99 protein-coding genes and 1 tRNA gene (2 of these 100 cut by a window edge) are annotated in these 114,693 nt (G+C 62.8%); 42 read left to right on the forward strand and 58 right to left on the reverse strand.

Annotated features, from left to right (window positions below; translation table 11 throughout):
• Window positions 1–286, reverse strand: partial view of a lysylphosphatidylglycerol synthase transmembrane domain-containing protein gene (locus tag D5400_RS04705; RefSeq protein ID WP_164527797.1) — the start only. 623 nt of this gene lie to the left of the window's left edge; 286 of the gene's 909 nt are visible here — the first part of the coding sequence; the start codon lies at window positions 284–286; the stop codon falls past the left edge of the window.
• 185 nt (window positions 287–471) lie between these two features.
• Between D5400_RS04705 and D5400_RS04710 the strand changes: the two genes are divergently transcribed.
• The 5 genes from D5400_RS04710 (at window position 472) to D5400_RS04730 (ending at window position 5,474) form a co-directional block, all read left to right on the forward strand.
• Entirely contained in the window at window positions 472–2,145 is a 1,674-nt protein-coding gene (locus D5400_RS04710) for a sulfatase-like hydrolase/transferase (protein ID WP_164527798.1), read from the forward strand.
• Entirely contained in the window at window positions 2,145–3,131 is a 987-nt protein-coding gene (locus D5400_RS04715; RefSeq protein WP_126008163.1) for a zinc-dependent alcohol dehydrogenase, read from the forward strand. The genes D5400_RS04710 and D5400_RS04715 overlap by 1 nt, the downstream gene beginning before the upstream one ends.
• Before the next feature lie 74 nt (window positions 3,132–3,205).
• Window positions 3,206–3,574, forward strand: coding sequence for a 6-pyruvoyl trahydropterin synthase family protein (locus D5400_RS04720; protein WP_126012739.1), 369 nt, complete (start codon window positions 3,206–3,208; stop codon window positions 3,572–3,574).
• A 23-nt stretch (window positions 3,575–3,597) separates the two neighbouring features.
• Window positions 3,598–4,641 carry a glycosyltransferase family 4 protein gene (locus D5400_RS04725; protein WP_164527799.1) on the forward strand — a complete coding sequence of 348 codons (1,044 nt, stop codon included), beginning with the start codon at window positions 3,598–3,600 and terminating at the stop codon, window positions 4,639–4,641.
• Window positions 4,642–4,643: 2 nt separating this feature from the next.
• Window positions 4,644–5,474, forward strand: coding sequence for a class I SAM-dependent methyltransferase (locus tag D5400_RS04730; RefSeq protein ID WP_126008167.1), 831 nt, complete (start codon window positions 4,644–4,646; stop codon window positions 5,472–5,474).
• Between the two features lie 30 nt (window positions 5,475–5,504).
• Here the strand turns inward: D5400_RS04730 and D5400_RS04735 are convergent, their stop codons facing one another.
• Together D5400_RS04735 and D5400_RS04740 are read right to left on the reverse strand one after the other, a co-directional pair.
• Window positions 5,505–6,068 carry a cytochrome b gene (locus D5400_RS04735; protein WP_126008169.1) on the reverse strand — a complete coding sequence of 188 codons (564 nt, stop codon included), beginning with the start codon at window positions 6,066–6,068 and terminating at the stop codon, window positions 5,505–5,507.
• 41 nt (window positions 6,069–6,109) lie between these two features.
• On the reverse strand, window positions 6,110–6,814 hold the full coding sequence (locus D5400_RS04740; RefSeq protein ID WP_245451432.1) for a RibD family protein: 705 nt from the start codon (window positions 6,812–6,814) through the stop codon (window positions 6,110–6,112).
• Window positions 6,815–7,259: 445 nt separating this feature from the next.
• On the opposite strand from D5400_RS04740, the gene D5400_RS04745 reads away from it, so the two are divergent.
• The gene (locus D5400_RS04745; RefSeq protein ID WP_245451433.1) at window positions 7,260–15,737 is read left to right on the forward strand and encodes a glycoside hydrolase family 94 protein; all 8,478 of its coding nucleotides are present in this window, start codon (window positions 7,260–7,262) and stop codon (window positions 15,735–15,737) included.
• A gap of 211 nt (window positions 15,738–15,948) precedes the next feature.
• Window positions 15,949–17,190, forward strand: a complete 1,242-nt coding sequence (locus D5400_RS04750; RefSeq protein WP_126008174.1) for an OpgC family protein — start codon at window positions 15,949–15,951, stop codon at window positions 17,188–17,190.
• Window positions 17,191–17,413: 223 nt separating this feature from the next.
• Here the strand turns inward: D5400_RS04750 and pufC are convergent, their stop codons facing one another.
• From pufC to D5400_RS04810, 12 genes are all read right to left on the reverse strand, one after another.
• Window positions 17,414–18,778 (reverse strand): photosynthetic reaction center cytochrome PufC, encoded by a 1,365-nt coding sequence (gene pufC / locus D5400_RS04755; protein ID WP_126008176.1) that lies wholly within the window; start codon window positions 18,776–18,778, stop codon window positions 17,414–17,416.
• A gap of 9 nt (window positions 18,779–18,787) precedes the next feature.
• Entirely contained in the window at window positions 18,788–19,762 is a 975-nt protein-coding gene (gene pufM, locus D5400_RS04760; RefSeq protein WP_126008178.1) for a photosynthetic reaction center subunit M, read from the reverse strand.
• 12 nt (window positions 19,763–19,774) lie between these two features.
• Window positions 19,775–20,599, reverse strand: coding sequence for a photosynthetic reaction center subunit L (gene pufL, locus D5400_RS04765; RefSeq protein ID WP_126008180.1), 825 nt, complete (start codon window positions 20,597–20,599; stop codon window positions 19,775–19,777).
• Between the two features lie 132 nt (window positions 20,600–20,731).
• Entirely contained in the window at window positions 20,732–20,935 is a 204-nt protein-coding gene (pufA, locus tag D5400_RS04770) for a light-harvesting antenna LH1, alpha subunit (RefSeq protein WP_126008183.1), read from the reverse strand.
• A gap of 13 nt (window positions 20,936–20,948) precedes the next feature.
• Complete coding sequence (gene pufB, locus D5400_RS04775; protein WP_126008185.1) at window positions 20,949–21,173, reverse strand: light-harvesting antenna LH1, beta subunit; 225 nt, start codon at window positions 21,171–21,173, stop codon at window positions 20,949–20,951.
• 140 nt (window positions 21,174–21,313) lie between these two features.
• Window positions 21,314–21,550, reverse strand: a complete 237-nt coding sequence (locus tag D5400_RS04780) for a hypothetical protein (protein WP_126008187.1) — start codon at window positions 21,548–21,550, stop codon at window positions 21,314–21,316.
• Between the two features lie 34 nt (window positions 21,551–21,584).
• Window positions 21,585–23,060 carry a chlorophyllide a reductase subunit Z gene (bchZ, locus tag D5400_RS04785; RefSeq protein ID WP_126008189.1) on the reverse strand — a complete coding sequence of 492 codons (1,476 nt, stop codon included), beginning with the start codon at window positions 23,058–23,060 and terminating at the stop codon, window positions 21,585–21,587.
• Window positions 23,060–24,592 carry a chlorophyllide a reductase subunit Y gene (gene bchY, locus D5400_RS04790; protein WP_126008191.1) on the reverse strand — a complete coding sequence of 511 codons (1,533 nt, stop codon included), beginning with the start codon at window positions 24,590–24,592 and terminating at the stop codon, window positions 23,060–23,062. The genes bchZ and bchY overlap by 1 nt, the downstream gene beginning before the upstream one ends.
• Before the next feature lie 8 nt (window positions 24,593–24,600).
• Window positions 24,601–25,581, reverse strand: a complete 981-nt coding sequence (locus D5400_RS04795; protein WP_126012744.1) for a chlorophyllide a reductase iron protein subunit X — start codon at window positions 25,579–25,581, stop codon at window positions 24,601–24,603.
• 44 nt (window positions 25,582–25,625) lie between these two features.
• Window positions 25,626–26,561, reverse strand: coding sequence for a chlorophyll synthesis pathway protein BchC (gene bchC / locus D5400_RS04800; RefSeq protein ID WP_126008193.1), 936 nt, complete (start codon window positions 26,559–26,561; stop codon window positions 25,626–25,628).
• Window positions 26,562–26,670: 109 nt separating this feature from the next.
• Window positions 26,671–27,807: a methyltransferase gene (locus D5400_RS04805; RefSeq protein ID WP_126008195.1), complete on the reverse strand. Its 1,137-nt coding sequence runs from the start codon at window positions 27,805–27,807 to the stop codon at window positions 26,671–26,673.
• A gap of 1 nt (window position 27,808) precedes the next feature.
• Complete coding sequence (locus tag D5400_RS04810; protein ID WP_126008197.1) at window positions 27,809–28,699, reverse strand: polyprenyl synthetase family protein; 891 nt, start codon at window positions 28,697–28,699, stop codon at window positions 27,809–27,811.
• Between the two features lie 71 nt (window positions 28,700–28,770).
• Here D5400_RS04810 and D5400_RS04815 point away from each other — a divergent pair, with 71 nt between their 5' ends.
• A complete protein-coding gene (locus D5400_RS04815; protein WP_164527800.1) occupies window positions 28,771–30,333 on the forward strand; it encodes a phytoene desaturase family protein in 1,563 nt (520 codons plus the stop codon).
• Window positions 30,334–30,464: 131 nt separating this feature from the next.
• Window positions 30,465–31,178, forward strand: a complete 714-nt coding sequence (locus D5400_RS04820; protein WP_126008201.1) for a hydratase — start codon at window positions 30,465–30,467, stop codon at window positions 31,176–31,178.
• Window positions 31,179–31,312: 134 nt separating this feature from the next.
• Here D5400_RS04820 and D5400_RS04825 read toward each other — a convergent pair whose 3' ends face one another.
• Genes D5400_RS04825 through bchI form a run of 5 tightly spaced genes read right to left on the reverse strand, consistent with a single transcriptional unit; the run spans window position 31,313 to window position 37,651 of the window.
• Entirely contained in the window at window positions 31,313–32,383 is a 1,071-nt protein-coding gene (locus D5400_RS04825) for a phytoene/squalene synthase family protein (protein WP_126008203.1), read from the reverse strand.
• The gene (crtI, locus tag D5400_RS04830) at window positions 32,361–33,884 is read right to left on the reverse strand and encodes a phytoene desaturase family protein (RefSeq protein ID WP_126008205.1); all 1,524 of its coding nucleotides are present in this window, start codon (window positions 33,882–33,884) and stop codon (window positions 32,361–32,363) included. The genes D5400_RS04825 and crtI overlap by 23 nt, the downstream gene beginning before the upstream one ends.
• Window positions 33,885–34,823, reverse strand: a complete 939-nt coding sequence (bchO, locus tag D5400_RS04835) for an alpha/beta fold hydrolase BchO (RefSeq protein ID WP_126008207.1) — start codon at window positions 34,821–34,823, stop codon at window positions 33,885–33,887.
• 6 nt (window positions 34,824–34,829) lie between these two features.
• Window positions 34,830–36,626, reverse strand: coding sequence for a VWA domain-containing protein (locus D5400_RS04840; protein WP_126008209.1), 1,797 nt, complete (start codon window positions 36,624–36,626; stop codon window positions 34,830–34,832).
• The gene (bchI, locus tag D5400_RS04845; RefSeq protein WP_126008211.1) at window positions 36,623–37,651 is read right to left on the reverse strand and encodes a magnesium chelatase ATPase subunit I; all 1,029 of its coding nucleotides are present in this window, start codon (window positions 37,649–37,651) and stop codon (window positions 36,623–36,625) included. The genes D5400_RS04840 and bchI overlap by 4 nt, the downstream gene beginning before the upstream one ends.
• Window positions 37,652–37,782: 131 nt before the next feature.
• On the opposite strand from bchI, the gene dxs reads away from it, so the two are divergent.
• Complete coding sequence (gene dxs / locus D5400_RS04850) at window positions 37,783–39,735, forward strand: 1-deoxy-D-xylulose-5-phosphate synthase (protein WP_126008213.1); 1,953 nt, start codon at window positions 37,783–37,785, stop codon at window positions 39,733–39,735.
• 23 nt (window positions 39,736–39,758) lie between these two features.
• On the opposite strand, the gene D5400_RS04855 is transcribed toward dxs, so the two are convergent.
• The gene (locus tag D5400_RS04855) at window positions 39,759–40,028 is read right to left on the reverse strand and encodes a hypothetical protein (protein WP_126008216.1); all 270 of its coding nucleotides are present in this window, start codon (window positions 40,026–40,028) and stop codon (window positions 39,759–39,761) included.
• A 179-nt stretch (window positions 40,029–40,207) separates the two neighbouring features.
• On the opposite strand from D5400_RS04855, the gene D5400_RS04860 reads away from it, so the two are divergent.
• Window positions 40,208–40,579 carry a hypothetical protein gene (locus tag D5400_RS04860; protein ID WP_126008219.1) on the forward strand — a complete coding sequence of 124 codons (372 nt, stop codon included), beginning with the start codon at window positions 40,208–40,210 and terminating at the stop codon, window positions 40,577–40,579.
• A 120-nt stretch (window positions 40,580–40,699) separates the two neighbouring features.
• Here D5400_RS04860 and D5400_RS04865 read toward each other — a convergent pair.
• Together D5400_RS04865 and D5400_RS04870 are read right to left on the reverse strand one after the other, a co-directional pair.
• Window positions 40,700–40,775, reverse strand: a tRNA-Arg gene (locus D5400_RS04865).
• Window positions 40,776–40,820: 45 nt separating this feature from the next.
• Window positions 40,821–41,984, reverse strand: coding sequence for a M20 aminoacylase family protein (locus D5400_RS04870; protein WP_126008221.1), 1,164 nt, complete (start codon window positions 41,982–41,984; stop codon window positions 40,821–40,823).
• Between D5400_RS04870 and D5400_RS04875 the strand changes: the two genes are divergently transcribed.
• Both D5400_RS04875 and D5400_RS04880 read left to right on the forward strand, forming a co-directional pair.
• Window positions 41,913–43,364 (forward strand): D-alanyl-D-alanine carboxypeptidase family protein, encoded by a 1,452-nt coding sequence (locus D5400_RS04875; RefSeq protein WP_245451434.1) that lies wholly within the window; start codon window positions 41,913–41,915, stop codon window positions 43,362–43,364. The genes D5400_RS04870 and D5400_RS04875 overlap by 72 nt on opposite strands.
• Window positions 43,361–44,458, forward strand: coding sequence for a CobW family GTP-binding protein (locus tag D5400_RS04880; RefSeq protein ID WP_126008223.1), 1,098 nt, complete (start codon window positions 43,361–43,363; stop codon window positions 44,456–44,458). The genes D5400_RS04875 and D5400_RS04880 overlap by 4 nt, the downstream gene beginning before the upstream one ends.
• A gap of 30 nt (window positions 44,459–44,488) precedes the next feature.
• Here the strand turns inward: D5400_RS04880 and D5400_RS04885 are convergent, their stop codons facing one another.
• Both D5400_RS04885 and D5400_RS04890 read right to left on the reverse strand, forming a co-directional pair.
• Window positions 44,489–44,728: a sulfurtransferase TusA family protein gene (locus D5400_RS04885; RefSeq protein ID WP_205665515.1), complete on the reverse strand. Its 240-nt coding sequence runs from the start codon at window positions 44,726–44,728 to the stop codon at window positions 44,489–44,491.
• Window positions 44,725–45,972, reverse strand: coding sequence for a L,D-transpeptidase family protein (locus D5400_RS04890; protein WP_245451435.1), 1,248 nt, complete (start codon window positions 45,970–45,972; stop codon window positions 44,725–44,727). The genes D5400_RS04885 and D5400_RS04890 overlap by 4 nt, the downstream gene beginning before the upstream one ends.
• A gap of 184 nt (window positions 45,973–46,156) precedes the next feature.
• On the opposite strand from D5400_RS04890, the gene dxr reads away from it, so the two are divergent.
• Entirely contained in the window at window positions 46,157–47,350 is a 1,194-nt protein-coding gene (dxr, locus tag D5400_RS04895) for a 1-deoxy-D-xylulose-5-phosphate reductoisomerase (RefSeq protein WP_126008225.1), read from the forward strand.
• A 45-nt stretch (window positions 47,351–47,395) separates the two neighbouring features.
• Here dxr and hemA (D5400_RS04900) read toward each other — a convergent pair whose 3' ends face one another.
• The 4 genes from hemA (D5400_RS04900) to D5400_RS04915 all read right to left on the reverse strand — a co-directional run bounded on the left by hemA (D5400_RS04900) (window position 47,396) and on the right by D5400_RS04915 (window position 52,757).
• Window positions 47,396–48,610: a 5-aminolevulinate synthase gene (gene hemA, locus D5400_RS04900; RefSeq protein ID WP_126008227.1), complete on the reverse strand. Its 1,215-nt coding sequence runs from the start codon at window positions 48,608–48,610 to the stop codon at window positions 47,396–47,398.
• A 303-nt stretch (window positions 48,611–48,913) separates the two neighbouring features.
• Window positions 48,914–49,711 (reverse strand): FAD binding domain-containing protein, encoded by a 798-nt coding sequence (locus D5400_RS04905; protein WP_126008229.1) that lies wholly within the window; start codon window positions 49,709–49,711, stop codon window positions 48,914–48,916.
• 94 nt (window positions 49,712–49,805) lie between these two features.
• Window positions 49,806–52,151 carry a xanthine dehydrogenase family protein molybdopterin-binding subunit gene (locus tag D5400_RS04910; RefSeq protein WP_126008232.1) on the reverse strand — a complete coding sequence of 782 codons (2,346 nt, stop codon included), beginning with the start codon at window positions 52,149–52,151 and terminating at the stop codon, window positions 49,806–49,808.
• Between the two features lie 120 nt (window positions 52,152–52,271).
• Window positions 52,272–52,757 (reverse strand): (2Fe-2S)-binding protein, encoded by a 486-nt coding sequence (locus D5400_RS04915; RefSeq protein WP_126008234.1) that lies wholly within the window; start codon window positions 52,755–52,757, stop codon window positions 52,272–52,274.
• 331 nt (window positions 52,758–53,088) lie between these two features.
• Here D5400_RS04915 and D5400_RS04920 point away from each other — a divergent pair, with 331 nt between their 5' ends.
• Together D5400_RS04920 and D5400_RS04925 are read left to right on the forward strand one after the other, a co-directional pair.
• Entirely contained in the window at window positions 53,089–54,255 is a 1,167-nt protein-coding gene (locus D5400_RS04920) for an FIST N-terminal domain-containing protein (RefSeq protein WP_126008237.1), read from the forward strand.
• Between the two features lie 5 nt (window positions 54,256–54,260).
• Window positions 54,261–55,622 (forward strand): ATP-binding response regulator, encoded by a 1,362-nt coding sequence (locus D5400_RS04925; RefSeq protein ID WP_126008239.1) that lies wholly within the window; start codon window positions 54,261–54,263, stop codon window positions 55,620–55,622.
• Between the two features lie 21 nt (window positions 55,623–55,643).
• On the opposite strand, the gene D5400_RS04930 is transcribed toward D5400_RS04925, so the two are convergent.
• Window positions 55,644–56,312 carry a response regulator gene (locus D5400_RS04930; protein WP_126008241.1) on the reverse strand — a complete coding sequence of 223 codons (669 nt, stop codon included), beginning with the start codon at window positions 56,310–56,312 and terminating at the stop codon, window positions 55,644–55,646.
• 315 nt (window positions 56,313–56,627) lie between these two features.
• Between D5400_RS04930 and D5400_RS04935 the strand changes: the two genes are divergently transcribed.
• Window positions 56,628–58,394: a glucan ABC transporter ATP-binding protein/ permease gene (locus D5400_RS04935; protein WP_126008243.1), complete on the forward strand. Its 1,767-nt coding sequence runs from the start codon at window positions 56,628–56,630 to the stop codon at window positions 58,392–58,394.
• A gap of 40 nt (window positions 58,395–58,434) precedes the next feature.
• On the opposite strand, the gene D5400_RS04940 is transcribed toward D5400_RS04935, so the two are convergent.
• From D5400_RS04940 to bchF, 15 genes are read right to left on the reverse strand one after another with little or no spacing between them, the layout of a single operon-like run.
• The gene (locus D5400_RS04940) at window positions 58,435–59,004 is read right to left on the reverse strand and encodes an isopentenyl-diphosphate Delta-isomerase (RefSeq protein WP_245451436.1); all 570 of its coding nucleotides are present in this window, start codon (window positions 59,002–59,004) and stop codon (window positions 58,435–58,437) included.
• A 39-nt stretch (window positions 59,005–59,043) separates the two neighbouring features.
• Window positions 59,044–60,258 (reverse strand): 5-aminolevulinate synthase, encoded by a 1,215-nt coding sequence (hemA, locus tag D5400_RS04945; RefSeq protein ID WP_126012759.1) that lies wholly within the window; start codon window positions 60,256–60,258, stop codon window positions 59,044–59,046.
• 18 nt (window positions 60,259–60,276) lie between these two features.
• A complete protein-coding gene (gene puhE / locus D5400_RS04950; RefSeq protein WP_205665516.1) occupies window positions 60,277–61,089 on the reverse strand; it encodes a putative photosynthetic complex assembly protein PuhE in 813 nt (270 codons plus the stop codon).
• Between the two features lie 10 nt (window positions 61,090–61,099).
• Entirely contained in the window at window positions 61,100–62,167 is a 1,068-nt protein-coding gene (gene acsF / locus D5400_RS04955; protein WP_126008248.1) for a magnesium-protoporphyrin IX monomethyl ester (oxidative) cyclase, read from the reverse strand.
• A complete protein-coding gene (locus tag D5400_RS04960; RefSeq protein ID WP_342635458.1) occupies window positions 62,164–62,472 on the reverse strand; it encodes a hypothetical protein in 309 nt (102 codons plus the stop codon). The genes acsF and D5400_RS04960 overlap by 4 nt, the downstream gene beginning before the upstream one ends.
• On the reverse strand, window positions 62,469–62,969 hold the full coding sequence (gene puhC, locus D5400_RS04965) for a photosynthetic complex assembly protein PuhC (RefSeq protein ID WP_164527801.1): 501 nt from the start codon (window positions 62,967–62,969) through the stop codon (window positions 62,469–62,471). The genes D5400_RS04960 and puhC overlap by 4 nt, the downstream gene beginning before the upstream one ends.
• Before the next feature lie 4 nt (window positions 62,970–62,973).
• Window positions 62,974–63,654 carry a photosynthetic complex putative assembly protein PuhB gene (gene puhB / locus D5400_RS04970; protein WP_126008252.1) on the reverse strand — a complete coding sequence of 227 codons (681 nt, stop codon included), beginning with the start codon at window positions 63,652–63,654 and terminating at the stop codon, window positions 62,974–62,976.
• Window positions 63,651–64,415, reverse strand: a complete 765-nt coding sequence (gene puhA / locus D5400_RS04975; RefSeq protein WP_126008254.1) for a photosynthetic reaction center subunit H — start codon at window positions 64,413–64,415, stop codon at window positions 63,651–63,653. The genes puhB and puhA overlap by 4 nt, the downstream gene beginning before the upstream one ends.
• Before the next feature lie 26 nt (window positions 64,416–64,441).
• Window positions 64,442–65,875, reverse strand: a complete 1,434-nt coding sequence (locus D5400_RS04980) for a BCD family MFS transporter (RefSeq protein ID WP_126008256.1) — start codon at window positions 65,873–65,875, stop codon at window positions 64,442–64,444.
• Entirely contained in the window at window positions 65,872–66,573 is a 702-nt protein-coding gene (gene bchM / locus D5400_RS04985) for a magnesium protoporphyrin IX methyltransferase (protein WP_126008259.1), read from the reverse strand. Before bchM ends, D5400_RS04980 begins: the two co-directional genes overlap by 4 nt.
• Window positions 66,573–67,469 carry a ferredoxin:protochlorophyllide reductase (ATP-dependent) iron-sulfur ATP-binding protein gene (gene bchL, locus D5400_RS04990; protein WP_126008261.1) on the reverse strand — a complete coding sequence of 299 codons (897 nt, stop codon included), beginning with the start codon at window positions 67,467–67,469 and terminating at the stop codon, window positions 66,573–66,575. The genes bchM and bchL overlap by 1 nt, the downstream gene beginning before the upstream one ends.
• Window positions 67,466–71,167, reverse strand: coding sequence for a magnesium chelatase subunit H (locus D5400_RS04995; protein ID WP_126008264.1), 3,702 nt, complete (start codon window positions 71,165–71,167; stop codon window positions 67,466–67,468). Before D5400_RS04995 ends, bchL begins: the two co-directional genes overlap by 4 nt.
• Window positions 71,142–72,671, reverse strand: coding sequence for a ferredoxin:protochlorophyllide reductase (ATP-dependent) subunit B (bchB, locus tag D5400_RS05000; RefSeq protein WP_126008267.1), 1,530 nt, complete (start codon window positions 72,669–72,671; stop codon window positions 71,142–71,144). Before bchB ends, D5400_RS04995 begins: the two co-directional genes overlap by 26 nt.
• On the reverse strand, window positions 72,671–73,975 hold the full coding sequence (locus tag D5400_RS05005; protein WP_126008269.1) for a ferredoxin:protochlorophyllide reductase (ATP-dependent) subunit N: 1,305 nt from the start codon (window positions 73,973–73,975) through the stop codon (window positions 72,671–72,673). The genes bchB and D5400_RS05005 overlap by 1 nt, the downstream gene beginning before the upstream one ends.
• Window positions 73,972–74,487, reverse strand: coding sequence for a 2-vinyl bacteriochlorophyllide hydratase (gene bchF / locus D5400_RS05010; RefSeq protein WP_126008272.1), 516 nt, complete (start codon window positions 74,485–74,487; stop codon window positions 73,972–73,974). The genes D5400_RS05005 and bchF overlap by 4 nt, the downstream gene beginning before the upstream one ends.
• 225 nt (window positions 74,488–74,712) lie before the next feature.
• On the opposite strand from bchF, the gene D5400_RS05015 reads away from it, so the two are divergent.
• From D5400_RS05015 to D5400_RS05050, 8 genes are all read left to right on the forward strand, one after another.
• Window positions 74,713–75,492 carry a cobalamin B12-binding domain-containing protein gene (locus tag D5400_RS05015; protein WP_164527802.1) on the forward strand — a complete coding sequence of 260 codons (780 nt, stop codon included), beginning with the start codon at window positions 74,713–74,715 and terminating at the stop codon, window positions 75,490–75,492.
• Window positions 75,493–75,514: 22 nt separating this feature from the next.
• Window positions 75,515–76,939, forward strand: a complete 1,425-nt coding sequence (gene ppsR, locus D5400_RS05020) for a transcriptional regulator PpsR (RefSeq protein WP_126008276.1) — start codon at window positions 75,515–75,517, stop codon at window positions 76,937–76,939.
• Window positions 76,940–76,985: 46 nt separating this feature from the next.
• Window positions 76,986–77,897 (forward strand): chlorophyll synthase ChlG, encoded by a 912-nt coding sequence (gene chlG, locus D5400_RS05025; RefSeq protein ID WP_126008278.1) that lies wholly within the window; start codon window positions 76,986–76,988, stop codon window positions 77,895–77,897.
• Between the two features lie 2 nt (window positions 77,898–77,899).
• Window positions 77,900–79,276, forward strand: coding sequence for a BCD family MFS transporter (locus tag D5400_RS05030; protein ID WP_126008280.1), 1,377 nt, complete (start codon window positions 77,900–77,902; stop codon window positions 79,274–79,276).
• A 3-nt stretch (window positions 79,277–79,279) separates the two neighbouring features.
• Complete coding sequence (locus D5400_RS05035) at window positions 79,280–80,479, forward strand: geranylgeranyl diphosphate reductase (RefSeq protein ID WP_126008282.1); 1,200 nt, start codon at window positions 79,280–79,282, stop codon at window positions 80,477–80,479.
• Window positions 80,476–80,739, forward strand: coding sequence for a hypothetical protein (locus tag D5400_RS05040; RefSeq protein WP_126008284.1), 264 nt, complete (start codon window positions 80,476–80,478; stop codon window positions 80,737–80,739). The genes D5400_RS05035 and D5400_RS05040 overlap by 4 nt, the downstream gene beginning before the upstream one ends.
• Before the next feature lie 113 nt (window positions 80,740–80,852).
• Window positions 80,853–81,314 (forward strand): TspO/MBR family protein, encoded by a 462-nt coding sequence (locus D5400_RS05045; protein WP_126008286.1) that lies wholly within the window; start codon window positions 80,853–80,855, stop codon window positions 81,312–81,314.
• Window positions 81,315–81,431: 117 nt separating this feature from the next.
• Window positions 81,432–82,292, forward strand: a complete 861-nt coding sequence (locus tag D5400_RS05050) for a MipA/OmpV family protein (RefSeq protein WP_126008288.1) — start codon at window positions 81,432–81,434, stop codon at window positions 82,290–82,292.
• Between the two features lie 17 nt (window positions 82,293–82,309).
• Here the strand turns inward: D5400_RS05050 and D5400_RS05055 are convergent, their stop codons facing one another.
• On the reverse strand, window positions 82,310–82,783 hold the full coding sequence (locus D5400_RS05055) for a MarR family winged helix-turn-helix transcriptional regulator (RefSeq protein WP_126008290.1): 474 nt from the start codon (window positions 82,781–82,783) through the stop codon (window positions 82,310–82,312).
• Between the two features lie 262 nt (window positions 82,784–83,045).
• Here D5400_RS05055 and ectA point away from each other — a divergent pair, with 262 nt between their 5' ends.
• The 4 genes from ectA (at window position 83,046) to D5400_RS05075 (ending at window position 86,930) form a co-directional block, all read left to right on the forward strand.
• Window positions 83,046–83,600 carry a diaminobutyrate acetyltransferase gene (gene ectA, locus D5400_RS05060; protein ID WP_126008293.1) on the forward strand — a complete coding sequence of 185 codons (555 nt, stop codon included), beginning with the start codon at window positions 83,046–83,048 and terminating at the stop codon, window positions 83,598–83,600.
• Between the two features lie 57 nt (window positions 83,601–83,657).
• On the forward strand, window positions 83,658–84,947 hold the full coding sequence (gene ectB / locus D5400_RS05065; RefSeq protein ID WP_126008295.1) for a diaminobutyrate--2-oxoglutarate transaminase: 1,290 nt from the start codon (window positions 83,658–83,660) through the stop codon (window positions 84,945–84,947).
• 49 nt (window positions 84,948–84,996) lie between these two features.
• A complete protein-coding gene (locus D5400_RS05070) occupies window positions 84,997–85,404 on the forward strand; it encodes an ectoine synthase (protein WP_126008297.1) in 408 nt (135 codons plus the stop codon).
• 65 nt (window positions 85,405–85,469) lie between these two features.
• Window positions 85,470–86,930, forward strand: coding sequence for an aspartate kinase (locus D5400_RS05075; protein ID WP_245451437.1), 1,461 nt, complete (start codon window positions 85,470–85,472; stop codon window positions 86,928–86,930).
• A gap of 18 nt (window positions 86,931–86,948) precedes the next feature.
• Here the strand turns inward: D5400_RS05075 and D5400_RS05080 are convergent, their stop codons facing one another.
• The 4 genes from D5400_RS05080 to D5400_RS05095 form a co-directional block, all read right to left on the reverse strand.
• Window positions 86,949–87,572 (reverse strand): nucleoside triphosphate hydrolase, encoded by a 624-nt coding sequence (locus tag D5400_RS05080; RefSeq protein WP_126008299.1) that lies wholly within the window; start codon window positions 87,570–87,572, stop codon window positions 86,949–86,951.
• Complete coding sequence (locus D5400_RS05085) at window positions 87,569–88,369, reverse strand: ATP-binding cassette domain-containing protein (RefSeq protein ID WP_126008302.1); 801 nt, start codon at window positions 88,367–88,369, stop codon at window positions 87,569–87,571. Before D5400_RS05085 ends, D5400_RS05080 begins: the two co-directional genes overlap by 4 nt.
• Window positions 88,366–89,457: an ABC transporter permease gene (locus D5400_RS05090; protein WP_126008304.1), complete on the reverse strand. Its 1,092-nt coding sequence runs from the start codon at window positions 89,455–89,457 to the stop codon at window positions 88,366–88,368. Before D5400_RS05090 ends, D5400_RS05085 begins: the two co-directional genes overlap by 4 nt.
• Before the next feature lie 158 nt (window positions 89,458–89,615).
• The gene (locus D5400_RS05095; RefSeq protein WP_126008306.1) at window positions 89,616–90,650 is read right to left on the reverse strand and encodes a sugar ABC transporter substrate-binding protein; all 1,035 of its coding nucleotides are present in this window, start codon (window positions 90,648–90,650) and stop codon (window positions 89,616–89,618) included.
• A gap of 192 nt (window positions 90,651–90,842) precedes the next feature.
• Here D5400_RS05095 and D5400_RS05100 point away from each other — a divergent pair, with 192 nt between their 5' ends.
• Entirely contained in the window at window positions 90,843–92,057 is a 1,215-nt protein-coding gene (locus tag D5400_RS05100) for an ROK family transcriptional regulator (RefSeq protein WP_245451438.1), read from the forward strand.
• A gap of 89 nt (window positions 92,058–92,146) precedes the next feature.
• Here the strand turns inward: D5400_RS05100 and D5400_RS05105 are convergent, their stop codons facing one another.
• From D5400_RS05105 to eutB, 3 genes are all read right to left on the reverse strand, one after another.
• Window positions 92,147–93,517, reverse strand: coding sequence for an aspartate aminotransferase family protein (locus D5400_RS05105; RefSeq protein WP_126008308.1), 1,371 nt, complete (start codon window positions 93,515–93,517; stop codon window positions 92,147–92,149).
• A gap of 119 nt (window positions 93,518–93,636) precedes the next feature.
• The gene (locus D5400_RS05110) at window positions 93,637–94,635 is read right to left on the reverse strand and encodes a cyclodeaminase (RefSeq protein ID WP_126008311.1); all 999 of its coding nucleotides are present in this window, start codon (window positions 94,633–94,635) and stop codon (window positions 93,637–93,639) included.
• Entirely contained in the window at window positions 94,628–95,641 is a 1,014-nt protein-coding gene (gene eutB, locus D5400_RS05115; protein WP_126008313.1) for a hydroxyectoine utilization dehydratase EutB, read from the reverse strand. Before eutB ends, D5400_RS05110 begins: the two co-directional genes overlap by 8 nt.
• Before the next feature lie 228 nt (window positions 95,642–95,869).
• Here eutB and D5400_RS05120 point away from each other — a divergent pair, with 228 nt between their 5' ends.
• Both D5400_RS05120 and argE read left to right on the forward strand, forming a co-directional pair.
• Window positions 95,870–97,069, forward strand: a complete 1,200-nt coding sequence (locus tag D5400_RS05120; protein ID WP_126008315.1) for a M24 family metallopeptidase — start codon at window positions 95,870–95,872, stop codon at window positions 97,067–97,069.
• A gap of 8 nt (window positions 97,070–97,077) precedes the next feature.
• Entirely contained in the window at window positions 97,078–98,235 is a 1,158-nt protein-coding gene (gene argE / locus D5400_RS05125) for an acetylornithine deacetylase (protein WP_205665518.1), read from the forward strand.
• A gap of 5 nt (window positions 98,236–98,240) precedes the next feature.
• Here the strand turns inward: argE and D5400_RS05130 are convergent, their stop codons facing one another.
• The 3 genes from D5400_RS05130 to D5400_RS05140 form a co-directional block, all read right to left on the reverse strand.
• A complete protein-coding gene (locus tag D5400_RS05130; protein WP_126008318.1) occupies window positions 98,241–98,435 on the reverse strand; it encodes a type II toxin-antitoxin system HicA family toxin in 195 nt (64 codons plus the stop codon).
• 9 nt (window positions 98,436–98,444) lie between these two features.
• A complete protein-coding gene (locus D5400_RS05135; protein ID WP_126008320.1) occupies window positions 98,445–98,687 on the reverse strand; it encodes a DUF1902 domain-containing protein in 243 nt (80 codons plus the stop codon).
• 97 nt (window positions 98,688–98,784) lie between these two features.
• Window positions 98,785–99,570, reverse strand: coding sequence for an SDR family oxidoreductase (locus tag D5400_RS05140; RefSeq protein WP_126008322.1), 786 nt, complete (start codon window positions 99,568–99,570; stop codon window positions 98,785–98,787).
• Between the two features lie 135 nt (window positions 99,571–99,705).
• Here D5400_RS05140 and pyrC point away from each other — a divergent pair, with 135 nt between their 5' ends.
• From pyrC to D5400_RS05165, 5 genes are all read left to right on the forward strand, one after another.
• Complete coding sequence (pyrC, locus tag D5400_RS05145; protein WP_126008324.1) at window positions 99,706–100,743, forward strand: dihydroorotase; 1,038 nt, start codon at window positions 99,706–99,708, stop codon at window positions 100,741–100,743.
• Window positions 100,744–100,827: 84 nt separating this feature from the next.
• Window positions 100,828–101,526, forward strand: a complete 699-nt coding sequence (locus D5400_RS05150) for an orotate phosphoribosyltransferase (protein ID WP_126008326.1) — start codon at window positions 100,828–100,830, stop codon at window positions 101,524–101,526.
• A gap of 42 nt (window positions 101,527–101,568) precedes the next feature.
• Window positions 101,569–102,831, forward strand: coding sequence for a saccharopine dehydrogenase family protein (locus tag D5400_RS05155; protein WP_126008329.1), 1,263 nt, complete (start codon window positions 101,569–101,571; stop codon window positions 102,829–102,831).
• Window positions 102,831–104,003 (forward strand): carboxynorspermidine decarboxylase, encoded by a 1,173-nt coding sequence (gene nspC / locus D5400_RS05160; protein WP_126008331.1) that lies wholly within the window; start codon window positions 102,831–102,833, stop codon window positions 104,001–104,003. Before D5400_RS05155 ends, nspC begins: the two co-directional genes overlap by 1 nt.
• A gap of 50 nt (window positions 104,004–104,053) precedes the next feature.
• Window positions 104,054–104,977 carry a carbohydrate kinase family protein gene (locus D5400_RS05165; protein ID WP_126008333.1) on the forward strand — a complete coding sequence of 308 codons (924 nt, stop codon included), beginning with the start codon at window positions 104,054–104,056 and terminating at the stop codon, window positions 104,975–104,977.
• Between the two features lie 17 nt (window positions 104,978–104,994).
• On the opposite strand, the gene pgi is transcribed toward D5400_RS05165, so the two are convergent.
• Window positions 104,995–106,638, reverse strand: a complete 1,644-nt coding sequence (gene pgi, locus D5400_RS05170; protein ID WP_126008335.1) for a glucose-6-phosphate isomerase — start codon at window positions 106,636–106,638, stop codon at window positions 104,995–104,997.
• A 76-nt stretch (window positions 106,639–106,714) separates the two neighbouring features.
• Here pgi and D5400_RS05175 point away from each other — a divergent pair, with 76 nt between their 5' ends.
• Window positions 106,715–106,981: a type II toxin-antitoxin system HicB family antitoxin gene (locus D5400_RS05175; RefSeq protein ID WP_245451439.1), complete on the forward strand. Its 267-nt coding sequence runs from the start codon at window positions 106,715–106,717 to the stop codon at window positions 106,979–106,981.
• Window positions 106,978–107,190, forward strand: coding sequence for a type II toxin-antitoxin system HicA family toxin (locus D5400_RS21700; RefSeq protein ID WP_126008336.1), 213 nt, complete (start codon window positions 106,978–106,980; stop codon window positions 107,188–107,190). Before D5400_RS05175 ends, D5400_RS21700 begins: the two co-directional genes overlap by 4 nt.
• Before the next feature lie 52 nt (window positions 107,191–107,242).
• On the opposite strand, the gene D5400_RS05185 is transcribed toward D5400_RS21700, so the two are convergent.
• Window positions 107,243–108,946, reverse strand: coding sequence for a long-chain fatty acid--CoA ligase (locus D5400_RS05185; RefSeq protein WP_126012777.1), 1,704 nt, complete (start codon window positions 108,944–108,946; stop codon window positions 107,243–107,245).
• 222 nt (window positions 108,947–109,168) lie between these two features.
• Here D5400_RS05185 and D5400_RS05190 point away from each other — a divergent pair, with 222 nt between their 5' ends.
• The 3 genes in view from D5400_RS05190 to D5400_RS05200 are tightly spaced (at most 58 nt apart) and all read left to right on the forward strand, a layout consistent with a single transcriptional unit that may run on beyond the window.
• Window positions 109,169–110,059: an ImuA family protein gene (locus tag D5400_RS05190; RefSeq protein WP_126008338.1), complete on the forward strand. Its 891-nt coding sequence runs from the start codon at window positions 109,169–109,171 to the stop codon at window positions 110,057–110,059.
• Between the two features lie 58 nt (window positions 110,060–110,117).
• The gene (locus D5400_RS05195) at window positions 110,118–111,560 is read left to right on the forward strand and encodes a Y-family DNA polymerase (protein WP_164527995.1); all 1,443 of its coding nucleotides are present in this window, start codon (window positions 110,118–110,120) and stop codon (window positions 111,558–111,560) included.
• Window positions 111,557–114,693, forward strand: the 5' portion of a protein-coding gene (locus tag D5400_RS05200; protein WP_126008340.1) for an error-prone DNA polymerase. The gene runs 136 nt beyond the window's last position; 3,137 of the gene's 3,273 nt are visible here — the first part of the coding sequence; its start codon is at window positions 111,557–111,559; the stop codon falls past the right edge of the window. The genes D5400_RS05195 and D5400_RS05200 overlap by 4 nt, the downstream gene beginning before the upstream one ends.

Here is a 114,693-nt window from a genome sequence, read left to right on the forward strand (position 1 = left end):
CGCGGGCCTTGCCTTCCCGCGTGGCGCGCACGGCATCACCGCCGACCCCACCGGGGAGGACCATGTTGAGGAGGCTTGCCAGGTAATATTCCGAGATGGCGCGACCGATCGGCAGAGGGCGCCCAAGCCGCTGCGTGGTGAAATGCCACCGATAGGCCGAAAGGACGATCTGACCTTGCACGAGGATGATAGCGAGGATCGTCAGCGAGAGATTGGCATCGAGCAGACTTGTGATCGCCGCGTCCAGATCGACGGCAAAAGCGACCGCGACAAGAAGTCCAACCACGGCCACCAGCCGTATGACAAGTTTATGACGATCTGGCATGGTGAGAAACGTAAGGCTCGCCTGTTCTTGGATCTTTTCGGCCGGAAGCCGGAATTATCGCCCCGCGACCCACAGAAGGTCATCGTTCCTCAATTCGGATCGTCCAAGTGATGGCAGATAGATTTCGTTCGGACAATGAAAAGCCCATGCGGTCTGACCGCCGGCGGCCCTTCGGGATTTTGTTGCTGATTGCGGCGGTTCTTGCCATTGCCGCGGCACTTCTGTTGCCCAACGACCGATCCCGCCTGGCAGCTGATGCGTTTGCCGCCGTTCCCATCGAGCTGCTCGTCCTGATCATCGCGCTTGCCGTCGTGCCCGGCGTTCTCCGGCCACTGATCCGGTGGGGCGCGGCGCTCCTGCTGGCGATCGTTCTTATCGTGAAGCTCGCTGACATGGCGGCGTTCGAAGCCATGGCGCGGCCGTTCAATCCGGTTCTCGACGCGCATCTCCTGAACGCGGTCTGGGATCTGGCGGTCGGGACGCTCGGACACGCCGCCGCTGTCGGGCTGACCATCGCAGTCGTCCTCCTGCTTGTGTCGATCATCGTGCTCTCGGGCTTTTTGGTCGGAATCACTGCGTCGGGCGTCAAGCGTCATCGCCTTGCTGCCGTGAGTGTTGCAGGCGCTTTGCTTCTGATCGGCTGGCAGATGCCCAAGCTCTATCCCGCGTCCCAGGGCCTGCATTTCCTTACGGCGTCGACCTCCGGGCTCATGCAGCGGCATGCGACCTCGCTCGCAGCAAGCCTCAAGGATCTCGAGGAATTCGATCGCGAAGCCAGCAATGATCCAGCGGCTGATATTGCCGACGATGTGCTGATGTCGCGGCTTGGCGGCCGCGACGTGCTCTTGTTCTTCGTTGAATCCTATGGCCGGACCGTGCTCGACAATCCGCTCTACGCGCCGTCCATCCGGCCGCTTCTGGAGCAGTTGGATCAGACGGTCGACGACCAGGGCCTGCATGCGGCAAGCGGCTTCCTCACATCGCCCGTGTCAGGTGGCCAAAGCTGGCTCGGTCATGCTTCCACGCTTGCCGGACTCTGGGTCGACAATCAGCGCCGCTACAATTCGATGCTGGTCAAGAACAGGCAAACGCTCATCGACGATTTCAATCGCGCCGGTTATCGCACTGTGGCGGTGATGCCCGCGATCACTATGGCTTGGCCGGAGGGCACGGCGCTTGGCTACGACATGGTCTATGACGAGCCGAACCTTGGTTACGAAGGCCTGCCGTTCAACTGGGTGACGATGCCCGATCAGTACACGCTTGCGGCGCTCGACCGCTTCGAGCGGCTGGCAGATCGAGACCAGCCCCTCTTTGCGGAGGTGGCCCTCATTTCCAGCCACGCGCCGTGGACGCCCATTCCGCGCGTCATCGACTGGGCCACTGTCGGCGATGGTTCGATCTTCTCCGAACAGGCACGGGACGGCGCGACGCCGCAAGAAGTCTGGGCCGATCCGGAACGGGTTCGCACACAGTTTCGCCTGTCGATCGAATATGCTCTGGCGAATCTCGATTCCTATATCGCGGAACGGCTTGCCGACGAGTTCGTTCTGATCATTCTCGGGGACCATCAACCTGCCCGCATCATCACCGGCGAAACGGACAATCGCGACGTGCCCATTCATATCATTTCCGACGATGCGCAGATTGTTTCGGATCTGGCTGCAGCGCTCGGCTTCACGGCAGGCATGACGCCACCGGACGATGCGGTAGCGGAACGCATGAGCGTTTTTCGGGGGCGTGTCGTCGAGACGCTGAGTTCGCCACCAGGCACAGTGAATGACGGGGTTGCCGGCACTCGAAGCGTCGGGCCGACCTGATGCGAGAAGAAGCGGTTATCGGGGGCGCCCAGGCGTCCTGTCTCACCTATGTCGCACCGGGGCAGGTCGAACTGCGCCCAGCGCCCCTCCGTCTCGGCGGCGTCGACGATCTCGTCGTGCTGCAGGCCCAGCATTCCGGCATCAGCCGCGGCACGGAACGGCTCGTTTTCAACGGCAAGGTTCCGCCGAGCGAGCATGAGCGCATGCGTGGGCCGTTCCAGCATGGCGATTTCCCGTTTCCCGTCGGCTATGGTTATTCCTGGGTGGGGCACATCGTCGGCGACGGCGCGCAGTCCTATTTCGGCCTGTTCCCGCATCAGGATCACGTAGAGGTTCCACGAGAGGCGCTGACTGCGCTGCCGGAGGGGCTGGATCCCCGCCGCGCCGTGCTCACCGCCAACATGGAAACAGCGCTGAACATCGCCTGGGATAGCGGCGCCGGTCCGGGCGACCGGATATCCGTGGTCGGTGGGGGCGTGCTCGGGCTGCTGGTTGCTGGAGTGGTATCCGATATTGCCGGTACCGATGTCGAGATCGTCGACATCGACGGCGCACGAGAAACGGTCGCCGGTGCGCTTGGCGCCGGCTTCGCAACACCGGACAGGGCGGCTGCGGATCGCGATGTGGTCATTCACACGAGCGCGAGCGAAGCGGGTCTTGCAACCGCATTGTCATTGGCCGGCACGGAAGCCACGGTCGTTGAGGCCAGCTGGTTTGGCGCGGCCACGCCCAGCGTCCCGCTGGGTGGCGCCTTCCACAGCCGCCGGCTCGTCTTGAAGTCGTCGCAGGTGGGTATGGTCTCGCCTTCCCGTCGCGTGCGCTGGACGTACCAGCGGCGTCTGAAGATGGCGATGCGGCTTCTGCTCGATGACAAATATGATCGCCTGATCACCGGCGATGTCGCCTTTGTCGACCTTCCGTATCGCATCGGTGACATTCTTGATCCGAAAGCGGATGGTCTGGCGACGGCAGTGTCCTATCTTTAACCCTTCAACACTTTCCCTTCCTTCACGAGGACTGAGCATTGTCGGAATATTTCGTCGAACTGCGTGACTCCATCATGATCGCCCACTCGTTGCCCGATCCGTTTTTCGGCCCGGCGCAGGGCATGCACGGAGCGACCTTCACGGTCGATGTGCAGTTCGTCGCCGATCGCCTGACCGACAAGAACGTCGTCGTCGATATCGGCAAGGCAATGGAAGCCCTTTCGGCGACGCTGAAGCCGCTGAACTATCAGAACCTCGACGAAATTCCGGCCTTCAAGGGCCAGATCACCACGACCGAGTTCTTGGCGCGTCACATCTTCGATGAACTGGCCGAAACGGCGCGTAGCGGTGGACTCGGTGAGGGATCGGAAAACATCAAGCAGATTCGCGTCTATCTCCACGAATCCCATTTTGCCCGTGCCGGCTACAACGGGACCCTCTGATCATGCGAGGCGATGAGGCTTCGGTGACGAAGCCGATTGCGTTCGTCATTCCAGGCGACATCGAGACCCTGTCGGGCGGCTATGGCTACGCCCGCGCAGTGATGGCCGCTTGGCGTGCTGCGGGCGTGCCCTTCGAGCACATCGTTCTGCCGGGCGATTACCCGTTCCCGTCGACCGCTTCCCTGGAAGAGACCGAGCGGACGATCGCGCTCATCGATCCGGATCAGCCGATCCTGATCGATGGCCTCGCCTATGGCGCCATACCCCGGGCTTTGATCGATCGCCTTCAGCGCCGCTTCGTCGTTCTCCTTCATCATCCTCTTGGCCTGGAGACAGGGCTGGACGAGACCCAGGCGAAGGCGCTGATCGAGAGTGAGAAAGCTGCCGTCGATGCTTGCGCGCATGTGGTCGTGACGAGTGCGGAGACGGCGCGGACGGTCGTCGACCTGTTCGATGTGGCAGAGAGCGCGGTGACAGTGGCCGTTCCAGGGACCAAGCGGCGGCCGCGGGCGATTGCCGGTTCAACGCCGATGATCCTGTCGCTCGGATCGTTGACGCCGCGCAAGGGGCACCTCGATCTCATTGCGGCATTGGCACGGCTCAAGGAGCACGATTGGACTGCGCACATTGTCGGTTCCGCGTCGGCGTCTCCGCAAACCGCCAACGACATCCGCCAGGCGATCGCAGCCAAGGGCCTCGAAGATCGCATTCATGTTCCAGGCGCACTCGGCGGCGAGGAGCTCGACGGCTTGTTTGCGCGGGCCTCGATCTTTGCACTGGCTTCCTATTACGAGGGATACGGGATGGCGTTTGCCGAAGCGATGGCGGCGGGGTTGCCCATCGTCGGCTATCGCGCAGGCGCCGTGCCGGATCTAGTTCCAGCCGAAGCGGGCACGCTCGTTGCCCCAGGCGACATCGATGCGCTGACGGAAGCGCTGGGGGCATTGATCCGTGACGGCGCCCATCGCGAGCGGCTTGCCGACGGTGCATATCGCGTGGGGCAATCCCTGCCGGATTGGCCGGAGACGGCGGCACTCATCAACGACACCGTGCGGCAGAAAGCTTGAGCATGACAGAAGCGTCCGAAATCAGGGGTTTTGCTGCCGACTGGCTGGCGCTGCGGGAGCCCGCCGATCACGCCTCGCGCAACAAAGAGGTTCAGGCAGCCTTTCTTGCCCACATGGCCGAACTGACAGGCGAAGCGGTGATCGTCGATATGGGCGCCGGCACGGGATCGACCGCGCGCGCCCTTGCGCCGGCGATCGCCAAGGCCAATCCAGGCCTGCGCCAAAGCTGGGTCCTCGTCGATGCCGACAGCCTGCTCATCGACCGCGCGCGTCAGGAGCTGGCAGGTCTCATAGGCCAGGGCATCGGCATCGAATTCGAGCAGGCCGATCTTGCCGACCGTTCGGCACTGGACGGCTACATGGCGCGCGCCGACGTGGTCACCGGCTCGGCGCTGATCGATCTGGTTTCGGCCGAATGGCTCGACTGGGCGGCGCAGGCTGCGGCCAGGCACCGGACGGCACTTCTGTTCGCGCTGAATTATTCGGGCACCGAGGCCTGGTCTCCACCACATGCGACAGACCAGGCCGTGCTCGCTGCGTTCTTGGCGGACCAGCGGCGCGACAAGGGGTTCGGCCGTGCGCTTGGACCCGATGCGACCGACTATCTCGCGCAAAAGCTCAGTGACGCCTTCACCGTGACTCGCGGAACAAGCGACTGGCGTCTGGGGCGAGCTGATCAAGCGCTCATCGAGGCCCTTGCAGCAGGGATCGCCGAAGGTATCGCGGCGCATCCCGAACCTACGGCTGACGCGCGCGAAGAATGGCTCAGGTCGCGCAAGATCGCCGAGACGGTCGTCGTCGGGCACGAGGACATTTTCGCGCGCCCGATCTGATTTGCTCGGGCGAATGTCTCGCGTGGTGGCTTACGCTTCCGGTTCTGCCACCCGCTTGCCGATGCCCATGCGTCCGACCACCCCGTCGCGCTTGACGAAGGCGTGGTACAGCGCCCCGGCGACGTGCAGAATGAGCAGCACGAGAAACACTTTTGACGCGATCTCATGCGCAAAGAGCAGGGTCTCGGCGAGGTCCTCGTCCTTTTCGAGCAGGACGGGGACGTGGAAGAGATAAAAGACGTTGATGCCTTGCGCGCCCGCTCCGTAGGCCGATTTGCCGAGCCAGCCCAGGATCGGAACGACGAACAACATGACATAAAGTCCGACATGCACGAGATGCGACAGCGTGCGCTGCCAGCCGGTCAAAACCGCGGCAGGCTTGGGAGCCGTGAAGGCGAGGCGGGATGCTACCCTTGCGATCATGAGGGCCAGCACGGTGAGCCCGATCGACCAGTGCAGCGTGTACATGACGTCGGTGACCGGGTTGTAATCCCGCTCGACCATGATGAGCCCGAGCGGGAATCCGATCAGGATCAGGAGGAAGATGGTCCAGTGCAAGAAGCGCTGTGCGGGATGATAGGTCCTGCGGATCATCGGCTGCGACCTCCAAATAGGGGTGAGGTCACGGCAAGACTTCAGTCCGCGGACCACACGCTCTGCATCGTGCACTCATATAGCACGTCGCCATCGTCAAACTGGATCAAGCGGACATCAGGGCGAATGGCGCCGTTGAGGCTGTCGATCGGCGTCAGGTTCAAGCCACTGACGCCCGAGCCGAGGATGATCGGCGCCATCAGGATATGAAGCTTGTCGATCGCTCGGTGATTGATGAAATGGGAGAGCGTGGAGGCTCCGCCTTCCACGAGAATGCGGCGATAGCCGCGTGCGGCGAGTGCATTCACCACCGAGACGGGATCAAGCATCGGCCTGTCTTCGCCTTCGCCGGGCGGAAGCATAGCAACGCCGATCTCATCTTCGTGCTGGACGTCGTCTTCGCGACGGATGAAGAGCGGCTTTTCCGTGTGAGCTCCGAACAGGCGGGCATCGGGCGGTGTGCGACGGCCAGGGTCGATCACCACGGCGCGCGGCGACGAGCCATTGCAGCGACGGACCGTCAATTGCGGATCGTCCGCCACAACCGTCCCCACACCGACGATGATGGCATCCGCATTAGCGCGCAGGGCGTGCAGGTGATCGAGCGCATCGGAGCCATTGATGTACTTGGACGCGCCATTGGCGCAGGCGATACGCCCGTCGAGGGTCTGGCCCAACTGACCGACCACCACGATCTGGTCAGATTTCGCAGTCTTCAATGAATCCATGTCCACGCTGATGTTCACGTTGAGAATCGCCTCTTGCGGATGCCGCCGCATCGCATTTGCCATGCACTACGACCGACAGCCCAGAGCGGATTTGTATCGAGGCGGGGTCCCGGCGCCGAGACGACGGTTCTCGGCTTCTCATATACGTGATGGGGCGCTGAAAGTTCCGAACACGATACAGGGGGAAATTCAAAATTATGACAAAGCGGGATGGAACGCGTCTATAAGAAACGGATTAACAGAACCGTTGAGCGCGAATGCGGTGTTTGAAAGCACCGTCACTCACATCACTCAAGCCGCTTGACGACCTCTCAACATATGCGGGCAACGAACGCCGATGAATTTTCAGGACAAGTCCCTCGATGATGGTTCTTCGACCGCAGGTTCGGCAGAGCCTCGGGATCCACGACGATCCAGCAGCGGTGCATCCAGCCGCGCGGCCGTGACCAAAGTCCTGAAGCGTATGAACAAAAACGATTCGATCCGCGCGAACTATTTGTCCGATGCGGACCTCAAACAGCTCGGTGCGCGGCTTGCCACGGGCGAAGTGCACACGCTGCCCGAGTTTCGCGCCTTCGATCTCGTGGCGCGCCAAAAGGAAAACGAGGCCGCGATCCTCAAGGCCTATCGCTCGACCCGCGAGGCAAACGAAAGCGGCGAGATGATCACGCCGGCTGCGGAGTGGTTGCTCGATAACCACTATCTGGTCGAGCAAAACATCCGGCAGGTGCGCCAGGATCTGCCGCTCAAATTCTATCGGCAGCTGCCAACGATCGATATGCCGGGTGTCGGCGCTCTGCCGCGCGTGCTCAGCATCGCCTGGATGTACATCGCCCATACGCACAGCGCGCTGACGATGCAGAGCCTGACTGCGATGGTGGATGGCTACCAGTCGAGAAAAGTTCTGAGGATCGGTGAAGTTTGGGCGCTGCCCTCGATCTTGCGCTTCGTGCTGATCGAAAATCTCAGCCGTATTTCGGTGCGCGTCGAGCATGCGCGCAACATGCGTAGGCTTGCCAACGAGGTGGCCGACCGGATCCAGAAGCTCGAGCCAGGCCAGAGCTGCCGCGGTGTGCTGTCGGAGAACGCCAAGCACACCGAAGACAACGCGTTTGCTGCGCAGATGCTCTATCGGCTGCGCGACGGTTCGGCCGTCGCCGAGGAAGCGATATCATGGCTTGAGGCGCGGCTTGAAGAGCGCGGCATGGATGCCGAAGAGGTGCTGGTGCGCGAGCACAGCCGTCTTTCCTTCGGCAATGCCACCATGGGCGCGATCATTCGCTCGCTGCGCAAGATCGACGACACGGACTGGACGGTCTGGTTCGAAACCGTCAGCCGCGTCGACAATATCCTGAGAGAGCGGTCGACATTCTCTCGGCTCGACTTCCAATCGCGCGACATCTACCGCGACGCGATCGAGCGCCTCGCCCGCCGAGCCAAGAAGGAAGAGGTGTTCGTTGCCGAGACGGCCCTGGCCATGGCCTCCGACGCGGCCCTGCCGGATGAGGAGCTCGACATCGGACCGTTCGTGGTCGGCGATCACCGTGCCAAGCTCGAAAAGGCCATCGGGTACCGCCCGTCAATCCGTGACCAGATCTGGCAGCAGGCGAAGCGCTTTGGCTGGCTGTCCATCGCGGTTCCGAATCTGGCGCTCGTGCCCATCTTCATGGCGCTTGCGTGGTGGCTCCTCTCCTCGCTCGGCGTTCCAACCGGGCCGGCCACCCTGTTGTTGGCGTTTTTCCTGCTGCCTGCAACCGAAGCGGCGACGGGTCTCTACAACACGCTGGTCTCGCTCACCGTTAGGCCAACCAGGCTGATTGGGTACGAGTTCAAAGAGGGCATCCCGGAGGACCAGCGCACGCTGCTCGTGGTGCCCTCGCTGATCGGATCGCGAGACGGTGTCGATGAGCTGATCCGCAACCTGGAAGTCCATTATCTCGCCAATACTGCGGGCGAAATCTATTTCGCGATTCTGTCCGACTGGACCGACAGCGATGTCGAGGAGAGCCCCAAGGATCTTGAAATCCTCGATTATGCCAACCAGCAGATCAGGGAGCTCAGCGCGCGCTATGCCTTCGACGGCCGCACGCGCTTTTACCTGCTGCATCGCCGGCGGCTTTATAATCCCGCCGAGGGCGCCTGGATGGGCTGGGAGCGCAAGCGCGGCAAGCTGCACGAGCTGAACCTGCTGCTTCGGGGCGACAAGGACACCACCTATCTCGAGCCGGAAACACCGCTTCCCTCCGACATCCGCTATGTGATGACGCTCGATTCCGACACGCGCCTCACGCGTGACGCCGTCACCAAACTCGCCGGCAAGATAGCGCATCCGATGAACCGGCCGGTGTTCGATGCCGAGACGGGACGCGTGACGAAGGGTTACGGCATTCTTCAGCCGCGCGTGACGCCGTCGCTGACGACCGGACACGAGGCGTCCGCGTTCCAACGCATCTTTTCGGTCAATCGCGGTCTCGACCCGTACGTCTTCACCGTATCGGACGTTTACCAGGATATCGGCGAGGAAGGGTCGTTCACGGGCAAGGGCCTCTACGACATCGATGCATTCGAGGCCGCTCTCAGCGGGCGGATCCCCGAAAATGCGGTTCTGAGCCACGATCTGCTGGAAGGCTCTTTCGCTCGCAGTGCGCTGGTGACGGATGTCGAGCTGGTCGAGGATTTTCCTGTCCGCTATCAGGTGGAAGCATCGCGGCAGCATCGCTGGGCACGGGGCGACTGGCAGCTTCTCCCGTTCATCTGCAAGGCAAACAGTGGCGTGACCGCGCTTGGCCGCTGGAAGATGATCGACAATCTCCGCCGCTCGCTGACGCCAATTGCCTGGGTGCTCGGATCGGTGGCGGGCTGGACGATCCTGCCGATTAATGCCGCCCTCTTGTGGCAGATGATCATGATCGTCAGCCTGTTCGTCGCTCCGACCATCGGACTTCTGTCCGGCGCGATCCCGCGGCGAACCGATATCATTCCGCGCGCGCATCTTCAGTCCGTGATCGAGGAATTCGCTTCCGCCACGGCGCAGGTTGTGCTGCGCGTCATCTTCATGGCGCACACCGCCTGGATCATGACTGACGCGCTCGGCCGAAGCCTTTATCGCCTGTTCGTCAGCCACGAGAAGATGCTGGAATGGCGCACGGCCGCGCAGGCACATTCCAGCGCGAGCGGCGACATCGCGTCCTATTACAGATCCATGTGGCAAGCGGTCGCCATCGGCCTGCTGGCGTTTCTGATCCCCTTCCTGTCGATCGGCAATGGCGGCGAGCTGGTCGCCGTGCCGTTTGCCTTGCTGTGGGTTCTGTCGCCGGCGATCGCCTGGTTCGTGAGCCAATCGGCCGAGACAGAGGATCGGCTCGTCGTCAGCGATGCCGATCGCGACGAACTGCGACGCGTCGCGCGCCGCACCTGGAGCTACTTCGAAACCTTCGTCAACGAAGAGCACAACCATATTCCGCCGGACAATTTCCAGGAATCGCCGGCGCCCGTCGTGGCAGGCCGCACATCGCCCACCAATATCGGCATCTATCTGCTCTCCATTGTCTCGGCCCGAGACTTCGGCTGGATCAGCCTTGAGGAATCGGTGCGCCGTCTGGAGCAGTGCGTGCGCACTCTCGACCGCATGGAGAAGCATCGCGGCCATCTCCTGAACTGGTACGATACCCGCACGCTGCAGCCGCTGCTGCCGAAATACGTGTCCGCCGTCGACAGCGGAAACCTTGCCGGGCACCTGATCGCCGTTTCGTCGGCCTGCCGCGACTGGGCCGATGCGCCTGCGGCGTTCCTGCAAGGATCGATCGACGGCATCGACGATGTCGCTGGTATTCTGGAGGAGACCTTCAACCAGGTTGCGGACGACCGGCGTACGGTTCGGCCGCTGCGCAAGCGTATATCGGAACGCATCGAAGGCTTCCGCCGGGCGCTCGCACGGTTGAAGCACGAGCCGGAATTCGCTTCGATCCGCACCATCAACCTCTCCGTTCTTGCCCGCGAAATCGAAAAGCTCGCCGACGATCTTCACGGAGAAATCGGCTCGGCGGAGACCGAGCAACTGGTCGCCTGGTCGCGCAGCCTCATCTCCGCCTGCGAGGCGCATGTGGCAGATGCGGTGTTCGAGCCGCAACAGATCAGCGCGCTGCGCTCGCGCCTCGAAGCGTTGCGTGATCGCACACGCGACATCGCGTTTTCGATGGATTTTCGCTTCCTGCTACGGGCCGAGCGCCGTCTTCTGTCGATCGGCTACCGGGTCGTCGAGAACGAGCTCGACGAAAGCTGCTACGATCTTCTGGCATCCGAAGCGCGGCTCACCAGCCTGTTCGGCATCGCCAAGGGCGATCTGCCCACTGAGCACTGGTTCCGTCTCGGCCGACCGATCGTGCCGGTGGGTGCCCATGGCGCGCTGATGTCGTGGTCGGGATCGATGTTCGAATATCTGATGCCGCCGCTCGTCATGCAGGAGCGCCAGGGCGGCATCCTCAACCAGACCAACAATCTCATCGTCAAGCGCCAGATGGAATATGGCGCGAGCCTTGGTATTCCGTGGGGAATATCGGAAGCGGCCTTCAATGCCCGCGACCCCGAGATGACCTATCAGTACACCAATTTCGGTGTGCCCTCGCTCGGTCTCAAGCGCGGGCTAGGCGAAAATGCCGTTGTTGCGCCCTATGCGACGATCCTTGCCAGCCAGTACCGCCCGCGCGATGCGGTCGACAACCTCAAGCGTCTGCGCAATCTGGGTGCTATGGGGCGCTATGGCTATTACGACGCGGTCGACTTCACGCCGAGCCGCGTGCCGGAAAAGCAGAAATACGCGGTGGTCAAGAACTACATGGCCCACCATCACGGCATGTCGATCACCGCGATCGCCAATGTCGTCTTCTCGGGTCGCCTGAGGGATCTCTTCCATAGCGATCCGGTGATCGAAGCGGCGGAACTGCTGCTTCAGGAAAAGGCGCCGCGCGATGTGCCAGTGATCACCGTCAAGCACGAGGAAAAGCTGGCGGACAAGGGGACGACCGACCTGCGGCGGCCCGCATTGCGGATCGTGGAAAATCCGAAAGTCGCCGACCGCACGGTCGTGCTGCTTTCGAACGGTCATTTTTCCACGATGCTCACGGCAACCGGTTCGGGCTATCAGCGCTGGAACGGCCTTGCCGTTTCACGCTGGCGGCCGGACCCGACCGAAGATCGCTGGGGGTCGTACATCTTCCTGCGCGATACGCGATCGGGTGACTGGTGGTCTGCAACGGTCGAGCCGAAACAGGCTCCGGGCGAGAAGGCGACGGCGATCTTTGCCGACGACAAGGCCGAGTTCTACAAGACGGTCGGCGACATCCGCACCGAACTCGAATGCATCGTCGGCGTGGAAAGCGACGCCGAGGGCAAGCGCCTCACGATCTTCAACACGTCCAAAGAGGACCGGTTCATCGAGGTGACGTCGTTCGCCGAGCTGGTGATTGGGGCCGATGATGCCGACATGGCGCATCCGGCCTTCTCGAAGATGTTCGTCAAGACCGAGATTGCCCGGCAGGGCGATGCCATCTTTGCCGAGCGCAAGAAGCGGTCGCCCGGCGACCCGGACATGCAGGTGGCACACCTGATCGTCGACAGCTCCAACACAAGCCGTGAGACGCAGGTGGAAACGGACCGCCGAGCCTTCATCGGGCGCGGCCGCACGCTTAGCGAGGCGCAGGCCTTCGACGGGCGCGACGCCTTGTCCGGCAGCCAGGGCTTCACGATGGACCCTTGCCTGTCGCTGAGGCGCACCGTGCGCGTGCCGGCAGGCAAGAAGACGCGGGTGATCTTCTGGACGATCGCGGCACCGAGCCGCTCGGAGCTGGAAGAGGCCGTGGCGCGCTATCGCCATGCGGAAAGCTTTAATCACGAGCTGATGCAAGCCTGGACCCGGTCGCAGGTGCAGACGCGCCATGTGGGTGTCAGCTCGCAGGAAGCCGCCGATTTCCAGCGGCTTGCGCGATACCTCGTCTATCCGGATCTCGAGCTTCGCAGCGGGACGGAATCCTTCACTTCCGGACTCACGCGGCAGTCGGCTCTCTGGCCGCTCAGCATTTCGGGCGACTATCCGATTTGCGCGCTTCGCATCAACGACGACACAGACCTCGAAATCGTGCGCAAGGCGCTTCTGGGCCAGGAATATCTGCGCGCACGCGGTCTCGTTGCCGATCTCGTCGTGATCAACGAGAAGGCGAGTTCCTACGCGCAGGATCTGCAGAACGCGATCGAGTCCATGTGCGAGAATGCGCGCCTGCGCGGCACGGCCGACGGTCCGCGCCAGCACATCTTTGCCGTGCGGCGCGACCTGATGGACCAGGCGACTTACGAACAACTGCTCGCTGCCTCGCGGATCGTTCTCCATGCCCGCAACGGCAAATTGTCGACGCAGATCGATCGTGCCGCGGCGGCTGCCCGCGCCTCCGCGGAGGCAGAACGCAAGTTGAAGGGCCGTCCCGCGCAGGTGGATGACGACCGGCAGATGCTGACGGCGCTATCGGTAACATTGCCTTTGGTGCCGGGCCGTGCCGTCAAGGCGCCGCTCGGTTCCGCAGCGGTGGACGGCAGCGATCTGGAGTTCTTCAACGGCTATGGCGGATTTGCCGAAAACGGCGCGAATTATGTGATGCGCCTGCGTGCCGGCGAAGCGACGCCCCAGCCCTGGATCAACGTTTTGTCCAACGGCACGTTCGGCGGGCACATCGCGGCAGAAGGTTCGGCGTTCACGTGGAGCCTGAATTCACGTGACTATCAGCTGACGCCATGGACCAACGACCCGGTCGAGAACCGGCCGGGCGAAGCCTTCTTCGTTGCCGACCGTCAATCCGGTCGCGTGATGACGCCGTTTGCGGCATTCGCCGAGGATGGGCCAGAGGTCTATGAAGTGCGGCACGGGCAGGGGTTCAGCACGTTCACGACCGCACGCGGCGGTCTCGCGCTCGAGCTCACACAGATCGTCGATCCGGAAAACCCGGTGAAGCTCTCGCGTTTCACCATTCGCAACGACGGCGAGATCAGCCGGCAGCTCAGGGTCTATGGTTACGTGGAATGGGTTCTTGGCGGCAATCGCGGCCGAACTGCCCCCTTCGTGAAATCTGAGCGGCCGTCGGAGAACGTTCTGACGGCCACCAACCCGTACAGCATCGATTATGCCGGCCGCACCGCATTTCTGGCGCTGGACGGTGCCGACAGCTTCACCACCAGCCGGCGATCGTTCATTGGCAGCGGCGGCTCAATCTATCGGCCGGAGGCCGTCTATGGGCTGTTCCCGCTCGACGGTACGCTGGAGCCCGATGGTGATCCGTGCGCCGCACTCGCCAGGGATATCGATCTCGCACCGGGCGAAAGCTGCACGGTGATCTTCGCTCTCGGCGATACGGACAGCACGGCAGAGGCCGAGCGCATCGCCGCGCTCGCATCGCCTGCGCATTTCGATCAGGCGCTCACGGCCATCAACGCCGAATGGGACGGTTTCCTCTCGACGCTCACCATCGAGACGCCTGATCGGGCGATGGACTTCATGGTCAATCGCTGGCTGCCCTATCAGTCGCTGGCCTGCCGTATCCGGGCACGGTCCGCGTTCTATCAGGCAAGCGGTGCCTATGGGTTCCGAGACCAGCTGCAGGACACGCTGTCGCTGATGCTGCATGACCCATCGCTCGCGCGGGCGCAGATTCTGAATGCGGCGGGGCGGCAGTTCCGCGAAGGCGATGTTCAGCATTGGTGGCTGCCTGCCACGGGCGCCGGCGTGCGCACGATGATCTCGGACGACGTCGTGTGGCTCGGCTACGGAACGGCGGAATATCTTCAGGTGACCGGGGACCGCGCAATCCTCGAAGAACCTCTGCCATTTCTGGAAGGTCCCGCTCTTGCGGAAGGTCAGCATGACAGCTTCTTCCAGCCGCAGCTTTCGGAAGACACTGCTTCGCTCTACGAGCACTGCGCGCGCGCTCTCGATCTTGCCGTCGAACGCACAGGCCCGAACGGTCTGCCGCTGATCCTCGGCGGGGACTGGAATGACGGCATGAACCGGGTCGGCGAAGGCGGGCGCGGCGAAAGCGTGTGGCTCGGCTGGTTCCTGATCCATGTGCTCGATCGCTTCGAGCCGATCGCTCTTGAGCGGGGAGAAATGGAGCGGGCGAGCGCTTGGCGCGCCCATATAGACAAGCTCAGCGCGGCGCTTGCTGGACCCGGTTGGGATGGCGACTACTATCGCCGCGGTTATTTCGACGACGGATCGCCGCTTGGCTCGCATGTCAGCGACGAATGCCGGATCGACTCCATCGCCCAATCCTGGAGCGTGCTTTCGGGTCTCGGCGATCCGGCAAGGTCCGAGCAGGCAATGAATGCGGTCATCGATCATCTCGTCGATGACAATGCGCAGATCATCCGGCTCTTCACGCCGCCTTTCGAAAACTCCGACAAGGAGCCCGGCTATATCAAGGGATATCCGCCGGGTGTTCGTGAAAACGGGGGGCAGTACACCCATGCCGCGACCTGGGTGGTCTATGCCCTGGCTGCGATGGGCCGTGGCGACGAAGCGCATCGCGCCTTTGCGATGCTCAACCCCGTGAACCATGCGCTCGATCGGTCTGCTGCCGACCGCTACCGCGTCGAGCCCTATGTCGTGGCCGCCGACATCTATTCCGGTGGTCCACGCGACGGACGTGGGGGATGGACCTGGTACACCGGCTCCGGTGGCTGGCTCTACCGCGCAGCGGTGGAGGCCATTCTCGGTATCCGGCGACAGGGCGATCGCCTTATCGTCGATCCCAGCTTGCCCCTAAGCTGGCCCGGCTTCTCCGCGCAGTTGCGTCTCGAGGGCAAGACCTACAGGATTGGGGTCAACCGCGATGGGTCGGATCTGCGCATCACCGTCAATGACGTTTTGGTGGAGAATGTGAAGGCCGGTATCGCACTATAGCTTGCAACCAAACGCCGCTCGTGGCGTTTGAGTTCGTCCGGCCGATCAAGAAGAAAAACAAGATCACCAATCGGCCGGTGCAGGTTTCAAGGGACATTTTTTGCCGATAGGGCGCGGGCCAGTGGGTGCGCGCGTGCCTTAGACGGTGTCCACCTTGCGACAGCCATCGAGCGTCGCGGGGCGGCGAAGCTTGGACAGGCTTGAAGACCCGATGACTTTCTTTGCAAGACAGAACGCGCAGTCCTTGCCACTGGCTGCGCCATTGCCTGACAGCCGTGACAGCCGGCTCGATGTGCTGCGTGCGTTGGCGTTGATCACGATCTTCATCAACCACGTGCCGGGCAATCCTTACGAGATGTTCACTAGCCGGAACTTCGGCTTTTCGGATGCTACGGAGGCCTTCGTGCTGATCTCCGGCATCGCCGTGGGGCTGGCTTATGGATCGAGGTTTCAAGCGGGGCAGCGGCTCGCCAGCACGATCCGAGCCTGGCGCCGGGCGTTCACGCTCTATGTCGCGCACATCATGGCCACGATGGTGACGATCGCGATCTTTTCTGCCGGGGCAATCTATTTCTCGGCACCGGATCTGCTCGAGCGCATTAATCTCAAGGCGGTCTTCGAAGACACGCCCATGGCGCTCTTCGGCATCGTCACTCTCGGCCACCAGCTCGGCTACAACAACATTCTCACCATGTACGCGGCCGTCCTCGTCATGGTGCCTGTTCTGCTGCTGATCGGCACACGCAGCCTGAGGCTCATGCTTGCCGTCTCCGCAACGCTCTGGCTGCTGGCGGGGCTCTACCGCATCGGCCCGCCCCACTTTCCGGCTGGCGGCATCTGGTTCCTGAACCCGCTCTCCTGGCAGTTCCTGTTCGCGATCGGCATGGCCGGCGTCATGCATGTGAAACGTGGCGGGCGCATCGCCATCCATCCCGGTCTGGTGGGTGCTTCGATCGTCTATCTTCTGGTCAGTCTGGCATGGGTGAAGCTGCCACTCTGGGGGCTGGAAAAGGCCGTGCCGTTGCCCTTCGTGCTCGGTGATTTCAACAAGACGTTCCTGACGCTGCCGCGGCTTCTGCATGTGCTGGCGCTGGCCTACGTTTTCCTGGCTTTCCCGATCTTCTCCAGGTTCACGCGCCTCGCTCACAGCAATCCACTCGCGGTGATGGGGCGTCACGGACTGCCGGTCTTCGTTGCCGGTACGATCCTCTCCATGGCCGGTCAGGTCGTTAGCCAGATCACGGAAACGGGCTTCCTGCTCGACACGGCGATCTTGAGTGCCGGCATCGCGCTGCAATTCCTGCTCGCCTACTACCTGGAATGGGAAGCACGGCTTCTGAAAGGCCAGAAGACGCGCGTCAGGACCGTGCAGGGCCCAAGCGTGCCGCCTGTTGTTCCTGCCCGAGGGATCACGCAGACGACGCCTCCGGCAGAGCAGCAGATCCCTGCTTGAGGACAAAAGCGGCCGAGTATGCGCGTAGGCCCGAGGGGTACCTGAGCGCATCCCGACGGGCAGCTTCTCACATGCAAAACGGCCCCGGTTTGATCCGGGGCCGCTTCGAATGGCGTCGGCAGGGATCTGGGTTTGGGAGGAAAACCGTCTCACCGCCGAGGCCGCCAATTTGCGCATTGGGTTGCGGACGACGGGGAGCCCCGTCGCCCGTTTTCGGATGTGCCTATTGCGCTGGAGGAGTTGGCTCCTCGGCGGCCGGTGGCACGGCTTCTTCGGTTGCAGCGGGCGCTGCCGGGTCTTCGGCAGGCGCCTCCGTTGCGTCTGCCGGTGCGACGGGCTGCTGGCTCTGGTCAGTCGCCGGTGGCTCCGTGCCGGATGCGTCGGGCACCGAAGCTGGATCCGTCGCCGCATCATCCGGAGTTCCGGCATCGGCCGGAGCCGGATCACCCGGAACCGCATCCTCGGCATCCGGCACAGGGGCGCCATCCGCCGGTGCCTGGTCGGTAGCAGTGTCGAGCGGAGCCTCCATGGTGGCGCCGTCGTTGCCTTCTGCAGCGGGCATGCCGCTCGCCATCTCTGGAGGGCCGGCCAGTTCCGGATGGTCCTGCAGCATGCTGATCCCACCAAGCGGCTTGTTCACGCCGTTGTGGCAGGTGGAGCAGACGGCCTTCGGCACGTCGCCTTGCGGGCCGAGACGATTAGGCGGGAAAACGCCGGTCAGGGGCAGAATGTAATCCTGGTTGATGTCCCGGACCATGTTGATGCCGTACCAAGCCGTCGTGCGCTGCGTCGGGCTCGTCTCCCAGCTCGCGAAGGAGCGGGTGTTGTGGCAGAAGGTGCAATTCACGCCGAGCGCATCCGACATGTGCATCATCAGGCCGTAGGTATTTTCAGCCGACTGGATGGGCATGAGTGGCTTATCTTCGAGCGGCAGGGCATTGGTCGGCACCACACGGATGACCTGGCGGTCGACGAGGTAGTCGGTCAACGCGTCGTAGGGCAGCGAGGAGTAGGCCGCGACCTCGGTGGCGACGTTCTGCCCGTTGCGGTCGCCCGCCATTCCACCGGCACCCGGCAGGTCCTCGTTCTGGTACCAGACCGACTGCGGCACCGGCTGGCCGAGATGGCAGGTGTAGCACGTGACGCCGGTTTCGGCGACGTGGTCATCCCAGTTCTGGTTGATGTCCCAGGTCATCTGGATCATCGAGCGGGCGACGACCTTGGTGTAGATTTCGTCGGACGCCATGTTCTCCAGGTTGTGGCAGTAACCGCAGCCTTCCTGAGGGGCGACCCATTCGGTGATGTGGGCCATCAGGCGATTGAACTGCGCGTCGGAGAGATCGCCCAGCACCTGGACATTCTCATAGACTTCCGAGGCGCGGGTGCCTTCAGGCGATTCCGGCGGATAAAGCGGCTCCGGGATGGCGATGGCTGCGGCTTGGATACGCGGGTTGGTCACCTGTTCCATCCCGGTGCCGCGATAGCCGATCTGGGTGACCTCCATCGGCGGTCGCTCCCAGGTAAGCATCATGGCGATCGTCAGCAAGGCGGCAGCGACGATGCCGATCAACGACAGTGCGATTCTCATGGCGCCCTCCTACTCGATGGCGAGCGCTGCTGCCGGATCCGGCAGCGGTGCCCATGTTTCGGGATACATCGGCGCGACGCCATGCTTGACGGCCCAGAGGTACCAGTTGTCGACGACGGTGCCCGTAAGCAGGATACCAATGCCGCCGGTCAGCGTGACCAGCACGGCGAACCACCACGCCCAGCGGTGGACCGATTCCATCGTGGCGTTGAAGCCCATGGTCCAGCGCCAGACGAGTGCTGCACGTTCCGAGGCCGTGCCGCGGTCGGTGATCTGCTCGATCTCGCGCTCGCCGCCGACACGCGACACCGCAAGGATGGTAGCGGCGTGCATGGCGAAGAGAACAGCCGACCCGTAGAGGAAGGCGATCGAGAGCATGTGGAACGGGTTGTAGAACAGGTTGCCGTATCTGAGAGAAAAGGCAGCGGTCCAATCCAGATGCGGGAAGATGCCAAAGGGAACGGCTTCCGACCAGCTGCCCATCAGGAGCGGGCGAATGAAGCCGAGCACCAGATAGAGGAAGATGGCAGAGGCGAAGGCCCAGGCGACATGGGTGCCCATGCCGAGCGCGCGTGCTCTCGTATAGACGCGCACCCACCACAGAAGAATGGACGTCGTCAGGAAGAAACCTGCCATCAGCCACCAGCCGCCTTCGGACATGGGGGGGATCGTCAGGCCATATTCAGGCCGCGGCGGCTCAAGCGCGAGCCATGGCAACTGGCGCACGAACTGGATGGGGTCCCAGTTGACCGAGGCCCACATGTTGAGACCGATGATCTCGAAAGCGATGACACCGCACATGAGCGAGACGATGCCGGTCCAACCCAGATAGATGGGGCCGACCTGAGCGTTGCCGATCTTGCCGAGCCAGTAGGAGAAGCCGGCATGAGGCTCACGCCCCCAGGCACCCGTGCGCATCGGAACGCCCATATCGGGTTCGGATCTGACCTGAACACGCGTGAAGATGTTTTGATATTCGAACATGGTATCGCCTCCTCACGACCAGATCGGCAGGTTGAGCCACCAGGTCCACCATTCCGGCCAGCCACGTGACCAGAAGGGACCGGAGATGATGATGCAGACCGCGCTCCAGAACGCGGCGGAAACGGACAGGAACAGGCCGAGCCGGTGGATGCCGAGCGTGCCAATCGAATAGCCGATGGTGTCACGGAAGAAGGTGTCTTCGTGCTCCGGTCCTTTGACTTCCTCACCCTTTGGCGGGTTGGTGGCCGACAGGATCAGGCCGCCATGCATGGAGAGCGCGAGTGCGTTCGTGAAAAAGAACGTGATCGCGATCATGTGCGCCGGATTGTAGTGGAAGTGCAGATACTGGTAGCCGACATTCGACACCCAATCGAGGTGGCTCATGATGCCGTAGGGGAAACCATGGCCCCATGCGCCGAGCAGGACCGGGCGGATGACGACGAGCGAGATGTAGGCGAAGATCGCAAAGGAAAATGCAAAGGGGATGTGAAGCCCCATGCCGAGCTTGCGCGAGATCTCCGCCTGCCGCAGAGCCCAGGAACAGAAGGCGCCGATGGCGCAGATGGTGATGATCTGCCAGAGTCCGCCCTCTTTGAGAGGCGCGAGGCCAAGACCGTAGGAAAGGTCGGGCGGGGCAATCGAGATCTGCCACAGGTTCCATGTCGGCCCAATCGCCGCGCCATAAATGATGAGCGCCGTCCCGAGGAACGAGAAGAAGATCGTCGTGACGCCGAAAAAGCCCACATAGAAGGGGCCGACCCAGAAATCGAAGAGGTCGCCGCCGAGCAGCGTGCCGCCACGCACGCGATATTTCCGTTCGAAACTGAGCATTGCCATGGCGCCATCTCCCTTCCCAGAAGGACCCGTTGCCGCGCTCCCGACGAGGGCGGACTTCGCAGCCTATTTTGCGCGGATGGACGCGGGCGTGGCGGACTGGCCGCCGGCGCCCGCACCGGTCTTGAACCGGCCCTATCCGAGTTGATGCTCGGACGGGTTCGGAACGATCTGTTCGATCGATGCGGCGGCGGGGGCGGCTTGCGGCGCGCCTTCCAGCCAGTTGAACCGTTCCGTGCTGAGCAGGATGAAATGGATCAACAGAGCAAGTGCGAACAGGAACGTGAATAGCGCGACGAGTGCACGACGCGGATCGAAAAGCAGCCAGATTCTCCACATGGTCTTCTCTCCCTCAGCCGACGAGTGTCTGAAGAGCGCTGAGCGCCGGCTGGATGCCGTCGTTGAGCGAGACGTAGCCTTCTGGTCCCGGCAGCCACGGGCGCCACATCCACACCAGGATGTGAGCGATGACCGCGACGATGACGAAGCCGATAAAGCTACTCATGAAGACGGAGTGGAATTCCCTGGCTTCTGCTTCGGAAAGCCCCGACAGCGCGCCGTCGATTCTCTCAGCCATGGTCTACCTCCTAGGTTTTGGCCCTTCGGCCATGGTCCCCGACGGCACGGGATCGTGCCGGCTGGGTCTTCGCTGCCGTCTCAGCCCAAAGGCGTCCTCGGCGTTTCCCTTGCGGCGGACCGCAGGGGATCTGTCCCCGTTCAGCGATAGGCGAACGGTATGCAGCTGCTTGCTGCGACCCGAACCTCGGTGAGGATCGATCGCTGGCCGCTCAGGGCGGGAACCGATGCGCGCATCCGGCGCGGCGCGAGCCGCAGCCCGACCGCGACGATCAGGAAGAAGGCGAAGACACCGAAATAGGTGAGCCGATATTCCCGATACTCCGCGCGGCGCTCGCGGCGGTCGTGTCCGGGTCTCGCGATATCGATGACAGCCATGTGCAGTCCCTCCTGCGGCAAAGCCGCCCCGGCATCACGCCGGCTCCAATTCTCCATTCAGCACCGAGCGCATGCGCCCGATACCGACTTCCTCTTCGCCCGCATTGCGAGCCTGCCGTTCCGCAGCGTCGCGCAGCCTTTTGGCAGCGGAGATGCGGGTCAAGACGGGATGGGCCTCGATCGCCTCGTCCAGCAGCGCGCGTGCCGCCTCGTTCCAGCCGAGCGCGCGCTCGGGTCGAGCCGGCGTCGCTTCGACACGGTCGAGATCGGTGCCGAGCGGCAGGATGTGGAAGAGCGCATCGAAGAGCGCGTTGCAGACTTCCTGGACGAGATAGGTCGCCCCGGCGTAACCCATGAAAGGCGTGCCCGTGTGTCTGCGGATGATGGCGCCGGGAAACGAGGCTGCGATGAAGGCAGGTCTCGGCCCGCGCATCGCGCCGAGTTCGGCGGCATACATGCGCTCGTTGAACGAACCGAAAAGCACCAGAGGTGGCGTCGCCTTGATCGCTGCACGCACAGCATCGTTGTCGGTCTTCGCACCGGCCACGCGCGCGAATGCGAAGTTGCAGGGCAGGCCCATGTCCTCTTCGAGGAAATGCCGGATGCCGCGCGTATAGGTTTCGCCCGCCACGATGCCGAAGCTTGCCGTCGCATAGAAATCCTGGGTGACGGAGCGCCATAGATCCCAGATCGGCTTGATCGTCGTGTGCTTTTCGGTAGCGATGAACGGTTCGGGATCGAGGCCGGTGAGCTCGCCGAGCTTGCGCAGGAAAAGCGTGGTCGAGTGAAGGCCGATCGGCGCCTGTAGATAGGGGCGATCGAGGTCCTCGCAGAGCTTGCGCCCGAACTCGCGGTACATGCAGACATTGACGTCGGCATCGATCAGGCGCGGAACGTCCGCGAGGTCCGAACCGAGCGGGAAAATGAGATTGATCTCGGCGCCGATGCCCTCGACGAGGCGGCGGATCTCGGCGACGTCGGAGGGCATGTTGAACATGCCGTAAGCGGGCCCGATGATATTGACGCGCGGCTTGCCCCCGCGCTTCTCGGCGGCTGCCTTGGCTTTTTCCAGCGCCTTTGCCTTGTTTTTCGGACCAAAGGTCTTCCAAAGCCAGGCGAGCGCGCGGTCGGCGCTCTGCCATTGATCCTCGTCGATCGTGCGCGGCAGGAAGCGCTGGATGTTCATGCCTTCCGGTGTGACGCCGCCGCCGATCATCTCGGCGATGGAGCCCGTCACGACGACCGATGGGACGGTCGGGTCAAGCGTCGAATGGGCGCGCTTCATCGCCTGTTCGGTGCCGATCTGGCCGAGTTCCTCTTCGCCGAGGCCCGTGACGACGATCGGCAGTTCATGCGGCGGCAGGGCGTCGGTGTAGTGCAGGACGGAGGTCACCGGCAGGTTTTCGCAGCCGACGGGGCCGTCGATGATGACCTGCAGACCCTTCAGCGCGGTGAAAACGTAGACGGCGCCCCAATACCCACCGGCACGATCGTGATCGAGGACCAGCATCAGACCGGCCCTCCGACTTGCGGCCAGACGCCGGCCGTCGCGCCGGTGCCCACGCCTTCGAAGAAGTCCGACATGCGGTCGAAGCGCGCCTTGCCGGCAATGGCCGCGTTGATGACGGTTGCCAGCGAACCGGCGCCGGCGATCCCCATCAGCGGGCGGGCGGATATGAGATTGGTAAAATAGAGCGCCGGAACAGAGCGCTGCTTCACGTGCTGGACTACCGGCGTCGTGCCGATTGCCAAATCCGGCGAAAATTCCTCGAAGGCGGCGATATCGTCTTCCAGCGACGCACGAAACTTCACCATGACGCCGTTGGCTTCGAGCCAGGCTGCATCGTCTGCCGACCAGCGCGTCTTCGGGCAGGCGGTGCCGACATAGCGCAGATCCGCGCCGGACTCCTTCAAGAGCCGACCGACCAGCAGTTCGGAGCCTTCGTACCCGGAAAGGGTGATGCGGGCGTTGATCGGCGATGCCTTCAATGCGGCCGCGATTGGGTTCAGGACGAGGCCTTTGGCAGCGTCGATGATGGCGGGCGCGACGCCTGCTGCGTTGCCGACAGCGTCGAGCCAGGCTGCCGTGCCCGACAATCCGACGGGGGCCGAACCGATGACGGCACGGCCGGCAGCCTCGAACTCGCGAACGCTGGCGGTGTAGAACGGATGGATCGCCGCTGCGACCGCGCAGTCGAGGGCGCTATAGAGTTCGCGCCATTCGCGTGTCGGCACGACAGGTCCGGCGGCAAGGCCGAGCGGTTCGATGAGGCGGGAAATGCTGACCGGGTCGGCCGGGAACATTTCGCCGATCAGCGCGACGGTCGGCTTGTCGGTGACGGCAGTGCTCGGCGCTGCAACGGGGCCCTGTTCAGCTTCGCGGCGGGCATAGGCGAGCATGGCGCCGGCCAGCACGTCCTTGGCTTCCGCATGGGTCGGCACGCCGAAGCCCGGCACGTCGATGCCGATGATGCGCACGCCGTTTATTTCCTTGGGCAATGCGCGGAGCGGCACGCCCGATGCTGTCGGTACGCAGAGATTGGTGACGACGATCGTGTCGTAGAGTTCCGGATCGGCCAGCGTGTGGACGGCGTCGCGGACGTCCTCGTAAAGCTTGCCGGTCACGAGCGTCTCGGAATTGAACGGCACATAACCGACCGAGCGCTTGGCGCCGTAGAAATGGGACGTGAAGGTCAGGCCGTAGACGCAGCAGGCGGAACCCGAAAGCACTGTTGCCGTGCGACGCATGCGCAGCCCCACGCGGAGAGACCCGAATGCGGGGCACATGGATTGCGGCTGGTCGTGCGGGCCCGTCGGGTAGTCCGATTTCAGCTGGTCGAGCATCGCGCTCTTGCCGTTGGCGCGCGCTGCCCGGTCCATCTCGGCCTTGCCGCCATGGCAGGAGCCGGTTGCCGACGCGGGGCGGTCATTGACGACCGAATCCAGGACCGGTGAGCCGTGATCACTTTCGCGACCCGCCTGGTCACCGTCTTCGACTGAAAGCGGCGATCCTTGATCCGTCTGTGTCGGACGCTCATCCATGATCATGCTCAAACCACGTCGTAGACGACTTCGAGGGACTGCTTTTCGACCACGATGCCGCCGCGCATGTCGGCCTGTGTCGCAGGGTCGAGCACCACATGCGCACCGACGTCGCTGCCCTTGAAGAGCGCGAGCAGACCGTCATGCTCCAGCGGATTGGGGCGCACCGGTTGTGCTTCCGCCACGTTCATGGCGAGCGTTTCGAACAGCGATCCCCAGCGGCCGCCGGGCAGGCCAATGATCTCGTAATTGGCGCTCTTGCGGCGAATGTCCTCGTCGGCGGGGATGGCGGCGAGGATCGGAATGCCGACCGATTCCGCAAATGCGGCCGCTTCGCCCGTCCCGTCGTCCTTGTTGATCACCATGCCCGCGACGCCGACATTGCCGCCGAGCTTGCGGAAGTAATCGACCGCCGAGCAGACATTGTTTGCGACGTAGAGCGATTGCAGGTCGTTGGAGCCGACGACGATGACCTTCTGGCACATGTCGCGGGCGATCGGCAGGCCGAAGCCGCCGCAGACCACGTCGCCCAGGAAATCGAGCAGCACGTAGTCGAAGCCCCATTCGTGGAAGCCCAGTTTCTCGAGCAGTTCGAAGCCGTGGATGATGCCGCGTCCGCCGCAGCCGCGACCGACTTCCGGCCCGCCGAGCTCCATGGCGAATACGCCGCCCTTCTTGAAGCAGACGTCGCCGATCTCGACTTCTTCGCCGGCTGCCTTCTTCTTGGACGATGTCTCGATGATCGTTGGGCAGGCGCGCCCACCGAACAGAAGCGATGTCGTGTCGCTCTTCGGGTCGCAACCGATCAGCAGCACGCGTTTGCCCTGCTGCGCCATCATGTGGGACAGATTGGCGAGCGTAAACGACTTGCCGATGCCGCCCTTGCCGTAGATCGCGATGATCTGCGTGGTCTTCTTCGCTTCGCCGGTTTCCGGCGTCGCAGTGGGTTCGGAGGCTTCCGCGCGCAATGCGGCGTGGAGTTCGTCCATCGCGCCCGATTTCGGTTCGCTCGCGCCGATCTTCACGTGAGAATTCATTGGATGTCTCTCCAGTCGAGGATCATTTTGAGGCAGTTGCGATCGAAAAATGCGGTCTGGTAGGCGTTGTCGGCGTGTTCCGGATGGCTGCGATGGGTGATCAGGCCGTCAAGCGGGAGGCGAGCCTCTTCGACGAGCGTGCTGACGGCTGCTAGATCCTCGGGCCGCCATTCGGCGGCAATGCGGATTGCGCATTCCTTGATGAAGGCAGGGGCAAAGGCGAAGGCGACCCGCTGATCGTAAAACCCGGCGAGAACGACCGTGCCGCCGCGCGAAAGATGGCGGATCGCCGGATCGAGGATGGCGCTGTCGCCGCTTGCATCGCAGATGCAACCGTAGTCGCGCCGCTCGTCTTCGGCCGGATCGACGACCGTGTAGCCTTGCGCACCGGTTCTGCGTTCCGGGTCGGTTTCCCAGACGGTCGGCGCGGGCGCGCCACAGGCGATGGCAAGACGCGCGATGAGCCTGCCGAGAACGCCGTGACCGATGACGAGATCGGGCATCTGGCTGGGGCAGGTCTGCAGCGCATGGTAAGCGGTCGCGGCAAGCGCCATGAGCACGGACTGCGCATTGCGCGGCGCGATCGTTGTCCGGTTGCCGGGCGTGACGATGCGCGAGGAGGCGCCACCGAAGAGACCGCGCAGATCGCGGTAGCAGGACGCGCCCGGAACGAAGACGAAATCTCCCGGCTTTCGGCCGGATGTCGGCCCGGCTTCCACGACTTCACCGACCGTTTCGTAACCGGGAACTAACGGATAGCCCATGCCCGGGAAGGGCGGCATCGTACCGCTCCAGAAAAGCTTCTCGGTGCCGGTGGAGACGCCGCTGTAGTGCACGGCCACGACCACGTCGTCGTCTTCCCGGCTCTTGAGCGCGAGATCGACCAGCGACAGACGTTTGGGCTCGTGAAGGACTACGGCATGCGAATTCATGACCTGCTCCTGGCGGCCGTGGCAGACAACACTCCCAGCGACCAAGTGTCAGCATATATTGACACATTAATTTGTCAAATCTTTTGTACATACTGTGGCAACGAGATGTCTAGCGGATCGCCAGAATGCTGCGTGAAAGCAGCGGTTGGCGCGCCGGCAGCGCGCGGATCGTTTCGAAGCCGGCTGCCCGCAGCATCGCCTGGATTTCATCCGCGGAGCGGGGCCGTCCCTGTCCCATCGCGAGCAGATAGAAGCCGAAATAGGCATCGGCCATGGCGCTCGTGCCGTCCGTTTCCGACATGGGCTCGCTCAACAAAAGCCGGCTGCCCGGGCTCATGGATTGGTGGAGATTGGCGAGCAATCGCTGTGCGTCGCCATCGTCGTGGTCATGCAGGACGCGGTTCAACGTCACGAGGTCGGCGTCGACCGGGAGAGCGTCGCAGAAGGCACTGCCGCCGTGCACGTCGATGCGGTGGCCGAGTGGATGTGCGGCCAGACGCCGACGTGCGACCGTGGCGACGGCGGGCAGGTCGAAAAGTACGAGTGTTGCTTTTGCGGTCCGCCCCGCGACAGCCAGAAGAAAGCTGCCGTCGCCGCCGCCGACATCCAGCACCACCGAATGGCTTTGGATGGGGTAGGCGGAGAAGATTTCCGCCGAGATGAAGGATTGCGAGGCGGCCATGAGGTCGCTGTAGCGCGCTGCAGCGTCGTCCTCGCTGCCTGCCGCATCACGGTAGTTCCAGAACCGGCGGAGCTCCGTGTCGGATTTTGGCGTGCGCAGAAGCGCCAGAGGATCGGCCAGATCGCGGTATAGCAGACCATGATGGCGGATCATGGCGATGACGCCTGGATTGTCGACGAGCGCTGCTCCGAGCGTTCCCAAGGCATAGCGCCCGTCGAACTGTTGGTGAGCCAAGTCCAGGGACGCGAGCGCGCGCATCAATGTGTGCGCGGATGCGACCGGCATGCTCCCGATTTCGGCAATGTCTGCCGTGGATTGGGGACGGCGCGCCATCTGATCGAAGAGATCGAGCTCTACAGCGGCCGACAGGGCCTGGCTGTAGACGAAGCCGGCGGTCAGATCGAAGAGGCGAGACGCATTGTGGCGCGCGATTGGCCGGGTCAGCGGGAAACGCGCGGCAAAGTCCCGAAACTCCCGGCGCGCGACCTGTCGGCTGCGGAATGCATGGAAGGCCGACAGCAAGCGGCGCAGCGGCGAGCCCGCGGAATAGGGTTGGTCCACCATATCATGCGGGGAGGAGCGCGCTGGATGCCGGGAGAAACCGCGCGGATTCGCGCTGGATCTGACGGCGCAGCGCGTCCCTTCCGGGGCAATCCGGCACGGCTTCGATCGTTTCGTCGATAAGCGAGGTAAGGCGGCGAACCGCGCCCTTCAGCCCCAGCGCCTTGACCGCATTCGGGCGGCCCAACGCATCGTCCTTGCCGATTGGCTTGCCGATTTCTTCCTGTGTGGCGCAGACGTCGCGGATGTCGTCGGCGACTTGAAACGCTTCGCCAAGCCGGTATCCGAGCCCTGCCCATTGTTCGTGCGGCTGCCCTGCGGCCGCGGCACCGGCCATGGCGGCACCCGCAAAAAGCGAGCCGGTCTTGGCCTGCTGGTAGAGCACGAGGTCGATTTCAGGCTCGCTTTCCCAAGCTTGGCCCGCGACGATGCCACCCGGCATGCCTGTCGCGCGGGCGAGGATCATCGTGAGCTGCAAAGCCCGCTCGGCGCTCACGCCACCGGCTATCGCCAGTGTCTGGAAGCCGAGAATGATCAGGCCGTCGCCCGCGAGAAGTGCTAGCGGCTCGCCGAATGCCAGGTGGACGGAGGCTTTGCCACGCCGGAGGTCGGCGTCGTCGAAGCAGGGCATGTCGTCATGCACGAGCGATGCGCAATGGAGAAGCTCGATGGCAGCTGCTGCGGCATTGGCGACTGCGGGGCGATCGTCGCCGCAGGCACCAGCCACCGACAAGGTCAGGCGTGGCCTGATCCGTGCTCCACCGGGGAAAACGGCATGGTGATAGGCCGCTGCCAGCAAGGGTGGCGCTTGGCCTGTGCAGGCGCGCGCCAGCACCTCGGCCAAAGCCTCTTCGATTCTGATGCCGGGATCCTGTCCGGGGTCGATCGCTCGCATGCTTCCCTCCACCGGTGTAAAATGTCATGGTCATCTTGCATGTAAATTCAAATTTACACAAGGAGCCTTGGTTGCCATCAGCGTCGGACATTGAAGGAGCCGAAATCGTGGTGGTCGGCGCTGGGGTCGGCGGCTTGAGCGCTGCCTTGTCCCTGGCAGGAACGGGTGCGCGCGTCACGGTGGTGGAGGCGAGAGAGTACGCCGGTGGAAAGCTGAGAAGCCTGGATGTATCCGGAGCAGCTATCGATTCCGGGCCTACCGTGCTGACGATGATCGACGTGTTCGAAGGTCTGTTCGAGCAGGTTGGATTGCGCCTCTCCCACTACGTGACCGTGCGGCCGTCACGGTGCCTTGCCCGGCATTTCTGGACAGACGGAAGCCAACTCGATCTTTTTGCCGACCTGCAGGAGAGTGCAGTTGCTGTCGCTGACTTTGCGAGCGCTCGCGAGGCGCGCGGCTACATCGATTTCAGCCGCCGGGCCGAAGATGCGTATCTGGCGCTCAAGGACAGCTTCATGGCTGCGCCAGCGCCCAGCGCGGCTTCACTGACACTGAGCGGCGGCATCGGCGCCATGTTCAAGATCGCGCCGTTTCGCTCGTTTGACGCGGTGATCGGCGATCACTTCCAGGACAGGCGGCTGAGGCAGCTTTTCGGGCGCTACGCCACCTATTGCGGTGGCTCGCCCTATCAGGCGCCAGGGCCGTTGATGACGATCGCCCATGTGGAGCGTGCCGGTGTCTACCTCGTCGAAGGCGGCATGGTGCGGCTCGCCGAAGGGCTTGCGCAAGCGTGCCGGGATCGCGGTGTCCGATTTCTGATGGGAAGCCGGGTCGAGCAGATCGAGCCCGATCCTGCAAGCGGTTATCGGCTCCATCTCGGCGACGGCCGCGCGCTCAACGCTCATGCTGTCATTCACAATGGCGACCCGTCGAAGCTGTCGATCATCGGGCGTAGCAGAGACACTGCTGCCGCCGCATGTCCGCCAAAGGAACGCTCCCTGTCGGCTGTCACGCTGTCGCTCACGGCTATCGCCGAAGGGGTCGATCTCGTTCGCCACAACGTCTTCTTTTCGAGTGACGCTTGCCGCGAGTTTTCCACGCTGTTCGACCGGCGCGAGATGCCGGACGAGCCGACGCTCTATGTGTGTGCGCAGGACCGGGACGACGATGGGCTGCCAACGCCCGGACAACCGGAGCGCCTCTTTGTCCTCGCCAATGCGCCGGCCAATGGCGACGATCATGTCTCAGACGATAGGGAGCGCCAGCAATGGCAAGCCACGATCTTGAAGCGCCTGGCGGAGATGGGGCTGACGCTGCGCGAGGTGACGTGCAGGGTGACGATGCCATCGGATTTCGAGGCGCTGTTTCCGGGATCGGGCGGAGCGCTTTATGGCGCGGCGCCGAACGGAGCCATGTCGTCTTTTCGACGTCCGAAGGTGCGGACGGCGGTGCCCTTTCTCTACCAGGCGGGCGGGGCGATCCACCCCGGGCCGGGCCTTCCGATGGTGGCGTTATCGGGAATCAATGCAGCGCGGGCGGCAAGGATGGACCTCGGTTCGACGTCCATGTCGGCGCGAACGGTTATTGCTGGTGGTACCTCGACGCCACGAGCGATGACGGGCAGCATGCGCTGACCGTCATCGTCTTCGTCGGCAGCGTCTTCTCGCCCTATTATCGTTTTGCGCGAAGGAGCAGTGCTGCCAATCCGGAAAACCATGTCGCGTTCAACGTCGCGCTCTATAGCAAAGGCGCAAACCGATGGGCGATGACGGAGCGGGGCGCCTCTTCCCTCAGGCGCGACGAGACCAGTTTTTCGATCGGCACGAGCAGTGTCGAGCGGACGCCATCGGGGCTTGAGTTTCGCATCGACGAGCGCTGCATGCCCGTGCCGCGGCCGCTGAAAGGCTCGATCAAGGTCACGTTCGAGGAGGTGATGCCCCATGCATTTGCGCTCGATCGTCTCGGTAAACACAGCTGGCGGCCGCTTGCGCCACGATTACGGGTCGACCTTGCGTTCGACAATCCGGATCTGCATTGGAGCGGCGACGGCTATCTCGATATGAACTACGGCTCGGAGCCTCTGGAAACGGCGTTTTCCAAATGGTCATGGTCGCGGATGCACCTCAGCGATCGAACGCGGCTGCTCTACGACGTGACGGAGAGCGATGGACGATCCCATTGCGTGGCGATCGATGTCGTCGACGGCGAGATCGTACCTTATGTCCCGCCGGGTCCCGAAGGCATCGTGGGCCTTCCCAAGGGACTATGGCGTATGGATCGGTGGACGCGCAGCGACCCCGGGGTGAAGCCTGCGCTGGTCAGGGCGCTCGAAGATGCGCCGTTCTATACGCGCTCGCTGATCGATGGGTCCATCGGCGGACGGCGCGGCTTGATGGTGCATGAAAGCGTGGATCTTCGGCGCTTCGTCTCACCGGTCGTCCAGGCCATGCTCCCCTTCCGGATGCCGCGACTCCGTTGATTGTTTCTTTGCGGCCTCGGCCCGTTCGCGGTCGTAGCGGCGCAAATTGCGCAATTCCCGAAAACCGAAGAAGAGTGCAAGGCCGAGAACCAGCGTCAGTTCCGCAAAGATGATCCAGCCCGGCGACATCCCGGCTACCCTTCCAGTTGTGCCGCGCCGTCCGGTTCGCGTCGCGCCTTGAAGGCGCCCAACAGTTGCAGCATGCGCACGACCCGGGCGTCATACCGCCACCAGGGCGGCAGCGTCTCCAGGCGCGGGGAGCGTGCTTCGGCTTCGACGGCATCGATGAGGAACCGGGTCGCCGGGAGCGATGGTTGGTTCAGGCCGTCCGGCGATGGTAGTGGCATCGCGGCCGCCTTCAAGGCGAGCGAAATCTTGCGGCGTTTCGAGATGATGGCGCGCTCATGGATCGAATCGACGCCGGCGCGAATTTCGTCACCGATCGCGTGATAGAGAAGGCGCGAAGCCTGGATGCCGCGGCGGCAATCGGCCGGTAGCTCGGCGATGCCCGGCAGCGCGCGATCGTAGAGAAACTCCGCCCGGTCAAGCAGCCGCAACGTCATCCGGCGTACCGTTTCCGATCGGGCACCATCGGGCTTTATTGCCGCGATTTTCGACAGGCCCTCACGGCGCAGCCATTCCTCCGGCAGGTAGTTCCGGCCGGCACGTGCGTCCTCGCCGATGTCGCGGGCGATGTTGGTCAGCTGCATCGCCACGCCGAGATCGGCTGCACGGGCGAGCACGAACGGATCTCGCCTTGCCATGACCAGCGTCATCATCACGCCAACCGTGCCGGCGACACGGGCAGCGTAGTTCTCGAGGTCGCCAAGCGTGTCGTAGGTGCGGCCGTCGGCATCCCAGGCAAGGCCTTCGATGAGCGCGGCTGGAATCGCTTGCGGGATGGCGAAACGAGCCACGGTTTCGGCGAAACTGCGATCGACGAAATGGTTTGCGGGTCGCCCGCGATAGATGTTGTCGAGCCGCGCGGTGAGCTCAGCGATTGCCTCCGGGCCGCCACCTGCCTGATCGATCATGTCGTCGGCCATGCGGCAGAACGCGTAGATGGCATAGGCAGGTTCGCGCACGTCGACCGGCAGCAGCAGCGACGCGATGAAGAAGGAGTGCGACCCCTGGCGGATCGACTGCCGGCACTGGGCACAGTCGCGCGGCGTCAGGGGCGATCTAGCGTTTGAAGGCAACGGCATCGGGCACCATCCTGTCGAGCATGCGGGCAGAGGAGATGACGCCGGGCAGGCCGGCGCCTGGATGCGTGCCAGCACCGACGAGGTAGAGGTGTTCAGCGGCGTCGCTGCGATTGTGCGGGCGAAACCAGGCGCTCTGGGTCAGGATGGGCTCGAGCGAGAAGCCGGAGCCATAGGGCGAGAGATAGCGCTCGGCAAAGTCATCGGGAACGGCAATCGCCTCGGTTACGATCTCGTCCCGCAGACCCGGCAGCAGGGTCGATGACAGACGTTCGACGATGGCGTCGCGGCGTCTTGCCGTCGCTTCCTGCCAATCGATGTCGGCGCCGAGATGGGGCACGGGCGTCAAGGCATAGAAGGCATCGCATCCGGAAGGCGCAACGGATGGATCGCTGGCACTCGGGCGGTGCAGATAAAGGCTGAAATCCTCCGTCAGCGGACGGCGCTTGAAGATGTCGTTCAGCAGGCCCTCATAGCGCGGCCCGAGCAGGATGGTGTGGTGGCCGACATCGTCATAGCGTCGCTTGGTGCCGAAATAGAGGACGACCAGCCCCATGGAATAGCGCGACTTCACCAGCCGCTTCGCCTGGCGTTGGCCATTGGGAAGGAGGGCGCTCGTCACGGCGGGATCGGCATTTGAGATGACGATATCGGCATCGAGCCGCGTGCCGTCGGACAGCCGGACACCGGAAACCTTGCCGTCCGTTATCGTGATCGCTGCGACTTCGCTGCGCGTGACCGCGAGATTGCCCTGTCCTCGGATGAGCTTCACCAGTCCATCGACGATCTGGCTGACACCGCCTTGCGGATAATGCACGCCCCAACGGCGTTCGAGCGATGGGATCAGGCAGTAGATCGCCGGCGCGCTCAAGGGGTTGCCGCCGATGAGTAGCGGGTGAAAGCTCAGCATGGTGCGTAGCTTAGGGTGCTTTACATGCGCCGAGACGAGGCCGAACACCGACCTGTAGCCCTGGAGCCGCAGCAGGTCCGGTGCGATGCGCAGCATGTCCGTGACGGTCGAAAACGGCTGGTCGGCAAGCTGCTCGAAGCCGAGCGCCATGATCTCGTCACTGAGCTTCATGAAGCGGCGATAGCCGGGCAGGTCGTCGGCATTCACGCGCCGTACTTCCGCTTCCATAGCATCGCTATCATCGGAGCAGGCGATCATGTCGCCGTCGTCGAAGCGAAGCTTGTAAAACGGCTTCAGGCGAAGCATCTCCACATCGTCCTGCATGCGCTTGCCGCAGAGCGTCCACAGTTCCTCGAAAAGATGCGGCGCCGTGACGATCGTCGGGCCGCGGTCGAAGGTGAAGCCGTCCTGTTGGATGACGCCGGCGCGGCCGCCAAACTCGTCGAGCCGCTCGAGCACGGTTACGCGGTAGCCGCGTGCCCCCATGCGAACCGCCGCGGCAAGGCCACCGAAACCGCTGCCGATGACGATGGCGTGGGGACGCTTGTCGTCAGCGGCGAGCTGGGGGCGTTGATTGTCCACGACGGTCAGCATCTATCGATCCTCGCTCGGTTCGCGTCTGCCCGTTCGCGCTGTACCCGTTGCGATGCCGGCATCGAGTGCGAGATGCCGGAGCAGGCGCGCCGCTTCGTCGGGATGTTCCTCGTGATAGAGATGGCCTCCCTCATCGAGGATGAGCGCCGTGATTGCCGGAGACAGCGCGGTGACCGACTGGCTGTCGGCGTAGGGCACAGCCTTGTCGCCTTTCGTCGCGACCAGCATGGTCGTCGTCGTGAGCTTGGCAAGGTCGGTGTTGAGGCTTTCCAGATCCCAGTTGGCCATCATGCCGAGCGTGCCCGCCACGTGGCCGGAATGGCGAAAGAGGGCGCGATAGAGCGCAACACCTGCGGGCTCGATCGTGGAACCGGTGCCGGCGAGCAGCCTTCGGGTGGCATCCATGCTTTCCGCCCGCCAGGCAAAAAGCTTGGGCGCTATGGGATTGATGAAAAGCAACCGCGCCAGCGGCCCGTAAATGCCGGAGCCGGCGATCGGGCGAATGGCGGCATTGAAGCCGACGATGAGCTTGCATTGCGGCAGTCGCCCGTCGATCGCCATGCGCAGCAGGATCGCCGCGCCTGCCGAGTGGCCGGCCGCACAAACGATAGCAAGCTTGAGCTCGCCAATCAGTGCCGTGAGCGCGCGCGCCATTCCGGACAGTGTGAGATCGTGCTGGCCGGCACCGCGTGTAAAACCGTGGCCGGGCAAGTCTGGCACGATCACCGTGAAATCACGCGCGAGGTCGGGCAGCATGTGGCGAAAGCTGTGGCTTGCCGCGCCCGTGCCATGGATGAGCAGCAGCGGAGGACCGCTGCCTGCAATCTGCATGTGCCAGGTGAGCGCGCCGGACCGCACGAACCGGCTGTGCTCCCGGTTCGGCCAGTCTCTGCCGAGCACGTTCCAGTCCGGATAGCGGTGGATGGAGAGCGCGTTCATGGCCGTTCAATGCGGCCTGGTATTGGAGGATTGCCGATCAATTCGGCTGCGCACGGCAAAGCTCAGATCCTGCGCGCGGCCGGCGGGAAGCGGCAGATACTCGCCGCCCATGGCCCGTGCAAGATCGGCTGCATGTTCGCGCGGGCGCCGTGCCGTATCGACCAGAACGCTCGAGAGGCCGGCAAGCCGGAACGCGGCGGCCATGCGGCGCGTGTCTGCCTCGGCGCGCTCGCGCCCGGCGGTGCCATCGAGCGCAATATTGGCACGGCCGTCGGTCATCAGGATGGTGATCGCGTTCTGACCTCGCTCCGCAGCCTTGCCGGCAAGGAGACGAGCAAGAGCGAGGCCGCCGGCAAGCGGCGTCGGGCCGCCGCCAGCCATGGCGACGAGCGCGCGCCGTGCGCGCAGCAGCGAGCGGGTGGGGGGCAGAACGATCTCGGCTTGCGCGCCCCTGAAGACGATCAACGCCACGGAGTCGCGCCGGGCGTAGCACTGGCCAAGGAGCGTCTCGATCGCGCCTTTCGCCTCGCCGAGCCGTGTGTGGGCAGATGACCCTGACGCATCGACAGCGAAAATCGCGAGCGTTTCCGAGGGCGCGGAAAAGCGGGTATAGCGAAAGTCCTCGCGCTGGATCGCGATGGGCCGATCGGTCGTAACATTCGAGGACGTCGCTGTCCGCCGGATCGTCTGCCATGGAACCGCAGCGCGCAATGTTGCGACGATATCCAGCGTGCTACGACCATTCTCAGGTCGCGGCCGGGCAGCCAGACGTCGACCTCGGCTTACCGATCGTTGGCTCGCTCCGCGCTTTCCGGAGGATGCGCCACCGCGTGCGCCCCGGGCTGCGGTTGCGGCTTGAAGCACGTCTTCCGGCAGATAGGCGTCGAGGATGTCGACCGCGATTGTTTCGTCGGCGCCGGCATGTTCCGAATCTTCCAGATCCTGCGGCAGGTTTTCGGCTTGATTGCGCTCGGGTTCAGATTCGGCTGCCGTGTCGTCGGGTTGTGGAATGTCCTGTGTCTCCGGGTTTTCACCACGGTCGTCTTCGGCGGCGATCGGGGTGAGACCGAAGACAAGACCGACTGCTTCACGCAGAGACTCGGTGCTGGCGGTAGCTTCTCCATCCAGATGCGCGAGGATGCGGGTCACGTTCAGAAGATGCGATGGCGCACGCATGGAAGATCGGTTGAGGGCGAGGGCCAACGCGCAGCAAGCCTCCATCACCGGCTCCGGCACTGCGACCTCGCGTGGGGTTTCCTGAGGTGCTGCCAGCGCCGAGGCGATATCACCCGGTTTTACAGGCAAGCGGCCCTTGGAAAGCTCCAGCGTCAGCGCGACGCGATCCAGCAGGCAGGGATGGACGGCTTCGTCCGAAAGACCCTCGTCGAGCAACAGAACTGCGAATTCGCGCCGATCGATCGCCGCAGCGATCAATGCGGCCTGCAGCGCTGTCAGCCTTTCCGCCATGGCAATGACCAGGATGCCGCCCTTGGCACGTGACAACATCCCCGATCGTGCAACCAGTTCGCGTTGCGCGAGCGTCGCGGCGAGATCATATCCATCGACAAGATGATCGTCGGCGATCGATGGCGTCATGCGCAGCCAAGGCAGCTGTTTAGAGATGCGCGACTGCAGAAATTCGATTGCCGCGTCACGCACCGGCCCGGCCTGCGACTTCAGATGTATCCCGCCGAGCAGAAACGGATCCGTGGCGAAGACATCCGCCGCCCTCGCGACAGCCGACCAGATGTCTGGTGCATCCGGCCGCTCAAGCATCGGGAGATCGCCGGTGTCGGCTGTCACGCGACTGCAACCGATATGGAGGCGATCGCGCGTTCGACACGGATCGACGAGCCGCTTTCGTCCATCGGATCGCGGCGGAGACGATGCCGCAGGCAGGATGGGGCAACGGCCAGAAGAAGTTCGGGCGTGACACGTTCGCGCTGTTCGTAGGCTGCAAGCGCACGGGCTGCCCGCATCATGGTCAACTCGCCACGCGAGCCATCGATGCTGAGCTTGATGGCGAGACCGGCAGCAATCTCGAGGATTTCATCGCCCACGGCGATTTCGTTCAGTTCCGCGCGGGCCTTGAGGATACGTTTGCCAAGCGCAGCGTCCTTGCGGGCCCAGCTGTCGAGAAACTGCGCGGGATCGCGCTCGAACGCATCACGTCGCTTCACCACCTCGATGCGCTCCGCGATATCGGTGGGCGATGTCACGTCGAGCGACAGGCCGAACCGGTCGAGCAGCTGCGGCCGCAACTCGCCCTCTTCGGGATTGCCGCTGCCCACCAAGACGAAGCGCGCCGGATGGCGCAGGCTCAGCCCGTCGCGCTCGATGAGGTTGACGCCCGATGCAGCGACATCGAGCAACAGGTCTACGAGGTGGTCCTCCAGGAGATTGACTTCGTCGACATAGAGGAAGCCGCGATGGGCGGCTGCCAGCAGTCCCGGCTGAAACGTCTTCTTGCCCTGAGTGAGCGCGGCCTCGATGTCGAGGGCGCCGGCGACCCGGTCTTCGCTCGCGCCGAGAGGCAGATCGATGACTGGAATTGGGCGCTTGTCGACCTTCAGGCGTGCGTTCGAATTGCGCTGGCAATCCGGGCAGCCGGCTGTCGGCGCATCCGGATCGCAGTTGAAGCGACAGCCGAGCACCGTCTTGATGGGGGGAAGGAGGGCCGCCAGCGCGCGCACGGCCGTGGATTTGCCGGTCCCCCGATCGCCGAGGACCAGCACGCCGCCGATTGCTGGATCGATGGCCGCCAGAAGCAGCGCGCGCTTCATTTCGTACTGACCGACAATGGCGCTGAACGGATAGGTCTGTGGCATCCGCGTCTCTCTTTTCGAGTGTCCAACTGTATGTCGACAGTGACTGTATTATATGTCAATCTGAATTGACATACCCAATCGTCCATCGGCGGTCACGGATTGTCGGAGGTCATGAGGCCGGGAGAGCCATGATGAGCAGCAGGAAAATGCCTTCACCAACGCCGCTTCTCGATCAGGTGACCGAGCCCCGTGATATGAAGCGGCTGAGCGACAGGCAATTGCGCCAGCTGGCCGACGAACTCCGGCGCGAAACCATAGACGCGGTTTCGGTGACGGGCGGCCATCTCGGTGCGGGGTTGGGTGTCGTGGAGCTGACGGTTGCGATCCACGCGGTGTTCGACACGCCGAAGGATCGTCTGATCTTCGATGTCGGCCATCAATGCTATCCGCACAAGATATTGACGGGCCGGCGCGATCGGATTCGGACCTTGCGCAAGGGCAACGGACTGTCCGGCTTCACGAAGCGCTCGGAAAGCCCCTATGACCCGTTCGGCGCCGCCCATTCGTCCACATCCATTTCGGCAGGGCTAGGCTTCGCCGTCGGCCGCGATTTCCAGGGCAGCGACGACCATGTCATCTGCGTGATCGGCGACGGGGCCATGTCTGCCGGCATGGCGTATGAGGCGCTCAACAATGCCGGCGCGCTCGGCAGCCGGCTGATCGTGATCCTGAACGACAATGCCATGTCGATCGCGCCGCCTGTCGGTGCGATGTCGAAATACCTTGCCCGGCTCTATGCCGCACGGCCCTTGCAGGACCTAAAGTCGGCTGCGCGCAACGCTGTCGACCATTTGCCGCCGCCGCTGAGGGAAGGCGCGCGGCGCGCCCGCACGCTCGTCAAAGGGCTGGTGCCCGGTGCGACGCTGTTCGAAGAACTCGGCTTTTCCTATGTCGGCCCGTTCGACGGACATGACCTTTCGCAGATACTGCCCATCCTCAGGACCGTGAAGGAGCGGTCGGACGGCCCCGTTCTCCTTCATGCCATCACCCGCAAGGGCAAGGGCTACCGGCCGGCCGAGGAAGCAGCTGACAAGTACCATGGCGTTTCCAGTTTCGACGTCGCCAGCGGAACTCAGGTCAAGAGCGTGGCCAAGGCGCCGTCCTACACGAAGGTGTTCGCCGATGCGCTGATCCAGGAAGCGGAGCGCGATGCGTCCATTGTCGCGGTCACGGCCGCCATGCCGGATGGCACCGGTCTCGACCGCTTTGCCAAGCGCTTTCCGTCGCGCATGTTCGACGTGGGCATTGCCGAGCAGCATGCGGTGACCTTCTGCGCCGGTCTCGCCGCATCCGGCATGAAGCCGTTCTGCGCAATCTATTCGACCTTCCTGCAACGTGGTTACGACCAGATCGTGCATGACGTTGCCTTGCAGCGTCTGCCGGTGCGCTTCGCCATCGATCGTGCGGGGCTCGTCGGCGCCGATGGGCCGACCCATGCGGGATCCTTCGATCTCGGCTATCTGTGCAACCTGCCGGATTTCACCGTCATGGCGGCGAGCGATGAGGCAGAACTGGTGCATATGGTGGCAACGGCGGCAGCGCTGTCCGACGGTCCTTCGGCGGTGCGCTATCCGCGTGGCCAAGGCACAGGCGTCGAGATGCCGCGCGTCGGCCAAGTGCTCGAAATCGGACGTGGCCGGATCGTGAAGGAAGGCACGCAGATCGCGCTTCTGTCGCTCGGCACCCGCCTGCAGGAATGCCTGGCAGCGGCCGAACGGCTCGACGCGATGGGTCTTTCCACGACGGTTGCCGATGCACGCTTCGCCAAGCCGCTCGACGAAGCACTGATCCTGTCGCTGGCGCGCGAACACGCGGTGTTGATCACGATCGAGGAGGGCGCACGCGGCGGGTTCGGTGCGCATGTGCTGCATCTGCTTGCGGAGCGTGGCATCCTCGACCGCGGCTGTCGCATCCGCACGCTGACCTTGCCCGATCGCTTCATTCAGCAGGACAAGCCGGAGGCGATGTATGCGGAAGCCGAACTCGATCGCACCGCCATCCTCGCCGCGGCCGAAGCCGCCATCGGCCTCGGCACGATCGAGCGCCAGCCGGAAATCGTGCGGTTGCATCGGCTGCGGGAATAAGCCGTTCGATCCGCGTAGGGAAGTCAGAAAACGCCGACGGCCAGATGTGCCCAAATCGTGAGCGCGACCAGGATCGCGGCGGCGCTTGCCGCAACGCGCGCTCTCGTCCCAGGCAATAGCCTCACCGACATCTCGATCGCCAACCACACGAAGGCCAGGATTGCGGCTGCGGCCAGGAAATCCTCCACTCCCCAGACGATGTCGGTCGATACCGTCATGGCCAGCGCCGGGAGGAAAAGCATAGCGACAGACACGACGGCAAATGCGCCTCGCCAATGTCCGAGTTTGATCATTGAGGGCATCTCACCGCTCCGCCCAGCGGGCCAACCGCATCAGGCAGGCCAATCGTCGCTGCATATGACGTTGCTCTGTGGCATTTCGGAGATTGTGAACCGCCACAGGCAATGATGACATCTGTATCTGCGCTGCACGGTCCTCGATCATGCCACCTGTCGCGTCGGAGGATCATTGAATGACGGTCAAGAAGGCATCTGTCTTACTCGATTATTGCAGCTTCTACATCTCTGGTATCGATGGAGTGAGGATTCCCCTCGATCACGACTTACGCGGGGTTGTGTCTACTGAAGATTGCATAAATGTCAGCGCTCTTCCCTGGAACGAAGGGGAGACGACTGTAACGCTTGCCCGTTTCGAAGAACTGCAGCCACAGGCTGTTCCGCCGAGATTTGACGGTACGCTCAATACGCCTGACTATCGCGTGGACCTCTTCGACGCGAACATCCCGGAAATTCTTTTTATGGACGTTCCTAGCACGCGGACAAGGGTGCGCATCTGGATGAACCGTCCGCTCCACCCGGATAACGTGATCGTGGCGCTGGGGTGACCGGCACTATTGCCTTGGGTCTGGCCATGCGGAAGTTACCCGCTGGTCGGTATGCGATTGTCCTCCATGTCCGAGGTGCAAAAGTATTACCGACGTCTCCGGGCTGCAAAGTTCCGAGTTTGGTGATCCCGGCAGGATTCGAACCTGCGACACCAGGATTAGGAATCCTGTGCTCTATCCCCTGAGCTACGGGACCACGCGGGTCTTTCCATAATCGAGACCGCGGCGTTCGCCAAGGGGTTCAGGCGGCCAGGCGGGTCTCGGCGAGGCGGACCCAGTAGGAGATGCCGTGGGGGATCGCCTCGTCGTTGAAATCGTAGCGGGGGTGGTGAAGGCCTGCGGTGTCGCCATTGCCGATGAAGATGAAGGCGCCCGGCCGGGCGTTCAGCATATAGGAGAAATCCTCGCCACCGAGTGTGGGTGCCACGTCGCCATCGACATTGTCATCGCCGGCGATCGTCGCCGCCGCCTGGATGGCGTGATCGGTCTCCTCGGCATGGTTGAAGGTGACGGGATAGTTGCGGTCGTACCAGATGGAGACCGTCGCGGCATGGGCGGCTGCTATGCCTTCGGTGATCTGGCGGATGCGCGCTTCGCCAAGATCGCGGTTGTGATCGGACAGCGACCGCACGGTGCCGGAGAAGACCGCCTCTTCCGGGATCACGTTGTGCGCAAAGCCCGCCTTGAACTGCGTGACGGACACGACGATCGCATCGACCGGATCGGCATTGCGCGAGGCGATCATCTGCAACGCCTGCACCATCTGCGCGGCGATGACGATCGGATCGATGGTCTCGTGGGGCATGGCCGCATGGCCGCCGCGCCCCTTCACCGTCACGCGGAACTCGTCCGTCGCCGCCATGATCGGGCCCTTGCGGGTCGCGAACGCGCCGACGGGAAGGCCCGGCAGATTGTGCATGCCGTAGACTTCGGCGATCTGGAAGCGCTCCATCATGCCGTCTTTCACCATCTCATTGCCGCCGCCGCCGCCTTCCTCCGCGGGCTGGAAGATGACTGCCACGGAGCCTTGGAAATTGCGGGTATCGGCAAGATATTTCGCGGCGCCGAGAAGCATGGCGGTGTGGCCATCATGGCCGCAGGCATGCATCTTCCCGGCGGAACGCGACGCCCAGTCCTTGCCCGTCTGCTCGGTGATCGGCAGCGCATCCATATCGGCTCGAAGGCCGATCGTCCGGCCCTCGCCGTTGCGGCCGCGGATGATGCCCACGACACCCGTGCGGCCGAGCCCCGTTACCACTTCGTTGCAGCCGAATTCCCTGAGCTTGCTTTCAACGAAGGCCGCAGTTTCGTGCACGGCGAAAAGGATTTCCGGATGCTGGTGCAGATGACGGCGCCATCCCGCGACTTCTTCCTGCAATTCGGCGGCGCGGTTGAGGATGGGCATGAACGATCCTTGATTTTTTGTGCAAGGCCACGAGATGGCAGCCGGTTCGGTCGCCAATATGTGGACCTCGGGAGCGTCCGGATCAACGATCTTTTTGCCACGGTGGCGCCATATAGGTTAAGTACGGCCTTCGGCTTCGCCGCCACTGTCCAAGGAATGCATGACGTGCTGCAAAGCCGCGCTACACATCTGTTCTCCGCCATCCTTCTTTCGGGAGGCCTTCTCGCTTCGATGGTTGGGCTGTCGGCTGCGGAAGCCGCTCCCCGCATGCTGGTGGATGTCGAAACTGGCAGGGTGATCGAGCACGAGGATGCGTTCAAGCGCTGGTACCCCGCTTCGCTGACGAAGCTGATGACCACCTATATCGCGCTGCGTGCCATCGAAAGCGGTGAGGCGGATTTGACGTCGCCGGTCACGCTCAGCGCGCGGGCTGCTGCACAGCCGCCGAGCAAGATGTACTATGGCGAAGGCGCCACCATGACCCTCGACAACGCCATCAAGATCATCATGGTCAAGTCGGCGAACGACGTGGCGATGGCGATCGGGGAGTCGCTTGCCGGCACGGACAGGAACTTCGTGGCTCGCATGAACGCCGAGGCGGAACGGCTCGGCATGACGTCGACCCGCTTCATCAACGCCAATGGCCTGCCGGGCGAAGGCCAGTATACGACGGCCCGCGACATGGCCTTGCTGGCGCTCGCGATCAAACGCGATTTTCCGCAGTATTCCGATTATTTCAGCATCGAGGCCATCCAGGCGGGCAACGACATCTATCCCAACTTCAACATGCTGATCGGGCGCTATCCGGGCGCCGATGGCATGAAGACAGGGTTCATCTGCTCCTCGGGCTTCAACCAGGTGTCGTCGGCAAGCCGCAACGGCCGCTCGGTGGTCGCCGTCGTCTTCGGGGCCGAAAGCCTGGCTGACCGGGCGGAAGAATCCGCGCGGTTGCTGGAGGAGGGGCTGACCGAAGCGATACCCGCCAGTGCGACGCCGATCATGCAATTGCAGCCCTATGGCGAGGGCAATGCCGAGGTGGCCGATCTGCGCCCGCAGATCTGTTCGCCCGAAGCGGCTGCGCAGCGGTCCGAAGGCCGCGACGACAATGGCGAGCTGATCCTGAGCTCGGCGTTCATCCGCCCGCTCGAACGCGAATTGGAGCCGGTGGCCGTTGCGCTGGGTGGAACGGGCGGGCGCGTCGCTGCGATCCAGGTGGATGTGCCGATCCCCACGCCGCGGCCGCGTCTGGTCGAGCTTGAGGAGGATTCAGCGCCCATGGCGGCCTCACTTGCGACATCCGCGCCGGAAGGCGAGGCGTCGACCGACGGGCTGCGGCCTTCGCTCGATGTGCCGCTGCCCCTGCCGAGGCCGCGTCCATGAAGCGTCACGACCCCATTCCAGTGACCGTGCTGACGGGCTTTCTGGGCTCGGGCAAGACGACGCTGCTCAACCGCCTGCTGAAGGATCCGCAACTCACTGATACGGCCGTGATCGTCAACGAATTCGGCGATGTCGGCATTGATCATCTGCTCGTCGAGCAATCGAGCGATGGCGTGATCGAGCTATCGGATGGCTGCCTCTGCTGCACGGTGCGCGGGGAGTTGGTGGATACCCTGGCGGAGCTCGTCGACAGGCTGCAGACGGGCCGCATCGAGCGCCTGCGCCGCATCGTGATCGAGACGACCGGCCTTGCCGACCCGGCGCCGGTGCTGCAGGCGGTCATGGGCCATCCCGTGCTCGTCGACAGCCTGCGGCTCGACGGCGTCATCACGACGCTCGACGCGCTGAATGCGATCGGCACGCTCGACCGGCATGAGGAAGCCGTCAAACAGGTGGCGGTCGCCGACCGGATCGTGCTGACCAAGACGGATCTGGCCGAAGATGCACCGCTCGATGCGCTGCGCGCGCGCATCGGCGCCCTGAACCCGGGTGCGCCGCTTCTCGATGCCCAGGAAGCGCAAACAGGCTACGCTGCGCTTTTCGATTGCGGGCTCTACGATCCCGAGACCAAGACAGCGGACGTTCAACGCTGGCTGCGCGACGAGGCGATTGCGGCGGCCCATCACCATCACCACCATCATCACGATGTGAACCGCCACGATGCACGCATCCGCGCCTTCACGCTCGTACATGATGGCCTGGTCGATCGCGATGCCATCGCGATGTTCATCGATCTCCTGCGCTCGGCGCACAGCGAACGCGTGCTGCGGATGAAGGGGATCGTCGGGCTTTCGGACAATCCGGAGCGCCCGCTCGTCATTCATGGCGTCCAGGGTACCTTCCATCCGCCGGCACGATTGCCGTCATGGCCGGATAACGATCGCCGCACGCGCATCGTCGTGATCACGCGCGATCTGGGTGAAGACTTCGTCCGGGACCTTTTCGGCGCTTTCGCCGGGCAGCCCGCTGCCGACCGGGCTGATCGCGTAGCGCTGGAATCAAACCCGCTGGTCGTGCCGGGTCACCGGTTCTAGGAAACCGGATCTCGCGCTCAAGCCCAGCGTTCAGGCTTTTTCGATGCAGAAGCGGTGGCCGCTCTCGACCGTTTCGGTGGAGATGAGTTTATTGCCGCTTTCCTGACAGAAGTGCGGAATGTCGATGACCGCCATCGGGTCTGTCGTTTCCACGACGACGCGTGTGCCCAACGGGAGCGCGGCCATCCGCTTGCGCGTCTTCAGCACGGGCAAAGGGCATTTCAGGCCTTTGAGGTCGTAGGTGATCGTTTCGCCTGATCCAGACGTCAATTCCGACCCCAAAGCGACCAGCGCGGACGTTCCGCGACCTGCTCAGCAGGTGCCTGCGGAGGCGCTGCGTAGAGCGACGTCGAGGTATGAAGCGGATTGGCGACCGGAACGGGCAGGGCCGTCGTCGAAACCGGCGTTGCCGCGGTCGGTGCGCTTGCCTCGGCAGGCACGGTAACCGAAGCGGGCTGTGCAGCCTCGGCTGCCACAGCTGCACTCGCGGCTTCAGGCGCAACGACGGCGGGTGCAGCGACGGCAGGCACGGCCGTTACGGCAGCAGCCGATGCCGCAGCAGCAGAAGCCGGGGTCGACTGATTTGCCGGCAGGAGGCGCGACAGCGCGCCGGAGCGGCCAGGCTTCTGGCCCAACTGTTTCTGAAGCGCTTCCTGGAAGGCTGCCTCGTAGTCCTGAACATAGGTTTGGTAGGCGACCTGCAGGCTTTCAGGCGTCGACGTCGCAGGGCAGGCGGCGGAGGCGTCGAAGACGGCGTTCGGCTCGGTCGGCACCTGGTTGAAGACGTATTGCTTGTTGCAGACGTCGACCTTCGGTGGCGTCTTGGTCAGCTCGAAGTGGTCGTAGCCGACCTTCAACATTTCCCAGAATTCGTAATTTGGATTGTCGCGGTGACGCGCCATGTTTTCTGCCGTCATGCGAAACGGCAATGCCTGGACCTGGAAGCTATCCTGCCCGCCCTTGAACGCTTCGCGCGCAAAGGCATAGATTTCGAGCACCTGTTCATCCGTCATCGAATAGCAGCCGGCGGACGAGCAGGCGCCATGCACCATGAGGTTCGTGCCGGTGCGGCCATGGGCGCGATCGAACCGGTTCGGGTAGCCGAGATTGAACGAGAGGTAGTAGCTGGAATTGGGGTTCATCTGGTGGCGGTTGACGGTATAGAAGCCTTCCGGCGCCTGGCGATCGCCTTCGGCGCGCTTCGGACCCAGCTCACCCGACCATTTGCAGATTTCGTATTCGGCGATCTTTTCGTAGCGGCCGTTGGCCTTGGCCTTCCACACTTCAAGAACGCTTTCTTCCTTGAAGATGCGCATCATGATCGGGGAGGCCTCGGTCATGTCGTAGGCCTTCATGCGGTTGACGACCTTCGTCGGCAACGGATGTTCGACCTTGTTCGAGACGCCCGACAGCGTATCGCCGCTGTTGCACGCCGCCAATGTGAGGCACAGCCCCGAAACCACAAGAAGTCGATGCCAGCGCATATTGGCTGCCCACCCTGCCCGAATCGCCATGCGGTCATCCCCGCGGTCACTGATCAAGCGACCTCAATAGGCTGAATACAGTTCATAAATTCTTATCGCAAGCGTTAACGCTTGATTTTGGAGTGCGAAGAAACCCTTAAACTGCTGTGCGGCACCTGGATTTCGATAATCGGCAGGGCTTTACGAAGCGCTGGCCAAACCGGATAGTCGGTAGATGACACAGACTTCTCAAGAACGCCGGCGCCTTACGGTTCTTGGCGCGACAGGATCGATCGGCGCGAGCACGCTGGACGTGGTGCGCCATTTGGGCGGCAAAGATGCCTTCAAGATCGCGGCGCTGACGGGGCGCGACAATATCGAGGTTCTCGCGCGGGAAGCGATCGCGCTTGGCGCCGAGTTCGTGGCGACAGCGGATGAGGATCGGTATGGGGCCCTGCGCGCGGCGCTTTCGGGAACGGGCATCGTCTGCGGAGCAGGGGCCGACGCTTTGATCGAAGCCGGCGAGCGTGAGGCGGATATCGTGATGGCGGCGATCGTCGGCGTTGCGGGTCTGGCACCCACACTGGCAGCCGCAAGGCGTGGCGCCGATATCGCGCTTGCCAACAAGGAGTGCCTCGTTTCGGCCGGGCAGGTGTTCAAAGCGGAAATGGCTGCGGGCGGCGGGCGTTTGCTGCCGGTCGACAGCGAGCACAACGCCATTCACCAATGCCTCGCCGCCGGGGGCAACCAGGCCCTCGAGCGCGTCGTCCTGACGGCCTCGGGCGGGCCTTTCCGCAACCACACGCTTGAACAGATGGCGCAGGTGAGCGCGGACGACGCTGCCGCTCACCCGAATTGGAGCATGGGGCGCAAGATTTCCATCGACAGTGCGTCGATGTTCAACAAGGCGCTCGAAATGATCGAGGCGCAGCACCTTTTCGATCTCCTGCCGGATCAGGTGGAAGTGGTGATTCACCCGCAGTCCATCATCCATTCCATGGTCGGCTATGCGGACGGATCGATGCTGGCGCAGCTCGGCGCACCGGATATGCGCACGGCGATCGGCTATGCGCTCGCCTATCCCGAGCGGCGAAATCTTCCGGTCGAGCGGCTCGATTTCACGCAATTGTCGCGGCTGGACTTTCAGGTGCCGGACGAAGCGCGTTTCCCGGCGGTCAGGCTTGCGCGCGAAGCGATGGAGCGCGGCGGGCTTGCCGGTGCGGTGCTGAACGGTGCCAAGGAACGCGCGCTCGACGCTTTTCTCGCCAAGGAGATCGGCTTCCTGCAGATGGCGGATGTCGTGGAACGCACAATGGCGCGGATGGCCGATGCAGGCGCCGCAACGGGGATAAACGCCGTTTATGCGGCCGACGCGGAAGCGCGCGTCATCGCTGCTGAAGAAATCGTCGGTTTGCGCCGGGCAGCCTGAGCTGACGTAGCGGCTTGAGGCATGCTCAAGCCGCTTTCCTGAATATCAGGCGACGGCGCGCGATAGGGCGCAGCGCGACCAGAGCGATGACAGAGCCAAAACGAGATGATCGATATCGGCATCGCTGTGAAGCGGCGACGGCGTGATGCGCAAGCGCTCCGTCTTCTTCGGCACCGTCGGGTAGTTGATCGGCTGAACGTAGATGCCGTAATTGTCGAGCAGCAGGTCCGACAGCCACTTGCACTTGGCCGCATCGCCGACCATCACCGGCACGATGTGGCTCGGGTTGGGCATGTAAGGGATGCCGATGGCATCGAGGCGGGCGCGTACGCGAGCCACGCGATCCTGGTGCTGCATGCGCTCGAACTGGCTCTGCTTCAGGTGCTGGATCGAGGCGAGTGCTCCAGCGGCAAGCGCCGGCGGCAATGCAGTGGTGAAGATGAAGCCGGAGGCGAAGGAGCGCACGAAGTCGCAGAGCGCGGTGGAGGCGGCAATATAGCCACCCATCACGCCGAACGCCTTGCCGAGCGTGCCTTCGATCACCGTCAGGCGGTGCATCAGGCCTTCGCGTTCGGCAATGCCGCCGCCGCGCGGGCCGTAGAGGCCGACGCCGTGCACTTCGTCGAGATAGGTCATGGCGCCGAACTCTTCGGCGACGTCACAGATCTCCTTGATCGGCGCAATGTCGCCATCCATCGAATAGACGCTTTCGAAGGCGATCAGCTTCGGCGCCTTCGGATCGGCAGCTGCGAGCTTGGCGCGCAGATCGGCGACGTCGTTGTGCTTCCAGATGACGCGTGCGGCTTTCGAATGACGAATGCCTTCGATCATGGAGGCATGGTTCAGCGCGTCGGAAAAGACGATGCAGCCGGGGATCTTCGAGGCGAGCGTGCCGAGGGCAGCCCAGTTGGAGACGTAGCCCGAGGTGAAGAGAAGTGCGGATTCCTTGCCGTGAAGATCGGCGAGCTCCTGCTCCAGGAGCACGTGATAGTGGTTGGTGCCGGAAATGTTGCGGGTGCCGCCGGCGCCTGCGCCACAGCGGTCGATCGCTTCCTTCATGGCCGCGACCACCTTCGGGTGCTGGCCCATGCCGAGATAGTCGTTCGAGCACCAGACGGTGACGCTCTGCTCGCCATTCTCCGTGTAGCGGGTCGCGTGCGGAAATTCGCCCTTGCGCCGTGCAAGGTCTGCGAACACACGGTAGCGCCCTTCTTCACGAAGGCCGTCCAATGCGTTCTGGAAAAATCCGTCGAAATCCATTTCATACGCTCCGCTGACTGCAACCCGTTTTCGGTTTGGAACCGTTCTAAGTCAAGGTTGTACGGGCAAATTCATAGCAAAACGGCGCCATTTGCAGCCTTAAACCGATCAATTGCGACGACCCGCCGCACGATTGCGCAAGCCTTAATCTCCGACAACGGTTCTAAAGTGCTGCGCGCATGGGGGCGAGGGGCGAAGGTCCAAGCATTGGCGTGAGCGGCAGGACGATGGTCCGGTCTTCGCGGCAAGACAAAGGGCCGAGAGCTTGCGCTCCGGCCCCTCGCGTTCTCGTCGTTCCTACAATTATTTGGCTGAAGCCACTGCCCGCTTGGCCATCACCTTCACCAGATTGGCGCGGTATTCCGATGATCCGTGCAGGTCGGAGAGCATGCCGCCTGGATCGACCGAGAGATTGGCAACGGCATCGGGCGCGAAGTTCGCCGACAAAGCCTGCGCTGCTTCATCCCAGTGGAAGACACCGTCTGCGCCGGCCCCCGTGACGCCGACACGGACGGTCGAGCCGGTTTTCGCCACGAAGACGCCGCACATCGCATAGCGTGAGGCGGGATTGCGGAACTTCTCGTAGCCGGAAATCTCTGGCGCGGTGAACGAGACGGCGGTCACGATCTCATCGTCTTCGAGCACGGTCTCCAGGAGGCTGACGAAGAATTCCGAGGCTTTGACGGCCCGCTTGCTGGTGTGGATCGTGGCATCGAGCGCGATCATCGCGGCCGGATAGTCGGCAGCGGGATCGTTGTTGGCGACCGAACCGCCGATCGTGCCCATATAGCGCACCTGCGGATCGCCGAGCACGCTCGCCATGTGGTGCAGGCCGTAGCAGACCGACTTGATCTCATCGGAATTCTTGATCTCGAAATGGGTGACGGCGCCGCCGATGCGCACCTCGCGGCCATTGACCGTGATGCCCTTCATTTCCTCGACGTGACGCAGGTCGACGAGATCGGACGGTGCGGCGAGACGCTGCTTCATGGCCGGCAGAAGCGACATGCCACCCGACAGGAACTTGCCCGATTCGGTGGAACCCACGAGGCTGACGGCTTCTTCGATCGAGCTTGGGCGATGGTAATTCGTTTCGTACATTGGATGTCTCCCTGAAGACGAAGGGCAAGGGCTTGCAGGGTTCAGTCGCTGCTGCGCCGCTTGCTCTTCGATCTTCTGCTTTCTGATGGCGGTGTCAGGCGTTGTGCAGGGCGGCCCAGACCTTCTGCGGAGAGGCCGGCATGCTGAGCGCGTTGGTGCCGATTGCGTCCGTGATGGCGTTGATCACCGCCGGCGGCGACCCGATCGCACCGGCCTCGCCGCAGCCCTTGATGCCGAGCGGATTGCCCGGGCATGGCGTCGTCTGGTGCGAGATCTGGAACGACGGCAGATCGTCGGCGCGCGGCATGGTGTAGTCCATGTAGCTTGCCGTGATCAGCTGACCGGTCTGCGGATCGTAATGACACCCTTCGAGCAGCGCCTGGCCGATGCCCTGCGCGAGGCCGCCATGGACCTGGCCTTCGACAATCATCGGATTGATGATGTTGCCGAAATCGTCGGCTGCGACGAAGTTCAGGATCTCCGTCTTGCCCGTGTCGGGATCGACTTCGACCTCGCAGATGTAGCAGCCGGCCGGGAAGGTGAAGTTGGACGGGTCGTAGAAGGCGCCTTCCTTCAGGCCGGGCTCCATGCCGGACGGCAGATTGTGCGCCGTGTAGGCCGCAAGCGCCATCTGGAACCAGGGCAGGGTCTTGTCGGTACCGGCCACTTTCAGTTCGCCGTTCTCGATGACGATGTCGCCCTCGTCCGCTTCCATCAAATGGGCCGCGATCTTCTTGGCCTTGGCCTCGACCTTGTCGAGCGCCTTAACGATCGCGCTCATGCCGACGGCGCCGGAGCGCGAGCCGTAGGTGCCCATGCCCATCTGCACCTTGTCGGTATCGCCATGAACGATGTTGACCGAGTCGATGCCGACGCCGAAGCGTTCCGCCACGAGCTGCGCGAAGGTCGTTTCGTGGCCCTGGCCGTGGCTGTGCGAACCGGTCAGGATTTCGATCGTGCCGACCGCGTTGACGCGCACTTCAGCCGACTCCCACAGGCCGACACCGGCGCCGAGCGAACCGACCGCGGCGGACGGCGCGATGCCGCAAGCCTCGATGTAGCAGCTCATGCCGATGCCGCGTTTCTTGCCGCGGCTTTCGGAATGGGCGCGACGTGCGGCGAAACCGTTATAGTCGATTTCCTGCATCGCCGCGTTGAGCGATGCTTCGAAGTCGCCCGTGTCGTAGGTCATGATGACGGGGGTCTGGTGCGGGAAGGAGCGGATGAAGTTCTTGCGGCGTAGCTCGGGAGGCGAGACGCCCAACTGGCGCGCTGCCGTCTCCATCATGCGTTCCATCACGTAGGTCGCTTCCGGGCGACCCGCGCCGCGATACGCATCGACCGGCGTCGTGTTGGTGTAGATCGCCTTCACATTCGCGTGGATCGCGGGGATGTTGTACTGGCCCGACAGCAGCGTCGCGTAGAGATAAGTCGGTGTCGCCGACGAGAAGAGCGACATGTAGGCGCCGAGATTGGCCTTGGTCTCGACCTTGAGGCCGAGAATGTGGTGGTCGGCGTCGAAAGCCATCTCCGCATGGGTCACATGGTCGCGACCATGGGCGTCGGTCAGGAAGGCTTCCGTGCGGTCGCAGTTCCACTTGACCGGAACGCCGGTGCGCTTGGATGCCCAGAGGCAGACGATCTCTTCCGGATAGATGTAGATCTTCGAGCCGAAGCCACCGCCGACATCCGGTGCGATGACGCGCAGCTTGTTTTCCGGTGCGACGTTGTAGAACGCGCTCATGACCAGGCGGGCGACGTGCGGGTTCTGCGACGTCGTCCAGCAGGTGTAATGATCCTCCGCCGCGTCGTAGACGCCAAGTGCGGCGCGCGGCTCCATCGCGTTCGGCACGAGGCGGTTGTTGACGATGTCCATCTTGACGACATGCGCCGCCTTGGAGAATGCGTCGGCGGTCGCCTGTTCGTCGCCGAGCACCCAGTCGAAGATCAGGTTGTTCTTGGCCTCGGGATGGATCTGCGGCGCGCCCTCGGCAAGGGCATCTTCAACGCCGGTCACCACCGGCAGCTCTTCATATTCCACATTGACGAGGTCGGCAGCGTCGCGGGCCTGGGCACGGGTGTCGGCCACGACGATCGCGACGGCATCGCCCACGTAACGGACCGTTTCCTGTGCCAGCGGGCGCCATGCGCCCATGTTCATCGGCGAGCCGTCCTTGGAGTGGACCATCCAGCCGCAGATCAGATTGCCGATCCCGTCTTCCGTCAGTTGCTTGCCGTTGAGGATGCCGATCACGCCCGACATCGCTTCGGCTTCGCTCGTGTCGATGCTGACGATCTTGGCGTGGGCATAGGGCGAACGCACGAAAACGGCGTGCTTCATGCCGGGAACGACCATGTCGTCCGTGTAGCGGCCCTTGCCTGTGATGAAACGCTTGTCTTCCTTGCGCAGAACGCTCGCGCCAATACCTTCGATACCCATCAATTCCTCCTCAATATCCGGGGGCCGGAGACCGGCCTGTTCCTCCGAGAAGACGCCGGCGAAGCTTGGTTAAGGCGCGCCCCAACGGCGCCGCCCAAAGCCTGGCCCGCGCCGCTGATCTTACTCCGCGGCCTGGCGCTGCTCCTGCGCGCCGGCGGCGGCCAGAACTGCTTTCACGATGTTGTGATAGCCGGTGCAGCGGCAGATGTTGCCCTCAAGCTCATGGCGGACGGTCTGCTCGTCGAGGTCCGAGCCATGGCGATTGACGATGTCGATCGAGGCCATGATCATGCCTGGCGTACAGAAGCCGCACTGCAGGCCATGATGCTGCTTGAATGCAGCCTGCATCGGATGCAGTTCACCACCCGTGGCAATGCCTTCGATGGTGACGATGTCGGTGCCCTCGGCCTGTGCTGCAAGGATCGTGCAGGCCTTCACCGCCTGGCCGTTCATGTGGATGGTGCAGGCCCCGCACTGCGTCGTGTCACAACCGACATGCGTGCCTGTGAGGCCGAGATTCTCACGAAGGAAATGAACGAGAAGGGTGCGTCCCTCGACCTCGCCTGAGACCTGACGGCCATTCACCTTCATCGCAACTTTGGTCATTCGGGTTCCTCCCCTTGAACTCGCTGTCATTCGTCGACCGAACGTCAGGCGCCCTCAACATCTATCCTGCAGACGACGCCCCGCAGCGATAGTTTGCGCGGAAGGGATCGTTATGCAAGGTCGACGGCGGACCATGATCGTCGGTGACCTTCTCTTCCTCCCGCACCTTCCGGCTCCTTCAGCCATCGTGCATGAGCGTGGCGAACAATGGCACGGCTTGAAGAAAAGGACATTGTACTTTGGATGGTCCGCCATGCGCGGCGCTACGCTTGATCCACGTGCTATCCTTGGAGAATAGTGGTGGCGGGAAGAGGCGAGAGGCAATGGCTGGATGACCTGCCATATCACGACCTATGCGTGCGGCATCGTTGCCATCCACGGCAGCGGTCTGGGGCTTGATGAATTCGCAGGCACGCTCGCCGTCCAGGCCAAGGTTGCCGGTGCCGAACTCGCTTCGCTCTTTTTCTCCCAAGATGCCATCGATGCGCACCAGATCGCAGCGAACATGGCCGAACACGCGCCAGGTCTGCGCTATGTGGGCTGCTCGACAGCAGGCGAAATCACACCGGACGGTTACGGCGAAGGGTCGATCATCGCCATGCTGTTTCCCTCCGACAAGTTCAGCGCTTCCGCCTGCCTGATCCGCGACATCTCCACCGCCCGCATGGAGAGCGTGGTCAAGGATGTGCGGGAACTGCGTCGAAGCTTCGAGCCGAAGCGGTTCGCCGGCGGGCGCACCTTCGGGGTCGTGCTGATCGATGGGCTGTCGCGCGCCGAAGAGGCGGTGACATCGGCGCTTTACTGGAGCCTCGACGAAATTCCGTTGGTGGGCGGTTCGGCCGGCGACAATCTTCGGTTCGAGAAAACGACGCTCATTCACAACGGCAATGTGGTGTCCGACTGCGCGATCCTGATGCTGGTGCACAGCGCAGTGCCGTTCGATGTCTTCAAGACGGAGAACTTCAATCCGACGAGCCGGAAGCTCGTCGTCACCGCGTCCGATCCGGACACGCGCACCGTCCATGAGATCAATGCCGAGCCGGCTGCTGCGGCCTATGCCCAGGCCATCGGCCTCGATGCGGGGTCGCTGACGCCGATGAGCTTTGCGTCCTATCCTCTCGTCGTGCGGGTCGGCGGAGAGTATTTCTGTCGCTCGATCCAGAAGGCAAACGAAGACGGATCGCTGACGTTCTTCTGTGCGATCGACAACGGGATCGTTCTGACACTCGCCGAGCCCATGGGCATGGTGGAGTCCACGCGGGCAAAACTGCACGACGTGGCGGCGGGGCTCGGCGGGATCGATGTCGTACTCGGCTTCGATTGCGTCCTGCGGCGTCTCGACGCGCAGAACCGGCAAAGTCTCGCCGCGATCTCGTCGCTCTATCGTGAGAACAACATCATCGGATTTGGAACTTACGGCGAGCAATATCGGTCGATGCACCTCAACCAGACATTTACCGGGATCGCCTTCGCGGCGAGCTCGGCGGCATCGGAGTGAAGCGGATGCGCGATACGCTCGGGATCGATGATGTCGAGAAGCTACGCAAGATCAACATGGCCCTCATCGAGCGCGTCGAGCGGTCCATGGATCAGCAGGGCAATGCGTTTTCACTGTTTCAGACCGCGATCGGTCTCGAAGCGCAGGTGCGGCAGCGCACCGATGAGTTGACGAGCGCATTGCGACGGATCGAACAGACCAACCGCGCTCTGAACGCCGCCAAGGAAGCAGCCGAAGCGGCCAATATTTCCAAGACGCGCTTCATTGCGGCTGCAAGCCACGACGTGTTGCAGCCTCTCAATGCCGCGCATTTGTCGATTTCCGCGCTGGCAGACCTGCAAACGAGCGATCAGGGCAAGAAGCTTGCCCGACAGGTCGAGCAATCGCTCGACACCATGAACGAACTTTTGCGCACGCTGCTCGATATCGCCAAGCTCGACAGCGGCGTGATGAAGCCGGACATCGTGAACCTGCCGCTCGACGCGCTGCTCGGCAGCCTGAGCAGCGACTTTCAGCAGATCGCCGCCGCCAAGGGCCTGCATATCCGCTTTCGTCCGACCGATGCGATCGTGCGTTCGGACCGCGGAATGCTGCGTCGGGTGCTGCAGAACATCATTTCCAACGCCATCCACTATACCAGTCGGGGTGGGGTGCTGATCGGTGCCCGCAAGCGCGGGGCATTGTTGCGCATCGACATCGTCGATACCGGCATTGGGATCGCCGAGGACCAATACGAGGCGATCTTCGAGGAGTTCCATCGCGGCACGATGCCGGCAGGCGGTGAACTCGGCGGCACGCCGGGGCTTGGGCTAGGACTGTCGATCGTGCAGCGGATGGTGTCGGCGCTTGGTCACCACATCACCTTCACCTCGCGGCCTGGCCACGGCACGGCGTTTCACCTTTACGTACCGTTTGGCCAGCCCGATCTCGTGCGCGGACAGACCCGCGAGTATGCGCCAAGGCTGCCGATCTCCAACCATCTCTTCGGAGCCAATGTGCTTCTGATCGAGAACGACCGATCGGTCATGGAAGCGATGCTGACCCTTCTGGAAAGCTGGCACTGTTCGGTCAGGATCGCGAGCCACAGCAGCGAGGCGATCGGGCTACTTGCCGATCCGGCGTGGCGGCCGGACATCGTGATCGCCGACCAGCATCTGGACCACGGCGATCTGGGCTCCGTCACCATCGAACACATCCGCTATTATCTTCGCCGGCAGCTTCCGGCTCTCATCGTGACCGCCGACCCGTCGGCCGGCCTCGAAGCGCGCTGCAGGACCCGAGAGATCGAGGTCATGTACAAACCGCTGAAACCAGCCGAGTTCCGAGCCCTGGTCGAGCATCTGCTTGCGGCGGGCAGGGTGGAGTGAGCGTGGTCTGGCGAAAAGAGCTCAGGAATTATCGCGCGCGAACGCGTTCAGGTCGGCGATATCGAGTTTCGTCATCTCGATGACGGCCTGGGTGCGGCTGTACACGTTCAGCTTTCGCAGGATCTCGGAGACATGGGCCTTGATTGTGGTTTCGCCCACGCCGAGTTCGTAGGCGATCTGCTTGTTCAAAAGCCCCTCGCGGAGCATTTGAAGCACGCGCAATTGCTGAGGTGTCAGCGTTGCGACCCTGCTGATCATGGCCTTGCGCCCGCTGTTGTCCACATGATCGCTCGGAGGTTCGTAAAACTCCGGTACGTAGACTGCACCCGCCATCACGCGCTGAACAGCGATGGTCAGTTCCTGTTTGCGTACGGATTTCGGGATGTAACCGGCAGCGCCATAGGACAGCGCTTCAGAAATGATCCGCGAATCCTCGTGACCTGAAATGACCACGACCGGAACACGCGGAAACTTGGAACGGATGGCGAGCAGTCCCTCGAAGCCCGTCACGCCCGGGATGGCCAGGTCGAGCAGGACGAGGTCGAACGTCTTGTGCTCGTTGAGGATCGTCAGCGCGCTTTGGAAATCCGCAGCGTCCACGGTCTGTATTTCCGGCCCCGCCAGAGCAAGAGCGCTGGTGAGTGCTTCTCGGAAGAGCGGATGATCGTCGACAATCAGAAAGCGTGGCATCCAGACCCCTTAAATCGGCTCGACGCATTCGTCACGTATAAAATTGGGACTTTATACTTTGCGGTTCCTGGAACCATTACCTTGCCAAAACTGTTTCGAAGCCCAGTTATCGAATCCGGGCTGGCTGGAATACGTTGCGACTGAACAAATTTTTTGCATCTGCGAAGTAGCCTTCACGGCATGTTACAGTGAAAGCGAAAATGTTGCAGGCGCGGACGCAACCATCCCTCTGAAATCCCATTGTGTTTCCTAAATTACCCGATAACGCTGCTGCCGATTGGTGCGGCGCACAAAAGTCGCGTTCGGAGTGGTGTGATGTCTTTGACTGAGATTTATTGGCGGGCCCTGCGTTACCTTGGGCACCAGCGCACGGGCGTTCTGTTCGTCTGCGCGGCCAATATCGTTCTGGCGGTGGTAACGATTGCCGAGCCCATTCTTTTCGGTCGCGTCATCGATGCCATCGCCGAAAAGCAGGGCATCTTCGCCACGCTTGGCCTTTGGGCCGGTTTCGGCGTCTTCAACATCGTCGCTTTCGTCATCGTCGCCCGCAGCGCCGACCGCCTGGCCCATCAGCGCCGGGTTCAGGTTCTCGGCGATTCCTTCGAACGCGTCATCCGCATGCCGCTCTCTTGGCACCATGAGAAGGGCACGTCGAACGCATTGCATACCATGCTGCGCGCGGTCGACACGCTGTTCGGCCTGTGGCTCGAGTTCATGCGCACGCATTTGACGACGGCGGTCGCGCTCGTCCTCCTGGTGCCGACGGCGCTCGTCATGGATTTGCGCCTCACAATGGTGCTGTTCGTTCTCGGCGCGCTTTATTTCATGATCGGCCGCTTCGTCATGAAGCGCACCAAGGAAGGTCAGGCGGCCGTCGAGCGCTACCATCACGACGTGTTCGGCCATGTGAGCGACTGCATCTCGAACGTTTCCGTGCTGCAGAGCTACAACCGCATGGACAGCGAGGTGCGCCAGCTGCGCATCCACACATCCCGTCTGATCAACGCACAGTTCCCGGTGCTGGACTGGTGGGCTCTCGCCAGCGGCCTGCATCGCATGGCGTCGACGATCTCCATGATCGTCATCCTCTTGATCGGCGCCATGTTGGTGTCTGCAGGCGAATTGCGTGTCGGCGACGTGGTGGCCTTTGTCGGTTTCGCCAATCTCTTGATCGGCCGTCTCGACCAGATCATGCAGTTCGTGAACCAGGTGTTCGAGGCACGCGCCAAGCTCGTCGATTTCTATGCGCTCGAAGATGCCGCTCCCGCGCTGGACGAGGCAGAGCAGGGCCGTGACATCGGTCGCGTCGAAGGTCACGTCCGCTTCGAGAACGTCTCGTTCTCGTTCCCGAATTCCGGCCATGGCATTTTCGATCTGTCGTTCGAGATTCCTGCCGGCAAGACGGTCGCGATCGTCGGACCGACGGGTGCCGGCAAGACGACGCTGATCAACATGCTTCAGCGGGTCAACGATCCGGCAGAAGGTCGCATTCTCATCGACGGCATCGATGTGCGGACGGCAACGCGCCGTTCGCTGCGCGACAACATCGCCACCGTCTTCCAGGATGCCGGGCTGCTAAACCGCTCGATTGAGGAAAACATTCGCCTCGGTCGGTCGGAAGCCGGTGATGACGAGGTTCTGCGTGCTGCACAGGCGGCGGCGGCCGATGGTTTTATCCACGGCAAGGCTCAAGGCTTTGCGACGTTGGTAGGCGAGCGCGGCGGTCAGCTTTCCGGTGGCGAGCGCCAACGTATCGCCATTGCCCGGGCCGTGCTGAAGGATGCGCCGATCCTCGTTCTCGATGAGGCAACAAGCGCGCTCGACGTCGAAACTGAACAGCGCGTCAAGGAAGCGATCGACGAACTGCGGCGCGACCGCACGACGTTCATCATCGCGCACCGCCTTTCGACGGTGAAGGACGCCGACTTCGTGATGTTCCTCGACCAAGGGCGTCTCGTGGAAGCTGGATCGTTCGGTGAACTTGCTGCGTCGAGCGGACGCTTTGCGGCGCTGCTCCGTGCTGGCGGGCTGTTGACCGACGACGAAGTCCGGCGCGTTAGCCACCTGGCGGCTGCCGCTTAAACGACTGTGATTTCGATAATCCAGTTCGTTGCCCGTCGCGTCAGGTGGGCGACAATCCCAATTCCGACCAGCGCTCCAGATAAATCCGGAACCAGGGCGTGATGCTCTCCGGGTTCAGCCGCGCTTCTTTTTGCAGCTCAGCGATTTCCACCCAGCGAACCTTGTCGACTTCCGTCGGATCGAACGGGATAACAGCGTCGGGATCTTCGACAGTGCCTTCGAACACGTGAACCCGCTCGTGCTCCGTCAGCCCTTGACCGACATCGGCCATGTACTCGATCACCGCGCGCGGCTGTAGATCGATTTCCAGGCCGAGCTCTTCCCACAACCGGCGGGTCGCGCAGTCTGAAGGGTCTTCCTGCCAGTCGGGATGGGTGCAGCAGGTGTTCGCCCACTGGCCTGGGCTGTGATATTTGCCGCCGGCGCGCCGCTGGACGAGCAGCCGGTTTCTACTGAAGACGAAAGCCGAGATTGCCAGATGCTTGATGCCGCGCCGATGCGCATCGAGCTTTTCGACAGGGTAGAGCGCGCCATCATCGTCGATCGCAGCGATGATCCGATCGTCCCCACAGCGGGTCGTGACAGGGGAACGCATCAACGGCAACGGCATATGCTCTCCCCTCAGATCATGGCGACTGCGTGTCTTGCTTCAGGCGACAGCGCGCGACAAGGCGCAGTGTGACCAGAGGTCGCTCAACGCATGCAGCATATCGGCCATCGCCCCATCGTCATGCACCGGGGACGGCGTGATGCGCAAGCGCTCCGTCTTCTTCGGGACCGTCGGATAGTTGATCGGCTGAACGTAGATGCCGTAATTGTCGAGCAGCAGGTCCGACAGCCATTTGCACTTTGTCGGATCGCCGACCATCACCGGCACGATGTGGCTTGGGTTCGGCAGATAGGGCACCCCGATGGCATTGAGCCCCTGACGGAACTTCGCCACACGATCCTGGTGGCGCAGGCGCTCGAACTGGCTCTGCTTCAGGTGCTGGATCGAAGCCAACGCACCGGCGGCAAGCGCCGGCGGCAATGCAGTGGTGAAGATGAAGCCGGAGGCGAAGGAGCGCACGAAGTCGCAGAGCGCGGTGGAGGCGGCAATATAGCCACCCATCACGCCGAACGCCTTGCCGAGCGTGCCTTCGATCACCGTCAGGCGGTGCATCAGGCCTTCGCGTTCGGCAATGCCGCCGCCGCGCGGGCCGTAGAGGCCGACGCCGTGCACTTCGTCGAGATAGGTCATGGCGCCGAACTCGTCGGCGACGTCACAGATCTCCTTGATCGGCGCAATGTCGCCATCCATCGAATAGACGCTTTCGAAGGCGATCAGCTTCGGCGCCTTCGGATCGGCAGCTGCGAGCTTGGCGCGCAGATCGGCGACGTCGTTGTGCTTCCAGATGACGCGTGCGGCTTTCGAATGACGAATGCCTTCGATCATGGAGGCATGGTTCAGCGCGTCGGAAAAGACGATGCAGCCGGGGATCTTCGAGGCGAGCGTGCCGAGGGCAGCCCAGTTGGACACATAGCCAGAGGTGAAGAGGAGTGCGGATTCCTTGCCGTGAAGATCGGCGAGCTCCTGCTCCAGGAGCACGTGGTAGTGGTTGGTGCCGGAAATGTTGCGGGTGCCGCCGGCGCCTGCGCCACAGCGGTCGATCGCTTCCTTCATGGCCGCGACCACCTTCGGGTGCTGGCCCATGCCGAGATAGTCGTTCGAGCACCAGACGGTGACGCTCTGCTCGCCATTTTCCGTGAAGCGGGTCGCGTGCGGGAATGATCCATTCCGACGTTCGATGTCGGCAAAAACGCGGTAATTGCCTTCTTTGCGGAGGTCCTCCAATTGGCCTGCAAAGAAACTTTCGAAATCCATCATCGCGTTTTCCTCCCCCTACTCGACATGAACTTTAGCGGGTGCGACGGGCGCTTTCGCGCCAAGTTGTGTCGCCCCGACCCCAGACCGGCTCCAGTTCCAGATCGCGTCCACCGGCAGCGGCAGGACGAGGAACCAATGCTCGACAACGGCAAGAACCAGAAGCGTCAGAAGCAGCGTCAGGCCGGCGATTTGCGCGGCATCACTTGCGTCGATGAGGGCTAGGCCCATCGCTGTGGCGATGACTGTCGAGATGGTGATCGAAACCGGAAAGAAAGCGTTCATCGAACGCTTTCGTAAGAAGCTTTTCAGATAGGCAAGATGCGGCGGCAAAAGGCTTTCGCCAAGATTGCGCACCCCGAAATGCAGGTTGAGCTTGGCGCTGGCGCGCATGCCCCACAGGATCATGAAGGTCCAGAAACCCACCTGGTTTTCCGCACTCCAAGTCAACAAGGCGATGACGATCGCCGCCGCGACGATCAACAGTTCGTGCCAGATGATCGCGCCGATGGCGTGCCCCATATGGGCGAGCCCGCTGCAATGGGCGTGGCAGGGTCGCGTCCGCGTCCCCGTCACGAAGCCCATGAGGAAACTCATCTCGACGAAGGCCCAGATGGCCAGTGCGCTGGTGAAAGCGCCATAGACCGCCGAAACGCCCGCTTGCGTTCCGGTCCAGGCGATACCGACAAGACCCGCAACCAACATCACCGTCGCCCCGGCCATACTGAAACCGTATGTGCGCCGGGGTAGCCCATCCAGGAAAAGGATCGCTCCTGTGGCGAACCACCAGAGGAACAGGGCGTAGGCGATGGGTGCGAGATAAGCGCTCACGGCTTTTTGCTTACCAGACCGGCTGGAGGCGGCTTGCCTCCGGCAGTGCATTTTCCTTCACCGGCAAAGCGTAGAGGCGGACGAAGATCGCCCCGGCGCGTGCAATCAGCATGGCGCGCGAAGCTTTCGCCCTCACGCCCTGTTTGCCGTTGAGGTCGTTCAGCTTGGCGTTGATGACGCTGAGCTTTTCCAGGCCGCGCGCGAATTTCGGATTGTCGATGTCGAGCACCAGCGGAAACACCTGGCGCGTGATCTCGCTCGTCAGGTGGAAGACGCGGTAGTCGTACTCGACCGGATCGATGCCGAGCGCTTTGTGGAATTCCGGGCGTGCCTGATCGCGGACATACATCGTGGCGAATACTGCGAGCAGGAAAAAGCGCACCCAGAGCTTGTTGGTGCCGGCCAGATAATCGGGATTGGCCCGCATCAGCAACGCGAAGGCTTCACCGTGCCGGAACTCGTCGTTGCACCACTTCTCGAACCATTTGAAGATCGGGTGGAAGCGGCGCTCCGGGTGACGCTCGAGGTGCCGGTAGATGGTGATGTAGCGCGCGTAACCGATCTTTTCGGACAGGTAGGTGGCGTAGAAGATGAATTTCGGCCGGAAGAAGGTGTATTTCTTCGCCTTCGTCAGGAAGCCGAGATTGACGCCGATGCCGAATTCCTTGAGCGCATCGTTAATGAACCCGGCGTGGCGGGCCTCGTCGCGGCTCATCAGGCCGAACAGCTTGACGATGTCCGGGTTCTGACCGCGCTTCTTCATCTCCTTGTAGAGCACGCAGCCTGAAAATTCTGCCGTCAGCGAAGAGACGAGAAAATCCACGAACTCGTTGCGGAGACCTTCCGGCAGCGCTTCGAAATCGATCTTGTCCCAGTTCTCGTCGCGCTTGAAATGGCCCTTGTTGGGATCGGCTTCCATTTCGGCGATGAGGGCATCCCACTCGCGGCGCACGGGCTCGACATTGGTGCGGTCGAGCTCCGCGAAATCGGTCGTGTAGAAGCGCGGCGAGAGCATGGTGGTTTCGGTCGCCATGCCCGTCGTGTCGCGCGACTGGAGAGAGAGTGTTTCGATGGTCATAGCCGTTCTCCTGACGAGAAGCTGAATTCCAAGAGTTCCATAAATTCGAAGTCGCCGGTCATGCGCACCCAAAGCTTCTCCGGGGAGGATGCCTTGGTCACCGTTGCCATGCGGTTGAAGATGGCCGTTTCACCATAGGGCACGGCGATCTCCGGGCCGTGGACATGCACGCTGTCGCCTGGCTCGATTTCGATGTCACCGGACAATTCCATGTGCGCGTGTAGGCTTTCGAAAGTGTGGCACACCTCGATGCGGCAGGGCAGGTCGATCCGGGTGCGCGTGAGCGTGAGCTTTTCCATCATCATGGTCGTTCTCCCTGAGAAGTGTTCGGCAGTGCCGCGGCGAGTTTCCGGTCGTCTAGGAAGCGCTCGAAGGCGGCCCGATTCGTCTGGCCGAAGGCATCCAGCGCGACGAGCCGGCCGGTTGCCGGATCGGAGAGGAGCACATGGCCGTCCTGCGTGCGCTCAAGCGCGAAGGGGAGGTCGTCGGAGATGTCGCGGCGTTTGCGCTCGTTGGCAAGCCCGCGCATCGTGGCGCGCAGGAAGCCGCCTTCGCCGGGCTTTACGCGCTGCAGCACATGTCCGGTGCGGGCATCGATCACATCAACAGCGCCATCGCTGCGATCGGCGAACGAGAGCTGTACCGCGGCGACCGTGTGGGCCGGCCGATCGATCGCGCCCAGGCCGAACCCGCCGACCGCAGCAAAGCCGATCGACAACACCATAACCGCGATCATCCAGGCGAGCGGGCTCGCATAGATGCGTTGCTGGCCGGGCTTTGACATGAGGTTGATCGGCGCCATCAGCTTAGCCCCTTGCCGTTGCGGGCTGTGGCGCCTGTTGGGCGGGCCGCTCAACGTTCGAGACGAGTGTGAAGCGCGGCTGAACCTGGCCAGCGTCGGCGGCGAGCGCACGGGCAACGTGCTTGGCCACGACATCCGCATCTGCGACGGCACGCAGCATCGGCTGGGGATCGCGCAGCGACAACGGGCGCACATGCGGCCAGAGGAGGAGCCAGGCGATCCGATCCGGACGCGCGACCTTCAAAGCGATATTGCCTGCGCCGGATTTCGTCAGTGGCCGCACAGCGGCACTCTCGATGCGCGCGAAGGGAATGTTGAGCGTGACGGGAAGCGCGAGGCCCGAGCGGATCAGCAGGCGCTTGCTCGTCAGTGTGTAGATCGTGGTCCGCGCATAGGCATAGCCGAGACCGAGCAGGATGCCGATGCCGGCGAGCGACACTGGCACCATCCAGGCGGAATGGATCAGGGCGGCGGTGACGCCAAGACCATCATAGAGTGCCGTCACGAAGCGCCAGGCAAGCAGAAGCCCGAAGTAGATCGCCACGGCGCGCAGGTGAAAGGCATCCCTTGCAAGCGTGCGCCAGTCCGGCGAGCCCTGCCAGAGAAGCGTCTCGTTCTGGGGCAAGGCTTCGGGCAGTCCAGGGGCGTGGTCGAACGCGAAATCGTCGTGGGAGACAGCGCTCATATCAGTGGCTCCAGACGCTCGGGTATCGCGTAGAGATGGCCTCCCGCGAAATACGCCATGATCTTGTCTTCCTCGAGCAGCGTGATCCGGTCCATTGCTTTGAGACCCGGCACGTCTGCGAATTGGGCAGATGTCAGCGACTTCACGTCGACCTGCGTTTTCTTGATGCGTGCGAGATTGTGCGGAACGAGCACGTGGCGCCCGCCCGTCAGTTCCACCTCGAGATAGCGGACCATATGCTCGGCCCGATCGACCCAGAGATCGGTGACGGTGGCCACCTGCCGACGGTCGACGGCAATCACCGGCAGGCCGCGGGGATCGAAATCGCCCGTCGCGATCATGAAATGGGTGTCGCTCGACCAGGGCACGATGCGCAGGCGGCCATCATGCGTCATGTCTGGGCGATCATCACGCTCCGCCCAGGCGGCCGGGCCGACGCCGTCGATGAGAGGATTTCCCGTTGGCGTCAGAGGCGCGCCGGGCCAGGGCGCCAGTCGGGCTGCGGCGATCGGGCGGTTGTCACGCTTGTTGTTGGGCACGGTGTAGGGGCCGGCACCGTGGGGGCGGAAGAAGGTCTTCGGCTCCGCCATCAACAACTCATTTGGTCGATGGATCTCGCCGGTGGGATCACGCTCGAGCGGATAGCCCTCGCGACGATCTTCGCGACGGATGTAGAAGATGAGGCCGGCGAAGAAGAGCCAGAAGGCGTAAAGCGCCAGCTGAGCGACGTCCATGTAGCCTGTGATTGCGCCGATTTCCATTGCCATGTCCTTCCTCAATCCCCGAGCTAGTTGGGGAATTCCATCATGCCGAAGCGTTCGCGCGGTGTGCCGACCCGAGGGCCCGGGTATCGGGCAAGCGGGCCGATCGCGATGAGCGTGGCGAAGAGCAGTCCAATTTCGATGTGGTAGACGACGCCGTAGCCGGCCGAGACCTGGTCGAACACCGAGCCTTGCGCGGCAAGATGGGTGACGCCGTCGCGGATAAGGCCGCCAGCCGCGATACCGAGCCCCATGGAAGTGGCCTGCACCGCGCCCCAAGCGCCAAGCGCAATACCACTGTCGCCATTGTCGGAGAGGTCCATGGCTGCGGTGAGCATGCTAACCGCAAAAAGCCCGCCACCGAGCCCGATCAACGCCGTGCCGAGACGGAAGATCATGGCCGAGTCCAGCGGTGCCGCGATGATGACGAGCGAGAAGGCCGGAACGCCGACCAGTGTACCGATGGCTGCGAGGCGATAGGCGTTGAAGCCTGATGACAAAAGACGCGCAGCGATGGCGAGACCGACCAGCGTACCGGTTGCGAGAATGGCCGTGAGCATCGTCGTGGCGCCGACCGGCAAGGCCAGCACCTGCCCGCCATAGGGCTCGAGCAGCACATCCTGCATGGAAAATGCGGCCGTTCCCAAAGCTAGCGCGGCGAGAAGTCGTCCCGAGCGGCCAGACGCCATGTACGACGCCCAGGCTTCGGCAAAGGCCGGGCGGGGGCGGTTATGGCGCGTGCGTACCGGATCACGGCCTTCCTGCTTCCAGAGCGCGATCACGTTCAGCGCCATCGTGACCATCGCGGCGCCCTGCACGACCTGGATCAGCCGGAGATGCGAATAGTCGGCGAGCAGGGCGGAGAAGACGATCGCGGATATGAGCATGCCGACCAAGAGGAAAACATAAAGCAGCGCGACGACCCGCGGCCGGTTTTTCGGTTCTGCGAGATCGCAGGCAAGTGCGAGGCCTGCGGTCTGCGTCATGTGCATGCCGGCGCCGACCAGCAGGAACGCGAGCGCGGCGCCGATCTGCCCGCCCAGCGGCCCGTAATGGCCATCACCTGAGAGCAAGAGGAGCGCGAAGGGCATGATGGCCAGGCCGCCGAACTGAAGCAGCGTGCCCATCCAGATGAAGGGAACCCGGCGCCAGCCGAGATAGGAGCGATAGGTATCGGAGCGGTGGCCGATGAGCGCACGAAGGGGCGCGGCCACGATCGGCAGTGCCACCATGAGCGCAACCAACGCGGCCGGCACGTTGAGCTCGACGATCATGACGCGGTTCAAGGTGCCGGTCAGCAGCACCATGGCCATGCCGACGGAAACCTGAAAAAGCGAAAGGCGGAGCAGTCGTGTAAGCGGCAGCCCGGGGCTCGCGGCATCGGCGAACGGCAGGAAGCGTGTCCCCACCGAGCGCCAAAGCAACGCCGCTCCCGTCTTGTGGCTGCGCGCAGTACTCATCGCCGCATCAACTCCAGAAGTTCGGAGGTGTAGAAGCCGTGGCTGACGCGGCTGCGATCATAGGCCTGCCAGTCGATCAGCGCCGGAGACTCCGCGATCTGCGCCGCTATGGCTTCGGGTGATGTCGGCGTGACGGACGGTGCGCGGCTGCGCTTTGGGAACAGGCGGCCGGTCAGGTGCATCGCGGCGAGCAGCGGCGTGCGCGGCACATAGGTGAAGAGCAGTGTGTGACGCGTGCGGGCACCGAGACGCGCGAGCGCCTCCACGGCATCCGGCGTGCTGTAGTGGATGAGCGAATCCATCGCCACCACGGCGTCGAACGGGCCGAGTTCGCTGTCCAGCATGTCGCCATGACGGAACTCGATTGCGCCGTCACGACAATCGGCCGGAAGGTTCTCTTGCGCGTAGGCGATCGTTTCGGGCGAAAGGTCGACGCCGACCACGCTTGCGCCGCGCCGCGCCAGAGCGACGCTGATTGCGCCGGTGCCGCAGCCTGCATCAAGGATGCGCCAGCCCTGCAAGTCGGAAGGCAGGCGCGACAGGATCGTCTCCCGCATCTGGCTGCGGCCCGCGCGCACGCTGTCGCGAATGCGGCCAAGCGGCGAGCCCCCTGCGAAACGCTTCCAGGCATCGAGCGCGGTCGAGTCGAAATAGGTGCGGACCTCGTCGCGCCGGGCTTTGTAGGTCGGGCTCTCCATCACTCGAACCCCAGGAAATCGAAGATGTCCCGATCCTTCATCGGCTGCGCATCGAACTCCCGGTTGTCGGAAAGAAGCGTGCGGGCGAGCGCCATGTATTCGGCGCGGGCGCGCTCCACTTCCGGCGTCAGGTCCATTTCGAACAGCGTCGACTTCTTCAGGCGCGAGCGTCTGACGGCGTCGAGATCCGGGATGTGCGCGAGCCGTTCCAGGCCGACAGCCGCGTTGAAACGATCGATCTCGTCGGTCGCGTGGGACCGATTGGCGATCACGCCACCCAGACGCACATTGTAGTTCTTGGACTTCGCCTTGATTGCCGCGATGATGCGGTTCATCGCGAATATGGAGTCGAAGTCGTTGGCGGCCACGACAAGCGCGCGCTCCGCATGTTGCAGAGGCGATGCGAAGCCGCCGCAGACGACGTCGCCGAGAACGTCGAAGATGACGATGTCGGTATTTTCCAGGAGATGATGCTCTTTCAGGAGTTTCACCGTCTGGCCGACGACATAGCCGCCGCAGCCCGTGCCGGCGGGCGGACCACCTGCCTCGATGCAGCGCACGCCGTTATAGCCCTCGAAGACGAAGTCTTCCGGCCGCAATTCCTCGGTGTGAAAATCCACCTCTTCGAGGATGTCGATGACGGTCGGGATCAGCGACTTCGTGAGGGTGAACGTCGAATCGTGCTTGGGATCGCAACCGATCTGCAGAACGCGCTTGCCGAGCAGCGAGAAAGCCACCGACAGGTTCGACGAGGTCGTCGACTTGCCGATGCCGCCCTTTCCATAGATCGCGAAAACCTTTGCGGTTTCGATCTTCAGGTCGGGATCGAGGTGAACCTGGACGCTGCCTTCTCCGTCCCCGCGGCCCTTGAGGTCTGGTCGTGTATAGACGTTCATGCTGCGGCCTCCACCGATATGCCTTCGAGACGGTCCTCGAGTTCGTCATTCGCCTCGAGCAAGGCGTCGAGTGTTTCGGCGTCCGGCTGCCAATAACGGCGCTCATGGGCCTCGATCAGGCGACCGGCGAGACGCGCGGAAGCCTGCGGGTTGAGTTCGGCCATGCGGCGACGCATGGCCTCATCCAGCACGAATGTCTCTGTGATGTTCTGGTAGATCCAGGGCGCGACCTGGCCGGTTGTGGCCGACCAGCCGAGCGTGTTCGTCACGTGGCTCTCGATCTGGCGCACGCCTTCGTAGCCGTGATCGAGCAGCGCCTCGTAGAATTTGGGGTTCAGCGTGCGGGTGCGAGTCTCGATTGCGACCTGCTCTGCGAGCGTGCGCACCTTGCCGGCGCCGCGGGTCTGGTCGCCCACATAGACCGGAACGTCCGTGCCGCTTGCACGCTTCACCGCACGGCTGATGCCGCCGAGTGTATCGAAATAGTGGTCGACCGTGGTGACGCCGAGTTCGACCGATTCCAGGTTCTGATAGGCGGCATCGACATTGGCCAAGATATCGCCGAGAAGTTCCGCCTGGCGCACCGGCTTGCCGTCCACGCCGTAGGCGAAACATTTGCGGCGCTGATAGGCTTCGGCCAGTTCGTCCTCGCCGTCCCAGGCTCCGCTGTCGATCAGCTGATTGACGTTGGAGCCATAGGTGCCGGCGGCGTTTGAGAACACCCGCAATGCGGCTGTTTCGAGCGTGCAGCCGGATTGCTCCGCGTAGCGGGTGGCATGCTTGCGGACGAAATTCATGTCGAGAGGTTCATCCGCGGCGGCAGCCAATTGGCATGCTTCTGCCAGAAGCTTGGTCTGAAGCGGAAGCAGGTCGCGGAAGATGCCCGACAACGTCATGACCACGTCGATACGAGGCCGACCGAGCTGATCGAGCGGGATGAGATCGGCCCCTGCAAGTCGGCCATAGCCATCGAAGCGGGGCGCTGCGCCGATCAAAGCCAGTGCCTGACCGATCGGGCCGCCTTCGCTCTTGATGTTGTCGGTGCCCCAGAGAACGAGCGCGATGGATTCCGGCAGTCGGCCTGTATCGGCCACATGGCGGGCCAGCAGCTTCTCCGCCTGTTCGCGGCCATCGGCGCAGGCAAAGGCGCTCGGGAGCCGGAAGGGATCGAAGCCATGAATGTTGCGGCCGGTCGGTAAAATTTCAGGCGTGCGAACGATATCGCCACCGGCAACCGGGCGGATGAAGCGGGCGTCGAGCGCTGCGATCAGGCCGGTGAGCTCGCTGTCGGTCGAAAGATGCCCGTTCGCCGTGGCCAGGCGTTCGGCGAGAATGAATACCGCGCCGGTTGGAGCGATGCCGTGCTCCTTGAGAGCAAGAGAGGGATCGGCGCCATTCGCGATCATGTCGATCACTTCGGGTGGCAGCGCAGCCTGCTGATCGGCCTCGGCGATTGCCTTGAGAAGATCCACGCGCTCGGATGCGGTGATCGGCTCGCCGGCTACATGCATGCCGTGCGGGATGAGCGTTGCTTCCAGCTCAGCGAGATCGCGCATCAGTGCCGCGATTTCATCGCTGCCAGCCCCGTCGAACACGGCATCTTCGGGGACGAGATCGAGTGCGGCTGCCTGCGTGCGGATCAACTGGGCCAACGCGACACGTTCGCGATGCGCGGCTGGCGGGGTGGCACGCCAGCGATCGATCGCCGATTTCAGATCGACCATGCCGCGATAGAGGCCGGCTTTCGTGACGGGTGGGGTTAGGTAGCTGACGAGCGTTGCGCCGGAGCGGCGCTTGGCGAGTGTGCCTTCCGACGGGTTGTTCGCCGCATAGAAATAGATGTTCGGTGCGCTGCCGATGAGGCGATCCGGCCAGCAATCGCCGGAAAGCCCGGCTTGTTTGCCCGGCATGAATTCGAGCGCGCCGTGGGTGCCGAAATGCAGGATGGCATCCGACGCAAAATCCTCGCGCAAATAGCGATAGAAGGCGGAAAACGCGTGTGTCGGTGCGAAGCTGCGCTCAAACAGCAGCCGCATCGGGTCGCCCTCGTAGCCAAACCCCGGCTGGATGGCGATCAGCACATTGCCGAAGCGCTCGCCGAGGATCTGGATGTTCTGGCCATCGGTCAGATCGCGGCCCGGCGCCGGGCCCCACTGCCGCTCGATCTCTTCCAGATGCGGTTCGCGCCGCACATGGTCTTCGGCCGAAATGCGTGCGGTGACGTTGGCCGGTGTACCGAACCGTGCTGCATTCCCTTCGAGCACAGCCTTGCGCAGCGCGTCGGCGTTTTCGGGAAGAGCGACGTCATAACCTTCCGCCTGCATGCGCTTCATCGTGTTGAAGAGCGAGCGGAAGACGGAGAGATAGGCAGCCGTGCCCGTGGCGCCGGCATTTGGCGGAAAATTGAAGAGTACGATCGCCACCTTGCGATCGGCGCGCTGCGAACGGCGCAGATGGACGAGACGCTCGACCCTTGCAGCCAGCATCGCAACGCGCTCAGGCTCCGGCTGCATGTCGCGTCCGCCAGCGGAGCCGGCTCGGCCGCCATAGATCATGTGGCCACCCGCGCCGTCGATTTCCGGAAGAGCGACCATCATGGTGGTCTCCACCGGTGTCAGGCCTTCGCCCGAGCGGTGCCATTGGTCCAGACCCTGGAACTCGATGGCGCAAGCCGAGAGGTAGGGAACGTCGAGGCGCGCGAGAAGCGCTTCGGCGGCGCTTGAGTCGTTGTAGGCCGGCCCGCCTATCAGCGAGAAACCGGTCAGCGAGACGACGGCATCGACGGTGGCGCGGTTGTCGCGCAGGAAAAAGCGCTCGACGGCCTGGCCGGCATCGAGGCCCGCTGCGAAGGCGGGCACGACGTTCAGGCCGCGCGCTTCCATTGCCTGGATGACGGCGTCGTAATGGGCCGTGTTTCCGGCGAGCACGTAGGACCGCATGATGATGAGGCCGACGGTACCGCCGTGCCCAGCCCGGCGCGGCAACACCTCAGCGCGATCGCTCACACGGGCCGTCACGTTCGGGTGATAGACGCCGACTTCCGGATACTCGTTCGGTGCCTTGGCATCGACGACCGCGCGCAGGCCGGCGCGATTGCCCGATGCGTATCGGCCGACAAGGTAGCGGACCATGTTGGCGATATTCTCGTCGGAACCGGCGAGCATGTACTGCAGCGTGAGGAAGTAGGCGCGCAGGTCCTGCGCCTTGCCCGGAATGAAGCGCAGGATGCGCGGAAGCTGCTTCAGCATGCGAACCTGTTGGCGGCCCGCCTGCTGACCTGGCTTGGCGGCGCCCCGCAAACGCTTGAGCAGGCCGATGATGCCACCGGTCGGGTTGTTCATGGCGAAATCGCCAAGCCGCGTGATCTTCACCACTTCACCGGCCGAGAGGCAGCCGATGATGGCATCGCACGCATCCCGCCGCGCCTTCAGCCACGGCATGACGGTGCGGATGTGTTCTTCCATGAAGATCATGTTGGCGATGACGATATCGGCGGATGCGATGTCGTCGCGGCAACGATCGGCAGCGAGCGGATCGTCGCCCCATTCGGCCATGGAATGTAGTGTGAGGCGAAGCCCCGGTAGCTCCGGCGCTAGAAGCCTTCCCGCACGCTCGACCGCGCTCGCCATGTGACTGTCGAGCGTCACGATGGTCACGGTGATCGGCGTCGTCTCACCGGCTGTAATGCGCTTTTGCATCGTAGAGCGTCTCGATTGTGATGGTGGACAGACCGTGGTCTGCGGCGAAACGTTCTGTGTTGCGGCGGGCCTTTCCGCGTACGAAGAAGGGGATCTTTTTCAGTTCGCTTTCGGCTTCCTGGGCCCAATTGGGAGCACCCTGGGCGACGATCTGCGGTGCTTCCGGCTCGACGGTTTTCTGGCTTGCGGGAGCAAGGTGCGAAGGGTTGGCGCCGTCGTGAAACTCAAAGTCGTCGCGGAACATGCCGAGGAGATGTTCCTCCAGGCCCATCATCAGCGGGTGGACCCAGCTGTCGAAAATGACGTTAGCGCCTTCGGGACCCATCTGCGGCGAGTAACGAGCTGGGAAATCCTGCACGTGCACCGGTGATGAGATAACCGCGCAAGGCACCTTCAGCCGTTTGGCGACATGGCGCTCCATCTGCGTGCCGAGCACGAGTTCCGGCTGCGCCGCGATGATGGCATCCTCGACTTCCAGATGATCGTCGGTGATCAGTGCGTCGAGGCCGTAAGTCTTCGCGGCAGCACGGACGTCGCGGGCGAATTCGCGCGTGTAGGTGCCGAGACCGCAAACGGTGAAGCCGAGCTCGTCGCGGGCGATACGGGCAGCAGCAATGGCGTGCGTCGCATCTCCGAAGATGAAGACGCGCTTGCCGGTGAGATAATTGCTATCGATCGAGGCAGCGTACCACGGTGCCCGCGATTGGATCTTGGCGAGCGCAGCCTCGACGTCGAGACCTGCCATTTGCGCCACTTCTGCAACGAAATCGCGGCAAGCGCCGCTGCCGATAGGAACCGTCTTCGTGAAGGGCTGGCCGTGACGCTCCTTCAGAAAACTCGCGCTCGTCGCGGCGATCTCGGGGTAGAGCACCACGTTGAAAGCCGCCTGCGGAAGCCGGGTCAAATCGTGCACGGAGGCGCCGAGCGGGGCGACCACATTGACCGTCACGCCGATCGAGACCAGCAGCCGGCAGATTTCCTCGACGTCGTCGCGATGGCGGAAGCCGAGTGCGGTCGGGCCAAGGATGTTGCAGCTGGCCGGATTGCGGCCCTCGGGCGTCGGGCCGGCGGCGAAGCTTCGGACGAGGCGATAGAGGGTTTCCGCCGCGCCCCAGTTTTCCTTCTTTTGGTAGGAGGGCAGTTCCAGCGCCACGACGGGAATTGAAAGGCCGAGGGCCGCGGCAAGCCCGCCCGGATCGTCCTGCAGAAGTTCTGCAGTGCAGGAGGCGCCGACGATCATGGCGTCCGGCTTGAAGCGCGCTTCGGCGTCGGCGCAGGCGGTCTTGAAGATCGCTGCGGTGTCGGCGCCGAGATCGCGCGCCTGGAAGGTGGTGTATGTAACCGGCGGACGTTTGGCATCGCGCTCGATCATCGTGAACAGCAGATCGGCGTAGGTGTCGCCCTGCGGCGCATGCAGCACGTAATGAAGCCCGCGCATGGCGGTTGCTATCCGCATCGCGCCGACATGGGGTGGTCCTTCATATGTCCACATCGCAAGCTGCATCACGCTCTCCCGGTCTGAAGAAGCGCGCGACGGCGCAAGGGGCGCATGAACAGCTCGGCGAGATCGCCGGCCTGGTCATAGCCCTGGATCGGGGTGAAGACGAGCTCGATCGACCATTTGGTCGCGAACCCTTCCGCCTCGAGCGGATTGGCAAGGCCCATGCCGCAAACCGTGAGATCCGGTGCAGCATCGCGCAGCCGATCGAGTTGGCGATCGACATCCTGGCCTTCGCTGAGCGTCACATCGCTTGGCAGAAGGTCAAGTTCGGAAGACAGGTGCAGGCGGTTGAGGAAGGGCGTTCCGACTTCGAGCGGCACCATGCCTGCTTCGCGCGACAAAACGCGGGCCAGGGCAGGTTCCAGCTGTGAATCGGGGAACAGGAAGAGCGACTTGCCCTCAAGTTCAGAGCGGGCGCGCGTCATGGCGATGCGGGCGCGGTCTCGTCCGGGCCGGGTTATGGCTTCGAACCGGCCGGGATCGACGCCGAATGCGTCTGCCGCAGCCCGAAGCCAGGCAGTCGTGCCTTCTTCGCCGAGCGGAAATAGCGGATGCAGCAGCTGACAACCGCGAGACTGCAGGAGACGGGCGGTTTCGGTGAGATAGGGCTGCGCCAGAAGCACCGTGGTCGACGGGCCAACGGACGGCATGACCGTGCTTTCGCGCATCGGCAGAAAATCGACCTGCTCAATCCCAAGCGCGGTGAAGATGCGGCGGAACTGGTCTTCCACCACGTCTGCCAGACAGCCGGCAACGAGCAGGCGCGGCTTGGCGTTCTGCTCCTGCGCGGGCAGGGCCGTCACGAGGCTTGCCAAAAATCGGTCTTCGCCTTCGGTGAACGTCGTCTCTATGCCGCTTCCGGTATAGGTGAGGAAGCGAACGCCAGCGTATTGGCCGCGGGCCTGCAGCCGTTCGGCCGCCTTGGAAAGATCGAGCTTGATCACTTCCGACGGGCAGGAGCCGACGAGCACGATCATCCGGATCTCCGGGCGCCGGGCCACGACGCGGGCAACGATGCGGTCCAACTCGTCATGCAGGTCGGCCATGCCGGCGAGGTCTCGGTCCTCGATGATCGCGGTTGCGAAACGCGGTTCGGCGAAGATCATCACGCCGGCGGCAGACTGCATGAGATGGGCGCATGTCCGTGATCCGACGATCAGGAAGAATGCGTCCTGCAGCTTGCGGTGCAGCCAGATGATGGAGGTGAGGCCACAGAAGACTTCGCGCTGACCGCGTTCGCGCAATAGGGGCGCAGGCGAGGTAGAAGGCGTTGCGGGTGAGGTTGTCCGGTCGAGCACGGTCGTCATGACGCTGCGCCTCCTGCATAGGAGGCAGCGGTCGCGTCGTCACCGCGTGAAAGCCGGGCCTGCCGCAGCTTCACGATGAACTGGGCGGCGTTGATGACATAGGTTGCGTAGGCGGCCACCGCCAACCAGAGAAGCTGTGTGGTCTCCAGGGCGCCTGAAAGAAGCGCCGCGAGATAGGCGGTATGAAGCGCCAGCACCACCATCGAGAACATGTCTTCCCAGAAGAAGGCGGGTGCGAAAAGGTAGCGTCCGAACACGACCTTCTCCCAGATCGAGCCGGTGATCATGATCGCATAGAGAAGCAAGGTCTTGACGACGATGGATGTGTGCGCAGCCGTCGCCCCCTCACCGGTTGCGAGATAGCGCGCAATCAAGAGGGCGGAGACGACGAAGGCAAGGAACTGTATCGGCGCAAGGATCCCCTGAACCAGGGTCCACACGGTCTGGTCCCGGCGGGCGCGCTCTTCAACCGTATAAAGCGCTACGCACTGCCTGGTACTCGATCCCGCCATGCGCCTTGCCTCCTGCTGCACTGAACTGCAGCTGTTGAATGGAGAGTACCGCCGCGCAAAGGCATGTGTCAACTAAACATGACGTACATCTAGATTTACAATGTGCTGCAATTGGGTCATGCTCCAATGACACTGATGATGTGCCGGCGCCGGAGCGACCGACGCCCTTCTTTGGTGCCCGATCAACACCAGTCATGGCGATGGGGTCGTCGAGCGAGGTGGCCCATGAGCGATACTGCACATCGTATCCAAGCGGTCGGCCTGGACAGTCGGCCTGCCGATTACCTGCGGCAGATCGGTGCGCAACGCCCATTTGCGCCGCTGCTGCCTATCGATGACATGATGATTGCGGCTTTTACCGAAACGTTGCGGGCGCCCGGCTTTTGGGCGTGCGAGAGTGCGGTGGACATTTTGCGCGACAGGTTGCAACGGCGACAAACCATTCAGGATGCGGTGTTTGCACCAGCCGCGCGGCTTGCGGGTGCCTATTGGTCCAGCGATGTCTGGTCGTTTCTCGACGTCACGGTCGCTGTCTCAAGATTGAAGCGTCTGCTCGTGCAGGAAGTTCGGCAGCGCCATCGACCGCCCAATGTCGGCGCCCGCTCCATCCTGCTTTCCGCGGCGCCGGGTGAGACGCATGATTTCGGCCTTCATTACGTGGCGCTGGCATTCGAGCGTGCCGGTTATGCCGTCGACTTGCGGACCGGAGCCGACGAGGCCGAACTCATGGCGGCACTGGTTATGCACAGATACGATCTGGTAGGGCTGTCTCTATCTGCCGAATGCTTGCTCGACAGGTTGACATTGTTTATCGGGAACGTGCGTAACAAGGATAAGACCCGGGACGTTTTATTCCTCGTCGGAGGTAATGCGTTCGTCAGTCGCCCGGAGTACGCCGTTGGTGTCGGTGCGGACTTCTTGGCCACGGATCCCGACACGGCGGTTTATCTTGCGCAGCTGCGATTGGGATCGCATGCGGGGCGGGAGCAAGCTTTGGCGCGGTAGGTAAAGGAACTGGACGGCCTTGATGGACCATCAACCTGCCGACGAATTCAGTCGCTCCTTTACGAGCCAGCAGTCCCTGCTGGGTGATCTCGGCCCGGCTGCTATCTTGGCGATCGCCCAGACCGCATCCGACATCACGCTCGTGTTGAACGCCGATGGCACCGTCATCGACGTCGCCTATCGCGACCGAGATCTGTCGAGATACAGGCCGGAATCCTGGGTCGGCCGGCTTTTCGCAGAGACTGTGACGCTCGAAAGCCTCGAAAAGGTCGAGGCGCTGCTCGCCGATGCCGCACGCAATTCACGCACACGAGCGCGGCAGGTCAATCATCCGGCTCCCGGGTTTCCCGATCTGCCGGTGTCCTATGCGCTTCTGAGCTTCCCGGATCAGAAAGTCCATCTCGCTCTCGGCTCGGATCTGCGCGGCGTCGCGCAAATGCAGCAAAGACTGGTGGCGGCTCAGATCGAGATGGAGCGCGACTATCGCCGGCTGCGAGATGCGGAAGCCCGGTATCGCGTGCTGTTCCAGGCGGAAGATGAAGGGCTGGTCGCCCTCGACGGCACAAGCCTGCGCATCATCGATGCCAATGAAGCTGCGGGTCGGCTTTTCGGGCGCCCGGTTGCGAAGCTCATCGGCATGTCTTCCGTTCAGCTGCTGGCTGCAAGCGAGCCAGCCGAACTGGCGGCGACGCTTGCCGACGTGCGTGCGCGTGGGGTTTCTGAGCAGATCGTCGTCGATGCCGCCGATGGTATCGGTGCTCTCACTCTCTCCATCATTCCGTTTCGCCTTGCCGGGGCGGTGGAGCTTCTAATTCGTATCAAGCCGAGTGGAAGCCCATTGGCCGGTGAGGCCTATGGCAAGGACTTCTTCAGCGGTTTGCCCGATGGCCATGTGGTGACCGATCGGCAGGGCGTCGTGCTGGAGGCCAACCCCGCCTTTCTCGATCTCATTCGGGTGCTGAGCCCGGAAAGGGTGGTGGGAAAGTCGCTCGACAACTGGCTCGGCGTTACGGGCGTGGACGTGCAGATTATTCTGTCCAACCTGCGTGAGCACCGGGTCGTCAGCAGGTTTCAGACGATCCTGCGCGACGGTTTTGGCGGGCGGCACGATGTCGAATTGTCGGCTGGACAGATCGACGAGGCTGGCGGCACGTTCGGGTTTTCGATCAGGGAGGTTGCGGCTGCTGCTGCCGATGTCGTGCGCACAGCCGGCGAGGGCGGCTTGCCCTATCAGGTGGAGCAATTTGCGGACTTGGTCGGGCGCGTTCCCCTCAAGGATCTCGTTCGGGACACGTCCGATATCATTGAGAAAATGTGCATCGAATCCGCGCTTCGTCTCACGGGCAACAACCGCGCATCGGCTGCCGAAATGCTGGGCTTGAGCCGCCAGAGCCTCTACATCAAGCTGCGTCGCTACAATCTCGCTGACTTCACCGGCGAGGAATGATGTCAATTCAAATTGACAGTATAAGCCGTCAGTCGTAGCTTTTGCTATGGCCCAATTTGCGACCGCGCATCCGAATCCTGCCTACCCAACGCTTTCGGCGACGATCGCGCTGTTGAAGCCGATCACGTGGTTCGCGCCCATGTGGGCGTTCGGCTGCGGGGTTGTGGCATCCGGCGTGCCGCTCCAGGAGCGCTGGGTCGCCATCGTTCTCGGCATCCTCCTCGCCGGTCCGCTCGTCTGTGGCGCAAGCCAGGCGGCCAATGATTGGTACGATCGGTTCGTCGATGCGATCAACGAGCCGCACCGGGTGGTACCGTCCGGCCGCATGCCGGGACGCTGGGCGTTTTACATTGCCGCCATGGCGAGCGTCATTTCGCTCTGGATTGGCTATCTGCTGGGCCCCTGGGTGCTTGGCGCTACCGTGGTGGGCCTTGTTCTTGCCTGGATCTACAGCGCCCCGCCGCTGCGCTTGAAGCGCAATGGCTGGCTCGGCGCCGCCGCCGTCGGGCTCTGCTACGAAGGCTTGCCCTGGTTTACGGCTGCTGCCGCGGCGCTTGGCGGCTACCCGGGCCATCAGACGCTGATCATCGCGGTGCTTTACAGTATAGGCGCGCACGGAATCATGACACTGAACGATTTCAAGGCTGTTGAGGGTGATCGGCGGATGGGGCTCGCGTCCCTGCCGGTGACGCTCGGAACCGATCGAGCCTGCCGGGTCGCCTGTTTCTTCATGGCTGCGGCGCAAATTGCAGTGGTGGCTCTGCTCATTGTTTGGGGCGCGCCAGTGCATGCCGCCATCGTTGCGGCGCTGATCGTGGTGCAGCTTGGCCTCATGCGCCGGCTTCTCGCCGATCCGGAAGGACGTGCGGCCTGGTACAACGCGACCGGCACGACGCTCTACGTTCTCGGCATGCTCGCTGCGGCATTTGCGCTTCGCGGCGTTCAGGGCGGGCTTTGAGGATGGGCAGCGCGAAGCAGAGCAATGCCCTTAGCGCCCTTGGCTGGATCGATATCGTCAGGCTGGGCCTGGTGCAGGCCTCGCTCGGCGCCATTGCGGTGCTTTCAACCTCCACACTGAACCGGGTGATGGTCGTTGAGCTGGCGCTGGCAGCCATGGTGCCCGGGATCCTCGTCACCCTTCATTATGCCGTGCAGATCACGCGGCCGCTTTGGGGACATGGATCCGATATCGGCGGTCGGCGCACATCGTGGATTCTCGGCGGCCTCGCGCTTGCCGGCCTCGGCAGTGTCGGCGCGGCGGCTGCAAGCGCTGTGATGGCGACGAACTTCGCGCTGGGCATGGCACTCGCGGTGGTCGACTTCATTTTGATCGGGATCGGCATCGGTGCTGCCGGCACCTCGCTGCTGGCGCTTTTGGCCACGAATACGGCAGCACCTCGCCGCGCGGGAGCCGCCACCCTCGTCTGGCTGATGATGATTGCAGGAATGGCGATTACGTCCATTGCTGCGGGCGCCTTTCTCGATCCCTTCACGCCGGGGCGGCTCGTCGTCGTCACCGCGATCGTCAGTGTCGCCGCGCTGGCGCTGGCTGGCCTGTCGCTTGCCGGCATCGAAGGCAGATTGCGTCGCACTTCCCAGCTTGCACCCGAGCAGGTGGTGGCAAAGGTGTCGTTCCGTGAAAGCCTGGCCGATGCATGGGCCGACCGGCAGGCGCGTCGCTTCACCATCTTTGTCTTTTTGTCGATGCTCGCCTTCAGTGCGCAGGATCTCATCCTGGAGCCCTATGCTGGCCTCGTCTTCGCCATGACGCCCGGTGAAACCACGACGCTTTCCGGCATTCAGAGCGGCGGTGTCTTCATCGGCATGCTTCTGGTGGGCCTTCTCGGCAGCAGCCTTGGGCGCACGCGCCCAGGCGTTTTGAAGATCTTCACGGTCACTGGCTGTATCGCTTCGGCCATGGCGCTTGCTCTTCTCGGGGCATCCTCTCAGAGCGCTGGCGTATGGCCGCTCACAGCCAATGTGTTCGCGCTTGGTTTTGCCAATGGCGTCTTCGCGGTTGCTGCGATCGGCTCCATGATGGCGCTTGCCGGTGCTGCCAACCGGCCGGGCGAACGGCCGCGCGAAGGCATGCGCATGGGCCTCTGGGGCGCGGCGCAGGCGATTGCCTTCGGGCTCGGCGGATTTGCGGGCACGATCGTCGTCGACATCGCGCGTGCCGTTCTTCCCGTCGAAGAGGCTTACGCGCTGGTGTTCATGATCGAAGCCGGTCTCTTTCTGATTGCCGCCGCCGTCGCTCTCGCGATCGCCATGCCGTCCGCGGCAAGGCCACGCGCGACGACCTCGCCCTCACCAGATGTTCTGCAACCCGCGGAGTAAGCCATGAGCCCTGCCGAATACGACGTTGCCATTATCGGTGGAGGCCCGGCAGGAGCGACTGCCGCGTATGAGCTCGCCAAGTCCGGCGCCAGCGTTCTGCTGCTTGATCGGGAAGGGCGGCCCAAGCCTTGCGGCGGAGCTGTTCCGCCCCGGCTGATCGAGGATTTCGCCATTCCTTCCGAACAGATCGTGGCGCGTGTCGGCTCGGCGCGCATCATTTCGCCAAAGTCGCAGGCGGTCGAGATGACGATCGACGGACATCGCCGCCGTGCTGGCACATCCTATGTCGGCATGGTCGACCGGGAGCATTTCGATCGCTGGCTCAGGCGGCGGGCGCAAGCCGCCGGCGCCCATGTCGAGCAAGGCACGTTCGATCGCGTCGAAGAACGCACAGGCGGCGGCTTCGCGCTCAATTACCGCGATGCGAAGGGTGCGCGCGTTTCGTGTCGGTCGCGGCTGGTCATCGGTGCGGATGGGGCGAATTCAGCCGTGCGGCGGCAGATGTTTTCACCCGCCGCGCGGCCGCCCTACGTATTTGCCTATCACGAAATCGTTTGTTCGCCCGAAAGCGGAGACTTCGACAAGTCGCGGTGCGACGTCGTTTATGACGGTGCCATTTCGCCGGATTTCTACGGCTGGGTGTTTCCGCACGGGCCGGTCACCAGCGTGGGCGTCGGCAGTGCTAAAAAGGGCTTCGATCTGAAAGCTGCGACCAGCGAATTGCGGCGCAGGTCCGGCCTTGGAGATGCGGAGATCGTGCGGCGGGAAGGCGCGCCGCTGCCGCTTTATCCATTGAAGCGCTTCGACAACGGCCGCGGCGTTCTCCTGATCGGCGATGCCGCCGGCGTCGTGGCGCCGTCTTCCGGCGAGGGGATCTATTACGCCATGTGCAGCGGCGAACTGGCTGGCCATGCGGCGCTGGAAGCACTGCGGACCAACGATGTGCGTGCATTGAAAAGCGTGCGCAGCGAATTCGGGCGCATGCATGGGCGCACCTTCTTCATCCTGCGCATGATGCAGTATTTCTGGTACTCGAGCGACGGCCGCCGCGAGCGCTTCGTGTCCATGTGCCGCGATCCCGACGTCCAGAAGCTGACTTGGGAATCCTATCTCGACAAAAAGATCGTGCGGCGCGAGCCGATGGCGCATTTGCGCGTCTTTCTCAAGGACATGTCGCACCTGATGGGCATCGCCAAGGCATGATGGCCTGGCTCCTGGAGGGAGGCGGCGTGGCGCTCCTCGCCCTGGCCATCCTTTCTGCGGAAACGGTGTTGCTTGTCCGACCAGCCTTTCGCTCTGGCCGAAAGGCGGGGATTGGCTATGTCGCGACCTCGCTCTCGGGCATCTTTCTCATTCTCGCCGTCTACCGGGTGGCGGTCGCCGGGTTGGACGCCGCAGTCCTCGTGCTTCTGACTCTCGCTTTTGTCAGTCACCTGACCGATCTTTGGGCCAGATTCCGCTAGCCGATGGGGTATGATGACTGCCGTCGGATCGTCACGCACGAGAGCGATCGGAACTTCCGACATCGCGCACCATTGGGTGCAAGAACCGCCTTCATCCGGAGCCAGTAAGGTCCATGGCACTCGCAGTTTTCGTCATTCTCGTCCTTGCCGCCGCTTCCACCGGGGCGATCTTCAAGCCCGGCCCCTGGTACGAGCGGCTCGACAAGCCTTCCTGGACGCCGCCGAACATCGCCTTTCCGATTGTCTGGTCGATCCTTTACGTCATGATCGCGGCGGCAGGCTCGCTGGTCTGGCGTGAGGCCGGCTGGTCGCTGCCGATTATTCTCTGGGGCGCGCAGCTCATCTTGAATGCGGCCTGGTCCTGGCTGTTCTTCGGCCGACGGCGCATGGATCTGGCGCTGATGGAGGTCAGTGTGCTCTGGCTCGCGATCGCAGGCTTCATCGTTACCTCATGGTCTGTGTCTTCAACTGCATCCCTTCTCTTCGTGCCCTATCTCGTTTGGGTTTCGATCGCAGCAGCGCTGAACCGATCGGTGCTCAATCGCAACCCTCACGCACAATCGCATGCCGCGTGAGCGGTGAACCGATATTCGGCGTTGACCGTATCCGACGCGCTGACTAGCAAAAGACGAGGGAAAGCGCTGTCTCGGCGGCGCGGGGGCTCCCTGCCCATTCAGAGGAACGACCATTTCATGACGTTGAAACTTGCTGTTGCGCTTGGCACTGCTTTTTCCGGCCTTTCGGCATCGATTGCTCTTGCGGCCGATGCGACCATGGGCGCGGTCCCGATGGGACAGGATCCCGTGATCCAGGAAAGCGGCGGTTTGCCCTTCGGCATCGTTGCCGGTGGCTATGCATTCATTTCGCCGGTCTACGAAGGCTCGGATGAATATCGCGTCGTCGGTTTCCCGATCGTCTATCCGCGCTTTTATGGCGATGGACCTGGTCTCGGTGACCGCTTCACGCTCCGTGGACTCGACGATGTCCGCTTCGCTGTCATCCAGCATCAGGGCTTCGAATTCGGTCCACTCGCCGGCTATACGTTTGGTCGCGACCAGGATGACGCCGATCTCATCAACGGTATCGGCGATGTCGATGGCGGCCTCATCGTCGGCGGTTATGCCGGCTACAAGTTCGAACCGTTCTTCATCGATGCCGCCTTCGCCACGCAGGTGACCGGCCAGGATGACGCCGGGTACCAGATCAAGGTTGCGGCAGGCGTCGATCACACGATCACCGACCGGCTCGACATGACCGCGACGCTCTCCACGGCCTACGCGTCGGACGACTACATGGACACCTACTTCTCGGTGACTCCAGCGCAGGCGGCTTCATCTGTTGCGGGGCTTGCACCTTATGATGCCGATGGTGGTTTCAAGAACGTGGCGCTCGATCTTGCCTTCGACTACCGCCTGACCGAGCGCGCGACGTTCACGGGCAGCGTCGGCTATTCACGCCTCATCGGAGATGCGGCCGACAGCTCGATCACCGCTTCGGAAAACCAGTTCCGTGGCGGCGTTGGCCTCACCTACACGTTCGGCCGCATTCAATAAGCTCGACGTCTTCTCTCTCAGCGATCGATCGCCGCCCCGTCCAATAGCGGGGAGGCATCGATCGCTTGAGCGTTCAGCATCGTTGCGACGCGCTCGAGCGATGAGACGATCATCGCCTGTTCCCAGTTTTCCAAGGCCTCGAAGCGCTGAGAAAACAATTCCTGGAGCGCATCGGGAGCCGTCTCCATCGTCTGGCGGCCTTCAGGTGTCAGGCTGATCCAGATCTGCCGACGGTCGCTTTCACCCCGGATGCGTGTTGCGAAGCCGCGCCGTTCCAGTTTGTCGATCAAAGACGTCACGGTCGCCTGGCTGATCCGGGCTCGTGCCGCGATCTCCTTCGGCGTCGTTTCGCCGGCCTCCCCAATGATCTGCATCAAAACTCGTTGCGCGGCAGTCAGTCCGGTACTGCGCGACAGTGCCCGGGCATGCTGATCCGTTGCCTTGAGAATGCGCCGCAGCGCTACGAGGCTCGCATGCGTTCGCTCGTGCATTTCCTTAGCCTTTCGAAGGGGTATTCCAACATCGTTTGTCTTTAAAGCGTGCAATGCATTTCGTCTATCGAACGAATTTAGGATCGGCTTCTGTAGAATGCCATTCGCCAAGACGCTCAATCATCCGGTAAAAAAGATCATTATTCCTTGGAACCCCGGCTCTCCTGTAAAAAATGCCTGAAATGCGGCGTGATCGTTGAATCGATCTGTGGGTGCTGTATATTTCGGCTATCAAATAAATAAGACCAAGGCGGACGGGACAATGACACATCAGACGATCGAACTTTCGGGGCACCGCAAGCGGCCGGTTGACGGCGTCAGCTTTCGCAAGCCGAAAAAGAGCGATGGCGCCGACGTTTGGCGACTGATCGCGGGCACCGGTAAGCTTGATGAGAACTCCATGTACTGCAATCTCCTGCAGTGCGACCATTTCGCGGACACCTGCATCATTGCGGAACTGAACGGCGAAATCGTCGGCTGGATTTCGGGTTATATCCAACCTGATGCGTCGAAAACATTCTTCGTCTGGCAGGTTGCGGTATCGGAAAAGGCCCGGGGGCGGGGGATTGCCAAGCGCATGCTGGCCGAACTGATGCGCCGCAAGGAATGCGCCGAGATCGAGCGCGTGCAGACGACGATTACCAAGGACAATGACGCAAGCTGGGCGCTGTTCCGCTCGTTTGCCAAGCAGTCAGGCGCCGAGCTTCAGGATCGGCCATACTTTCGCGAAGACGAGCATTTCGACGGCGAACACGACACCGAGCATATGGTGACGATCACCTTCGAAGACAGCGTACGCATCGCTTTCGCTGCCTGATCAGTTCTCCATTTCACCCTTCGAGACTTTCACCAATCCAGACACTGGAGTGGCACCATGACGACTATGACCATGACCGATAAAACCATTTTTGAACGTCGCGAATCCGAAGCGCGCAGCTACTGCCGCAGCTTCCCGAACGTCTTTTCATCGGCCCGCAACGCGGTGCTGCGCGACGAGAGTGGCCGCGACTACATCGACTTTCTCGCCGGCTGCTCCTCGCTGAATTACGGCCACAACGATCCTGACATGAAGGCCGCGCTGGTCGATTACATTACGAGCGATGGCGTGACTCATGGCCTCGACATGCACACGTCTTCGAAGTCGGCTTTCCTGAAAGCCTTTGAAGAGATCATTCTCGAACCGCGTGGCCTCGACTACAAGGTGCAGTTCACGGGCCCTACTGGTGCTAATGCCGTTGAGGCAGCCATGAAGCTTGCCCGCAAGGTGACCGGCCGCACGAACATCATCTCCTTTACCAATGGCTTCCACGGCGTGACGATGGGTGCGCTGGCTGCCACTGGCAACGGCTATCACCGCGGCGGTGCCTCGGCACCGCTCTCGAACGTGCAGCGCGTGCCATTCGATGCCTATCATGGCGACGAGATCGACACGGCGCAGATGCTGGAAAAGATGCTCGACGATCCGTCCAGCGGCATCGATACACCCGCCGCGATCATGCTCGAGACCGTTCAGGGCGAGGGTGGCCTCAACGCCGCTTCGGCTGAGTGGGTGAAGCGCATCGAAGAAATTGCTCGCGCGCATGGCGCGTTGCTGATCATCGACGACATCCAGGCCGGTTGCGGCCGGACAGGTGCGTTCTTCTCGTTCGAGGAAATGGGTGTGTCGCCCGACATCGTCACCATGGCGAAATCGTTTTCCGGGTTTGGATTGCCGTTTGCGGCCGTACTGATCAAGCCGGAGCACGATATCTGGGGCCCGGCCGAGCACAACGGCACGTTCCGCGGCAACAACCATGCCTTCGTCACGGCACGTGTCGCTCTGGAGAAGTTCTGGAAGGACGGTGCTTTCCAGCAGGAAGTCCAAGCAAAGGGTGACTATCTGAAGCAGCGCCTGGAAGCCATCGCCGACATGGTACCGGGTGCCCGCCTCAAGGGGCGCGGCATGATGCGTGGCGTCGATGTGGGAACGGGCGAAGTTGCCGGAGAGATCTGCAAGCGCTGTTTCCAGCAGGGTCTCATCATCGAAACGTCGGGTGCGCATGACGAGGTCGTCAAGATCCTCGCGCCACTGACGATCGAACAGGACCTGCTGGCAAAGGGTCTCGACATCTTGGAAGCTGCGGTTGCCGAAAAGTTTTCGGCGCACAAGATGGCGGCTGAATAGCCGCCGTCCCAGCGCATCTTCCCAAGAAGACTTAAAAAAGGACTATCACATGATCGTCAGAGATCTGCACACTGCAAAGAACACCGAGCGCCGCGTGGATTCAGAGGGCTGGAATTCGGTTCGCCTTCTGCTTGCCGGCGACAATATGGGCTTCAGCTTCCACATCACCACGATCTACGCGGGCGGTGAGCTGCAGTTTCATTACAAGAACCATTTCGAGAGCGTCTATTGCATCTCGGGCGAGGGCTCCATCGAGGACCTTGCAACGGGCGAGGTGCACGAGATTCGCCCCGGCGTCATGTACGCGCTCAATGAGCACGACAAGCACATCCTGCGCGGCAAGACCGAAATGGTCATGGCTTGCGTGTTCAATCCGCCGGTGACGGGGAACGAGGTTCACAGGGCGGATGGTTCCTATGCGAGCGCCGACGAGCACCAGCAGGCGGCCGCGGGCTGATCCCTGCCGTCGCCTCAAGCCCTGGACACAGACAAGATGCCGCCACCAGCGGCACGGAGAGTGGAATGAGTATGACCGACAGCATGAACGAGACGCGCGGTGTCCACACGGTCGAGAAGATCGGTGGCACGTCGATCAGCCGCTCGCGCGAACTCATCGACAGCATCTGGATCGGAGATCGCGAGGGCAGCGACCTCTACAACCGCGTCTTCGTGGTTTCGGCCTATGCCGGCATGACCAACGCTCTTCTGGAGCACAAGAAGACCGACGAGCCCGGAGTCTACGCCCTGTTCTCCAATGCCGACAACGATCATGGCTGGATGGATCAGTTGAACCGTGTCGGCATCATGATGCGGGAAAAGAACGCCGAGATCCTGAGCGATGCCGGTGACCGAAAGGTGGCCGACGATTTCGTGCGCGAGCGCATCGAAGGTGCCCGCACCTGTCTGTTCGACCTGCAGCGCCTCTGCTCTTACGGCCATTTCCGGCTGGAAGAGCACATGATGACGACGCGCGAGCTGCTGTCGGGCCTCGGCGAGGCACATTCGGCCTTCACGACCGTGCTGCTTCTGCGCCGCCACGGTGTCAATGCGCGCTTCGTCGACCTCACCGGATGGCGCGATGAGAGCCATCCGGATCTCAACGTGCGGATCGAAACGGCGTTCGCTGATATCGATCTTGCGCAGGAACTGCCGATCGCGACCGGTTACGCACAGTGCCGCGAAGGCCTGATGCGGGAATTCGATCGCGGATATTCCGAGGTGACGTTTGCCCGCATCGCTGCCCTGACCAAGGCGCGCGAAGCGGTGATCCATAAGGAGTTCCATCTGTCGAGCGCAGACCCGAAGCTCGTCGGCGTCGATGCGGTCAAGAAGATCGGGCGCACCAATTACGACGTTGCCGACCAACTGTCGAATATGGGCATGGAAGCCATCCACCCCAAGGCTGCGAAGACCCTGCGTCAGGCGGGCATCCCACTTCGCGTCGCGAACGCCTTCGAGCCGCACGATCCCGGCACCTTGATCGATGCCGAGCCGGCGAGCGAACCTCGAGTCGAGATCATCACCGGCTTGCCGGTCATTTCGCTGGAACTGTTCGAGCAGGACATGGTCGGCGTGAAGGGCTACGATGCGGCGATCCTCGACGCGCTGAAGCGTCATCGTGTCTGGATCGTTTCGAAGACATCCAATGCCAACACGATCACGCATTATCTGGAGGGGTCGCTCAAAAGCATTCGGCGGGTCGAGCATGACCTTGCCGCTCTCTATCCCTCCGCCGAGATCAAGGTCCGCAAGGTGGCTATCGTTTCTGCGATCGGACGCGAGCTACGTGGTCTCGACGTGATGCTGAACTCTCTGATCGCGCTCAAGGATGCCGGCATCGAGCCGCTCGGTGCGCATGAAACGGGCCGTGGCGTCGATGTCCAGATCGTCGTGGCGCAGGAGGCGATGGATGTCGCGGTGAAGAGCCTGCATCGCACCCTGGTCGAAGGTGAGGCCGCCGTAGAGCTCAAGGCAGCGGCCTGATCGCGGCTGCGGGGATGACTATCGCAGCGTGATGTCCGCCGGTCCGGAGAGGCGTTTCACCCAAGAGACATTTTGCATGTCGTTGTCGAGGGCACGGCTGATGGCGGCTTCCCTCGACAGTCCGTGGTGAAGCCAGCGGCGGATGAGGCGCTCTTGGAGCGTGTCGTCATCCACATCGAGCCAGATCGTCAGGTCGAACTGGGAGGAGAGGTCCGCCCATGGGAACCGGTCCACCAAGAGATAATTGCCTTCTGTCACAATGATCCGGTGATGCGGTGCGACGATCGCGCCTCCGGCACGGGCGAGATCGAGCATCCTGTCGAATAAGGGGACGGCTATCTCGGCAGCGGGAACGGCGCGAACGCGCTGGAGGAGGGACACGTAGCCTTGCGCGTCGAAGGTCTCGGGGGCTCCTTTGCGATGCGTGAGGCCCCGTGCCTCGAGCACGATGTTATCGAGGTGAAACCCGTCCATCGGCAGTAAGGCTGCGATTTCGCTTCTTTGGTTCAACGCTTTGACCAGCCGCTCCGCCACGGTCGACTTGCCGGCACCGGGAGGACCCGCCAAGGCGACGACGAAGCGGTCGCGACCGGATGCACGGTCCGCGACCTGTTGCGCAAGGTCCTCAAAGCTAAAGTTCATGCGGCCAGAACATCCTCAGGCGGAGATTTTGCCCCCGTCATGAAGGCGACGGCATCGGACATGGAATGATCGCCCGGCCGGACAACGCACAGCCTTCGCCCGAGCCGGTGAATGTGGATGCGATCGGCCACTTCAAAGACATGGGGCATGTTGTGCGAGATGAGCACGATCGGAATGCCGCGCTTGCGCACATCCAGGATCAGTTCAAGCACGCGACGGGATTCCTTGACGCCGAGCGCCGCTGTCGGTTCGTCCATGATGATGACCTTGGAGCCGAACGCAGCAGCGCGCGCAACTGCAACGCCCTGGCGCTGGCCGCCCGATAGGGTCTCGACTGGCTGGGCGATGTTCTGGATCGTCATGAGGCCGAGTTCGGAGAGCTTCTCACGGGCGATGCGCTCCATGGCGCCCCTGTCGAGCAGCTTGAAGATGGAGCCGAGCGGACCTGCCTTGCGGATCTCGCGGCCGAGAAACATGTTGTCGGCAATCGAGAGCGCCGGAGAAAGCGCCAGCGTCTGGTAGACGGTTTCGATACCGGCTTCGCGCGCCTGCATGGGCGAGGAGAAGCGCATTGGCTTGCCATCGAGTTCCATCTCGCCATCGTCGATCGTGACGGCGCCGGAGAGCGCCTTGATCAGGGAGGATTTGCCGGCCCCGTTGTCGCCGATCACCGCGAGGATTTCACCCGGATAGAGATCGAAATCGGCGTTGTCGAGCGCGGTTACTCGGCCATAGCGCTTCACGAGGCCGCGTGCCTTCAGGATCGGGCGAGAGGCATTTCCTGAAACCGTGCTCATGCCGAAACCTTTCTGATCCACTGGTCGATCGCGACCGCGATGATGATGAGCCAGCCGATGGCGAAAACCTGCCAGAGAACATCGACACCGACGAGGCGAAGGCCGGACTGGAAGACGCCGACGATCAGGGCGCCGATCAAGGGGCCCATGATCGATCCACGACCGCCAAACAGCGAAATGCCACCAATGACGACAGCCGTGATGGATTGCAGATTTCCCTCATAGAAGCTCTGGGGGGACACCGAGCCGACGCGGCCAATGGAGGCCCAGGCGCCGAGCGCGCAGACGAGGCCTGCCAGCGCATAGACCGAGACGAGAATTCGATTTGTGCGGATGCCGGCGAGTTCGGCGGCTTCCCGGTCGTCGCCGACCGCGTAGACATGCCGGCCCCAGGCGGTGCGGTTCAGCATGTACCAGAGTGCGCCGAAGATCAGCACCATCAGCACTGACCCATAGGAGAATTGCGCGCCGAACATGCCGAAGTTCTGGCCGAAAAGCTTGAGGATCGGCGCCTCGGCATCGATGTCCTGGCTGCGGATCGACTGGGCTCCGGAGAGCCAGAGATTGAGCGCGAAGAAGATGTTCCAGGTGCCGAGCGTCGTGATGAAGGGCGGCAGTTTGAGGCGCGTGACCAAAAGGCCGTTCATGGCGCCAGCTGCAGTGCCGCCGACAAAGCCGATCAGTATGGCGATTGGCGCCGGCACGCCCATGGACACGGCGAGATTGCCCATGATGACCGACATCAGCACCATGATGGCTGCGACGGAAAGGTCGATGCCGGCCGTCAGGATGACAAGGCTCTGAGCTGCGGCGAGGATGCCGATGATCGAGACCTGCTGCATGATCAGCGAAAGGTTGAAAGCGGAGAAGAACCGGTCGCCAGCTACAAACCCGAAGGCAATGACCGACACCAGCAGCACGATGACCGGCACCATGGTCGGATTGCCATGCAGGAAGTGCTGCAACCGCTCGATGACTGTCTGATTGCGCGCTTCGAATTCAGCGACCCTGCGGTCGCTCGCCTCCAGGGTTTCCTCGAAGGATTGCCGGCTTCGCACCGCAGCCGAGGGCTGGTCTGTCGTGGTCATGGTGGAACCTCCCATCGTTCGCGACGAAGAGCGTGAAGCGGAATGGACCGCCAATCAATCTGCGGTGCACAATGGCATGGGCGAATTGGCCTGTTGATCACGCCAGATGGCGGATCCGGGCGGAAAACAGCTCCTGTCTTCCGCCCGGCAGAAAGCTGTCATCCCCAGCAGAGCTCCAGGCCTTCCTGGACGCTGATCGACTCGACGCCGTCGACCGCCTGATCGGTCACGAGCTGCACGCCGGTATCGTAGAAGTCGAGGCCCGGGGTCGGCTTGGGCTTCTCGCCCGTTTCGGCGAACTTCGCGATGGCCTCGATGCCAAGCGCCGCCATCTCCAGCGGATATTGCTGTGAGGTTGCGCCGATGATGCCTTCCTGCACGTTCTGGACACCTGGGCAGCCGCCATCGACGGACACGATGATCACGTCGTTCTCGCGACCGAAGGAGCGCAGCGTTTCATAGGCGCCTGCCGCTGCCGGTTCGTTGATCGTGTAGACGACGTTGATTTCCGGATCGACCTGAAGAAGGTTTTCCATGGCGCGGCGGCCACCTTCCTCGTTGCCGGCGGTCACGTCGTTGCCGACGATGCGTTCGTCTTCCTCGTCGCCGATCATGTTCTCATCGCCAAGCTCGATGCCGAAGCCGGACAGAAATCCCTGGTTGCGCAGCACGTCGACGGAAGGCTGGCTGGGCGAAAGGTCCAGCATCGCGATCTTGGCGTTGGCGGCTTCGTCGCCGAGCTGGGCTGCCGCCCACTGGCCGATCAGTTCGCCGGCCTTGAAGTTGTCGGTCGCGAAGGTGGCGTCGGCGGCGTCGATGGGCTCGAGCGGCGTGTCGAGGGCGATGACGAGCACACCGTTGTCTCGGGCAGTCTTGAGAACGTCTACGATCGCCTTGGTGTCGGACGCCGTGATCAGGATGCCCTTTGCGCCAGAGGCGATGCAGGATTCGACCGCCTGGACCTGGGTTTCGTGGTCACCATCAACACGGCCGGCATAGGTGGACAGCTCGACACCGAGTTCTTCGGCCTTGGCGGTGGCGCCTTCCTTCATCTTGACGAAGAAGGGGTTGATGTCGGTCTTTGTGATAAGGCAGGCGCTGACCGTATCCTGCGCTTTGGCGGGCGTGGCCATAATGAAGCCGGCGGTGACGGCGGCAAGGGCAGTCGACGCGAGACTAGCGTAGCGTGTCATGATGTTCCTCCCAGAATGACGATCCGGACCACTCCCTGTCCGGCGCTGAGCAAACGAAACACCAAGCGTCGACGCGTGTCAATAAATAAATCACTCTTATTTAGTTATTGACACGCTGCCCGTGTCGCGCTCATCCTTGTCTCTGCCGGGGAGACCTGCGAAGGACGTCCGGCATTGGCAGGGAGGACATCAATGGCGCTGACGGGCGGGCTGCAAGAGGCCGGCGGCCAGCAATTGCGCGGCTCGAACCAGAGCGGGATGCGCGCTTACAACGAACGGCTCGTGCTGAGCCTCGTTCGTCGCCATGCCGTGCTGGTGAAGACCGAGATCGCCCGCATGACCGGCCTTTCCGCTCAAACCATCTCCGTCATCATGCGTGAACTCGAAGCCGACGGACTGCTGGTGCGCGGCGAACCCATTCGCGGCAAGGTGGGGCAACCATCTGTGCCGCTGTCGATCAATCCGGAAGGCGCCTTCTTCATCGGCCTGAAAGTCGGCCGGCGCAGCGCCGATCTCATCGTCATCAATTTCCTCGGCCAGCCGGTCGCAAGCCGGCATGCGGGCTACGCCTATCCGGATCCCGATGCCATTCTGGCCTTCGTGCGTGAGGGGCTGGCGGAGATGATCGCAGCGCTCGGTGCCGACCAGCAAAGCCGCATCGCGGGGCTCGGCATCGCCATGCCGTTTCAGCTTTGGAACTGGCACGATGAGGTCGGTGCGCCACAGGCGCAGATGGACCGGTGGCGGCATTTCGACCTGAAGCGCGAGATCGACGCGATCTGCAACTTCCCTGTCTATCTGCAGAACGACGCGACGGCGGCCTGCGCGGCGGAGCTAATCTTCGGCGAGCGCGCCAGCCGCCAGGATTTCATCTATTTCTATGTCGGCACCTTCATCGGCGGCGGCATCGTGCTCAACGGCAGTCTCTATGCGGGGCGCAGCGGTAATGCCGGCGCGCTCGGCTCCATGCCGGTGCCAGGGCGAGGGGGGCGGACCGAGCGATTGCTCGACCAGGCGTCGATCATGGTGCTCGAAAGGATGCTGGTCGCCGACTGGATCGATCCATCACCCTTGTGGCAGACGCCGGAAGACTGGTCGCAATTCGGGGCGCATGTGAATGACTGGGTCGTCACAGTTGCGAGAGGCCTTGCCTATGCCATCGTCGCATCCGTCTCGATCATCGACTTCGAAACGGTTATCATCGATGGGGCCATGCCCCAGACCGTCCGCGATGCGCTCGTCTCTGCAACCCGCGATGCGATCGCCGGAATGGATATGCAGGGCATCGACGTGCCAACCGTGGAAGCCGGCACGATCGGCCCGATCGCCCGAGCCCTCGGCGCGGCCAGTCTCCCGCTTTTCGACAAGTATCTGATCGACCAGCACACGCTGATGCGCGAAGCCTAACCGCGCATTCAGGCTATCCAGCCCTCATGGTGAGCCTGTCGAACCACGAGGGCTGGGCACGATTTCGGTGACCAGCCCGTTATTGTTGATCAGCCAAAGACTTCAGTGATCGCGGCGCGCGTGGCGTCGACGATCTTGTCGGCTTCCTCGCGGGTCAGGCAGAGCGGTGGGGCGAAGCCCAGGATGTCGCCCTGCGGCATGGCGCGGCCGATGACGCCCTGCTTCAGGACAGCCGCTGAAACGGCTGGACCGATCTTGCGGGAGGGGTCGTAGAATTTCCGGCTCGCTTTGTCGTCGACGAATTCCACCGCACAAAGCATGCCTTCGCCGCGGACATCGCCAACCTGTGGGTGATCCGCAACGGCGTCCTTCATCTTTTCGTTCAGATAGGCGCCGACCGTTCCCGCATTCTCGACGAGACCGAGGTCGTCAACGAGTTTGAGGTTCGCGACGCCGGCGGCCGCGCCGATCGGATGCGCCGAATAGGTCCAGCCGTGGCCGATCGGCCCCATCTCGTCGGAACCCTTCACCATAACCTGCCAGACCTTGTCCGAAATGACCGATCCGGAAAGCGGCGCATAGGCCGAGGTAAGGCCCTTGGCGATGGTGATGATGTCGGGCTTCAGGCCGTAATGCGCCGAGCCCGTCATGGTGCCGAGACGGCCGAAGCCGGTAACGACTTCGTCGGCGATCAGCAGGATGTCATGCTTGTCGAGCACTGCCTGGATGGCGTTCCAGTAACCGGCCGGCGGGGGAACGATGCCGCCCGTGCCAAGCATCGGCTCACCGATGAAGGCTGCAATGGTGTCGGCACCTTCCGCCGCGATCATCTCTTCGAGCTTGTCGGCGCAATGGGTGACGAAGTCGGCTTCGCTCATGTCGAGATCGGGCCGGCGGAAATAGGACGGCGTTTCGGTGTGCAGCACTTGGCTGAGCGGCAGATCGAATTTGTTGTGGAAGGGCGTCAGACCGGTCAGCGATCCGGTCATCAGGCCCGAGCCATGATAGCCGCGCCAGCGCGAGATGATCTTCTTCTTCTCGGGACGGCCGAGGATGTTGTTGTAGTACCAGACGAGCTTGATGTTGGTTTCATTCGCGTCCGAGCCGCCAAGGCCGAAATAGACCTTCGACATGTGCTCGGGCATGCGGTCCATCACCATCTTCGCGAGCGTGATGGAGGCTTCTGTGCCGTGGCCGACATAGGCGTGATAGTAGGACAGTTCCTTGGCCTGGGCGGCGATCGCATCGGCGATCTCCTGGCGGCCATAGCCGACATTCACGCAGTAGAGGCCGGCAAAGCCATCGAGAAGGCGGTTGCCGTTGCGATCTTCGATATAGACGCCCGAGCCGCCGGTGATGACGCGGTTGGCGCTTTCACCGCGTTCGTGCTGGCCCATATGCGTGGAGGGGTGGAAGAAATTCTCGCGGTCCCACTGGTCGAGCTGGTCGTTCCTGAGCATGGTTACTCCGTCGGGTGGTCTCTTGGTTTCCAGCGCCCTCTTGCCGGCAATTCGATGCAGCGGCCGGGCCTTCGGGCCCCTCCATGGCGCATTTTGCGGCAGAAATCGGAGGTGCGGGCCTATAGGGCCACTTTTGAACCCTTACCCCCCGCCTTGGCAACCCCGAGGGCGAAGGTCGCAATGGCGGTGTCCTGCGCGCCGGTGCCTGTCAGGTCGCACATGGTGATCGCATCCTCGGACATGCGACCTTCGACCTTGCCCGCAACGATGTCACCCAATTCGACCGGCTGACCTGCTCCCCAAAGCCCGGCTTCGATTGCGGTCCGCAGTTCACCGAGCGTTTCGCACTGGCTTGCACGATCGGCGACGTAGAGATCGGCGCGGGCGAGGGCTTCTGGTTCGATTTCGTTCTTTTCAGGGCTGTCGGAACCCATTGCGGTGATGTGGAGGCCCGGATGAAGCCATTCAGCCTTCAGGATCGGTTCGCGGGCAGGCGTCGTCGTCACGACGAGCTGGCTTTCGGCGACGGCCTTTTCGCCATCCGGTTCGGCGACGACCTCGATGCCAAGCTCTGCGGCAAGATCGGCGGCGCAGGCTTCCGTCTTCGCCCGATCGCGGCCCCAGACGATGAGCTTTCGGAACGGCCGGACGAGATGCGCTGCCTTCATCTGCAGCCGCGCCTGGACGCCGGTGCCGAAGACAGCAGCCGTATCGACCGTCTGCGGCGCGAGATGTTTCGCGGCGACCGCGCCGGCTGCTGCCGTGCGGATGTCGGTGAGGTAGCCATTGTCCATCAGCAGTGCCTCGACGAGGCCCGTGCGTGCTGAAAAGAGGATCATCAGGCCGTTCAGACTCGGAAGGCCGAGCTTCGGATTGTCGAAGAAGCCGGGGCTCACCTTGATGGCAAAGCCTTCGAAGCCGGGAATGAAGGCGGTCTTTACGTCCACCTCGCCATGTGCTTCGGGGATCGCCATGGACAGGATCGGCGGCATCACGACCTTGCCGCTTGCCAAAGCCGCGAATGCTTTTTCCACGACGTTGATGGCTGCATGGTCCAGATGGACGAGTTCGCGAAGGTCGCGCTCGGTGAGGATGAGAACGTCGCGTGGCTCAGCCATGGTCGTAGGTCCTTCCTTTCACGGTGACGTCGCCAAGGACGATATCGTCTCCCGCCATGATGCGGTTGAAGACGCCCATATCGACGTTGCGTCCGGTGATGACGGTCGCGACTGGACCTTCAAGCTCTTTGAGCTTTCCAGCCATGATCGCGGCGATGCCCACCACGCAGGCGCCCTCGGCCACGATGCGCTCCTCGTAGAACAGGGCCTGCATCGCCCGGTAGATCTCGTCTTCGGTGACGAGGATGGTTTCATCCAGGAAGTCCCGGCAGAGCTTGAAAGAGTGCTGGTTCTGGAGCCCGATGCCGCCGCCGAGTGAATCGGCGAGGCTCGCGACTTCGGTGACAGCGACGGGACGGCCGGCGCGGATGCTTTCGTGCATTGCCGCGCCGCGGTCCATCGAGATGCCCACCACCCGGATCGAGGGTTTGATGTGCTTGGCGGCAAGCGCCATGCCCGCGGCGAGACCACCGCCGGAAAGCGGGATCAGCAGCGTTTCGATGTCGGGCCGGTCTTCCAGCATCTCGAGCGTGATCGTACCTTGTCCGGCGATGACATGCGGATGGTCGAAGGGCGGGATATCCACCAGGCCCTCCTCGGCCACCAGGCGCGCCGCTTCCTCCTGCGCATCATCCTGGCTAATTCCCACGATCCGCACCTCTGCGCCGAGCGCCCGGATGCCGTCCACCTTGGTCTTCGGCACAAGCGTAGACATGCAGACGACCGCACGAATGCCACGGGATTTGGCGGCATGGGCGACTGCGCGACCATGATTGCCGGTCGAGCAACAGGTGACACCGGCAACATCGGCCGGAAGCTGCATGATCGCGTTGACGGCCCCGCGCAGCTTGAACGCGCCGATGGGCTGCAGCGATTCCAGCTTCAGGAGAAGCTCGGTGCCGAGGAGACGGGACAATGCCGTGGCTTCAACGAGGGGTGTGCGGAGCACATGGCCTGCGATGGTCGCTTGTGCCTGCTCGATGTCGCTGAAGCTGAAGGAAGCCAATACGGCACGTTCTCCGGTGATTTTCCGAGATTTGATGCGTTCTTGAAGCCGCAAGCCGACCACGGCGGCGTCTGCGCTGTCAAGTTTCGCTCCGTTTCAAGCTCCAGGCGGCTGGCTCGTCGCGGCATCCGGACGTCGCATTCAGACAGGTTGTTGCCCGTACTGCTTGTAGTGTAGGCATAGTGTGACGGTGCCTAAAAATGTCGTTTTAGATCAGGAAGTCTGCTGATGCCCGCCAGTGCATTGCCTTTCAGCCACGCCGAATATGAGCGCCGCCTGCGTCTCGTGCGCGACTCCATGCGCAGGCAGGAGATCGATGTCCTGTTCGTCGAGGATCCTTCCAACATGGCATGGCTGACCGGCTATGACGGCTGGTCGTTCTACGTGCACCAGGGCGTGCTCATCTTCCACGATGAAGACCCGATCTGGTGGGGGCGCGGGCAGGATGCCAATGGGGCGGTGCGCACCGTCTACATGGAGGATGCGCGCTGCATCCCTTATGCCGACCACTATGTGCAATCGCGCGACATTCATCCGATGCAGACGCTGGCCGCGCTGATCCGCGACAAGGGCCATTCGTCGTCGCGTATCGGGCTCGAGCTCGACAATTATTACTTCTCCGCCAAAGCCTACCTCGTGCTCGAATACGAGCTGCCGAACGCAACCTTCAGCGATGCGACAGGGCTGGTGAACTGGCAGCGCACGGTCAAGTCGAACGAGGAACTCGCCTTCATGCGCAAGGCGGCGCTGATTGCGGAAAAGGTCGTCGACGGCATCGTGGAGCGCGTCGAGCCGGGCATGAAGAAGAACGAGGTGGTGGCCGAGATCTATGCGGACACGATCCGTGGTCTCGACGACGGCACGGAAGAGGGCATCTGGGGCGACTATCCGGCGATCGTGCCGCTCCTGCCGAGCGGATCGGATGCCGCCGCGCCGCACCTCACCTGGAGCGCGCAACCCTTCAAGACGGGTGAAGCGACTTTCTTCGAGATCGCCGGATGCTACCGCCGCTATCACGTGCCGTTCTGCCGGACAGTGTTTCTCGGCAAGCCGCCGCAATATCTGCTCGATGCGGAAATGGCCGTTGTGCTCGGCCTCGAAGCTGGGCTCGAGACCGCGCGTCCTGGTGCGCGCGCCGGCGATGTCGCGCGTGCCTTCCACTACGAGCTCGAGAAGATCGGCATCGATCGCGGCGCGCGCTGCGGCTATCCGATCGGAATTTCTTATCCGCCAGATTGGGGCGAGCGGACCATCTCGTTCCGCGAAAATGACGACACCATTCTGGAAGCTGGCATGACCTTCCACTTCATGCCGGGACTCTGGATGAAGGATTGGGGTCTCGAGATCACCGAGAGCATCCTGATCCGCGACGGCGCGGCGGCCGAATGCCTCTGCAACCGTCCCCGCAAGATGTATGTGAAGGATTAGCGGGCTTCATGTTGCTGGAGCGGACCCGAGCGATCCTTGCCGATCTCATCGCCTATCCGACGGTGTCGTCGGACAGCAATCTCGACCTGATCGCCTATGCCGCGGACCTCTTGAAGCAATCCGGCGCGGACATTCGCATCTCGCAGGATCCGGACGGGCGCAAGGCGAACCTCTTCGCCTCGCTCGGGCCCGGTGTGGATGGCGGCATCGTGCTTTCGGGGCATTCCGATGTGGTGCCCGTCGAGGGACAGGAGTGGACGAGCGAACCGTTCGCGCTTCGGGAAGCCGACGGCCTGCTCTATGGGCGCGGCACCTGCGACATGAAGGGCTTTATCGCCGCATGTCTTGCCGTGGCACCGGTCTTCGCCGCGCGCGATCTTGCCCGCCCCGTGCATTTCGCCTTCACCTATGACGAGGAGGTCGGCTGCCTCGGCGCGCGGACCCTGATTGCCGATCTTGCCGAAGCAGGAATTCGACCGTCGGGCGTCATCATCGGCGAGCCGACAGAGATGCGCATCATCGAAGGCCACAAGGGGTGCTTCGAGTACACGACGCATTTCACCGGCTCGGGCGGCCATGCCTCCATCCCCGATGCGGGCGTGAATGCCATCGAATACGCCGTCAGCTACATCACGCGCCTGCTCGAATTGCGCGAGCCGCTGAAGGCGCGGTCGCCTGAAGGCAGCCCGTTCACGCCACCGTGGACGACGCTTCAGGCCGGCGCCATCGTCGGCGGTCCGGCACGCAACGTGGTGGCGAGCGACTGCCGCGTCGACTGGGAAATGCGGCCGGTGACCTCCGCCGACGCTGATTTCGTCAAGGCGGAGATGCGTGCCTTCGTCGATCAGGTGCTGAGGCCGGCGATGCATGCGGTCGACCCAGCAACCGATATCGTGACCCACGTGATCGGCGAGGTCGAAGGGCTGGAGCCGGCGAGCCATTCCGAAGCGCTTGCCATCGCGCGCGAACTGACGGGCCGCAACGAGGCCGATGTCGTTTCCTTCGGTACCGAGGCCGGCCTCTTTCAGAAGGCCGGCATTTCGGCCGTCGTCTGCGGACCTGGTTCGATCGCGCAGGCCCACAAGCCGGACGAATTCATCAGTCTCGACCAACTCGACCAGTGCCTTGGGATGCTGGAGCGGCTGGCGGACAAGGTGAGCCGGTGAGTCGATCAGAATTCGTGGTCGATGCCCGCCTGTTTCATGATTTGATTGGCCGTGTGGCGCGATTTTATGTCGCTATCGACCGGGAATTTCTTGCCGGTCGTCGGATTCCACCAGATCTCGTGATCGCCCTTGCCGTGGCGGAAGAATGCGCAACCGTTCTCGCGAAGGATGTCTTTGACCGCTTTGGTGTAGCCCGGCATCCGTCGGCGTCAGGCGCGCGATGCAATGCCGGCGACGTTCGCCATCAGCGCAAACGGCACCTCTGCGTGGACAGCCTCGATGACGCCGTTCTCCTCGAGAAGCTCAGGCACCATCACTTTCAGCTTGGCGATCATCTGGTCCATGGATGACGCCTCAGTGGCAAGGCCCGGGACATCGCTGTCGGCGACGTACCAGACCTGTGCTTCCTCATCCCATTCGACAGCGACAAAGAATTCATGCTCGGGTCGCATCACCGGATCCTTTCGCGGTACCTCGCACCGCTGCGCTCATGGAAGAGATATGGGGCGGCGGGCTGATTTCTGTCAACGCCGACGCCCTACTGCATTCTCACACCGACTTGATCGCGCCGCCGTCGCAGCGGATCAGGCCGCCGGTCACGTAGCTTGCGGGTACCGACACGAGGAACGCGGCGACGGAGGCGAATTCGTCGACGGTGCCGTAGCGGCCGGCGGGGATCGAGGCGCGGGCGGTTTCGCGGATGTCTTCGATCGGCTTGCCGGTGCGCTTGGAATTGGCTTCGTCCAGCTCATCGACCCGCTCAGTCTGGATGCGGCCGGGCAGGAGCATGTTGAAGGTGACGCCGGCACCGGCGTTCTCGTTTGCCATCGATTTCGACCATCCGACCAGTGCGGAGCGGAGCGCATTGGAGAGGCCGAGATTGGGGATCGGCTGGATGACGCCGGAGGAGGCGACGGTGAGGATGCGGCCGAACCCTTGATCCTTCATCGCGGGCAGGAAGCGCTGCGTGATCGCCATCACGCGCAGCACCATCGTGTCGAACTGCTTTGCCAGGACCTCGAGCGAGGCGTCGGTCATCGCGCCGGGGGGCGGGCCGCCGGTGTTGTTGACGAGGATGTCGATGCCGCCAAGCTTCTCGGCAACTGCTGCGGCGAGCGTATCCACGACGCCCGGATCGGTGAGATCGGCTTCGACGAAATCGGCCTTGCCACCGGCTTCGCGGATCGTGGTGACGGCGTGTTCAAGCTTGTCGCGGGAGCGGCCGGAAAGCAGTACGTGCGCGCCTTCTTCGGCGAGCTTGGTGCCGATGCCGAGACCGAGGCCGCGTGTGGAGGCAAGCACGAGCGCGCGTTTGCCGGTCAATCCGAGATCCATGATGCTCTCCCTTTTCATTATTCGGGCCTCGGTATAGCCGCCGGGAGCCGTGAACAACAAGCGGCGCGGCGATTGTCCTTGGCCGACCGGCTCTGCTAACGAAGGGCGATATCAAAGCCTCGCGAGACACCCTCCATGACCGAACTGACCATCCGCCGCCCCGACGACTGGCATCTGCATCTGCGCGACGGGGCGATGCTGGAGGGCGTGCTGCCGCACACGACGGCGCATTTCGCGCGCGCGATCATCATGCCGAACCTTGTCCCTCCGGTCGTCACCGCAGCCGATGCGCGCGCCTATCGGGAACGTATTTTGGCAGCGCGGCCGGAAGGGTCCGATTTCGAGCCGCTCATGACGCTCTATCTGACGGAAACGACCGACGCCGACGATCTGGCGGACGCCCATGCGAGCGGCCTCGTCACGGCGGTGAAGCTTTATCCGGCCGGCGCCACCACCAATTCGGCAAGCGGCGTGCGCGACATCGACAAGGTCATGCCGATCCTGGAGCGCATGGCATCGATCGGGCTTCCTCTTTGTGTCCATGGCGAGGTCACGGATCCTGCGATCGACATCTTCGACCGGGAAGCCGTCTTCATCGAGCGGGTGCTGGCGCCACTGCGCGCGAGGCTGCCGGAACTCAAGATCACGATGGAGCACGTCACGACGAAGGATGGCGTGGATTACATCAAATCGTCCTCCAGCAATCTCGCCGGATCGATCACCACCCACCACCTGATCATCAACCGCAACGCGATCCTCGCAGGCGGTATCCGGCCGCATTATTACTGCCTGCCGGTCGCAAAGCGCGAGACGCATCGCCTGGCGCTGCGCGCTGCCGCGACGTCGGGCGACGCGCGGTTCTTCCTCGGCACGGATTCCGCGCCACACGTGGATGCCACGAAGGAATGCGGCTGCGGCTGTGCCGGCATTTTCACCGCCACCAACACGATGCCGCTGCTTGCCCATGTGTTCGAGGAGGAGGGCGCGCTGCACCGGCTGGAGGCGTTTACTTCGCTCAACGGTCCGGCCTGGTACGGCCTTCCGGTCAACACGGGCACGATGACGCTGAGCAAGCGCGCCGAGCCGGTCGCTTACCCAGCAAAGATCGAAACGGGCGCCGGGCCAGTCACGCTCTTCGACCCGATGTTCCCGGTTCACTGGGATGTCGTCTGACGGGTAGCGCCGCGCATCGCTTGCTGCTAATCAACCGGCGCCCGCTTTTCCCGCCCGCCCGATCAGACAGTCAAGGATCCGCCGATGTTCGCCAACAGCTTCCCCGACAAGGATGTGGCCGCCGAACTCGTCGCGAAAATGCTGCTTGAGATCAAGGCGGTGCATTTCAAGGCGGACGAGCCCTACAAGCTCGCATCGGGCATGCGCAGCCCCGTTTATATCGACTGCCGCAAGCTCTTGTCCTACCCCCGCGTGCGTTCTGCTGTCATCGATTTTGCCGCTGGTACGCTTCTGCGCAATGCAGGATTCGAGCAATTCGACTGCATTGCCGGCGGCGAGACGGCCGGGATCCCCTTCGCGGCCTTGCTTGCCGATCGCCTCGGGCTGCCGATGATCTACGTGCGCAAGGCGCCGAAGGGTCACGGCCGCAATGCCCAGATTGAGGGCCACATGCCGGAAGGCGCGCGCGTGCTCGTCATCGAGGACCTGACGACGGCCGGTGGCAGCATGTTCAAGTTCATCGACGCGATCCGTGCGGCGGGCGGGGTCGTCGATCACGGTATCGCGCTCTTTTTCTACGGCATCTTTCCCGAAGCCGAGCAGCGCTTCGAAAACGGCAAGGTGCGGCTCCACTATGTCGCCACCTGGCGCAATGTGCTGGCCGTTGCCCGCGAACAGAAACTCTTCGACGAACAGACGTTGTCGGAGGTGGAAGCCTTTCTCAATGCGCCGCTTGCATGGTCGGCGCGCAATGGCGGTATCTCCGAACTGCCGCAATCCTGATTTTCTTTCCTTAGCTCAAACATTCAACGAGGGAGACAGGCCGTGACGAAGCCGAAGCTCTTGATCGTCGGTGCCGGTGGCGTCGGCCAGGTGACAGTTCACAAGGCAGCCCAGTTCCGCGCCGAGTTCGGCGGGATCGTTCTCGCAGCACGCAACGCGGATAAACTCGCCGCGATCGCGCAAGAGGTACAGGAGCGTTGGGCGGCGCCGGGCGAGGGTCCCCTGATCGAGACGATGGTCATCGACGCGCGCAACCTCGAGGACGTTAAACGCGTGATCTCGGAGACGGGCGCGCAGATCCTGATCAATGTCGCGTCGCCCTATTGCAACGAGACGCTTCTCGACGCCTGCCTCGCCACAGGCACGCATTATCTCGACACCGCGCTTGGCGAGGACGAGCATGTCGAGGACATCAAGGCGCCCTGGTATTCCTACGTGGAGTGGCCACGCCGCGAAAAGTTTGCCGGGAAGAAGCTGAACGCATTTCTCGGCATGGGGTTCGATCCGGGTGTCGTGAACATCTTCTGCGCCCATGCGCGCAAGCACCATTTCGACAGCATTTCTTCGATCGACATCATCGACGTGAATGCCGGCAGCCACGGCAGATATTTCGCGACCAATTTCGATGCGGACGTCAATCTGCGCGAGGTGAAGGAAGACGTGATCACCTGGGAAAAGGGTGCATGGAAGACCATCCCGCACCATTCCGAATGGATGGACGTCACCCTGCCGCAGGTGGGCTCGCACCGCGTCTATTCCATGGGGCACGACGAGCTGCAGTCGCTGGCCTACACCTTCCCAGGCACCGAGCGCATCACCTTCTGGATGGGCTTCGGCGAACATTATCTCAAGGTGTTCAACGTCCTCGACAATCTGGGGCTCACGTCGTCGATTCCGGTGGAGGTCGATGGGGTCGAGGTTGCGCCGAACCGTTTCGTGAAGGCGCTCTTGCCGGATCCGTCGTCGCTCGCACCGGACTACCAAGGCAAGATCTGCATCGGCTGCGACATTCGCGGCATGAAGGATGGTCAGGAGAAGCGGCTCTTCATCTGGTCGAATTGCGACCATGCGGAAAACTACGAGGAGGTCGGCAGCCAATCGATTTCCTATTCGACCGGCGTCCCCGTCATCACTGCGATCCGGTTGATGGCGAACGGCACGTGGAACCCTGAGACCATGACCCATATGGAGGAGCTGGATCCCGATCCGTTCCTGAAGCTGATGCCGGAAACCGGCATCGACTGGCACGAGACGGAGCTGCCACTCGATGGCTCCTGGCCGTTCACCAAGCCGGGTGCGGCCTGATGGCGGGCAATTTCAAGCGCTTCGATCCCGCGCGCGTGCCAAGCCCCTGCTATGTCATCGATCTCACCAAGCTCGAGGACAATCTGAAACTACTGCAATCCGTCGGCGAGCGCGCAGGCGTCGAGATCCTGCTCGCGCTCAAGGCATTCTCCTTTCCCGGCGCTGGTGACCTGATCGGTCGATATCTGTCGGGTACAGCGGCGAGCGGGCTTTACGAGGCACGTCTCGGGCGCGAGCGGTTCGGCGGCGCGGTCCACACCTACGCACCCGGGCTTTCGGCCGCGAACATCGAAGGTATTCTCGAACATTCCGATCATGTCATCCTGAACTCGCTCCATCAGTGGCAGCGTTTCCAAGGGCAGCTTCAAGCAGCATCGGGCGTTGATTTCGGTTTGCGCATCAACCCGGAGCATTCGGAAGTGGCGCAACCGCTTTATGATCCGTGTGCACCGTGGTCGCGGCTCGGCGTACCCGCCGATGCGGTCACCGCAGAGGACCTCGCGCCTTTCGAGGGTCTGCACGTTCATGCGCTGTGCGACCATGATTTCGATGCGTTCGACCGCCTGCTGACTGCCGTCGAAGAGCGATGCGCGCATCTCTTCGGTGCGGTTCGCTGGATCAATCTCGGCGGCGGGCTGCTGATCACCGAGGAGGATTTTCCGGTCGATCGGTTGGTCGAACGATTGCAGGCTTTTCGCGAAAGGACTGGCCTCAAGGTCTATCTCGAGCCTGGCACGGCGGTAGCTTTGCATGCCGGCGCGCTCGTTGCCGAATTGCTGGACATCGCCGAGAACGGAGCCGCCATCGGCATCCTCGATGCTTCGGCAACCTGTCACATGCCTGATGTAATCGAAGCGCCGTTCACGCCGGAACTCATTGGCGCGACAGCTCTGCCGCGTGGCCTGGCAGCGTCCGAAGCGGATGATCTGACGATGCGGCTCGGCGGACCGACATGTCTTGCTGGCGATGTCGTCGGCACCTATCGCTTCGAAACGCGTCCCCAGATCGGCGATCGGCTCGTCTTCCTCGATCTCGCCTATTACACGATGGTCAAGAACACGACCTTCAACGGCACGCCGCTGCCGTCGATCGCCACCTGGGATGCACGTACCGATACCGTGGAGATCGTCAAGACGTTCGGCTACGACGATTTCGAGCAGCGGCTGGGCTAGCCACGACCGGCGGAATTGATTAAATCGATTGAATGCTTGGGAGGGATGCGATGATCGTTTGCTGTGGTGAAGCCCTGATCGACATGCTGCCGCGCAAATCGGTCACTGGAGAGGACGCTTTCGCTCCCTATGCGGGTGGGGCGGTTTTCAACACAGCAGTCGCTCTCGGGCGCTTGGGAATTGCCACCGGCTTCTTCACCGGTCTTTCCTCCGACATGTTTGGCGATGTCCTGCGAGCGACGCTCGACAGCTCCCATGTCGATCACAGACATTGTGCGACCCTCGACCGGCCGACCACGCTTGCCTTTGTGAAGCTCACCAAAGGCCATGCGAGCTACGCCTTCTTCGACGAAAATACCGCCGGGCGAATGATCACCGAGGCCGACTTGCCGACGTTCGGTGCGGACGTGAAGGCGCTGCATTTCGGGGCGATCAGCCTGATACCGGAGCCCTGCGGTGCGACGTACGAGGCTTTGATGAAGCGAGAAGCGGCACGCCGCGTGATCTCGCTCGACCCGAACATTCGCCCTGGCTTCATCCCTGACCGGCAGGCGCATCTGGAGCGCATGAACCGGATGATCGCCATGAGCGATATCGTCAAGCTGTCTGATGAAGATCTGGCCTGGTTCGGCTTCGACACGCCAGAGGCGGCAGCCGCACAATGGTTGAAAATTGGCCCGTCGCTGGTCGTCGTCACGAAAGGGGCCGAAGGCGCAGTCGGGCTTTCGATTCGCCACCGCGTCAGCATGCCGGGCAATCCCGTTGATGTGGCCGATACGGTCGGGGCCGGCGATACATTCAACGCGGGCATTTTGGCGTCGCTCAAACGTTCGTCTTTGCTTACCAAAAGCTCCATCGCAGAGCTTGGCGAGCAGGCGATTGCAGACGCGCTCGCCCTCGGCGCGAAAGCCGCCTCAGTGACCGTGTCGCGCCCGGGTGCCAATCCGCCCTGGGCGCACGAAATCGGATTTTGAGCATAACGCTCTAGGCGTCAGGCGCCGCGCAGGTCCCCGATCGTTTTCACGAGCCCGAGTGTCGAGGCATCGTGGCCTCCGCCGGCATCCTTGCCTTCGACGACGGGCAGCAGGCCGGTGGCGAGCTCCTTGCCGAGTTCCACGCCCCACTGGTCGAAGGCGTTAATGCCGAAGATCTGCGCTTCGACGAAGACACGGTGCTCATAAAGCGCGATGAGGCGGCCGAGCGCTTCGGGCGTCAGCCTGTCATAAACGAGCGTGATGGAAGGGCGGTTGCCGGTGAACACCCGGTGCGGCGCGATACGGTCGGCGTCCGGGTCGGATGCGCCCTTGTCCTTCAACTGCCGGCGCGCTTCAGCGAGCGTGCGGCCGCGCATCAGTGCTTCCGATTGCGCCAGGCAGTTTGCGATGAGCAATTGGTGCTGATGCCCAAGATCCGGCTCATGGCCGTTCGCGGCGATCATGAATTCCACCGGAATGATATCGGTGCCCTGGTGCAGGAGCTGGAAAAATGCGTGCTGGCCGTTCGTGCCCGGCTCGCCCCAGACGATAGGCCCGGTCGGCGTTTCGACTGTGGTGCCATCGATGGTGACGCCCTTGCCGTTCGATTCCATATCCAGTTGCTGCAGATAAGCGGCGAAACGGGAAAGACGGTGGTCGTAGGGAATGATCGCGCGCGAAGCGTAGCCGCAGGCAACGCGGTGATAGAGGCCGATCAGGCCGAGCAGCATCGGGAGGTTCTGACGGATCGGCGCTTCTGCGAAATGCCGGTCCATGGCATGGGCGCCATCCAGGAAGCGGCCGAAATTTTCCGCGCCGACAGCGATCATCAGCGGCAGGCCGATCGCCGACCAGATCGAATAGCGCCCGCCCACCCAGTCCCAGAAGCCGAAGGTGCGGTTCTCGCTGATCCCGAAGGCGGAGACCTTATCGAGCGCGGTCGAAACTGCGCAGAAGTGATCACCGACGGCCGCTTCGCCGAGCGCTTCCACCAGCCAGCGGCGCGCCGTCTGCGCGTTGGTGATCGTTTCGATCGTCGTGAACGTCTTGGACGCGATGATGACGAGCGTCGTTTCGGGATCGAGCGGCTTCAGCGTGTCGGCGATGTGCGCGCCATCGACATTCGACACGAAATGCGCTTTCGGCCCATCATGATAGGGCGCGAGCGCCAGCGTCGCCATGGCCGGGCCGAGGTCGGAGCCGCCGATGCCGATATTGACGATGTCGGTGATCTTCTTGCCGGTCGCGCCGCTGGCCGCGCCACTGCGGATGTCCTCAGCGAAGCCCCCCATCGCTTTCAGCACGGCCTGCACGTCGCCCATGACATCTTTGCCATCGACCATGACAGGCTTGCCGGAACGATTGCGTAGCGCCGTATGCAGCACTGCGCGGCCTTCCGTCGTGTTGATCACCTCGCCGGAAAACATCGCGTCCCGCCTGGCCTCGACGTTGCTGTCGATGGCGAGCTGTTCGAGAAGTGCGATGGTCGCATCGTCGATGCGGCATTTGGAATAGTCGAGCACCAGATCGTCGAGCCGAGCCGAAAAGCGCGTAAAGCGCGACGGATCCGCCTCAAACGCCGCACGCATATCGGCCGGGGCCGCAGTTTTCGCATGCGATTTCAGGGCGTCGAGGGTGGTCTTGCGAGCATCTGCGGTCATGGTGCGTGCCTGTCTTCGCTTGGGGGCTGGACTGTTCTATGCGCGGTCTGAGAGGGCTGTTCAAGGGTGATGAGGCTTGGCAAAAATTGCCGCGACGGTGGATTTTGCTGTAGAAGGTTGCATCGGCAGGGAGATCGGCATGCTGCGCATCGAAGTTGAGCAGGAAGATGACGGGCGCTGGCTTGCCGAAGTCATCGATCTCCCTGGTGTCATGGCTTATGGAGAGAGCCAGGCGGAAGCTGAAGGCAAAGTCGAAGCGCTCGCTCTCCGGGTCCTGGCCGATCGCCTTGAGCACGGAGAAGTCATCCCCGAACTCGGCCGACTGTTCATCGTTGCTGCATGAGCCGTTTCGGCTCTCATCCTGCTCGTCGCGTTCTGGTGGCTCTTCAGCGGATCGGATGGTCCGTCAAGCGTCAGAGCGGTTCTCATAAGTTGCTCGAACGAGAAGGTTGGTCCGATGTGGTCTTCGCATTCCACGATGGCGAAGAAATCGGTCCTCGAATGATGATCCGAATTGCCAAGCAAACCGGGCTTCAGCCTGATCATCTCTGATAGCAGCGGGAAATAGCGAGGCAGGGCGGTTCGCCTGCCTCGCTATTTGAGTTTACTCGTCGCGCAGTTTGCGGCGCAGGATCTTGCCAACGTTGGTCTTCGGCAGTTCGTCGCGGAACTCCACGTATTTCGGGCGCTTGTAGTTCGTCAGGCCTTCGGCGCAGTGCTTCTTCACGTCGTCTTCGGTGAGGGACGGATCCTTCTTGACGACGTAAAGCTTCACGACTTCGCCGGAGTGCTCATCGGGCAGGCCGATGGCTGCCGCTTCGACGATGCCCGGATGGGACACGGCCACTTCCTCGACCTCGTTCGGATAGACGTTGAAGCCGGAGACGAGGATCATGTCCTTCTTCCGGTCGACGATCTTGGTGTAGCCGTCCTCGTCCATGTAGCCCATGTCGCCGGAGCGGAAGAAGCCATCCGACGTCATCACCTTGGCCGTCTCGTCGTCGCGCTGCCAATAGCCCTTCATGACCTGAGGGCCGCGGATGCAGATCTCGCCGACGTCGCCGATGCCGAGATCTTTGCCGTCCTCGTCGCGGATCGCGATCTCCGTGGAGGGTAGGGGCAGGCCGATCGTGCCGGTGAATTCTGCCCGATCAAAGCGGTTCGCGGTGGCGACCGGCGAGGTTTCGGAAAGCCCGTAACCTTCCGAGATCGGGCAGTTGGTCAGCTGGTGCCAGCGCTCGGCCACCGGACGCTGCACAGCCATGCCGCCGCCAAGCGTCAGGATGAGGTTGCTGAAGTCGAGCTTCTTGAAATCATCGTTGTTGACCAGCGCATTGAAGAGCGTATTGAGTCCTGGGAAGATGTGGACCTCATATTTCGCAAGCTCCTTGACGAAGCCCGGAATGTCACGCGGATTGGGGATCAGGATGTTCTGCGCGCCCTGGTCGATGCCCATGATGGCATTCACCGTCAGCGCGAAGATGTGGTAGAGCGGCAGCGCGCAAACGAAGACCAGCCGATCCGGCCGCTCCTTGTTGAGGAAGGCTGCCTGCAGCCAGAGATTGATCTGGGCACCGTTCGACAACACGTTCGAATGGCTGAGAACCGCGCCCTTGGAAACGCCCGTCGTGCCGCCGGTATATTGCAGGAAGGCGATATCATCCGGCTTGACCTTGGCAGGCGTGAACGCCTTGCCGCGCCCTTCGGCAAGTGCAGTCTTGAAGGGAATGTGGCCGGGCAGGCTCCATGCCGGCACCATCTTCTTCACCTTGCGGACCACGAGGTTCACGATGTGGCCCTTGAGGCCCATCATGTCGCCCATGGTTGCGACGCAGACATGCTTGACGTCGGTTTTGGCGACCACTTCCTGCAGCGTGTGGGCGAAGTTTTCGAGGATGATGATCGCCTTGGCGCCGGAATCCTTCAGCTGATGCTGCAATTCGCGCGGCGTGTAGAGCGGATTGACGTTGACGACGACGAAGCCCGCGCGCAGCACGGCTGCGATCGCAACCGGGTTCTGCAGGATGTTCGGCATCATCACGGCAACGCGGTCACCCTGCTTCAGGCCCTTGCCTTGCAGCCAGGCACCGAGCGCGGCGGAATGGGTGTCAAGATCCGCATAGCTGATGGACTTGCCCATGCAGGTGAAGGCCGGCCGCTCCGCATAACGCTTGCAGGCGGTTTCGATCAATTCGCCGATAGAGGCGTAGGCCAATGGCCCGATGTCGGCTGGTGTCCCCGGCGGATAGGAATTCAGCCAGAGCTTGGCGGAGTTCTGGTCGGTTGTCCTGATATTTTGTTCCACGATGCCCTCCCGGTATCTTGTGGTCTTTTTGGCAATTCCCCTCAAACCTCGGCGCCGTCCCACGCTGGTTTGTGAGGCTAGCAGGATTTGCCGGGTGTGACACCCGCACCGTCCGCGCTAATTAATCTGACTTTGACGTAAACGTCGTCCACGCGCAACTGTCTGAAACAGGGCCGGCGGGGTTGTTGACTCTTTGCTGAAGCTGAGTCCTAAATAGAACATAACATGAACATTGAAATCGACCTCCAACCGACGATCGAGCCTGATCTCCATGTCTTCCACCCTTTCCCAACTCAAGCGGCAACTGGCTGCACTGGAACCGGCGCGATCGCCGGGGAGAAAGGCTTTACGCTTGGCCTCGATCAGGTCGATGCAACGTTGGGTGGTGGGCTTCCGCGGGGGTGCCTGCACGAAGTTTTTGCCCATGAAGTGGGTGATGCGGGTGCGAGCGCCGGGTTTGCGCTTGCGCTTGCCCTGCGCGCCGCTGGAGAGGGACGGCACATCGTCTGGGTGCGGCATGCATTTGCGGTGCTGGAGCAGGGCGATCTCTATGCGCCCGGCCTTGCGCAGTTCGGCATCGATCCGGACCGGGTTCTGCTGATCTCGGCAAAAAGCGAAACGATGGTGCTGCGGGCAGGGCTTGAGGCCTTGCGGTCCCCGGCTCTTGGCGCCGTTCTCCTGGAAATCTGGGGCAAGGCAGGGTTTCTCGACCTGACAGCCAGCCGCCGCATGATGCTGGCGGCCTCACGCTCCGGCGTGACGGGTTTCATCCTTCGGGCGGCGGGGCAGCCGCAGCCCAGTTCTTCACTCACCCGATGGCAGGTAAGGGCGGCACCCTCGGTGGGGCTTGCGGCCGGGGCACCGTCCAATCCTGTCTTCGATATTCTTTTGGACCGTCATCGCGCCGGCATTGCGGGCGGGCGCTGGCATTTGGAGTGGAACCGTGACCGCAAAAGCTTCGATCTCTCCGCAGCACAGCCTGCCCGTTTCGACGAGCCCCTCGCAACACCCAAGCGAAGCGCCGCAAAGCCGCTTCCTGGCTCTGTGGTTTCCCTTCCTGTCGACCGACCGGCTGCATCGCCAGAAGACCAGAAGCCCTTCCGCAAGACAGGCTGAAGACGCGCCGAAAGAGAAAAGCAGCAGCCTGTCCAAGCCTCTCGTCATCGTCGAGAAGGTGAAGGGCGCCTTGCGTCTTGCCGCCGCCGACCCTGCGGCACGGGCACTCGGCCTGTCGCCCGGGCTCACGCTTGCCGATGCGCGGGCGCGCGTGCCCGATATCGAAGTGTGCGAGACGGCGCCGGAAGCCGATCGGCGCATGCTGGAACGGCTCGCCGATGCCTGCGACCGCTTCACGCCGCTCGTCGGTTTCGATGGCAAGTGTCTCGATGGCACGGGAGGGCTCATGCTGGACATAGCCGGCTGCGTTCATCTTTTCGGCGGCGAGGCGGCCATGCTGCAGGATATCGCGGACAAGTTCGAAACGGCGGGCTTCAAGACCTTCGCCGCGATCGCGTCGGCGCCGGATACGGCGCGCGCCATGGCGCAGTTCGGGTCAGGCGGTATCGTGGCTGAAGGCAGTGAAGAGCATGCGGTGCGGCCCTTGCCCGTGGCCGCTCTTGGTCTTGGCGCGGAGATCGAAAACGGGCTCGCCCGCGCCGGACTCAGGAGCATCGGTGATGTCGCGGCGCGTCCGCGCGGACCGCTTGTCGCGCGCTTCGGGCCGGAACTTGCCTACCGGCTCGATCTCGTGATGGGACGGCGCCGCTCATCGATCACGCCGCGCCGCACGGTCGGTGACATCATCGTGGAAAAGCGGTTCGGCGAGCCGATCGGCTACGAGGAGGACATTCGGGCGTGCCTGCGCCACCTTGCGGGGCAGGCGGGAGAACTTTTGCAAGAGCGCGGCAAAGGCGGCCGGCTTTTCGAGGCGGCTTTCTTCAGGGCCGATGGCAAGGTGACGCGCATCCCGGTGGAAACGGCACGACCTTCGCGCGATCCAGCTGCGCTGATGCGCCTTTACGATGCGAAGCTCGAAGGGCTTGCCGATCCCCTCGATCCCGGCTTCGGCTTCGATCTGATCCGCCTGTCGGTCATCTTCAGCGAAACGCTCGTTCCCGAGGCGCAGGAGCTTTCGTCGAAAGGCGTTCCAACCGAAGAGGCAAGCGCGTTGGTGGAGCGCCTGAGTGCCCGGTTTACGCCCGAGCAGGTGGTGCGCTTCGTTTCGCGCGATACGCATATTCCCGAACGTGCCGCCGAAGCCATTCCGGCATTGTCATCGGAGCAGTCGGCGATCACATGGGTGGTGCAGGACAGTGGCGAGCCGCCCTTGCGTCCGCTTTTTCTCTTCACGCCGCCCCATGCGATCGACGTTACCGCCTCGGTTCCGGATGGCCCGCCGCATCGCTTCTTCTGGCGCCGGGTCGAGCATGCGATCGTCAAGGCGGAAGGTCCTGAGCGCATTGCGCAGGAGTGGTGGCGCGATGCCGGACAGGCGATGACACGCGATTATTTCCGGCTCGAGGATACCGCCGGGCGCCGGTTCTGGGTCTATCGCGAAGGGCTCTACGGGATGGAAGTCACCAATCCGCGCTGGTTCCTGCATGGGATCTTCGCATGATGCGGTACGGCGAACTTGCGGTCTCCACCAATTTCTCCTTTCTGCGCGGGGCCTCCCATCCGCATGAGTTCATCACCCGCGCGCTGGAACTCGGCTATGCGGGCATCGGCATCGCCGATTGCAACACGGTGGCGGGAGTCGTCCGCGCCTATAGTGCTCTCAACGAGCTGAATTCCGATTACGCCGCTCAGTATGGAAAGGGTGCCAGGCTTGATTTCAAGCTGGTCGTCGGCGCCCGGCTCGTCTTCGCCGACGGCACGCCCGACATTCTCGCCTATCCGGAAAACCGGGCCGGTTGGGGCAGGCTTTGCCGACTTTTGACGAAGGGCAAGATGGGCGACACGAAGAAGGGCGATTGCATCCTGAGCTTCGCCGATCTCCTGTCGCTTTCGGCCGATCTGCTGTTCATCGTCATGCCGCCCGATCAGCTTGACCAGGTGGAAGCCACGCTTGCGCAGCTTTCACGCACGGCACCCGGCTCCGTGTGGCTCGGCGCGGCCATGGGTCGTCGAGGGGATGACCGGCGCCGCCTCGTCGCCCTGAAGTCCCTGGCCGATGCGGCGCGCGTGCCGCTGATGGCGCTCAACGATGTGCTTTATCATGCACATGAACGACGGCCCCTGCAGGATGTGCTCACCTGCATTCGCGAGAAGACGACGATCGAGGCGGCAGGCCGCCTGCTTCAGGAAAATGCCGAGCGCTATCTGAAGCCACCGCACGAGATGCAGCGGCTCTTTCGCGATTGCCCGGAGGCCATCGGCGAAACGACGGACTTTCTCGCCCGCATCGATTTTTCGCTCGATCAGTTGAAATACGAGTATCCGGACGAACCGGTGCCGCCCGGCAAGACGCCGCAGGGCTGGCTGGAGGAACTCACCTGGAAACATGCCGGCTGGGTCTACCCCGATGGCGTTCCGCCCAAGGTGGAAGCGCTTCTGAAGCAGGAATTCGCGCTGATCGCGAAGCTCGATTATGCGCGCTATTTCCTGACCATCCACGATATCGTGCAGTTTGCGCGCAACCGGGGCATTCTGTGCCAGGGCCGCGGATCTGCCGCCAATTCGGCGGTCTGCTTCGTACTCGGCATTACCTCGGTGGATCCCGCGACCAGCAATCTTCTCTTTGCACGCTTTCTGTCGGAGGAGCGCCGCGAGCCTCCGGATATCGATGTCGACTTCGAGCATGAGCGGCGCGAAGAGGTCATCCAGCATCTTTATGAGCGCTATGGGCGGCTGCGCGCTGGTATCGCCGCAACCGTCATCCGCTATCGGCCGCGCAGCGCCATCCGCGAAGTCGGCAAGGTGTTCGGGCTGACCGACGACGTGACGGCGCGTCTCGGCGGCATGGTGTGGGGCAGTTTCGGCGACAGCATTCCCGAAAGCCATGTGCGCCAGGCTGGGCTCGATCCGCACAATCCCGTCATCGCCCGCGCGCTCGATTTTGCCCGCCAGCTTCTCACCTTTCCGCGCCACCTCTCGCAGCATGTGGGCGGCTTCGTGCTGACCAACGGGCGGCTCGATGAAACGGTGCCGATCGGCAATGCGGCGATGGAGGACCGCACCTTCATCGAGTGGGACAAGGACGATATCGATGAACTCGGGCTGATGAAGGTCGATGTGCTGGCGCTCGGCATGCTGACCTGCATTCGCAAATGCTTCGACCTCATCCGGCTGCACGAGGGCAGAGACCTCGATCTTGCTGCCATCAAGCACGATGACGATGTCTATCGCATGCTGCAGAAGGGCGATTCCATCGGCGTCTTCCAGGTGGAAAGCCGGGCGCAGATCAACATGCTGCCGCGCCTCAAGCCGGAAAAGTTCTACGATCTCGTCATCCAGGTGGCGATCGTGCGGCCCGGGCCGATCCAGGGCGACATGGTTCATCCCTATCTGCGGCGGCGCGACGGGCTGGAAGAGGTGCATTTTCCTTCGCCCGTCCCGCCGCATGATCCGGACGAGCTGAAGCATGTTCTTTCCCGCACATTGGGAGTGCCGCTTTTCCAGGAACAGGCAATGCAGCTGGCGATCACGGCGGCGGAATTTACGCCGGACCAAGCGAACGGGCTGCGCAAGGCGATGGCAACCTTCCGCCACAACGGCACGATCGGCCGTTTCGAGGAAATGATGGTGAATGGCATGGCGCGGCGCGGCTACGACCGGGATTTTGCCGAGCGCTGCTTTGCGCAGATCAAGGGTTTTGGCGAGTATGGGTTTCCCGAAAGCCATGCGGCTTCCTTCGCACGCCTCGTCTATGTCTCGGCTTGGATCAAGCACCATTATCCGGCGGTCTTTGCCTGTGGGCTCCTCAATTCCCAGCCCATGGGCTTTTACGCCCCGGCGCAGATCGTGCGCGATGCGCGCGAGCATGGCGTCGAAGTGCGGCCGGTGGACGTGAATTACAGCCATCACGACAACACGCTGGAGCGGGCGGCGAATGGCAAACTCGCCCTGCGCATCGGCTTTCGGCAGATGGATGGGTTTCGCGAGGACTGGTCGCAAGCGCTCGTTTCCCGGCGTGGCCGTGGCTATGCGAGCATCGAGGCCTTGTGGCATGGGGTCGAGCTCGAACACCGCGCGCTGAAAGGCCTGGCCGATGCCGATGCATTTCGGTCGATCGGGATCGACCGGCGTGATGCGCTGTGGGCCGTGCGGCGGTTGCCGGAAGATCGGCCGTTGCCGCTCTTTGCCGCGGCCGCACAGCAGGAGCTCGGGCTTGAGCAACCCTCCCGCCTGCCACCCATGCCGCTCGCCGAACAGGTCGTCGCCGATTATCAGACCGTGAAACTGTCGCTCAAGGCGCATCCGATCGCTTTTCTGCGCGAGCGATTTCGCAGCGAAGGCATCATCTCCTGCGCTCAGTCAGGGGAGATGCCGGACCGTGCGTTCGTCAAGGTTGCGGGGGTGGTTCTGGTGCGCCAGCGGCCCGGCAAGGGCAACGCGATCTTCATGACGCTGGAAGACGAGACGGGCGTCGCCAACACGCTTTTATGGTCGCGGCTTTTCGACAGGTATCGACGCGCCGTGATGAGCGCAAAGCTCGTCGTGGTCGAAGCTCAGATCCAAAGAAGCAAGGAAGGCGTGGTGCATCTCATGGTCACTGCCGTGCATGACCGCACGGGGGATCTCGCGATGCT

Source organism: Georhizobium profundi (assembly GCF_003952725.1).
GTDB classification, from domain to species: Bacteria; Pseudomonadota; Alphaproteobacteria; order Rhizobiales; family Rhizobiaceae; genus Georhizobium; species Georhizobium profundi.

Excerpts from the sequence above, each read along its gene's own strand:
- D5400_RS04710 (WP_164527798.1), top strand. The coding sequence starts at position 472 with ATGCGGTCTGACCGCCGGCGGCCCTTCGGGATTTTGTTGCTGATTGCG.
- D5400_RS04715 (WP_126008163.1), top strand. The coding sequence starts at position 2,145 with ATGCGAGAAGAAGCGGTTATCGGGGGCGCCCAGGCGTCCTGTCTCACC.
- D5400_RS04720 (WP_126012739.1), top strand. The coding sequence starts at position 3,206 with ATGATCGCCCACTCGTTGCCCGATCCGTTTTTCGGCCCGGCGCAGGGC.
- D5400_RS04730 (WP_126008167.1), top strand. The coding sequence starts at position 4,644 with ATGACAGAAGCGTCCGAAATCAGGGGTTTTGCTGCCGACTGGCTGGCG.
- D5400_RS04735 (WP_126008169.1), bottom strand. The coding sequence starts at position 6,068 with ATGATCCGCAGGACCTATCATCCCGCACAGCGCTTCTTGCACTGGACC.
- D5400_RS04745 (WP_245451433.1), top strand. The coding sequence starts at position 7,260 with ATGAACAAAAACGATTCGATCCGCGCGAACTATTTGTCCGATGCGGAC.
- D5400_RS04750 (WP_126008174.1), top strand. The coding sequence starts at position 15,949 with ATGACTTTCTTTGCAAGACAGAACGCGCAGTCCTTGCCACTGGCTGCG.
- pufC (WP_126008176.1), bottom strand. The coding sequence starts at position 18,778 with ATGAGAATCGCACTGTCGTTGATCGGCATCGTCGCTGCCGCCTTGCTG.
- pufM (WP_126008178.1), bottom strand. The coding sequence starts at position 19,762 with ATGTTCGAATATCAAAACATCTTCACGCGTGTTCAGGTCAGATCCGAA.
- pufL (WP_126008180.1), bottom strand. The coding sequence starts at position 20,599 with ATGGCAATGCTCAGTTTCGAACGGAAATATCGCGTGCGTGGCGGCACG.
- pufA (WP_126008183.1), bottom strand. The coding sequence starts at position 20,935 with ATGTGGAGAATCTGGCTGCTTTTCGATCCGCGTCGTGCACTCGTCGCG.
- pufB (WP_126008185.1), bottom strand. The coding sequence starts at position 21,173 with ATGGCTGAGAGAATCGACGGCGCGCTGTCGGGGCTTTCCGAAGCAGAA.
- D5400_RS04780 (WP_126008187.1), bottom strand. The coding sequence starts at position 21,550 with ATGGCTGTCATCGATATCGCGAGACCCGGACACGACCGCCGCGAGCGC.
- bchZ (WP_126008189.1), bottom strand. The coding sequence starts at position 23,060 with ATGCTGGTCCTCGATCACGATCGTGCCGGTGGGTATTGGGGCGCCGTC.
- bchY (WP_126008191.1), bottom strand. The coding sequence starts at position 24,592 with ATGGATGAGCGTCCGACACAGACGGATCAAGGATCGCCGCTTTCAGTC.
- D5400_RS04795 (WP_126012744.1), bottom strand. The coding sequence starts at position 25,581 with ATGGACGAACTCCACGCCGCATTGCGCGCGGAAGCCTCCGAACCCACT.
- bchC (WP_126008193.1), bottom strand. The coding sequence starts at position 26,561 with ATGAATTCGCATGCCGTAGTCCTTCACGAGCCCAAACGTCTGTCGCTG.
- D5400_RS04805 (WP_126008195.1), bottom strand. The coding sequence starts at position 27,807 with ATGGTGGACCAACCCTATTCCGCGGGCTCGCCGCTGCGCCGCTTGCTG.
- D5400_RS04810 (WP_126008197.1), bottom strand. The coding sequence starts at position 28,699 with ATGCGAGCGATCGACCCCGGACAGGATCCCGGCATCAGAATCGAAGAG.
- D5400_RS04820 (WP_126008201.1), top strand. The coding sequence starts at position 30,465 with ATGACGGAGCGGGGCGCCTCTTCCCTCAGGCGCGACGAGACCAGTTTT.
- D5400_RS04825 (WP_126008203.1), bottom strand. The coding sequence starts at position 32,383 with ATGCCGTTGCCTTCAAACGCTAGATCGCCCCTGACGCCGCGCGACTGT.
- crtI (WP_126008205.1), bottom strand. The coding sequence starts at position 33,884 with ATGCTGACCGTCGTGGACAATCAACGCCCCCAGCTCGCCGCTGACGAC.
- bchO (WP_126008207.1), bottom strand. The coding sequence starts at position 34,823 with ATGAACGCGCTCTCCATCCACCGCTATCCGGACTGGAACGTGCTCGGC.
- bchI (WP_126008211.1), bottom strand. The coding sequence starts at position 37,651 with ATGCCACAGACCTATCCGTTCAGCGCCATTGTCGGTCAGTACGAAATG.
- dxs (WP_126008213.1), top strand. The coding sequence starts at position 37,783 with ATGAGCAGCAGGAAAATGCCTTCACCAACGCCGCTTCTCGATCAGGTG.
- D5400_RS04855 (WP_126008216.1), bottom strand. The coding sequence starts at position 40,028 with ATGATCAAACTCGGACATTGGCGAGGCGCATTTGCCGTCGTGTCTGTC.
- D5400_RS04860 (WP_126008219.1), top strand. The coding sequence starts at position 40,208 with ATGACGGTCAAGAAGGCATCTGTCTTACTCGATTATTGCAGCTTCTAC.
- D5400_RS04875 (WP_245451434.1), top strand. The coding sequence starts at position 41,913 with ATGCTGGTGCAGATGACGGCGCCATCCCGCGACTTCTTCCTGCAATTC.
- D5400_RS04870 (WP_126008221.1), bottom strand. The coding sequence starts at position 41,984 with ATGCCCATCCTCAACCGCGCCGCCGAATTGCAGGAAGAAGTCGCGGGA.
- D5400_RS04880 (WP_126008223.1), top strand. The coding sequence starts at position 43,361 with ATGAAGCGTCACGACCCCATTCCAGTGACCGTGCTGACGGGCTTTCTG.
- D5400_RS04890 (WP_245451435.1), bottom strand. The coding sequence starts at position 45,972 with ATGGCGATTCGGGCAGGGTGGGCAGCCAATATGCGCTGGCATCGACTT.
- dxr (WP_126008225.1), top strand. The coding sequence starts at position 46,157 with ATGACACAGACTTCTCAAGAACGCCGGCGCCTTACGGTTCTTGGCGCG.
- hemA (WP_126008227.1), bottom strand. The coding sequence starts at position 48,610 with ATGGATTTCGACGGATTTTTCCAGAACGCATTGGACGGCCTTCGTGAA.
- D5400_RS04905 (WP_126008229.1), bottom strand. The coding sequence starts at position 49,711 with ATGTACGAAACGAATTACCATCGCCCAAGCTCGATCGAAGAAGCCGTC.
- D5400_RS04910 (WP_126008232.1), bottom strand. The coding sequence starts at position 52,151 with ATGGGTATCGAAGGTATTGGCGCGAGCGTTCTGCGCAAGGAAGACAAG.
- D5400_RS04915 (WP_126008234.1), bottom strand. The coding sequence starts at position 52,757 with ATGACCAAAGTTGCGATGAAGGTGAATGGCCGTCAGGTCTCAGGCGAG.
- D5400_RS04920 (WP_126008237.1), top strand. The coding sequence starts at position 53,089 with ATGACCTGCCATATCACGACCTATGCGTGCGGCATCGTTGCCATCCAC.
- D5400_RS04925 (WP_126008239.1), top strand. The coding sequence starts at position 54,261 with ATGCGCGATACGCTCGGGATCGATGATGTCGAGAAGCTACGCAAGATC.
- D5400_RS04930 (WP_126008241.1), bottom strand. The coding sequence starts at position 56,312 with ATGCCACGCTTTCTGATTGTCGACGATCATCCGCTCTTCCGAGAAGCA.
- D5400_RS04935 (WP_126008243.1), top strand. The coding sequence starts at position 56,628 with ATGTCTTTGACTGAGATTTATTGGCGGGCCCTGCGTTACCTTGGGCAC.
- D5400_RS04940 (WP_245451436.1), bottom strand. The coding sequence starts at position 59,004 with ATGCCGTTGCCGTTGATGCGTTCCCCTGTCACGACCCGCTGTGGGGAC.
- hemA (WP_126012759.1), bottom strand. The coding sequence starts at position 60,258 with ATGGATTTCGAAAGTTTCTTTGCAGGCCAATTGGAGGACCTCCGCAAA.
- acsF (WP_126008248.1), bottom strand. The coding sequence starts at position 62,167 with ATGACCATCGAAACACTCTCTCTCCAGTCGCGCGACACGACGGGCATG.
- D5400_RS04960 (WP_342635458.1), bottom strand. The coding sequence starts at position 62,472 with ATGATGATGGAAAAGCTCACGCTCACGCGCACCCGGATCGACCTGCCC.
- puhC (WP_164527801.1), bottom strand. The coding sequence starts at position 62,969 with ATGGCGCCGATCAACCTCATGTCAAAGCCCGGCCAGCAACGCATCTAT.
- puhB (WP_126008252.1), bottom strand. The coding sequence starts at position 63,654 with ATGAGCGCTGTCTCCCACGACGATTTCGCGTTCGACCACGCCCCTGGA.
- puhA (WP_126008254.1), bottom strand. The coding sequence starts at position 64,415 with ATGGAAATCGGCGCAATCACAGGCTACATGGACGTCGCTCAGCTGGCG.
- D5400_RS04980 (WP_126008256.1), bottom strand. The coding sequence starts at position 65,875 with ATGAGTACTGCGCGCAGCCACAAGACGGGAGCGGCGTTGCTTTGGCGC.
- bchM (WP_126008259.1), bottom strand. The coding sequence starts at position 66,573 with ATGGAGAGCCCGACCTACAAAGCCCGGCGCGACGAGGTCCGCACCTAT.
- bchL (WP_126008261.1), bottom strand. The coding sequence starts at position 67,469 with ATGAACGTCTATACACGACCAGACCTCAAGGGCCGCGGGGACGGAGAA.
- D5400_RS04995 (WP_126008264.1), bottom strand. The coding sequence starts at position 71,167 with ATGCAAAAGCGCATTACAGCCGGTGAGACGACGCCGATCACCGTGACC.
- bchB (WP_126008267.1), bottom strand. The coding sequence starts at position 72,671 with ATGCAGCTTGCGATGTGGACATATGAAGGACCACCCCATGTCGGCGCG.
- D5400_RS05005 (WP_126008269.1), bottom strand. The coding sequence starts at position 73,975 with ATGACGACCGTGCTCGACCGGACAACCTCACCCGCAACGCCTTCTACC.
- bchF (WP_126008272.1), bottom strand. The coding sequence starts at position 74,487 with ATGGCGGGATCGAGTACCAGGCAGTGCGTAGCGCTTTATACGGTTGAA.
- D5400_RS05015 (WP_164527802.1), top strand. The coding sequence starts at position 74,713 with ATGAGCGATACTGCACATCGTATCCAAGCGGTCGGCCTGGACAGTCGG.
- ppsR (WP_126008276.1), top strand. The coding sequence starts at position 75,515 with ATGGACCATCAACCTGCCGACGAATTCAGTCGCTCCTTTACGAGCCAG.
- chlG (WP_126008278.1), top strand. The coding sequence starts at position 76,986 with ATGGCCCAATTTGCGACCGCGCATCCGAATCCTGCCTACCCAACGCTT.
- D5400_RS05030 (WP_126008280.1), top strand. The coding sequence starts at position 77,900 with ATGGGCAGCGCGAAGCAGAGCAATGCCCTTAGCGCCCTTGGCTGGATC.
- D5400_RS05035 (WP_126008282.1), top strand. The coding sequence starts at position 79,280 with ATGAGCCCTGCCGAATACGACGTTGCCATTATCGGTGGAGGCCCGGCA.
- D5400_RS05040 (WP_126008284.1), top strand. The coding sequence starts at position 80,476 with ATGATGGCCTGGCTCCTGGAGGGAGGCGGCGTGGCGCTCCTCGCCCTG.
- D5400_RS05045 (WP_126008286.1), top strand. The coding sequence starts at position 80,853 with ATGGCACTCGCAGTTTTCGTCATTCTCGTCCTTGCCGCCGCTTCCACC.
- D5400_RS05050 (WP_126008288.1), top strand. The coding sequence starts at position 81,432 with ATGACGTTGAAACTTGCTGTTGCGCTTGGCACTGCTTTTTCCGGCCTT.
- D5400_RS05055 (WP_126008290.1), bottom strand. The coding sequence starts at position 82,783 with ATGCACGAGCGAACGCATGCGAGCCTCGTAGCGCTGCGGCGCATTCTC.
- ectA (WP_126008293.1), top strand. The coding sequence starts at position 83,046 with ATGACACATCAGACGATCGAACTTTCGGGGCACCGCAAGCGGCCGGTT.
- ectB (WP_126008295.1), top strand. The coding sequence starts at position 83,658 with ATGACGACTATGACCATGACCGATAAAACCATTTTTGAACGTCGCGAA.
- D5400_RS05070 (WP_126008297.1), top strand. The coding sequence starts at position 84,997 with ATGATCGTCAGAGATCTGCACACTGCAAAGAACACCGAGCGCCGCGTG.
- D5400_RS05075 (WP_245451437.1), top strand. The coding sequence starts at position 85,470 with ATGAGTATGACCGACAGCATGAACGAGACGCGCGGTGTCCACACGGTC.
- D5400_RS05080 (WP_126008299.1), bottom strand. The coding sequence starts at position 87,572 with ATGAACTTTAGCTTTGAGGACCTTGCGCAACAGGTCGCGGACCGTGCA.
- D5400_RS05085 (WP_126008302.1), bottom strand. The coding sequence starts at position 88,369 with ATGAGCACGGTTTCAGGAAATGCCTCTCGCCCGATCCTGAAGGCACGC.
- D5400_RS05090 (WP_126008304.1), bottom strand. The coding sequence starts at position 89,457 with ATGACCACGACAGACCAGCCCTCGGCTGCGGTGCGAAGCCGGCAATCC.
- D5400_RS05095 (WP_126008306.1), bottom strand. The coding sequence starts at position 90,650 with ATGACACGCTACGCTAGTCTCGCGTCGACTGCCCTTGCCGCCGTCACC.
- D5400_RS05100 (WP_245451438.1), top strand. The coding sequence starts at position 90,843 with ATGGCGCTGACGGGCGGGCTGCAAGAGGCCGGCGGCCAGCAATTGCGC.
- D5400_RS05105 (WP_126008308.1), bottom strand. The coding sequence starts at position 93,517 with ATGCTCAGGAACGACCAGCTCGACCAGTGGGACCGCGAGAATTTCTTC.
- D5400_RS05110 (WP_126008311.1), bottom strand. The coding sequence starts at position 94,635 with ATGGCTGAGCCACGCGACGTTCTCATCCTCACCGAGCGCGACCTTCGC.
- D5400_RS05120 (WP_126008315.1), top strand. The coding sequence starts at position 95,870 with ATGCCCGCCAGTGCATTGCCTTTCAGCCACGCCGAATATGAGCGCCGC.
- argE (WP_205665518.1), top strand. The coding sequence starts at position 97,078 with ATGTTGCTGGAGCGGACCCGAGCGATCCTTGCCGATCTCATCGCCTAT.
- D5400_RS05130 (WP_126008318.1), bottom strand. The coding sequence starts at position 98,435 with ATGCCGGGCTACACCAAAGCGGTCAAAGACATCCTTCGCGAGAACGGT.
- D5400_RS05135 (WP_126008320.1), bottom strand. The coding sequence starts at position 98,687 with ATGCGACCCGAGCATGAATTCTTTGTCGCTGTCGAATGGGATGAGGAA.
- D5400_RS05140 (WP_126008322.1), bottom strand. The coding sequence starts at position 99,570 with ATGGATCTCGGATTGACCGGCAAACGCGCGCTCGTGCTTGCCTCCACA.
- pyrC (WP_126008324.1), top strand. The coding sequence starts at position 99,706 with ATGACCGAACTGACCATCCGCCGCCCCGACGACTGGCATCTGCATCTG.
- D5400_RS05150 (WP_126008326.1), top strand. The coding sequence starts at position 100,828 with ATGTTCGCCAACAGCTTCCCCGACAAGGATGTGGCCGCCGAACTCGTC.
- nspC (WP_126008331.1), top strand. The coding sequence starts at position 102,831 with ATGGCGGGCAATTTCAAGCGCTTCGATCCCGCGCGCGTGCCAAGCCCC.
- D5400_RS05165 (WP_126008333.1), top strand. The coding sequence starts at position 104,054 with ATGATCGTTTGCTGTGGTGAAGCCCTGATCGACATGCTGCCGCGCAAA.
- pgi (WP_126008335.1), bottom strand. The coding sequence starts at position 106,638 with ATGACCGCAGATGCTCGCAAGACCACCCTCGACGCCCTGAAATCGCAT.
- D5400_RS21700 (WP_126008336.1), top strand. The coding sequence starts at position 106,978 with ATGAGCCGTTTCGGCTCTCATCCTGCTCGTCGCGTTCTGGTGGCTCTT.
- D5400_RS05190 (WP_126008338.1), top strand. The coding sequence starts at position 109,169 with ATGAACATTGAAATCGACCTCCAACCGACGATCGAGCCTGATCTCCAT.